General features: G+C 44.9%; 84 protein-coding genes and 1 pseudogene (1 of these 85 only partly in view). 38 read left to right on the plus strand and 47 right to left on the minus strand.

The genetic code is table 11. The features are described from left to right. The 3 genes in view from AC0J2X_RS16610 to AC0J2X_RS16620 are tightly spaced (each overlapping or abutting the next) and all read left to right on the plus strand, a layout consistent with a single transcriptional unit that may run on beyond the window. Positions 1–273: the end of a 4Fe-4S binding protein gene (locus AC0J2X_RS16610; RefSeq protein WP_342318056.1), read on the plus strand. The gene continues 1,824 nt to the left of window position 1, outside the view; the window shows 273 of its 2,097 coding nt (coding positions 1,825–2,097); the start codon falls outside the window, past its left edge; it ends in the stop codon at positions 271–273. Then, positions 242–1,432, plus strand: a complete 1,191-nt coding sequence (nosP, locus tag AC0J2X_RS16615; protein ID WP_342325749.1) for a nitric oxide-sensing protein NosP — start codon at positions 242–244, stop codon at positions 1,430–1,432. Before AC0J2X_RS16610 ends, nosP begins: the two co-directional genes overlap by 32 nt. Continuing rightward, positions 1,419–3,932, plus strand: coding sequence for an ATP-binding protein (locus AC0J2X_RS16620; protein ID WP_472996224.1), 2,514 nt, complete (start codon positions 1,419–1,421; stop codon positions 3,930–3,932). Before nosP ends, AC0J2X_RS16620 begins: the two co-directional genes overlap by 14 nt. A 56-nt stretch (positions 3,933–3,988) precedes the next feature. On the opposite strand, the gene AC0J2X_RS16625 is transcribed toward AC0J2X_RS16620, so the two are convergent. From AC0J2X_RS16625 to AC0J2X_RS16695, 15 genes are all read right to left on the minus strand, one after another. Further along, a complete protein-coding gene (locus AC0J2X_RS16625; protein WP_014950680.1) occupies positions 3,989–4,648 on the minus strand; it encodes a response regulator in 660 nt (219 codons plus the stop codon). Between the two features lie 272 nt (positions 4,649–4,920). After that, the gene (locus tag AC0J2X_RS16630) at positions 4,921–5,781 is read right to left on the minus strand and encodes a hypothetical protein (protein ID WP_069944931.1); all 861 of its coding nucleotides are present in this window, start codon (positions 5,779–5,781) and stop codon (positions 4,921–4,923) included. A gap of 200 nt (positions 5,782–5,981) precedes the next feature. Next, complete coding sequence (locus AC0J2X_RS16635) at positions 5,982–7,211, minus strand: porin (protein WP_014977371.1); 1,230 nt, start codon at positions 7,209–7,211, stop codon at positions 5,982–5,984. Positions 7,212–7,492: 281 nt separating this feature from the next. Further along, complete coding sequence (locus AC0J2X_RS16640) at positions 7,493–9,991, minus strand: TonB-dependent receptor (RefSeq protein WP_069944930.1); 2,499 nt, start codon at positions 9,989–9,991, stop codon at positions 7,493–7,495. Positions 9,992–10,111: 120 nt separating this feature from the next. Next, on the minus strand, positions 10,112–11,986 hold the full coding sequence (locus AC0J2X_RS16645; RefSeq protein WP_069944929.1) for an insulinase family protein: 1,875 nt from the start codon (positions 11,984–11,986) through the stop codon (positions 10,112–10,114). Between the two features lie 74 nt (positions 11,987–12,060). Beyond that, a complete protein-coding gene (gene pqqE, locus AC0J2X_RS16650; RefSeq protein ID WP_069944928.1) occupies positions 12,061–13,221 on the minus strand; it encodes a pyrroloquinoline quinone biosynthesis protein PqqE in 1,161 nt (386 codons plus the stop codon). Then, on the minus strand, positions 13,211–13,600 hold the full coding sequence (gene pqqD, locus AC0J2X_RS16655) for a pyrroloquinoline quinone biosynthesis peptide chaperone PqqD (RefSeq protein ID WP_069944927.1): 390 nt from the start codon (positions 13,598–13,600) through the stop codon (positions 13,211–13,213). The genes pqqE and pqqD overlap by 11 nt, the downstream gene beginning before the upstream one ends. After that, entirely contained in the window at positions 13,600–14,355 is a 756-nt protein-coding gene (gene pqqC / locus AC0J2X_RS16660; protein WP_069944926.1) for a pyrroloquinoline-quinone synthase PqqC, read from the minus strand. The genes pqqD and pqqC overlap by 1 nt, the downstream gene beginning before the upstream one ends. A 2-nt stretch (positions 14,356–14,357) precedes the next feature. Continuing rightward, positions 14,358–15,278, minus strand: coding sequence for a pyrroloquinoline quinone biosynthesis protein PqqB (pqqB, locus tag AC0J2X_RS16665; RefSeq protein ID WP_014950672.1), 921 nt, complete (start codon positions 15,276–15,278; stop codon positions 14,358–14,360). 72 nt (positions 15,279–15,350) lie between these two features. Next, positions 15,351–15,422, minus strand: coding sequence for a pyrroloquinoline quinone precursor peptide PqqA (gene pqqA / locus AC0J2X_RS16670; RefSeq protein ID WP_071953288.1), 72 nt, complete (start codon positions 15,420–15,422; stop codon positions 15,351–15,353). Between the two features lie 104 nt (positions 15,423–15,526). Continuing rightward, a complete protein-coding gene (locus AC0J2X_RS16675) occupies positions 15,527–17,386 on the minus strand; it encodes a leucyl aminopeptidase (RefSeq protein WP_069944925.1) in 1,860 nt (619 codons plus the stop codon). Continuing rightward, on the minus strand, positions 17,383–18,165 hold the full coding sequence (locus AC0J2X_RS16680) for an ABC transporter permease (RefSeq protein ID WP_015068005.1): 783 nt from the start codon (positions 18,163–18,165) through the stop codon (positions 17,383–17,385). Before AC0J2X_RS16680 ends, AC0J2X_RS16675 begins: the two co-directional genes overlap by 4 nt. Further along, entirely contained in the window at positions 18,165–18,887 is a 723-nt protein-coding gene (locus AC0J2X_RS16685; protein ID WP_069944924.1) for an ATP-binding cassette domain-containing protein, read from the minus strand. Before AC0J2X_RS16685 ends, AC0J2X_RS16680 begins: the two co-directional genes overlap by 1 nt. Continuing rightward, positions 18,878–19,861: a PQQ-dependent catabolism-associated beta-propeller protein gene (locus AC0J2X_RS16690; RefSeq protein WP_069944923.1), complete on the minus strand. Its 984-nt coding sequence runs from the start codon at positions 19,859–19,861 to the stop codon at positions 18,878–18,880. The genes AC0J2X_RS16685 and AC0J2X_RS16690 overlap by 10 nt, the downstream gene beginning before the upstream one ends. After that, on the minus strand, positions 19,858–21,207 hold the full coding sequence (locus AC0J2X_RS16695) for a type 1 periplasmic-binding domain-containing protein (protein WP_240491612.1): 1,350 nt from the start codon (positions 21,205–21,207) through the stop codon (positions 19,858–19,860). Before AC0J2X_RS16695 ends, AC0J2X_RS16690 begins: the two co-directional genes overlap by 4 nt. A gap of 184 nt (positions 21,208–21,391) precedes the next feature. On the opposite strand from AC0J2X_RS16695, the gene AC0J2X_RS16700 reads away from it, so the two are divergent. From AC0J2X_RS16700 to pedF, 3 genes are all read left to right on the plus strand, one after another. After that, on the plus strand, positions 21,392–22,300 hold the full coding sequence (locus tag AC0J2X_RS16700; RefSeq protein ID WP_069944921.1) for a substrate-binding periplasmic protein: 909 nt from the start codon (positions 21,392–21,394) through the stop codon (positions 22,298–22,300). A 300-nt stretch (positions 22,301–22,600) separates the two neighbouring features. After that, positions 22,601–24,388, plus strand: coding sequence for a PQQ-dependent methanol/ethanol family dehydrogenase (locus AC0J2X_RS16705; protein ID WP_014977357.1), 1,788 nt, complete (start codon positions 22,601–22,603; stop codon positions 24,386–24,388). Positions 24,389–24,683: 295 nt separating this feature from the next. Further along, entirely contained in the window at positions 24,684–25,181 is a 498-nt protein-coding gene (gene pedF, locus AC0J2X_RS16710; RefSeq protein ID WP_069944920.1) for a cytochrome c-550 PedF, read from the plus strand. Between the two features lie 144 nt (positions 25,182–25,325). Here pedF and AC0J2X_RS16715 read toward each other — a convergent pair whose 3' ends face one another. Then, positions 25,326–26,258 carry an AEC family transporter gene (locus AC0J2X_RS16715; protein WP_014950661.1) on the minus strand — a complete coding sequence of 311 codons (933 nt, stop codon included), beginning with the start codon at positions 26,256–26,258 and terminating at the stop codon, positions 25,326–25,328. Positions 26,259–26,442: 184 nt separating this feature from the next. Here AC0J2X_RS16715 and AC0J2X_RS16720 point away from each other — a divergent pair, with 184 nt between their 5' ends. The 9 genes and pseudogenes from AC0J2X_RS16720 (at position 26,443) to AC0J2X_RS16760 (ending at position 39,839) form a co-directional block, all read left to right on the plus strand. Further along, positions 26,443–28,191, plus strand: a complete 1,749-nt coding sequence (locus AC0J2X_RS16720) for a sensor domain-containing diguanylate cyclase (protein WP_069944919.1) — start codon at positions 26,443–26,445, stop codon at positions 28,189–28,191. A gap of 105 nt (positions 28,192–28,296) precedes the next feature. Further along, positions 28,297–29,415, plus strand: coding sequence for an adenosylhomocysteinase (locus AC0J2X_RS16725; protein WP_014950659.1), 1,119 nt, complete (start codon positions 28,297–28,299; stop codon positions 29,413–29,415). A gap of 185 nt (positions 29,416–29,600) precedes the next feature. Next, positions 29,601–30,806 (plus strand): M24 family metallopeptidase, encoded by a 1,206-nt coding sequence (locus AC0J2X_RS16730; protein WP_069944918.1) that lies wholly within the window; start codon positions 29,601–29,603, stop codon positions 30,804–30,806. Positions 30,807–30,837: 31 nt separating this feature from the next. Continuing rightward, positions 30,838–31,944 (plus strand): Gfo/Idh/MocA family protein, encoded by a 1,107-nt coding sequence (locus tag AC0J2X_RS16735; protein WP_069944917.1) that lies wholly within the window; start codon positions 30,838–30,840, stop codon positions 31,942–31,944. 323 nt (positions 31,945–32,267) lie between these two features. After that, positions 32,268–33,410, plus strand: a complete 1,143-nt coding sequence (locus AC0J2X_RS16740; RefSeq protein ID WP_081334025.1) for an aldo/keto reductase — start codon at positions 32,268–32,270, stop codon at positions 33,408–33,410. A 129-nt stretch (positions 33,411–33,539) separates the two neighbouring features. Next, positions 33,540–34,589: pseudogene (locus AC0J2X_RS16745) on the plus strand (NAD(P)-dependent alcohol dehydrogenase). A 23-nt stretch (positions 34,590–34,612) separates the two neighbouring features. Further along, entirely contained in the window at positions 34,613–37,792 is a 3,180-nt protein-coding gene (locus tag AC0J2X_RS16750; protein ID WP_273072520.1) for an efflux RND transporter permease subunit, read from the plus strand. Beyond that, entirely contained in the window at positions 37,785–38,924 is a 1,140-nt protein-coding gene (locus tag AC0J2X_RS16755) for an efflux RND transporter periplasmic adaptor subunit (RefSeq protein ID WP_273072523.1), read from the plus strand. Before AC0J2X_RS16750 ends, AC0J2X_RS16755 begins: the two co-directional genes overlap by 8 nt. Before the next feature lie 27 nt (positions 38,925–38,951). Beyond that, positions 38,952–39,839 carry a LysR family transcriptional regulator gene (locus AC0J2X_RS16760; RefSeq protein WP_039226007.1) on the plus strand — a complete coding sequence of 296 codons (888 nt, stop codon included), beginning with the start codon at positions 38,952–38,954 and terminating at the stop codon, positions 39,837–39,839. 39 nt (positions 39,840–39,878) lie between these two features. Here the strand turns inward: AC0J2X_RS16760 and AC0J2X_RS16765 are convergent, their stop codons facing one another. Continuing rightward, positions 39,879–41,582, minus strand: a complete 1,704-nt coding sequence (locus AC0J2X_RS16765) for a protein adenylyltransferase SelO (protein WP_278711786.1) — start codon at positions 41,580–41,582, stop codon at positions 39,879–39,881. A 107-nt stretch (positions 41,583–41,689) separates the two neighbouring features. Beyond that, the gene (locus AC0J2X_RS16770; RefSeq protein WP_278711787.1) at positions 41,690–42,247 is read right to left on the minus strand and encodes a YceB family lipoprotein; all 558 of its coding nucleotides are present in this window, start codon (positions 42,245–42,247) and stop codon (positions 41,690–41,692) included. A 227-nt stretch (positions 42,248–42,474) separates the two neighbouring features. Here AC0J2X_RS16770 and AC0J2X_RS16775 point away from each other — a divergent pair, with 227 nt between their 5' ends. Both AC0J2X_RS16775 and AC0J2X_RS16780 read left to right on the plus strand, forming a co-directional pair. After that, positions 42,475–42,765, plus strand: coding sequence for a hypothetical protein (locus AC0J2X_RS16775; RefSeq protein WP_069944911.1), 291 nt, complete (start codon positions 42,475–42,477; stop codon positions 42,763–42,765). Between the two features lie 521 nt (positions 42,766–43,286). Then, the gene (locus tag AC0J2X_RS16780) at positions 43,287–44,663 is read left to right on the plus strand and encodes an MBL fold metallo-hydrolase (RefSeq protein WP_278711788.1); all 1,377 of its coding nucleotides are present in this window, start codon (positions 43,287–43,289) and stop codon (positions 44,661–44,663) included. Positions 44,664–44,900: 237 nt separating this feature from the next. On the opposite strand, the gene AC0J2X_RS16785 is transcribed toward AC0J2X_RS16780, so the two are convergent. Beyond that, on the minus strand, positions 44,901–45,707 hold the full coding sequence (locus AC0J2X_RS16785; RefSeq protein ID WP_069944903.1) for a GIY-YIG nuclease family protein: 807 nt from the start codon (positions 45,705–45,707) through the stop codon (positions 44,901–44,903). 239 nt (positions 45,708–45,946) lie between these two features. Between AC0J2X_RS16785 and AC0J2X_RS16790 the strand changes: the two genes are divergently transcribed. Then, on the plus strand, positions 45,947–49,102 hold the full coding sequence (locus AC0J2X_RS16790) for a WD40/YVTN/BNR-like repeat-containing protein (protein ID WP_069944902.1): 3,156 nt from the start codon (positions 45,947–45,949) through the stop codon (positions 49,100–49,102). A gap of 72 nt (positions 49,103–49,174) precedes the next feature. Here the strand turns inward: AC0J2X_RS16790 and AC0J2X_RS16795 are convergent, their stop codons facing one another. Genes AC0J2X_RS16795 through AC0J2X_RS16805 form a run of 3 tightly spaced genes read right to left on the minus strand, consistent with a single transcriptional unit; the run spans position 49,175 to position 51,963 of the window. After that, positions 49,175–50,191, minus strand: a complete 1,017-nt coding sequence (locus AC0J2X_RS16795; RefSeq protein WP_069944901.1) for an ester cyclase — start codon at positions 50,189–50,191, stop codon at positions 49,175–49,177. An 11-nt stretch (positions 50,192–50,202) separates the two neighbouring features. Beyond that, positions 50,203–51,207: a cupin domain-containing protein gene (locus AC0J2X_RS16800; protein ID WP_039226020.1), complete on the minus strand. Its 1,005-nt coding sequence runs from the start codon at positions 51,205–51,207 to the stop codon at positions 50,203–50,205. Positions 51,208–51,222: 15 nt separating this feature from the next. Then, the gene (locus AC0J2X_RS16805) at positions 51,223–51,963 is read right to left on the minus strand and encodes an SDR family NAD(P)-dependent oxidoreductase (protein ID WP_069944900.1); all 741 of its coding nucleotides are present in this window, start codon (positions 51,961–51,963) and stop codon (positions 51,223–51,225) included. Between the two features lie 120 nt (positions 51,964–52,083). On the opposite strand from AC0J2X_RS16805, the gene hisD reads away from it, so the two are divergent. From hisD to AC0J2X_RS16825, 4 genes are read left to right on the plus strand one after another with little or no spacing between them, the layout of a single operon-like run. Next, positions 52,084–53,361 carry a histidinol dehydrogenase gene (gene hisD, locus AC0J2X_RS16810; RefSeq protein ID WP_069944899.1) on the plus strand — a complete coding sequence of 426 codons (1,278 nt, stop codon included), beginning with the start codon at positions 52,084–52,086 and terminating at the stop codon, positions 53,359–53,361. After that, entirely contained in the window at positions 53,362–54,384 is a 1,023-nt protein-coding gene (locus tag AC0J2X_RS16815) for a LacI family DNA-binding transcriptional regulator (RefSeq protein ID WP_014950649.1), read from the plus strand. Then, positions 54,377–55,096 (plus strand): alpha/beta fold hydrolase, encoded by a 720-nt coding sequence (locus AC0J2X_RS16820; RefSeq protein ID WP_069944898.1) that lies wholly within the window; start codon positions 54,377–54,379, stop codon positions 55,094–55,096. Before AC0J2X_RS16815 ends, AC0J2X_RS16820 begins: the two co-directional genes overlap by 8 nt. After that, entirely contained in the window at positions 55,077–55,823 is a 747-nt protein-coding gene (locus tag AC0J2X_RS16825) for an HpcH/HpaI aldolase family protein (RefSeq protein ID WP_014950647.1), read from the plus strand. The genes AC0J2X_RS16820 and AC0J2X_RS16825 overlap by 20 nt, the downstream gene beginning before the upstream one ends. A 373-nt stretch (positions 55,824–56,196) precedes the next feature. Here the strand turns inward: AC0J2X_RS16825 and AC0J2X_RS16830 are convergent, their stop codons facing one another. The 5 genes from AC0J2X_RS16830 to AC0J2X_RS16850 form a co-directional block, all read right to left on the minus strand. After that, positions 56,197–56,670: a (2Fe-2S)-binding protein gene (locus AC0J2X_RS16830; protein WP_014950646.1), complete on the minus strand. Its 474-nt coding sequence runs from the start codon at positions 56,668–56,670 to the stop codon at positions 56,197–56,199. Between the two features lie 3 nt (positions 56,671–56,673). Further along, the gene (locus AC0J2X_RS16835; protein WP_069944897.1) at positions 56,674–58,995 is read right to left on the minus strand and encodes a molybdopterin cofactor-binding domain-containing protein; all 2,322 of its coding nucleotides are present in this window, start codon (positions 58,993–58,995) and stop codon (positions 56,674–56,676) included. Between the two features lie 997 nt (positions 58,996–59,992). Continuing rightward, positions 59,993–60,871: a nuclear transport factor 2 family protein gene (locus AC0J2X_RS16840; protein WP_069944896.1), complete on the minus strand. Its 879-nt coding sequence runs from the start codon at positions 60,869–60,871 to the stop codon at positions 59,993–59,995. Positions 60,872–60,873: 2 nt separating this feature from the next. Beyond that, entirely contained in the window at positions 60,874–61,962 is a 1,089-nt protein-coding gene (locus tag AC0J2X_RS16845; RefSeq protein WP_039226041.1) for a nuclear transport factor 2 family protein, read from the minus strand. Positions 61,963–61,994: 32 nt separating this feature from the next. Beyond that, the gene (locus tag AC0J2X_RS16850) at positions 61,995–63,608 is read right to left on the minus strand and encodes a sodium:solute symporter family protein (RefSeq protein ID WP_014950641.1); all 1,614 of its coding nucleotides are present in this window, start codon (positions 63,606–63,608) and stop codon (positions 61,995–61,997) included. 132 nt (positions 63,609–63,740) lie between these two features. Here AC0J2X_RS16850 and AC0J2X_RS16855 point away from each other — a divergent pair, with 132 nt between their 5' ends. The 3 genes from AC0J2X_RS16855 to AC0J2X_RS16865 all read left to right on the plus strand — a co-directional run bounded on the left by AC0J2X_RS16855 (position 63,741) and on the right by AC0J2X_RS16865 (position 68,406). Continuing rightward, on the plus strand, positions 63,741–64,739 hold the full coding sequence (locus AC0J2X_RS16855) for an ester cyclase (RefSeq protein ID WP_069944895.1): 999 nt from the start codon (positions 63,741–63,743) through the stop codon (positions 64,737–64,739). 546 nt (positions 64,740–65,285) lie between these two features. Continuing rightward, positions 65,286–67,694: a TonB-dependent receptor gene (locus tag AC0J2X_RS16860; protein WP_014950639.1), complete on the plus strand. Its 2,409-nt coding sequence runs from the start codon at positions 65,286–65,288 to the stop codon at positions 67,692–67,694. A 184-nt stretch (positions 67,695–67,878) separates the two neighbouring features. Next, complete coding sequence (locus AC0J2X_RS16865; RefSeq protein ID WP_069944894.1) at positions 67,879–68,406, plus strand: ester cyclase; 528 nt, start codon at positions 67,879–67,881, stop codon at positions 68,404–68,406. Between the two features lie 56 nt (positions 68,407–68,462). Here the strand turns inward: AC0J2X_RS16865 and AC0J2X_RS16870 are convergent, their stop codons facing one another. Beyond that, entirely contained in the window at positions 68,463–70,586 is a 2,124-nt protein-coding gene (locus AC0J2X_RS16870) for a TonB-dependent siderophore receptor (protein WP_069944893.1), read from the minus strand. 303 nt (positions 70,587–70,889) lie between these two features. Between AC0J2X_RS16870 and AC0J2X_RS16875 the strand changes: the two genes are divergently transcribed. Together AC0J2X_RS16875 and AC0J2X_RS16880 are read left to right on the plus strand one after the other, a co-directional pair. Further along, the gene (locus AC0J2X_RS16875) at positions 70,890–72,776 is read left to right on the plus strand and encodes a TonB-dependent receptor plug domain-containing protein (protein WP_069944892.1); all 1,887 of its coding nucleotides are present in this window, start codon (positions 70,890–70,892) and stop codon (positions 72,774–72,776) included. A gap of 10 nt (positions 72,777–72,786) precedes the next feature. Further along, positions 72,787–73,230: a DUF6314 family protein gene (locus AC0J2X_RS16880; protein WP_069944891.1), complete on the plus strand. Its 444-nt coding sequence runs from the start codon at positions 72,787–72,789 to the stop codon at positions 73,228–73,230. A gap of 18 nt (positions 73,231–73,248) precedes the next feature. Here the strand turns inward: AC0J2X_RS16880 and AC0J2X_RS16885 are convergent, their stop codons facing one another. From AC0J2X_RS16885 to AC0J2X_RS16895, 3 genes are all read right to left on the minus strand, one after another. Continuing rightward, positions 73,249–74,112: a DMT family transporter gene (locus AC0J2X_RS16885; protein WP_049588161.1), complete on the minus strand. Its 864-nt coding sequence runs from the start codon at positions 74,110–74,112 to the stop codon at positions 73,249–73,251. A 181-nt stretch (positions 74,113–74,293) separates the two neighbouring features. Further along, entirely contained in the window at positions 74,294–75,163 is an 870-nt protein-coding gene (locus AC0J2X_RS16890) for an MIP/aquaporin family protein (RefSeq protein ID WP_049588165.1), read from the minus strand. Between the two features lie 284 nt (positions 75,164–75,447). Next, the gene (locus tag AC0J2X_RS16895; protein WP_014977344.1) at positions 75,448–75,639 is read right to left on the minus strand and encodes a hypothetical protein; all 192 of its coding nucleotides are present in this window, start codon (positions 75,637–75,639) and stop codon (positions 75,448–75,450) included. Between the two features lie 238 nt (positions 75,640–75,877). On the opposite strand from AC0J2X_RS16895, the gene AC0J2X_RS16900 reads away from it, so the two are divergent. The 3 genes from AC0J2X_RS16900 to AC0J2X_RS16910 all read left to right on the plus strand — a co-directional run bounded on the left by AC0J2X_RS16900 (position 75,878) and on the right by AC0J2X_RS16910 (position 78,084). After that, complete coding sequence (locus AC0J2X_RS16900; RefSeq protein ID WP_014977343.1) at positions 75,878–76,294, plus strand: Dabb family protein; 417 nt, start codon at positions 75,878–75,880, stop codon at positions 76,292–76,294. Positions 76,295–76,451: 157 nt separating this feature from the next. Continuing rightward, on the plus strand, positions 76,452–76,784 hold the full coding sequence (locus tag AC0J2X_RS16905) for a DUF1904 family protein (protein WP_014977342.1): 333 nt from the start codon (positions 76,452–76,454) through the stop codon (positions 76,782–76,784). 127 nt (positions 76,785–76,911) lie between these two features. Then, entirely contained in the window at positions 76,912–78,084 is a 1,173-nt protein-coding gene (locus AC0J2X_RS16910) for a thiolase C-terminal domain-containing protein (protein WP_069944890.1), read from the plus strand. A 105-nt stretch (positions 78,085–78,189) separates the two neighbouring features. Here AC0J2X_RS16910 and AC0J2X_RS16915 read toward each other — a convergent pair whose 3' ends face one another. Both AC0J2X_RS16915 and AC0J2X_RS16920 read right to left on the minus strand, forming a co-directional pair. Continuing rightward, entirely contained in the window at positions 78,190–79,509 is a 1,320-nt protein-coding gene (locus AC0J2X_RS16915; protein ID WP_014977340.1) for a histidine kinase dimerization/phospho-acceptor domain-containing protein, read from the minus strand. Between the two features lie 5 nt (positions 79,510–79,514). Further along, positions 79,515–80,180: a response regulator transcription factor gene (locus AC0J2X_RS16920; RefSeq protein ID WP_014977339.1), complete on the minus strand. Its 666-nt coding sequence runs from the start codon at positions 80,178–80,180 to the stop codon at positions 79,515–79,517. A 108-nt stretch (positions 80,181–80,288) separates the two neighbouring features. On the opposite strand from AC0J2X_RS16920, the gene AC0J2X_RS16925 reads away from it, so the two are divergent. The 3 genes from AC0J2X_RS16925 (at position 80,289) to AC0J2X_RS16935 (ending at position 83,030) form a co-directional block, all read left to right on the plus strand. Continuing rightward, positions 80,289–81,098 carry a TlpA disulfide reductase family protein gene (locus AC0J2X_RS16925; protein WP_231506568.1) on the plus strand — a complete coding sequence of 270 codons (810 nt, stop codon included), beginning with the start codon at positions 80,289–80,291 and terminating at the stop codon, positions 81,096–81,098. A 23-nt stretch (positions 81,099–81,121) separates the two neighbouring features. After that, positions 81,122–81,868, plus strand: coding sequence for a thiol:disulfide interchange protein DsbG (gene dsbG / locus AC0J2X_RS16930; protein ID WP_014977337.1), 747 nt, complete (start codon positions 81,122–81,124; stop codon positions 81,866–81,868). 151 nt (positions 81,869–82,019) lie between these two features. Continuing rightward, positions 82,020–83,030, plus strand: coding sequence for a zinc-dependent alcohol dehydrogenase family protein (locus tag AC0J2X_RS16935; RefSeq protein WP_014977336.1), 1,011 nt, complete (start codon positions 82,020–82,022; stop codon positions 83,028–83,030). A gap of 278 nt (positions 83,031–83,308) precedes the next feature. Here AC0J2X_RS16935 and AC0J2X_RS16940 read toward each other — a convergent pair whose 3' ends face one another. The 4 genes from AC0J2X_RS16940 to AC0J2X_RS16955 form a co-directional block, all read right to left on the minus strand. After that, positions 83,309–84,745, minus strand: coding sequence for a PepSY-associated TM helix domain-containing protein (locus AC0J2X_RS16940; protein WP_049588167.1), 1,437 nt, complete (start codon positions 84,743–84,745; stop codon positions 83,309–83,311). Between the two features lies 1 nt (position 84,746). Beyond that, the gene (locus tag AC0J2X_RS16945) at positions 84,747–85,304 is read right to left on the minus strand and encodes a hypothetical protein (protein WP_069944889.1); all 558 of its coding nucleotides are present in this window, start codon (positions 85,302–85,304) and stop codon (positions 84,747–84,749) included. Between the two features lie 11 nt (positions 85,305–85,315). Beyond that, a complete protein-coding gene (locus tag AC0J2X_RS16950; RefSeq protein ID WP_069944888.1) occupies positions 85,316–87,487 on the minus strand; it encodes a TonB-dependent receptor in 2,172 nt (723 codons plus the stop codon). 193 nt (positions 87,488–87,680) lie between these two features. Continuing rightward, positions 87,681–88,841, minus strand: a complete 1,161-nt coding sequence (locus tag AC0J2X_RS16955) for an AI-2E family transporter (protein WP_069944887.1) — start codon at positions 88,839–88,841, stop codon at positions 87,681–87,683. A 191-nt stretch (positions 88,842–89,032) separates the two neighbouring features. Here AC0J2X_RS16955 and AC0J2X_RS16960 point away from each other — a divergent pair, with 191 nt between their 5' ends. Continuing rightward, a complete protein-coding gene (locus AC0J2X_RS16960; RefSeq protein WP_472996225.1) occupies positions 89,033–91,864 on the plus strand; it encodes a hybrid sensor histidine kinase/response regulator in 2,832 nt (943 codons plus the stop codon). Positions 91,865–92,101: 237 nt separating this feature from the next. Next, entirely contained in the window at positions 92,102–93,190 is a 1,089-nt protein-coding gene (locus AC0J2X_RS16965) for a Gfo/Idh/MocA family protein (RefSeq protein ID WP_014950621.1), read from the plus strand. Between the two features lie 84 nt (positions 93,191–93,274). Here the strand turns inward: AC0J2X_RS16965 and AC0J2X_RS16970 are convergent, their stop codons facing one another. The 7 genes from AC0J2X_RS16970 to AC0J2X_RS17000 form a co-directional block, all read right to left on the minus strand. Then, complete coding sequence (locus tag AC0J2X_RS16970; protein WP_472996226.1) at positions 93,275–94,348, minus strand: ADP-ribosylglycohydrolase family protein; 1,074 nt, start codon at positions 94,346–94,348, stop codon at positions 93,275–93,277. An 89-nt stretch (positions 94,349–94,437) separates the two neighbouring features. Continuing rightward, on the minus strand, positions 94,438–95,226 hold the full coding sequence (locus AC0J2X_RS16975; protein ID WP_014950619.1) for a lipase family protein: 789 nt from the start codon (positions 95,224–95,226) through the stop codon (positions 94,438–94,440). Between the two features lie 221 nt (positions 95,227–95,447). Beyond that, the gene (locus tag AC0J2X_RS16980; RefSeq protein WP_061486501.1) at positions 95,448–97,553 is read right to left on the minus strand and encodes an ATP-dependent helicase; all 2,106 of its coding nucleotides are present in this window, start codon (positions 97,551–97,553) and stop codon (positions 95,448–95,450) included. A gap of 143 nt (positions 97,554–97,696) precedes the next feature. Beyond that, positions 97,697–99,529, minus strand: a complete 1,833-nt coding sequence (locus tag AC0J2X_RS16985) for a lipoprotein N-acyltransferase Lnb domain-containing protein (protein WP_472996227.1) — start codon at positions 99,527–99,529, stop codon at positions 97,697–97,699. Positions 99,530–99,532: 3 nt separating this feature from the next. After that, on the minus strand, positions 99,533–99,889 hold the full coding sequence (locus tag AC0J2X_RS16990; protein WP_014950617.1) for a hypothetical protein: 357 nt from the start codon (positions 99,887–99,889) through the stop codon (positions 99,533–99,535). A gap of 190 nt (positions 99,890–100,079) precedes the next feature. Continuing rightward, positions 100,080–100,622, minus strand: coding sequence for a redoxin domain-containing protein (locus AC0J2X_RS16995; protein ID WP_061486500.1), 543 nt, complete (start codon positions 100,620–100,622; stop codon positions 100,080–100,082). 9 nt (positions 100,623–100,631) lie between these two features. Beyond that, the gene (locus AC0J2X_RS17000) at positions 100,632–101,228 is read right to left on the minus strand and encodes an NAD(P)H-dependent oxidoreductase (protein WP_061486499.1); all 597 of its coding nucleotides are present in this window, start codon (positions 101,226–101,228) and stop codon (positions 100,632–100,634) included. 1,582 nt (positions 101,229–102,810) lie between these two features. Here AC0J2X_RS17000 and AC0J2X_RS17005 point away from each other — a divergent pair. The 3 genes from AC0J2X_RS17005 (at position 102,811) to AC0J2X_RS17015 (ending at position 106,799) form a co-directional block, all read left to right on the plus strand. Beyond that, positions 102,811–103,443 carry a cation diffusion facilitator family transporter gene (locus AC0J2X_RS17005; protein ID WP_015067954.1) on the plus strand — a complete coding sequence of 211 codons (633 nt, stop codon included), beginning with the start codon at positions 102,811–102,813 and terminating at the stop codon, positions 103,441–103,443. Positions 103,444–103,646: 203 nt separating this feature from the next. Then, positions 103,647–104,858 (plus strand): permease, encoded by a 1,212-nt coding sequence (locus AC0J2X_RS17010; protein ID WP_061095220.1) that lies wholly within the window; start codon positions 103,647–103,649, stop codon positions 104,856–104,858. A gap of 654 nt (positions 104,859–105,512) precedes the next feature. Next, positions 105,513–106,799 (plus strand): site-specific integrase, encoded by a 1,287-nt coding sequence (locus tag AC0J2X_RS17015; RefSeq protein WP_061486498.1) that lies wholly within the window; start codon positions 105,513–105,515, stop codon positions 106,797–106,799. Positions 106,800–106,827: 28 nt separating this feature from the next. On the opposite strand, the gene AC0J2X_RS17020 is transcribed toward AC0J2X_RS17015, so the two are convergent. The 3 genes from AC0J2X_RS17020 to AC0J2X_RS17030 all read right to left on the minus strand — a co-directional run bounded on the left by AC0J2X_RS17020 (position 106,828) and on the right by AC0J2X_RS17030 (position 109,698). Then, positions 106,828–107,673: a DUF6998 domain-containing protein gene (locus AC0J2X_RS17020; protein WP_061486497.1), complete on the minus strand. Its 846-nt coding sequence runs from the start codon at positions 107,671–107,673 to the stop codon at positions 106,828–106,830. A gap of 11 nt (positions 107,674–107,684) precedes the next feature. Then, on the minus strand, positions 107,685–108,356 hold the full coding sequence (locus tag AC0J2X_RS17025) for a DUF6998 domain-containing protein (RefSeq protein ID WP_061486496.1): 672 nt from the start codon (positions 108,354–108,356) through the stop codon (positions 107,685–107,687). 238 nt (positions 108,357–108,594) lie between these two features. Continuing rightward, positions 108,595–109,698, minus strand: a complete 1,104-nt coding sequence (locus tag AC0J2X_RS17030; RefSeq protein ID WP_061486495.1) for a GGDEF domain-containing protein — start codon at positions 109,696–109,698, stop codon at positions 108,595–108,597. Positions 109,699–110,318 lie beyond the last annotated feature (620 nt).

The raw sequence follows: 110,318 nt of genomic DNA on the forward strand, positions 1-110,318 counted from the left end.
CCGTTGGGAGCGGGGCTTGCCATTTTGGGGCGTTTCCCTTTAGTTAAATTGCTTACACGTAAAGATGCCTGTGGTAATCCGTGTCAGCTGTGCAAACAAAAGAAATGTGGTATTGATGCTATAGAACAAGACGGCAGCATTGACTATGCTGAATGTATTCAGTGCCTTGAGTGTGTGGTTACGTTAGATAACCCTGACTTGTGCAAAATCGATAAATATAAAAAGAAAAAGGTGCCAACGCGTGTCAAAAACCTCAATCCTGTCCGCACTTAGTCAACCTGCTAATAGCAAGGTTAACGATGACAACCATTCTAGTTTATACGGTGCTAAAGAAGCCTGCCGTGATGTGGCCAATGAGATTTTAGCCAACGTTAAGTGCGATGAAATAGAGCTATTACTCTTTCATACCAGCACGCTGTTTGACTTAGACACCGTAGCAAAGGAAATCTCCGCACGTTTTCCGCACGTGAACATTGTTGGCTGCACCAGTGCTGGAGAATTTAATAAAAACGGCTACGGAACAGAAAAACTCTTGGCCGTCGCGTTTTTGAAAAACGAATTTTCTATTGCAACAGCATTGGTGCCTAATTTAGGTGAAGTAAACTTTGATGAAGCCCATGATATTGCCAGTGGTTTGCGCCGAGCCCTGCAGGGTAGGGAGCGTCGTTACGATACAGAGCAGCACTTCGTTATTTCTGTGCTCGATGGACTTACCCGCCATGAGGAACATTTTCTAGAAACCTTTGCGACTGCATTTGGCAATATTCCACACTTAGGCGGGAGCGCTGGCGACGATTTAAAACTTGAAGCCACCTATGTGTTTTACAACGGTGAGTTTCATCGAGACGCAGCAGTACTGTTGCTTGTTGGCACGGGAAAGCCCTTCACCGTGTTCTCCATTGATCACATTAACTCTCCTGTATCGAAGCTGGTGGTCACCCACGCCGATCCTGAGTCGCGAACCGTGTATGAGATTAACGGTGAACCAGCAGCGCAGTATTACGCCAGTTTATTAGGAATGAAAGCTGAAGACTTAACGCCTGATGTGTTTTCCATGTTTCCCCTTGCTGTGATGGTAGGTGGCAAATATTTCATCCGCTCTATTCAAAAAGTAGATTTGGCCACTAACGCTATTACCTTTTACTGCGCGGTAGATATTGGCATTATTCTTACATTTGTTCAGATGGGTGACTGCATTGAAGCATTAGAAAGTAAACTAGACAAACTGCGCGCTCAGCTTGGCGAGCCCGAATTTGTCTATGCTTGCGATTGCTTTTTGCGAAGGCTCGAAATTCAACAGGGCAAAAACGACCACGAAATAAGACGGCTACAGCAAATGTATAACGTTGCGGGCTTCAATGCCTATGGAGAGCATATTCATTCGGTTCACTTGAACCAAACGTTTACGGGGGTGTATTTTGCAGCCCAATAATCAATTTGCCGACGTGCAAGCGCTCCAAAAGGCCCTTTACGAACAACGGCGTGAAAACGAAAAGCTTGAGAAAATAAACGCAGCACTGATGTATCGCATGGAAGAGGGCGGTTTTAATCATCACAGTTATCGCGCCTTCGAACATTCGGTTCAACTTTCTGAAAAAGTGAGTCAGAAAACAGAGGAGCTGCAGTCAGTACTGCAAAAGCTGGAGAAGTCAAATGCCGAGCTGGTGCGAGCTCACGAAGAAACCCATAAGGTCAAACAGCGTTTACACGACGCTATTGAAAGCACCAATCAGGCGATGGTGTTGCTAGATAGACTAGGCGGGATCATCTTCTTTAATCGGCATTTTGAAACCGTTTGGGATGACCTTTCCATTACCCCTAAAATTGGCGATAACTATTACGATATCACCCAAGCTGCCAAGCATTCTGGGGTTGTTCGCCGCGCCCTGCCTGCTGATGTCGAAGGCAGGATGATTTATCAGTTGTCAAACCGGCGATGGTATCAACTGACCAATCGGCCCACGCAAGAAGGCGGGAATGTTATTCTGTTTAACGACATCACTGAAGTAAAATTGCTGGAATCAAATCGCTACGAGCAAGTCATTAAAGAGAAAAACAAGCTGTTGCAAAGCCTTATCGATAATATTGAAGTTGGAATATTGCTCATTGATAAAGAAGGTGGCATTGCGTTTTGGAATAACACGTTTTTGACCCAGTCAAACGTGCCCCAGCACGTACTGGTAAACAGTAAGAATATTTATGCCCTTCAAAATAACCGTCACTGGAGCGGGCTTAACTTAAACCCGGTGGGGCCAAGTACCCAGATTATCCACGAGCAACTGGTGGTTGAACGCAACATCACTACACTGCCCGACGGCAATACGCTGTGCACGTTTACCAATGTTACATCGCAGCATCACTACGCGGAAACGCTGAAGCAAAACGAAAGCTGGATCCGCATGATAACCGATAATGTACCGGCGCTTATTGCTTACATTGGTACCGATAAAAAGTTTCAATACACCAATAAAGGTTATCGCGATTGGTATGGCGTTAGTGAGCAAGACATTAATGATATGCCTATGGATCGAAGCCATCTGAAAGAGGTTTACCCCAACCTTATTCAGTACTTGCGCCGTGTTAACCAAGGCGAAGTGGTGAGCTTTCAAAGCAAAGAAAAAAATGCTCATGGCGACGTTGGCTTTTTACAGAAAGTTTATTTGCCTCATTTCAATGAGTCTGGCGATATCACCGGGCACTTTGTCTTGGCAACAGACGTGTCGCAGCAGGTAGAAAGCCAGCTCCAGCTTAAAGCGGCTAAAGACCAATTAGAATCGAATGTAGAAAAGCGTACCCGTGAACTCAATCACGCCAACATCGCCCTTCAAGAAGCGATTGATTCAAAGAGCAAATTTTTGGCTGCTATTAGCCACGATCTTATGCAGCCCCTTAGCGCTGCCATCTTGTTCAACGAAACATTGAAAGATCAAGTGGATAGTTCATCCAGCCCCATTGTTACCGCCCTCGATAATTCACTGTCTGATTTACATGGCCTTATTCGCACGCTTATTGAAACATCCAAACTGGACGCTGGGGTGTTACAGCCCGATAAGCAGCAAGAAAATGTATTGCCGTTACTTATGCAGCTAGCCGAAGAGTTTACGCATATCAGTAAAGACTACAGTGTAGATTTTCGCTATCGCTTGAAAGAAGCTTTCGTGGTGACAGACGTGAACTTACTTTCTCGAATATTGCGAAATTTACTAATAAATGCAATGAAATACGGTGCCAACGGCAAGGTGTTACTGGCAGCACGAAAGGTGAATGAGAACCTAGAAATTAGCATCTATGATCAAGGTGTGGGTATAAGCGAAGACGATCAGAAAGTTATTTTTAAAGAGTTTTCCAGATTAGAAAACGATTTTAACTACTCTTACAGTTTGGGTCTGGGATTATACATTGTAGATAAAATGAGTAAGTTGCTAGAGCACGATATTCGAGTGCGCTCGAAAGAGGGCGTAGGCGCATGTTTCACGGTGACCATTCCTATTACCGAAGTGTGTGATACGAGTCAGGAACAAGACTATCTTTATACTTTGGAGCCATCGTTACCAGATTACGTTTTGGATAAGCATATATGGCACATTGATAACGATGCGAATATGCGCATTGCTATGCAAACGTTGTTCGCAAACTGGGACATGGAAGTAGACACTTTCTCAGGTTTTGAACAATGCAGTGCTGTAAATAATGGCAGTTTTGACGAGTGCGACATGCTTATTGTCGATTACCACCTAGATGAAGAAGAAACCGGTTTAGACATTGCGAAACGCGTAAGAAAAATCGCGCCTTCAATGCCCATTATGATTTGCACCGCTAATCACTCAAAAGCGTTAGCGAATGAACTTGAAGGCACCGACATTCAGCTGCTGCACAAACCTGTTAACTCCGAGGTGCTTAAGGCGGCGCTAGTCTCAAGCTTGAATGGCTAAAAGTATAGGAACATGGGGTCTGTTAATCTTCGGTGCACCGCAAAGATCAACAGGTCTTAATTAAATACGTATTGGTTAAAGTCGATATTCGCGGCACTGGCCACAACCTTTACTCGGTTGCTGGCGCCTAATTTTTTGAGAATAGATGAGACGTGAGACTTAACCGTGGTTTCAGAAATATTAAGCTCGTAGGCAATCACTTTATTGGCTAACCCTTGAGTTAGATATTTCAGTACAGTCAGCTCTTTTCGTGTTAATGAACGAATTTGCTCAGGCGAAATACCGTTGTCATTGGTCATGCGTGTTCTGGTAGACGGCGTTCTCAATATCTCTGATGGTAAACACACGTTCCCTTCAAAAATACTCTCGATAGATGTGGCGATTTCTTCAATCTTGCTGCTTTTTGAAATGAAGCCAACGGCACCATAAGAAATGGTTTGCAGTATATTTTGCTTTTCCGTTTCAGCGGAAATAATCACTACAGGTACATTAGGGTGTTGGTTTCGAATTTCTAAAAGTCCGTTTAAGCCACAGGTTTCCGGCATATTTAAATCAAGCATGATTAAGTCGAACTTCGCGTCTTGCTCTAGCAACGTTAACGCTTCAGAAATTGAATTGGCTTCGAGGGTTTCTGAGTCGGGAAACTTTTTCCCTAAGATAGTAATCATTGCGTGACGAAAAATAGGGTGGTCGTCAATTATCAAGATACGGTGCATGGTCTTTCCCTCAGCTAAAAAAGCGACATTTGCCGCTGGCCTTGTGACTTATTTGGGCTGGCGTTTTATTCACACATAAGCCTTTTAGTAAGACAAAATTATGGCGTAAATGAAACGCTTCAAAGTGACCAAATTCTCCGAAATATTAAAAGCTAAACAGTCACTTCACGTGTTTACAATGTTAACATTAATATAACATTAAATCAGGCCTAATAAGACCAATGGCTTATAATAAAAAAGCACGTAAGACCAGTACTGACGGGACTTTCGTTCTATAACTCGTCAAGTAACTGCCTTCTTTTTTCGGCGTATTCTGTTTCGCTAATTAGGTTTGCCTTTTTTAGTGCGTCTAACCGTTTAAAACGAGCAACGATATCGTTTTCTGCTGGTAAGGGGGCCGAGCCAGCTACGTCTTTCTTACTGGGTGTGTTTTCCCTATTCGCTGGGGAAAGTGTTTCCTTTTCTACAGGTGCTTCAAATGCCAGCTGAGTCGGTGCGACCACCCAATCGAAGCGATTTTTCGTTTTCAGTTCTATACCAGGTGCGGAAAAAGAAAGTGGGGAATCGAATGAGAACTTTGCTTGTTTCCGGTTACCAAAATCAAAGTCGTATTTTACCAAGCCCTGAGAAGTAGGATCATAAGCCATTTCGTAGGCTTTATTGGCTACTTTGTCGAACTCGCCAATAAGAATATTGAGCTGGTCGTCTGCAACGAAAATACTGCCTGCAACGTAATACGTTTGAGTTTTAAGGCCTGCCAAATAGCGCTTCTCTTTACTAAGGGCAAAAATTACGTCTTGCTGAGCAGTCGCTGTTCGCAGCGCCTCAGGCAGATAGGCGGCAAGTAACGCAACTTGTTCGTTGGAAAAAAGCGGTGTTGACGTATTTTTGTTCTTAACCACCTGAATAGCGCTAAGTATGGCGGATACATCCTGCTCTTGCAGCGTGAAGGGGTGTTGGTTGGCACGCATGTCACTGCCTGTTTCGTTTTGCTTTTTAACAAGGCGAATAAAATTGTTTTTGTCCTCCTGAAATATGACCTGTGCGTCTGCGATATGTACTGTCGTTATGAAGAGTAGGGCTAACAGAATGGGTTGAGCTGAACGTAATGAAAATAGAGATATATTTTTCATGATCTTTCCTTTTTCAATAGGAAAAGCGAGAGTCAATCTCGCTTTTTTATGTCATATCTTTTAGCTTAATTTTAATTTCTTATTTAAGTGTAAAATTAATCATTTTTTTATCATTAATTAAATGAATCGAGTAATTTTTAAATTTCAGAGTAATTGGATATAAGTTCAATGTTAAAATATGACTGATTTTTAATTCTCAATTAAAAGAACACAGTGCCACCTAGTTGAATTAGGGTTAAGTCTTCTGCGCTGTTATAAATTCCTTGCGCAGATTCTGAACCATCAATATCTAAACTTAGATTTTCGTATTTCGCGTACACCAAGAAGCGCGAGCCAAAATATTGTTCTGCTGCAACACCCCACTGACTAAGCTCTGAGCCGGTAACGCCATCTAAATGAGCCATGCCGTATTGGTCGTTATAACTGGCATATTCAGCATAGAAAGCAGAATCACCAAAGCGATTAAACTGTTTTCTAATACCTGCTTTAAAGTAATAGGCATCCGTATCGTCACCCGACCCAACAATCGCGTCGTCAGCCTCTTCCATCTGATAAGTGGCTACCCCAAATACACCTGACTCAATATGCATGAGCCCTGCTTGCAGTTGTAGCGTAGTTGAACTGTTGCCCCCAACATTGCTACCCCCATCTTTATTCACTGAGTAACCTGCATGAAGGTTAGTTTTGAAGCCTTCGTGCTCAGCCGCATACTTAACCGCAATATCGTAAATTTCGTCGTTTGCATAACCTACTGCAATACTCACGTTGCCCATTTGAGGGAGATCGTAGCGCACGCCGTTGCGATATATACCGTTACAGTCAATACCAATACCCAAGCCAGGCGTAGCTAAGCACTGAGCAAATTGACCCCACGCGACATTGGTTGAACCTTCTTCTACGCCTCGAATAAAGAAGCCATTTGCTCTAAATAATGGAGAAATTCCCGACCAGATTGTCCCAGAGGGATCGGCTAGAACGGCAATGTTATCGGTGGGAAGGCTTTGTAAACCAACGGTGATTTTACCCCAGTCGCCACCAAAGTAGAGGCTACTGCCCAACAGGCCTATGTCGCCGCCGTTGAAGGTGTCTAAGTTATCCTGATTGGCAAACAAAAGCGGGGTTTGATGGCCACCACCGGCGTAGTTCGGTGCGCCTGAAAGAGGTTCAATAATGACCTCAAAGCCCACGTCCATGCCTTGTTCTTCCAGTTTATAATTTCCTGAAAGCGTAATACGGCTGCCTAGCGTTGTACCGTTGTCTGAAAGTTGTGCCACATCACTACCCACACCGTCGTCGTAATAGGTTAAGCCTTCATTTATCCATCCAGAGATATTCCATGAATAGGGCTCGTCTTGGGCAAAACTATGGCTACTGACTGTGCTTAAAATGGCAATAGATAAACAGGTTTTTGTAAATGTATTCTTTTTCATTTTACTGTCCCAATTTTGGTAGTGTTGATTAATTACAGTGGCTTTTTGTTTTTATTTTTGACTGGTTTTAATACTTTCGGTGTCCAGTAAATTGATAATAGGTTCTATTGAATTTTGAACCATCGGCCGTAAGGCGTGTTAATCTCCTTCTTTAGTAGCGGGAAAATTAAATGTAAAAATCATAAAAAACGCGACTACTGTGAAAAAGTAAGTCGCGTTTTTTTGATTTTTGTTCAGCTTTTGTGTGGATAAAAGCGCGTGTGGTAACAACTGCTATCTGATTAGAATCTCGCTTTTAGATTTACACTGACCATTCGCGGTTGTGCGGGGCCCACGAACTCTGCACCTTCTACGTCGGGATAAATGTCTTCTAATACCTCATCAGCCTCGCCATACGTGCCAAAGGTTTCATAGTCTTTGTCGAACACATTATTCACACGTAGCGATGCGGTAAATGTGTCGTTGAACCGGTACGATGCATAAATGTTTGCAATAACGTATCCGTCAATCTTTTCGTTTTCGTTAGCCTCATCGCCCCTAAAGTACTGACTAGATGCTGAAATAACTTCTGCGCCTAAACGCGCTTTATCCGTTAAGGCGTAATCTGCGTAGAGCTTGACTAAATGCTCTGGCTGGCCTGGAATTTTGTCACCTGGTGTTACGAGTCTGTCTGGACCCTGAGGGTTAAAGGGGCTAAACGACGTGAATGTCGATTCATAGGTTGCGTTAAGATAGTTGTAGTTTAACCGGTAGGTTAGTTTTTCCCACGTTGAGCCTACGCTGAATTCAACGCCCTGACGCTGGGTTTCATCAACGTTAATAAAGTATCCGCGAGAGGCAACAGAGCCTGCTTGTTGGAAGATAATGTCGTCCTTACTTCTACTGTGAAAAACATTTAGCATCAGGTCGATGTTATCAATGCGTGTGGTGTAGTTCGCTTCAATAGTTTGGGTGACCACCTGATCAAGAGGAGGATCGGCCACAAAACCGTTCGGTAAGCGGCACGGGTCGTCTTCATCTGCACAGCTTAACTCTGCTGGGCTTGGCGTTCTTGAAGACTGGCTGATTGCAAGATTCAACTGGCTTTGCTCATCAATAGTAATGTCTACACCTACCGCTGGGTTAAATTGGGTAAAACGGTGATTGCCGTCCAATGAACCTTCACCGTCATCAATCAGGTCTTCCATAACAATATGGTCTCGGTTAAAACGTCCACCAAGATTGAGTGATACGGCTGAAGAGAGCTGTGTACTATTCATGAAAAATAGCGACCATGCGGTGGTGTCTACATCTAATCTAACCCTGGCTTCTTGTGCCATGAGCCCGTCGATGGGTAAAACGGTGCGTGAGTCTTGTGCAGATTCGTTTTCCAAAATACCAAATGTAGTATCAGCGGCGTAGTTAACATCTCCTTTGGTGTAGCTGGCACCAACAATTAACTCTGAACTGAAGCCGCTTAAGGCATATTGTTTTGCTAGCTGAAAAGATAACCCAGTAGCTTTGGCGTCTGTCCGGCCCGTATTGTATGTTCCATCAAGTTCATCTGCGTCCACATCTGATATTTCGGCAAGCGCGGTGTCGTCATCAAAGCCAATGAATTCAACCGCTTCTATATCGTCGCCTTCGCCTACAACAGGCAAATCATCGTCATCATCGTCGTCGCCATCATCATCACTATCAAGCGGAGCATCATCATCATCATCGTCGTCATCATCTTCAAATTCACACAGTGTTACGCGTCCATCAGCGAACTGGCAGGCACCAAAATCACTGTCATCGCCGTTGATTGATTGAGTTTGTGTGTCGCGATAAAACATATTGGCGGTTAAAGATAAGGTGTCAGTTAAAACGAAATCACCGGTTATATTAACGTGCGTAAGTTCGTTGTTGGTCTGATCGGGGTGGGTGTAGACCGCTTCTCTTCCTTCAATATCCAGCAGTTCAATAGGCGACGCACCATTTCCGAGTAACTCGTTATCGGCCATAAAGAGGTTCATGTCGAGATGCATTTTGTCACTTTTATAGGCAAGCGATGTAAATACTTGCTGCACTTCAGATGGCGAATAGTCACGCCAGCCATCTTCCTCATAATGATTCAGGTTCACGTAATACGCCCAGTGATCGTTATGACCACCTGATTCCACAGACGCGGCTTTCTGGCCGAATTGTCCAGCCTGTAAATCTATTTCGTTGGCGTTGAAGCTAAACCCTGTTTTCGTTCTTAGCGCAAGGGCGCCGCCTAGCGTGTTTTGGCCAAACAGAGGGTTTGAACCAGAGTACAAAGAAACGGTATCTATAGCATCTAGAGGCATTAGGTCCCAATGCACAGTATCGCCAAACGCTTCATTAACCCGACCGCCGTTTAAGTACACCGAAATGCCCTGAGGTAGACCAAGCAGCGGAGAGGCAGTAAACCCGCGGTATTGCAGATCGGGTTGAAACGGATTGTTTTGAACATCGTTTAGGTTCACGCTTGCCAGTTGAGTTTTGAGTAGCTCCGGTAGTGAACGGTTGACGCTCCCTTCAATATCGTCTTGAGTGAGTGTCTGAACGTTACCAAATACAGCAGAGTTATTGCTGTTGGCGCTAAGCGGTGTCGCTCCCTGTACCTCTATAACCTCGTAGTGGTCCATTGCATCGTTAGCTTCTGCAGCAGAGCTAAACGCATAGGTTACAGCGCTTGCAATAATCGCAAGAGCAAATGGTGAACGGGCAAGTTGATGTGTTGGGGATTGTGCAACGTTTTGGCTAGAGCTTTTAGTAGAAATTCGCGTAGGCATGGTCTTGACTGCTTCGTTATTATTTATACTTTCAGTATTGCCTTAACCATTCCCTAAAAATATCCTCCTTAAGTGGGGGGAAGTATCATAAATTGGTAGCAGTGTTTTTTCCCGAATTCCCTACGAGAGAATCGATAAAACCTTATGACACCAGTTTTCACGCTCTGTGATATTTGTGTCGCTGGCACCAAATAGAAAAAGGTTATTTTCATAGGTTGCAGCGCCCAGTGCGTAGCATTCCCCCGAGGTTCTTGGTTGCCAGAAAAGGTGGTGTGCCAGTACCGCTTGTAGTCTTGACTGTTGATAGAACGCGATGCGATACACCCAGTGCGAGGCCAAATAACCAGAAGCAGAATTTAGAGAAGCCGACTCTAGAGTTATTGAGGGCGATGGAGTGGAAAACGGCGTTAAATGCAAAGCAATGTGTTCAGCGTTAAAGCGTTTCAAATTGGTGGTATTGTTGGCGAGTGGCTGCAATAAACGTGGAAGTGCAGGCAAGTGCTCTAACGCAATAAAATGTCGGTATTTAGAGGTAAGACGCGGCACTAAAAGTGACTGGTCGCTATTGGAAGCGCTGGCTTGCGCGGAAAATCCCTTACGTGCCTTTCTAATCCGCTCGCGAGCGATTGACTTTTCAGGTGAAGGTAGAGGCCGCAAATAGGAGAGCGATACCTTATTAGCACTCGCCAAATAAGCGCTTTTGGTGGCACAATCTTTGGCGGTACACTTGTTCGAATCCAACGCATCTGTTAGTTGCGCAAAATAGCGAATAGCCGCCCCCACACCATCTGCGTGTTTATCAGTGTCTGGCATTGGCTTTGAAGGTCTAATATCAAATGAGGCAAGACACGCGGATACCACATGTTTTAGTTGTCGCAGCCTTTTATCATAATCATCGCTCACGAGCTTGTGTGTTAGATTTTGTGAAAGCTTTGGAAGTGCTTCTATCGAAAGCTCGCTAGCTACTTCCTTCATCGCTTCGTTTGTGACGAGGCGAATTGCAAAATTGCCTTGTTGATTGATTTCGGGGTCGATAAATAAAGTATTTTTAAGGCCTGCTACGGTGCTAAGTGTTGCTTCTTGCTGTAGTAAACCATTTAAAAAGCACTGAGGAAACCACCAGGTTAATACATGTCTTATTGATTCGTTTTCGCCTTTTGTCGTTTGCGCATCAAGAGAGGCTTCTTTGTCTAAATGTGAGTGTTCACGTTGAGATGCGTGCTGACTCAGAGAGGCGTTTCTGTTCAGTGTTGATTCTTCGCTCAAGGTTTTTTCAGCGCTCAAGGCTGTTTCCACGCTCTGCGCTTTCATTGCGCTCAAGGTTTTTTCAGCGCTCAAGGCTGTTTCCACGCTCTGCGCTTTCATTGCGCTCAGGGCTGTTTGCGCGCTCAGGGCTATTTCTTCGCTCACGGCTGTAACAACCTCCTTGCACTGCTCAAAAAAGTGGGCTGAATTACTATAAACCAGCGTGGTGATATTGCTTGGCTGATACCACTGGCGTTTGTAGTCTTGAAGCGCTTGAATGCTGTTGCTGCCTATGGTTTGTGTAAAACCACCCGCGTGTTGATAGGCATTTTTATTGGTATCGGTTAATCGAATAGCGGCGTTTAATGCATAGTCGCTGTTTGTCTCTAGCATGGCGAGCTCGTTAAAAATAACCCCGTCACGCTCTAAGATAACCTCATCGGTACCGTAATCCCGGTTAAGCAGGCCACAGTACAGGTAATTTACAGCATCAAGCAGCACGTTCGCTTTTTCAGATGAAGCGAAAAAGAAGGTGTACTCGGCGAGTGTGGTAGCGTTAATAGTAACAGGCAGAAGTGTATTGGCCGTAAAAAGCTCGTGGGCAGCAGGGTATGGGTGAGAGCGTCGAAAGCTCATGTGCTCAGCTAAATGAGACAACCCAGTGTGGCCTGCTGCAGGGGTTTTTAGCGCAAAAACAACGCTATGCACTTTTGACCCAGAGCCGGCATCAATGAAATGAAATTCAGACATACACTTTTATCATTACGGGTTAACGGTATCTCTTTTTGTTTCGTACTTATTGCAGCCCATTTACATCCTAGTACTTACCTCGTAGCACTTACTTCCAAGATGGGAATCGGCTTTTCCACCTTTCGATACTGTAGTGCCTTCGACGGTGCAGTACCTGCTTTATCGGTAATGCCTTTCATTAAATGGTGATCGGGCGACTTGCTGCAAACCGGATCCGTCTTATACATATCACCTGTTAGCAGGTAGGCCTGACATCGGCAGCCGCCAAAGTCTTTGTCTTTTTCATCGCAGTCCCTACAGGGCGACGGCATCCAACTATCGCCACGGAAATGATTAAAGCTAAAGTCTTGGTGCCAAATATCGTGCAACGAGCGTTCTTTCACATTAGGAAAACGAAGGGGCAATATCTTTGCACTGTGACACGGAAGGGCACTGCCATCTGGCGTTACGGTTAAAAACGTTGTGCCCCAGCCATTCATGCACGCCTTAGGGCGAGATTCATAGTAGTCGGGCGACACAAATATGAAGGCTGGGCCTTTACCGTCTTGCTGCGCGCGGTAGCGGTTCACTGCGGCCTCAGCTTCCTGTAGCTGCTGTGACGTAGGCAGCAAATGGTCTCTATTTTCATAGGCCCAGCCGTAATACTGTACGGTAGCTAACTCGACAAAATCAGCGTTCAGCTGCTCGCTGAGCGCCATCACGTCTTCTATTTCGTGAATGTTCTGCGCGGTAATACAGAAGTTAAGCACCATAGGGTAGTTGTATTGTTTTACCAGCTTCGCAATTTTAAGTTTTTGTTCAAATGAGTGACGCTTGTTGCCTATTAAGTCGTTGACTTCAGCATTGGCTGCCTGAAAGCTCAGCTGAATGTGGTCAAGGCCGGCTTCTTTGAGTTTGGCAATACGTTTTTCTGTCATGCCAATGCCAGAGGTGATCAAGTTGGTGTAAAAACCCAAAGCCCGCGCATAAGCGACTAAGTGCTCTAAGTCTTTTCGAAGCAATGGCTCTCCGCCAGAAAAGCCCAATTGCACGGCGCCCATTTCCCGCGCTTCACGCAGTACACGCTCCCAATGCTCAGTAGAGAGCTCATTAAATGTTTCTTCCATATTTACTGGGTTTGAGCAATAGGGGCAATGCAATGGGCACTGATAAGTAATTTCGGCTAGGAGCCACAGCGGAGGCGTTATGGTATTTGGTACGTCGGTTTGTAAATCAACGTCTGTATTATTCGTCATAGCGGATCCACTTCTTTTGCTCGGCATGGACCAGAAATGCATGAACATCTTCTTCTAAATCATCGGGTGCATCAGGGAACGCCTGGCGAAGTTCAGCACAAATGGCATTTTCTGTATTGCTGCCATCCACACGCTTAAGAATTTCTGCCGCAGAAGGATTAAGTTTGATCATTCCTTCGGGAAACAACAACACATAACAGCCCTGAGCTTTCTCGTACTGCATGCGAAAAAGCGGATTTAAAGAAGCTGTTTTGTCTCTTGTGCGGCCGCCCTCGTTGTTGTGACTGCTGCTATTTTCAATGTTATCTTCCACGTTATCAGCACCGACGCTATCAGCATCTAAGTGGTGTTCGGTTTGCGATTGTAAATTCGACATCATTAAAACCTCCCTTTATGGCACACCCGCTGATCGGCAATACCATCAAACGGCTTTCTCTTATATTCATAGGCAAAGCAAATGGCATCAGCAATGCTCCACAAAATATCAATTTTGAACTGCAGTATATTGAGCGCATGTTCTTGCTGTTGTCGGGTAACAAAGTGATCAAGGGTAATCTGCAGACCATGCTCTACATCACGGCGCGCCTGACTTAACCGCATTTGAAAGTAGGTAAAGCCTTCACTATCAATCCATGTATAGTGCCTAGGCCAGGTATCTAATCGGCTTTGATGTATTTCAGGGGCGAACATTTCAGTTAACGATGAGCAGGCCGCCTCTTTCCACGACGCGCGGCGGGCAAAATTCACATAGGCATTTACTGCAAACTTAACCGCTGGTAACAGGTGGGTTTCATCAAGTAATTCACTGCGGTTCAAGCCTACCGCTTCGCCTAACCGCAACCAGGCTTCTATGCCGCCCAGTCCGTCTTCACCTTCCCGTCCATCGTGATCGATAATTCGTTGGATCCAAGTTCTGCGTACCGATTGATCTTCGCAATTCGCTAAAATTGCCGCATCTTTAACCGGTATCGCCATTTGATAATACAGTCGGTTGGCCACCCAACCCTGAATCTCATCAACGCTGCAGTGTCCTTCATTCATGCGTTTATGAAACGGGTGATGAATATGGTAGTAAGCGCCTTTTTCTCTCAGTTTTTGTTCGAATTCTTGTCTAGACCATGCGTGTTCTGTCATTACTACACCTCAATTTCCATACCGTCGTAAGCCAATTCAATGCCTTGCTCGCACAGGCTGTGATAAGCACTGGAGTCTTCGTCAAGCACGCGATTTGTGTTGTTGATATGAATAAGCACTTTACGCTCAACGTTAAATTCATTTAGCAGCGCAATGGCTCCGCCCTTTCCATTAACCGGCATGTGTCCCATATCTGTGCCCAGCTTGTTGCTAAAGCCGTGATCTATCATTTCTTCATTGGCCCACAGCGTACCGTCAAATAGCACGCAGTGAGATTCGCGCATCACCTGTTTTACTGTGTCGTTTGCCTGCATACATCCCGGCGCGTAAAAAAGCACGTTGCCCGTGGTGTCGTCAGTTATCTTCAGGCCGATATTGTTGCCCGGCACAATGTTGTCGCGATACGTCGAGTAAGGGGGCGCATTAGACTCTAATACCACCGGTTGGAAAGTCAGGCCTTCTGCCCCCTTTGGTACAAAGCGTTGATGATAATCGGTATTAATTGAATGCTGTTGTAGTCCGCCGTGCCAGTGTTTTAATACGGTAAAAAGCGGGAAGCTGGTGGTTAGGTCTTCGGCCACAACATCGGTACAATAAACGGGAAGGGGTAAGCCTTCGCGCAATGTTAGCAGGCCTGTAGTATGGTCTATTTGACTGTCGGTAAGCACAATTGCGCTTATGCGTGTGCCGCGAGACACATGGGCGTCGGGCCACAGCTGCGGATGGCTATTTATCTGCTCCCTTAAATCGGGGGAGGCATTAATGAGAACCCAATTTTTACCATCGCTACTGACAGCAATGCTCGACTGTGTTCTACCTTTCGCCTTTATTTTACCTTCGCGTAAACCCTTACAATTGGGGCAGTGGCAGTTCCATTGCGGAAATCCACCCCCGGCGGCAGCACCAAGAATCAATACGTGCATAACAACTCCATACTACAAGTAAAAAAAGGCTGCATCGGCAGCCTTTTTGTTCATCATCCCAGAGGGCGTTGCCTAGCGGTTATTGATGTAAAGAGTTACTTCAAAACCAAGGCGCATTTCTGTGTATTGGGGTTTAGTCCACATAATTGTTCCTCTTCTTTATGATTAAACGCATGACTGAGTATATGTTGAATATGTGTTAACAGATATCCTCCTAAGGGAGGAGAACTGTCATGAATTTTGATGATTTATTGATTATTTTTGACTGCGCAACTGCTTAAGTAAGATAACAGCAAAGGAATAGGGCGGCCGGTTGCCGATAACGATTTGGTGTAGGTAAAAGCGGTTCCTGCTACATCGAGGTGAGCCCACGGCGTGCCGTCAGCAAAGCGAGAGAGAAAGCAGCCTGCCGAAATAGCACCGGGAGAGTTTATACCCGCATTCATCATATCCGCGTGCTGAGAGGTAATGGCGTCTTGATATTCTGGCCAAAGTGGGAAAGGCCAGCACCTGTCGTTAGCCAGTTCACCCGCTTCAACTAACGCACTTTCAAGCGCTGGAGCGTTGCTAAAAAGTGCAGTGGCTTTGTGCCCCAGTGCGCTAATGGCCGCGCCGGTTAAGGTTGCAATATCAATAATAACCGAGGGGGAGAACTGTTTCGCGTAGCTGATTGCATCGGCCATAAGCATACGCCCTTCTGCATCGGTGCTCATGATTTCCACGGTTTTTCCTGAGTGCATAGTAATGATGTCACCCGGGCGATAGGCTTTGCCATCAATCGCATTATCAGCGCTCGCCACAATACCAACAATATTTATATTTAACCCCAGTGTGGCAACCGCCTGAATGACGCCCAATACACAGCCAGCGCCTGCCATGTCGTAAATCATATGGCGCATATCAGGGCTGCGTTTTAACGTTATGCCGCCACTGTCAAAGGTTACACCTTTGCCAATTAACACTACTGGCGGTGAATTCTCTAAACCTTTGGCTGTATAGCGAAGAATAGGCATGGTGGCAGCAAACTGTGAACCTGCATTTACCGCTAAATACCCGTTCATGCCTAACTGCTTTAGCGCACTTTCATTGAGGATATCGCAAGACACCGTATTAAAGGTTTGCGCCAGATGCTGAGCTTGTTCGGCCAGATAATCTGGCGTACATAAGTTGGCTGGCATATGGGCGAGATCTTTAGCCCACGTCATCGCAGCATTAAGGGCTGATACATAGCGGATAGTGTGTGAAACGAGACGCTTTTGCGCGTTATTAAAATGCTTGGCATCTAGTGCAAGAGACAGCGTGCCCCTAATATCAATTGCTTGGTTAATTGCTTCATTAGTTGCGGCATTTTTTTCAACACTATTTGCGTTGTTGTTGCCATCGCGGGCTCGACTGCTAGAAACCGAACGATTATTCGTTTTATAGCCCATAAAGTGATAGCCATGCTTGAAATAGCTTCTAAGTAGCGCACTCAGAAACTGTGGGTGGCTTGCAATGGTGTTAACAGGGTCATTGCTTGCTGTTTCAGTGGTAGAAAGCGCCATAAACGACAGTTTTTCCAAGGTTACCGACACGCTTTTAAGCTTTTTAAACAATGCATCGAACTGCTGTTCTAAGTAGCGAAATGCTGGCGCGTTAGTTTGCTTCAAGTCACTAGTGCTTTTCGAATAAAACGCGGAGTTTGAATCGCTAACGTAGCTTGAGCGGTTAACCATGGAGGGGTCATTAGTTTTAGATAAAGTCGAGGCACGGCTAGAGACGTTGGGTGCATCTGACGCTTCAAAAAGCGCAAAATCGACACCATAAAACAGCACCCGTTTTACTTCAGCTAATTGTTGGCTAATTTTGTTTTTTCCGCTGTTTTCAGTGTCTGGGATGTAACTTGTTTTAAACGCCTTAAGGCCTTGTACTAATACACATTGGCCTTTATTTCCTGCAAAACCTTCATCGTCAAAAATCTGCTCAATGTATGTCTTAGCGGGTGTTGAAAAGTGAAATAGTTGGCTCGCTAATAACTCGGGCATAGTTAAAATAAGTAAGCAGTCACTATCGTCTAACGTTTGAACTTTATTGCTTTCATTAGCCCAGATTAGGTTTGCTTTTATCACGAGAAGCGCCCTTTTGAGGCTTTGGGGCGAAAGCTTCTCACAGCGAAAATAAAAGTGATAGCCGTAAGACAAAGTACAACGGCTAGCGCGTTGTGTTCGAGTTTTTCATAGAGCGCAAATCGCAGTAATTCTACGCCGCTACTAAAGGGGTTAAAGGCGCAAATCTGATACAGCCATTCGCTGGCCTCACGCATTTTCCAAAGCGGGTATAGGGCGCTTGATAGAAAGAACAATGGGAAAATGACAAAGTTCATGACCCCGGCAAAGTTCTCTAGCTGCTTAATATAGTTTGCCAGTAACAATCCTAACGAACCTAAAAACAATGACAGTAGTGCAATAACAGGCAACGCATAAACGTATCCCAACGCAGATAGGCGTACATCCAGTAAAAGCGCAAAGGCAAAGAAGATGTACACCTGAATAGCGCTTACCAAGGTGTTGGCTATAAGCTTGCTGCCTAGCAGAAAAGGGCGGGGAACCGGGCTTAACAGCAGTACTTTCATGCTGCCCATTTCTCTGTCGTACACCATGGACAATGAACTTTGCATACTATTAAAAAGCACAATCATGGCGGCAAGCCCAGGTACAATGTACTCTTCGTACAAAATATAACTCTCGTAAGGCTCGGTCATTGAAAGGCCCAGGGCCGAACGAAACCCTGCGGCAAAAACAAATAGCCAAAGCAGCGGCCGCACCAATGCACTTAACAGGCGTGTACGTTGCTGCCAGAACTTCAGCATCTCTCGGGTAAGTACGCCCACAAAACAGCGCCAATACATCAGGAGCCTTCCTGCATCAAATGCTGCCAAAGGTGCTCAATATCTTGTTGATGATACTTGGCTAACAACGCTTCACATTGGTCGTGGGCTAACACTCGTCCTTTTGATAAGACTATCAAGTTGTTGTTGTGCTTCACTTCTTCAAATAAATGCGTGGCCCATAGTACACTTACGTTTTGGGAATGAGCGAGTGCTTGTACTACCCGCAAAATAAGATGACGGGATTCTATATCTAAGCCAACGGTAGGCTCGTCTAATAGCAGCAAGGATGGCTTGTGAATAAGGCAGCGAGCTAATTCGACCCGACGTCTGTGCCCGCCATTTAAGTTGCGAATTTTTGTGTTGAGCTTACTCGTAAGATCGAGCTCGTCGAGCAGGCCTTGAATATGAGATAGCGCGCTAGCGGTACTTATGCCGTGGAGCGAAGCAAAGTAGGACAAATTTTGTTTTACTGATAAGTCGATATCTAAGGTACTTTGCTGAAATACCACGCCCATTTTCGCCATAATACTTGTGCGAGATTGAGACAGGGTAGCACCATCAAAGGTAATATTGCCTTGCGTGAGTTTTTGAAGGCCCGTAATAAGCGCAAATAAGGTACTTTTGCCTGCGCCATTTGGCCCAAGCAGCATGGTTAAGCCAGGTTTTAGGCAAAGGTCTATATTGTCCAGCGCGTGGTGGCCGCCGTACTGATGTGAAACCGCTTGAACCGCTATTTCCATTTAACCGCCACGCCCCAAGGGTAACGCCCCACTTTTACCGTATGCTCTACGTTTAACGTGTGGGTATTGATGACAGAAACATCACCGCTTACACCGTTAGTGGTCAGCAATAAAGACTGATCTTGGTTAAACGCTAATTGCCACACTCGTCGCCCAACCAAAATGTAGTCTTCCACTTCAAAGGTATCGGTATTGATGACCGCTATGCGATTCGCTGGGCCAAGCGCCACGAAGGCGTAGGGCTTATCTTTCATAAGCACAATACCCACTGGCTGAACCTTGTCGCGATAAACGCCTTTAATGGCAAAGGAAAGGGTCTTCACTTTTTGCTTTGTAGCAGTATCGAAAATACTGACGGTGCCACCTATTTCCGAGCTTACCCAAAGGTACTTGTCATCTCTGGTAAAGTGAGCATCTCTGGGTCTTGCATCAACCAAGCTATTCGCAATATTTTCGTGCGTTTGGGTATCTATCCAGTGCACCATGTTAGTGGTTTCTGATGTGACTACCATCATGCTGCCGTCGTGACTCACTGCCAGCCCCTCAGGCTCTACGCCCACATCTATCTGAGAAATGACCTGAGCCGTTGGAATGTCGATAACAGTAAGAAGGGCATCGTCTTCATTAGCTGTGTAAATAGTGGTGCCGTTAGGATGTAATGCTATGGTTTCAGGATCTGCACCTGAGGGAAGATCGCCCACTATGGAATGGGTAGACAAATCCATAATTTGAATGCGATCAGCATCAGAGGCACAGATATACGCGTGGGACTGGTCTGCACTTAAAATAAACCCTCGGGGTCGCTCTCCAACCTCGATAGTTTCAACCACATCAAATGTCGTCATATCAATGACAGATAGCGTGTTGTCTTTTTCGTTAGTGACATACGCTTGAGGAAGTGCAAAGGCTTGAGGAAGTGCTATGGCAAAGGCTGCCATTAAACTGCCAAGCAAGAGTGCAAAGCGATAGCTCATAACTTGTCCTTACAGGTAGTGTGTGTTGCGCCTAATGTGTCCAGTTCGTTGGTTTGGTGCAGAAAGCCTTCAAGGGGCGCATGAGTCACCAGTGCGTCTTCGTGGGCCAGCGCAATAGGCTGACGAAATTGGTGGGTGTAGGGGCGAATAGAAAGAGGGCGACCTTTATAGGCACCCAGCGTATAGTGGTCGCTAAGCAAGGTTTTAAGTATTCCCTGCTGCTTTAAATTGCTTCCTTGCTGCGCAGCATTTGCCACCGCCGTTACCGCAAGATACGCGGCGAAGTCGATTTCATTCATGTGTCTGTCAAACCCGTCATCAAAACGGCTTTGAAGCTGACGGGCGCCCCATTGTTCGTGGGTAAAATGCCAACCTAGTGCTTTTAGGCCGGCAGCGCCTACCACAGGTACGAGATGATAGGTGTTAAAGGGTAGGCTATACGCGAATTGCGCCGCGCTATCGGCGGTAAAAACAGCCTGATAAGTTTCTCTTGTTCGCGTAAATTGAGGAATTTCAGCAAAGGCAGCCCTGCGTAAATCAAAACTGTCCTGCCACTGTTTAGTTTCAACAAGTGAAAGCTTGAATTTTTTAGCGCTGCGTTTGAACGCGGCTAGGTATCCAGCATCGTCAGCGGTTTTTCCGTAAACTGCAAATATCTTGTCAATACGCTTAGTGCGAAACCACTGGGCTAGTGCGTCGGCTTTCATTTGATAACTGGGGATTGTATGAAACAAGGGCAGGCGACATGAATTTTGTCTAAGTAAATCATCGCTATTAGCTACGTTAAAAAATACGGCATTAGGAAGCGTGCTTTGAATAGTGGTAATCAACGGCTCAATTGAGGCAACCTTTACCTTATCACTGCTTTGCATATCCAGTAGTACAACAGGCGCAATGTTGCCTTGTTGATTACTACTTATTTCTATGTGATTTGCTTTAGCACCTGAACCAGAGTGCTGGCGTGTTTTAGCTAAAGAAGCTTGCAGTTCGCCGATAGAAGGCACACTGATTTCAGTTAACTTAAACTGATAACCAAGAAATTTTCCCGTGATATTGGCATCCTTTATCGCCACACTTGCGCCAGCTGTGCCCTCATTGCTGGGGGACTTTAAATAGCCTGGTGTGCCTGGTGGAGATGTGCCCGCAACTTTTATATAAATGACCGGAATAGTGGCAAGAGAGGTCTGTGGTGCAGCTTGTTGAGCCCGTGAAGATTGCGCTTCATTAAACGCGAGCGCGCTGTTTAAAAACGACAACAGAACGCAGCAAAAAAGTGACGCTACACACTTTTGATAGCGCTTACCGGTTAATCGTCTTTCAACCGTGCTTTTTACACCCTTTGCCATATACCACCCCGAGCTTAGCTGCATGCTTTTGCTGATATCTGTTTGTCTGACATAAGGGTATATGGCAATTTTCCCGAAGAACATCCTCCTAAAGGAGGAATGCTATGGCGCTAAAGTAGCATTAGTAAAATCACGCTAACCCCTTAGTATGCTTAAGAAGTTCGATTGAATAAGTGGGTAAGCTGTGCAGTTAGTTAAACCTTTTCGAGTTATTTTCATTTTACTCTGCCTGATAACGGGTTCTGCGCTTTCTGCGTTCGGAGAAGCAAGATCGTTAGACGATATTAAAGACAGCGGTTTAATTAGAATTGCGGTGTACACCGACTATCCTCCATTTTCATTTATTGAAAACGACAGCCCCACAGGTATTGATATTGATATCGCCCGTGAAATCGCGAGCGCCCTTGGTGTTGAGCTAGAACTGATATGGATGACACCTGGTGAAACGACAGAGGACGATTTCAGAAATTACCTATGGAAGGGCCATATAATTCACCGCATTAAGGCCGATGTGATGATGCGCGCGCCTTACGACCCAAGCTTTTCTCAAAAACGTGACGACGTGGGCTTGTTGGTTAATGAGCTCGTTCATATGTTTGCCCCCTATCAGCGTGAAAGCTGGCAAATCATTCACAACACGCACACCTTGCCCGAAGTGGAAACCATGGGCATGTTTCAGTATCACACGATTGGTGCGGAAATAGACAGCATTCCCCACTTTTACTTAACGTCAGCGTTTGGCGGCCGATTGCGAGAAAAAACATCGCACTATGGTTCAAACGCAGAAGCGATTGACGCAATGAAAGCAGGAACCGTCGAAGCGGTAATGGGATTGCGCTCGCAAATATCCTACCTCAGTCAGTTTGTTGATAATGAGCAATATCGCCTTGCAAGCAACGCGTTTCCGCTCATCGGAAAGCAAAAGTGGGACATAGGACTTGCTGTTCATACTAATTATCGCGCACTAGGCTATGAAATTGGTGATGTAATTACGCGAATGGTGGTAGAGGGTGATATGCAACGGTTATTTGAGAAATACAAAACTATTTACGAGATGCCGCCTTATTTTGCGGGGAATGAAAGTTCAGAATAAGATAATTCAGTATAAAAGCATGTGACCAATAGCGTTCAGAGCGATAGTACATTAGGCAATAACTCTATGGCCAATTGCCTTCTCACCTCTAGCGCCGTTATCAGTCACGCATTAGTTTAAAAAGACGTGAAAGCGTAAAGGTGTTAAACAAAAGGGAAAATAGCCCTTCATTCCTCCTCCTAAAGGAGGAGTCAAATCACTCCGCTGTTGCATAGGCATCGACATCCCCCCTAGCTATGCTAATCCTAACGAATAGTCTGAAACAGACCATTTATGGCCTACATGCAACTAGGAACCGTTATGAATAATAATATGCCAATTAAAAAACTTGCCCTATCTATGCTGGTTTGTGCAAGTGCGTTAACTCCTGTCCATGCTGTTGTCACCGACAAAGATATTCAAAATGACCACGTTACCACTGACGACGTAGTGACGTATGGAATGGGCTTGAAAGCTCAGCGCTACAGCCCGCTCACCGCCATTAACCGCGATACAGTAGAAGAAGTACGTCCTGTGTGGGCGTTTTCATTAGGTGGTGAAAAGCAGCGGGGGCAAGAATCGCAACCTCTTGTAAAAGATGGTGTGATGTATGTAACCGGATCTTACTCTCGTGTGTGGGCCATCGATGCGAGAACTGGTGAAGAGCTATGGCAGTATGAGGCGCGTTTGCCCGACGGCATTATGCCTTGCTGTGACGTGATAAACCGTGGCGTTGCGCTTTACGACAATCTGGTCATATTTGGCACCTTGGATGCCAAGTTAGTAGCACTGGATAAAGACACGGGCAAAACCGTTTGGAAGAAAAAGGTTGAAGACTATCGAGCGGGCTACGCCATTACTGCAGCGCCTATTGTAGTTGACGGAAAAGTCATTACAGGGATTTCCGGTGGTGAATTCGGTATCGTCGGTAAAGTGTATGCTTACGACGCGAAGTCTGGCAAACAGCTATGGGTTAGACCTACCGTTGAAGGGCACATGGGGTACTTATGGAAAGACGGTAAGAAAACCGAAAATGGTATTTCAGGTGGCGCGCCAGGTAAAACATGGCCTGCTGATTTATGGAAAACCGGTGGTGCAGCAACGTGGCTAGGTGGTACTTACGACTCAGATACAGGCTTGCTATTTTTCGGTACGGGTAACCCTGCACCGTGGAACTCTCACCTACGTCCGGGCGATAACTACTTCTCGTCGTCGCGCTTAGCTATCGACCCTAATACAGGAAAAATTGTGTGGCACTTCCAAACCACACCACACGATGGCTGGGACTTTGATGGCGTAAACGAGCTTATCTCGTTTGATTACCAGGAAAACGGCAAGACTGTGAAAGCGGCGGCAACCGCCGACAGAAACGGCTTTTTCTACGTCCTTAACCGAGAAAACGGTGACTTCATTCGCGGCTTCCCGTTTGTTGATAAATTAAACTGGGCAAAGGGACTGGATGAAAAAGGTCGACCTATCTACATTGAAGAAAATCGCCCAGGAAGCCCAGCGCAATCAGCTGATGGTAAACAAGGTGCACAGGTTGTCGCTCGCCCTGCGTTCTTAGGTGGTAAAAACTGGATGCCAATGGCCTATTCAAAGGATACTGAACTCTTCTATGTGCCTTCAAACGAATGGGAAATGGATATCTGGAACGAGCCTACCTCTTACAAGAAAGGTGCAGCGTACCTAGGTGCTGGTTTCACCATTAAATCAGTGAATGAGGACTTTATCGGCGTACTTAAAGCGATTGACCCCAAAACAGGTAAAACCGTTTGGCGCTATAACAACTTCTCTCCACTATGGGGCGGCGTGTTAACTACAGGTGGTGGTTTGGTTTGGACCGGTAACCCTGAAGGTTATCTTATGGCCTTTGACGACAAAACTGGCGAAATGGTTTACAAGTTCCAAACTGGCTCAGGTATTGTTGGCTCTCCAGTGACATGGGAGATGGATGGTGAGCAGTACATCTCTGTACTATCTGGATGGGGTGGCGCAGTGCCATTATGGGGCGGTGAAGTTGCTAAACGCGTGAAGCACTTCAACCAAGGCGGCACCGTGTGGACGTTTAAATTGCCGAAGCGCTATCAGCAGGTGGCAAAAAACTAATATTATCCAAGCGTTAAACAGTGATAATTGCATGGCCAGCGCTAACGTGCGCTGGCCTTTTTTTCTTCACCTATTCATTTACCTGTTGGCAAGGTAAGTCTTCATCATTCTTATGGGCGTTATTTCGACTCTGACTTTAGCACCAACGTTGAAGCAGCAATTGTGAAGCTTGCGCTTTCAGTGGCTATCATTGTGGCCTCCTACCAAAGGAGGAGCCTTTCAAAACCAAAGTAGAGTTACCCCTTATTTCCTCGTACGTATACTTAATTCATAGTCTTTTGAGGATGTATGAATTATGAAAACAAAAATATCGATGTTGTTTGCGGCACTCGCGGTAACTGGCTTGTCTGGCCACGTGCTTGCACATGGAAATGTTATCCCTCAAGGAGCAGATAGCTCAGCTATGCCGCCGATCACTGATGGCGATGAGTCTGAAAATGGCTGGGTGTTTGAAAACCCATATCGAAGCCTTGATGAAGAAACCAAAACGAAGGTCATCAAGTTTGGTGAGTCAGCTTATGCAAATAACTGTGCAGGTTGTCACGGCTTGCACGCGCAGTCTGGTGGAATAAACCCAGACCTTCGTGAACTCGACCCAGAAAGTTTTGAAGACGATGAATGGTTCGTTGAGCGCTTGCGTTTTGGCTCGGCGAAAGGCATGCCTGCACTTGGCGGTATTCCTGAAGGTCAAACCGATCCTATCTTAGACCAAGAGACACTGTGGGCTATTAAAACCTACGTTGAAGCACGTCGCGTTGTGGCCATTGAAGAGGGTGAGATCGAAGCAGATTAGGGCGACGTCTGTTACGCCTTTTTCGCCGGGTTAACGTCGAGTTACCCGGCGCTTTTCGTTTCCAATACCGTCTAACAACACATCAATAGCTTCACTCTTCACTGTTTATAAACTTAAAATGCGCTTAACAAAGGCGTATTTTCATCACACCAGCTGTAGTTTACTTAATATTCCAAAGGCGAGGGCGGTAATAGGCAGAGATGCCAATGTGCTCACTGCGATGATACTTGCCGCCAAACGATAATCACCGCCTAAGTTTCTAACCATGACATAGCTTGCTGCAGCAGTAGGTGAAATGGCGAGAAGAAGAACAATGCCCAGTTCCATTCCTCTAAATCCAAAAGCATAGGCAAACGCGACTAATATGGTGGGATAAACCACGCATTTACTGGTTGTGCTAAGCACAATGTTAAACCAGTCACTGGAGAATGAGCGGAACTGTAGGGAAGCACCGGTACAAATAAGTGCAAGTGGCAGTGTTAGCTGCGCAAAGTATTCACCGGTTTTTATCAAGGTGGTGGGCAATTGCCATTCGAAGTAAGAGAAGGGGAGCGCTGCCGCGATAGAAAGAATCAGCGGGTTTTTCGCCATGCCAGTAACTTGACCCAACAAAGAACGCGACGTGCCTTGATAAAAATTAAGAACAAAGACAGACAATACGTTAAACAATATAGTAATACACCCCATATAGACCGAGGCTACAGCAAGCCCTTCTTGCCCATAGGTATTGGCACAATAAGCAAGGCCAATAATGCCCATATTGGCTCTGAAACCGCCTTGTACAACCACACCTCTGGCTTTGTACGGATGTACGGTCAGATGAGAGGTAATCATCAGAGCGGCAAAAACAATGAGCGTGCCCATAACTCCAACGCCTATCAGCGATAGGTTGGCGGCTTTAGAAAAGTCTGCTCGTGCTATCGATAAAAATAAGAGCGCAGGGAGCGCAACGTTAAATACCAGTTTAGATCCAGCTTCTATAAACCCTTCATTGAGCCATTTAATGCGAAAAAATAGCCATCCCATTAACAGAAGGATCAAAACAGGAATCAGCGTGCTGGTAATAAAACTAAGCATAAAAGATACGTAAGCCTTTACATGTGGAAACGAAACAACATAAAAACGCATTTGTAGAATATTGATGAATTTAACCTATTCACAAACGGTTTTGATAAGCGTAACTTAATATTTATATAAGAAAGGGTTGCCGATACAAAAGCTTGCCCTGTGTTTAAAAGCCCCTATTCAAAAGAATTGATGTATGAAAGCACTTCTTTTATTTATTGGTTTTGTAATAGTTAATTGCTTGTGGGGCGGGCTCTCTCACGCTTACGCTAAAAGTACTGCGTCTTTAGATAAAATGCAGTTAGTTAACGACAAGCTGTGGATGTATTACGAGGAAGGTAGTCAGCTTACTGCTGAAGACATCCTGACTAAATATCAGCAGAATACACTGATAAAAAATACTAATGGGCGCGTTAGTTATGGGTTCACTGGTAACACGGTTTGGGGTGTGTTGGCTGTTGAATTAGATACATATGGTGTTCTTGTTACTCGTATTGCTAAAAATAGCCCAATAAACGTACCTTTTCTTCCTCTGAAAATAGAAATAGATAATGCGTGGCTAGACGATATCGACCTCTATTTTTTCGAAAACGGTCAAAGAAAGCGTCATGTAAAACTTGGTGATAATCAGGTGCATAGTGCTCGCTTTGAAAACGCGCGAATGCCTTCTGTATTCTATCGATTTACCCAGCCTGAAACGCTGGTGGTTTTTAGATTTTCCTCTGAAGATCCTATGACGATCCCCATATACGTAGGGCCACCAGTAGTTGCTAAAAACAAGACAACGGAAAATGCGTATTTTTATGGCGCGTTGTACGGCGCACTCGTTATTTTATTGGTCTACAACTTGGTTCTATACTCCTATCTCAAAGAACGGCGCTACCTGCTTTATTCCTTATACCTTCTCTCGTTTTTGCTATTTAACTTCACTTATACCGGTCATGGTTTCTGGTGGCTTTGGTCAGAATCGATATTCCTTCAACAGTGGCTTTTGCCCGCGCTAATGTTTTTGTATTTGTTCAGTGCGGTAAGATTCACCATCGAGTTTCTTAATACCCAACTCTATCTACCAAAGCTCTATCGGTGTAGGAAGTATATCTATGGCGCATTGGGCGCACTCGCTGTCATCATTGTGTTGATTGGAAGTCGCTCTTTCGCGGTGATGTCGCAGCTTGCCGTTTTAACAACAATAGCGATTTGGATGTTGTTGATAGGAATTTTTGCCTACCGTAATGGCGACACATTAGCTAAATTTTTCCTTCCAGCCATTTTATGCGGAACCGGCGGTGCGATGGTGTCGAGTCTAGCCACATGGGGGCTTATTCCATACTCGAAATGGGCATTTAGAGGCATTGAAATCGGCATGGTGTTGGAAATGTCTTTACTATCTATCTCACTGGCATTTAACTACAAACAAGTACAGCAAGCGCGCAGAAACGCCGAGCGTGACGCAAGGCTCGATCCACTTACGTCGCTTTATAATCGGCGAGCTTTTGAAGACTTGGTTTATCCTATTTGGGAGATGGGAAAGCGCAGTAATAAGTTCATGTCGGTTATGCTCATTGATATTGATTGGTTTAAAGGTATCAACGATAAATATGGTCACGACATGGGTGACAAGGTGCTGAAAAAAGTCGCTGAAGAAATTAAAGGGCAAGTTAGAGGCTCTGACATTACCTTTCGCTGGGGCGGCGAAGAGTTTTTGGTATTTTTGCCCAATACTCGGGTGCATTACGCCAAGCAAATTGCCGAGAATCTCCGCGTACACCTTTTCACCCACGACATTAACAAATTCATACGAGTGACAGTAAGTATAGGTGTGGCAGGAACCTCGCCAGGCGAAGAGAATGTCAATGTTCTCATTAAACAGTCAGACCAAGCCTTATACCTAGCGAAAGCAAAAGGTCGAAACAAAGTGGTGGTTTGGGAGGAAGATTCAGAATAAGAGAAAATAACCGAGAGGAGAAATTCAGGAAAGTATCTAGCTGATTTATAAATACAGCATTCTCACGTATGATTCTGCTTTTCATTTTCTCAGAGTATCCTTTTCATGTACCAAGATTTTCAAGCAGAGTTGGCGTGGGCTAGCCTTCATATGCCGCGCACTCGTAATGCCATTGCATCACTTCCCGATCTGTCGAACGTTAAACTTGCTTGCAACATGCATTTAGATTTGAAAATGGCGCCTTTGGTTGAAGGGCTACTTTCACGAGGATGCGACATTTTTCTTACCACGTGTAACCCCACTACAGTGCAAGATGACGTGGTGTCTTATCTTGTTGATAAAGGCGCAACGGCCCATGCATGGCGTGATATGAGCGAGGCTGACTGGTCTGAGTCATTCGATAAAGCGCTGGCGTGGCAGCCTACCCATTTGTGTGAAATGGGCGCTGATCTGACAACTCGACTTCACGAAAATATAAAAGCAAATAAACCAGTACCGAGCATTGTATCGGGGTTAGAAGCAACGGGCTCTGGCATTAACCGTTTAAATGGTATGGCGCCAAACTATCCAATATTTAACTGGGATGATTTACCAGTAAAAGAAGGGCTTCACAACAGGCACATGGTGGGTTTAAGCGCATGGCAAACCTTCTTCCAAACCACTCATCTAACTCTGCACGAAAAAGTAGTGGTTGTTATTGGTTATGGTTTGGTAGGGCAGGGCGTTGCCGCCTCGGCTAAAGCGTTCGGGGCACAGGTTCAAGTAGCAGAACTTGATCCAGCAAGAGCGCTTCAGGCGAAATACGACGGCTGGCCAGTGGTTGATTTAAATGAAGCGGCTAGCCAGGCTGATGTTATTGCCACTGCAACTGGAGCGTATGGCGTGGTGAATTCGAGTCATCTAGACAACATGAAAGACGGAACGTTTATTTTAAACGTAGGCCATGTAGCCCAAGAAATTGATGTGCCTTACCTTAAAAACAATGCTACTCACAGTGAGCCAATGCCTTATGTAAATGCCTATAAACTGGGCGATAAAACACTGTATCTTCTAGCTGATGGCTCTATGTTTAACTTAACTGCGGGCTATGGTGACAGCATTAATGCCTTTGACGTAACCTTGGCCGTCATGGCTGCGGGCATCGGCTATATCGTGAATGAAGGTGCAAAAAGCGAAAAAGGCTTGTACTTGTTGCCAGAAGCCGCGTGGAAAAGTGCGCTTTAAAGCGCTGCGAATCATAAGAGAGTGTTTATCTTTTAGTACGCAGTACAAAAGGTCTAGCCACCTCTGCTTATCTCGACATTCCTATTGAATGTTGTACAGTGAGCCCGTTTTAATAAATTCATAGTTAAGGCGGGCTGATAAGCACTTCAATAGACAATCAGCCTTGCGCCAGTGTAGGGAAAAAAATGGGCAAAATAATAGGCACAAAAACACCACAACAGGCTTTAGATAGCCTCGTCAACATGACAGGCGACCTTCGCCCCATAGAACTCTCTGAATACAACGCCCGCATTGCCAAGGCGCAGCATTATATGCAGGAAAATGGCATTGGTGCGCTCTACTTAAACGCTGGTACTAACTTAGCGTATTTTACAGGTATGCAGTGGTACGCCAGTGAGCGTTTAGTCGGTGCGCTCTTGCCTGCAAAAGGTGACCTTGTATATCTAGCTCCTACCTTTGAAATCGACTCTTTAAACGAACGCAAATTAGTGGAAGGCGACATAATTGGCTGGCAAGAGCACGAGAGCCCATATGCGCTTGTCATAGCTATGCTAGAAAAACTGAACACCGCTGGAGGCGATAAACTGGGTGTGGATGAGTCGACCCAGTTTTTTATCGTAGATGGTTTGAACAAGATGCTTGGCCAATCTTGGCAAATTATCAATGGTGCAGAGGTAACAGCACACTGTCGCATGCACAAATCTGAAAGTGAACTCGCGCTTATTCAACGCGCTATGGACATGACCCTAGCTGTGCACAAAGCGACTGCCAGTATGCTTTATGAAGGTATTACCACGACAGAAGTTGAAGCATTTATTAACGATGCACATAAGAAAGTGGGGGCCGCTGGTAACTATTTTTGCATTGTACTTTTTGGAAAAGCCACCTCGTTTCCCCACGGCGTTAAAGACCCTCAAGTACTAAAGAAGAACGACTTAGTATTGATTGATACTGGCTGTAAGGTGCATGGCTACCTCTCTGATATCACGAGAACCTATTGTTTTGGTGAGCCAACCGATAAGCAACGAGCATTATGGGAAAGCGAAAAGCGCGCGCAGCTTGCTGCATTTAACGCTGCAAAAGTTGGTGTTCCCTGTGGCGATGTTGATAAAGCCGCGCGAGACAGCTTAGCTAAAGATGGCTTAGGACCAGACTATAACTTACCAGGTTTGCCCCATCGAACCGGGCACGGCATCGGTATGGATATTCACGAATGGCCTTATTTGGTGAAAGACAATCCTCACTCGCTAGCATCTGGTATGTGTTTTAGTAACGAACCTATGATCGTAGTACCAAACGAGTTCGGTATTCGCTTAGAAGATCACTTTTATATGACCGAAGATGGCCCTGTGTGGTTTACTGAGCCTAGCGAATCGATTGACGCGCTTTAGTAGCGTCTAAAAAACATTTAAAGGAATAAAGATGAGAAGAACGGTGGGCAGGTTTTTAAGCGCGCTATTGGTTGCGTTGTCTTTTGGCAGTGCACACGCTTCGGATAAGCTAAAAATAGGTGTGGTTGGGTTAACCCACACCCATGTTCATTGGATTTTCGAAAGCGAAAAGCAAGGCCAATTTGAGATTGTTGGCATTGTTGAGCAAAACAAAGATCTGGCTCAGCGTTATGCCACGCAGCACAACTACTCCATGGACAAAGTGTATGATTCGATGGACGCCATGTTCGCTGAACAAGACGTTCAGGCGGTCGCTGCGTTTGGTACCATTTACGAGCATTTAGAAGCCGTGCAAAAGGCGGCGCCGCGCGGCGTTCACGTTATGGTTGAGAAGCCCCTTGCGATTAATATGGAACACGCATCGGAAATGGAAGCCCTCGCCACAAAGCACAACATTCATCTACTCACCAACTATGAAACCACGTGGTATCCCACCAATCACAAAGCGTATGAAGCAATAAAGAATGACGAAGTTGGCGACATTCGCAAAGTCATAGTACGCGATGGTCATAAGGGGCCAGCGAAACTTGGCATTAACAGTGAGTTTTTAGACTGGCTTGTTGATCCAAAGCAAAACGGAGGCGGCGCGATTGTCGACTTCGGTTGCTATGGTGCAAACCTTATGACTTGGCTGATGGAAGGGAAAAAGCCGCAGAGCGTAACGGCAATCACTCAACAGCTTCAAGCAGAAAACAACCCTCAGGTAGATGACGAATCTATCATTATTCTAGGCTATGAAAACGCCAATGCCATTGTGCAAGGGTCTTGGAACTGGCCAATAGGGCGCAAGGATATGGAAATTTACGGTGAGACAGGCGCAGTATATGCCGACAATCGTCATAACTACCGAATGCGCATTGCGAAAGGGTACGACGACTTTGAAGAAACAACACTTACCCTGCCTGAACGAGCTGCGCCATATAACGACCCTTTCCACTATTTCAAAGCACTCATCAACGAGGAAATTTCTATATCACCTTATGACCTATCTGCGCTGGAAAACAATATGGTGGTAGTAGAAATTCTTGATGCGGCTAGAGAAAGTGCCAAAACCGGTAAAACCGTATATTTGAAGTAATTTCCCCAACCGATTTTGCTGAGCGAAAAGCGTCATCATTTAGCTCGCAAGGACTGTTTTCTAGCAAGTCTTTGTGAGCTCAACCAACACCTTCAACATCTCATTTATTAGTAAAATTCATCTTTCTTAGCGATTAATTTCAATAGTGTGTACCTGTAAGACTCGGTAGGGTTAAACAGTCATTTGACGCAGCTCTACGCCAGTAAATTAGCCTACCTTCAACAGGCACCGTGCTATCTATCTGAGTCAAAAAAACTCCAAAAGCGTTTGATGTCATCCATTTTTCTATTTCCTAGTTTATGCAATTCAATTTGGAAGGTTTTATGTCGATTGAAAAAGACCAACACGCAAAAGACGAGTCAGCTACAGCTATGGGACGTCGTTATTTCATTAAAGCATCTGCGCTGGTTGGCGCAGGAATGGCCACTGGAATTCACGAGTCCGCTATTGCTAAATCACCATCGGCTGTTCATTCAAGCGCTAATCAACGCATAGCGCGAAAGCTTGGAGAGCTAGAAGTTTCGCCATTAGGTTTAGGGTGTATGAGCATGAGCAGTGGTAGCTACAACCCGCCGAGAAGCGTTGCTGAAATGGAGCCTGTAATTCGAGGCGCTTTCGATGAAGGCGTTACTTTTTTTGATACAGCGGAAGTTTACGGCCCTTTTACCAATGAAACTTTGGTGGGGGAAGCATTAAAGCCCATTAGAAACAACGTGATCCTAGCCAGTAAGTTCGGTTTTGATTTTTCCAACAGTCAGCGAAGTGGAAGAGACGCCAGGCCTGCCTCCATCAGAAAGGCTGTGGAGGGGATGTTATCCCGACTGCAAACTGATCGTATCGATTTGCTCTACCTTCACAGAGCAGATCCAAACGTGCCCATTGAAGACGTTGCAGGCACAGTGAGTGAACTTGTTAAAGAAGGGAAAGCCCGACACTTTGGGCTGTCAGAGGTATCGCCCGATACGATCCGTAAAGCTCACAAGGAATTCCCTGTAAGCGCCGTGCAAAGCGAGTATTCAATTATTGAAAGAGCGATGGAAAATCAGGTACTAGACACCTGCAAAGAGCTAGGCATTGGCTTTGTTCCTTGGGGGGCTGTGTGCCGAGGTTATTTGGCAGATAAGTTTAACGAATACAGCCGATTTTCTGATGAATCAAGACTATCGTCAGTGCCTTATTTTACTCCTGAAGCACTAGCTAATAACCGTAAAATCCTCGATCTAGTGAGAAGCTGGGGAGCGGAACGAAACTTAACGCCAGCTCAATTTTCACTTGCTTGGGTACTTTCTCAGGGAGACTTCATCGTGCCAATCCCTGGTAGCACTAAATTACATCATATAAGAGAAAACCAGGGCGCATTGAACGTTAGATTTAGCCAACAAGAATTAGCAGAATTTCGCACCCAGCTAGACGCTATAGCGCTAGTCGGCGTGCGAAATCCTGATTCTGTTCTCGAAAATAAATGATATTCATGAATTAAACTAATTAGTCTTTGCGTATTTAACGAATTAATTAGCTGACGCTCTCAGAGTAATCTGTAAATGACTTAGTTAGAGCACTAGCCACAGGGGCTAGTGATGATTACGGAGAGCGTTATGGCTTCAGAAATAAAAGCACTTGTAGCAGAAAAAGCGGGAACAACGTTAAGTCCCCTTACTATCTCTCGCCGAGAACTTATGCCAGACGACGTGCAGTTTGACGTTCTCTATTGCGGGATTTGCCACTCTGATCTCCATCAGATGCAAAACGACTTCGGTATGTCTCAATATCCAATGGTACCGGGTCATGAAATCGTAGGCAAAGTCACAGCAATTGGCAGTGATGTGACCAAATTCAAAGTAGGTGATCTCGCTGCGGTGGGATGTATTGTAGATTCGTGTGGCAGCTGCGCATCGTGTGATGGCAAGTTAGAACAATTCTGCGAGCAAGGCGTAACGTTTTCGTTTAACTCGGCAGATAAATATTCAGGCGGCCAAACGTTCGGTGGATTCTCAAAAAGCTATGTGTGTAAAGAGGCTTACACACTAAAAATGCCTGAATCACTTGACCTCGCGGCAGCTGCGCCATTGCTATGCGCAGGTATTACGGTGTATTCACCGTTGCGACACTGAAACGCAGGCAAGGGCAAGAAAGTTGGTGTTGTCGGTCTTGGTGGTTTAGGGCATATGGCGATAAAAATGGCCAAAGCGATGGGCGCTGAAGTTATTGTTTTTACTACATCACAAAATAAAGCAGCTGATGCAAAACGATTGGGAGCACACGACGCAGTGGTCTCGACAGACAAGGTCAAAATGGCCGAATACGCATCAAAAGTAGACCTTATCATTGACACGGTTTCAGCCAAACATGACGTGAACGAGTATTTGAACTTACTCGCCATTGACGGCAGCGTTGTATTGGTGGGGTTACCGCCAGAACCGCTAGAAATAGGTGCCTTTAATATCGTTATGGGGCGCCGAAGCTTTTCCGGATCAAACATTGGCGGAATTGCTGAAACACAAGAAATGTTAGGCTTTTGCGATAAACACAACATTACTGCAGACATTGAATTAATTAAGGCATCAGAGGTTAATCAAGCGTTTGAACGCCTAGCGAAAGGTGACGTTAAGTATCGGTTTGTGATTGATATGTCGACATTGTCTTAGTCACTTTTTGTTAAGGAAAAACCATGCTCGCATTGGTTAGAGTTGCACTGAATAAGCCGTACACCTTCGTGGTGTTGGCGCTATTAATCGTGATTTTAGGAGCTATAACGGCAGCAAAAACGCCCAAGGATATCTTTCCTAATGTAGACATTCCTATCATCGCCATCGCTTGGCAATATCGAGGTTTGCCTCCGGATGAAATGGCGGGGCGCATAACCACGCCATTTCAAAGGGCGTTGACCAGCACGGTTAATAATATTGAGCATCTGGAGGCGACGTCATACAACGGTTTTGGTGTGGTGAAAGTTTATTTTCATCCCACTGTCGACATTAATATGGCAAATGCACAAGTGACGGCCGTGGCGCAGACCATGGTTCGTCAAATGCCTTCAGGAACACAGCCTCCGCTTATTATGAATTACAGTGCGTCTACTGTACCAGTGCTTCAGCTGGCATTGTCAGGGAAGGGGTTAACCGAGCAACAGCTAGCTGATTTAGCAATGAATCAGCTGCGCTCTCGTCTTGTCACTGTTCAGGGAACGGCTATTCCTTGGCCGTTTGGTGGAAAGTCACGACAAATTCAAATAGACCTCGACCCCGACGCGTTGCAGGCGAGGGGGTTGTCAGGTCAAGATGTGGCAAATGCGCTGGCAGAGCAGAACGTCATTATTCCTGCTGGCACGCAAAAGATTGGTGAGTATGAATATACCATTCAAATAAATAACGCTCCTAAAACCATTGAAGAGATTGGAGACTTACCGATACGCGTAGTAGATGGCACCATTATCTATATTCGCGACGTTGCTGACGTGTATGACGGCAGCGCTGTGCAAACGAATATTGTGCACGTAGACGGCGGTCGCTCGGTGCTGATGAGCATCTTTAAAAATGGAAATACCTCAACATTAGATGTCATAGAGGGCATTAAGCGTCGTTTAGAGGAAGTTAAAACCTCCATGCCTGACACGCTAGAAGTTAAACAAATTGGCGATCAATCTCTCTTCGTGAAAAACGCGGTTAACGCGGTTTTGCTCGAGGGTATTATTGCTGCGCTGTTAACCTCGTTGATGATATTGCTGTTTCTAGGTAGTTGGCGCTCAACCCTCATTGTAACGGTATCAATCCCGCTCTCTATCCTCGGAGCACTGACAGTCATGTCTGCTCTTGGTCATACGTTAAATATTATGACGCTAGGGGGGCTGGCTCTTGCAGTAGGTATTTTGGTTGATGAGGCTACCGTTACGATTGAAAGCATCAATGCTCATTTGGAAGAAGGGAAAGATGTTGTTAGCGCCATCATTGATGGAGCGCAGCAAATAGCAACTCCTGCTTTTGTTTCGCTTTTGTGTATATGTATTGTATTTGTACCTATGTATTTTCTACAGGGAATTCCGAAGTACCTCTTCGTTCCCATGGCTGAAGCTGTAATGTTGTCCATGCTGTTTTCTTTTCTTCTTTCTCGAACGCTCATTCCAACACTCGCCAAATACCTTCTGGTAGAAAACAACAATCATTCTGTGCGCACGCCAACTGGAATGGCGTTATGGTTAAGTAAGGGGCACAAGCGCTTTGAACAAGGTTTCAAATCGTTTCAACATAGCTATTCGCAAGTGCTTACGAAAGCCATTGCGAGTCGAAAATTATTCCTAGCGGGTTTTCTTAGCTTTGCCATTGTGTCATTTGCCTTAATGCCGTTTATTGGTCGAAATTTCTTCCCTACCGTTGATAGCGGTCAAATATCCATTCATGCCAGAGCACCTGTTGGCTTGCGTGTTGAGGAGACCGCTGCGCGTTTCGGCGACATACAAAAGGTGATAAGGGAAGTCATTCCAGAACGTGAGCTGGCGGCTATGGTGGACAACGTGGGGACGTATATTTCAAGCATGAATACCATTTATGCGAACAATGGAATGATAGGTTCGCAAGACGGCGACATACAAATTTCACTCGCACAAGATCACGCGCCTACAGACGTTTATATTAAACGCCTGCGCGAAGTGTTGCCTGAGCGCTTCCCCGATATGACGTTTTCGTTCTTGCCCGCTGATATGGTCAGTCAGGTCCTGAATTTTGGTGCGCCATCGCCAATTGATATTCAGATTAGAGGGAACGACCTTGATGCCAACTTCGACTACGCCAACACGCTAATTAAAGCGTTAAGAGCGATACCAGGAATTGCTGACGTAAGAGTGCAGCAAAGTCGACAGTCACCGTCGTTAGACATAGAGGTAGATAGAACCCAAGCGGCCTATGGCGGCCTAACTCAGCGTGATATTAGTCAATCGTTAGTGGTGAATTTGTCGGGTTCAGCGCAAGTTGCGCCCACGTTTTGGTTGAATCCTGAAAATGGAGTGAGCTATCCCATTGTTATGCAAACACCTCAGAGAGCACTGGACTCTTTATCCGCCCTAGAGAACTTGCAGCTGAGTCAGCCATCCAGTAATGCCAGCGACATTCCAATAACGTTGAGTACTGTAGCAAGTTTGTCTCGCTCGAATATTAGCGGTGTTGTGTCGGAATACAACATTCGACCTATGGTTCAAATATTTGCAACAACGCAAGGGCGAGACTTAGGTGCAGTTAGCGAGGATATTCGCTCAGTGATTGATTCTTTGGCCGAAAGTAAGCCGAAAGGGGCTACCGTTGAACTTGAAGGGCAAGTAGCCACCATGAACCAAGCGTATAACGGTTTGCTATGGGGGCTGTTAGGCGCGGTTGGTCTTATCTATTTTGTCATTGTTATCAATTTTCAGTCTTGGCGAGATCCGTTTGTCATTATTTGTGCTTTGCCTTTTGCGATAGCTGGAATTTTATGGATGCTTTTTGCCACTAAAACCACGTTCAGTGTACCCGCACTTACTGGCGCAATCATGTGTATGGGCGTGGCAACCGCCAATAGTGTGCTAGTTATCAGTTTTGCTCGTGAAAAAATCCGTGAATTGGGCTGCGCTCGTGAAGCTGCCATCGCTGCTGGTTTCGCCCGATTGCGCCCCGTTTTGATGACAGCCTCGGCAATGATAATAGGCATGTTGCCTATGGCTATAGGCTTAGGGGAAGGCGGAGAGCAAAACGCCCCATTGGGTAGAGCCGTAATAGGTGGCCTATTAATAGCGACCTTGGCCACGCTTTTCTTTGTTCCCGTTTTGTTTAGTTTGCTCCACAAAAACTATGTTCACCCTTTGATAGGAGACGCTAATGTCTAACGCAATCATCAATAACACCAAAAAGGTGAAAATTTTCGCTGTAGGAATTACCCTTTTGGTAGTAGCCATCGTGGTAGAAGGGGCACTATACCGGCAAGCTCATAGTGAAGAAGTCAAAGCATGGACAGAGCAGCGGCAAATACCTACTGTCGCAGTAGTAACGCCTGCGGTTGAGCAAGCAAGTAAAGTCATTGAACTGCCTGCAAGATTGGAAGCTCAACAAGCGACAGCGATATTCGCCAGAGTTGATGGGTATGTTAGCAATTGGTACTTTGATATAGGCAGTCGTGTTGAAAAAGGGGCTGTGCTTGCTGAACTGGAGACGCCGGATATCGACCAGCAAATGTATCAGGCAAAAGCTGAGTTAGAACGCCGCAAGGTTGAAGCTTCACTGGCACAAAGCACGTTAAACCGGTGGTTAGGGTTAGCTGAAACACAGGTAGTCAGCCAGCAAGACGTAGAGCAAAAGCGAAGTGAGCATTTGGCTGCGCAATCGGCAGTAAAAGCTGCACAGGCAAGTTTGCAGCAGTGGAAGGTGCAAAAGCAGCTTGCTCGTGTCATTGCTCCTTTTTCTGGCACTATCGTGGCGAGAAATTTGGACGTGGGTGATTTAGTTAACGCTGGCTCAAGCGATATGCCGCCTTTATTCAGAATAGTTTCAGCGGATAAGCTAAGAGTCTTTGCGGAGATCCCACAAAAATATGCCGCTGTAGTTGAGTTGGGGTCGTCTGCAAACCTTACTGTTCCGGAATATGCTGATAGAGTTTTCGTAGCAGAGGCTGTGCGCCGCACTTCAACGGTTAACCCGCTTAGCGGCACATCGCGCGTAGAGTTTAGTGCAAGTAATCAAGAGGGCTTATTGATGCCCGGAGGCTATGCGAAAATCAGAGTAACGTTAGAGAGCCCTGCACCTGTTATTACCATACCTGCAAGTGCACTGATCTTTAATGCACAAGGGCTTTCGGTCGCTACAGTCAATGAAGAGAATGAGATAATCATAAAGCCTATTTCACTGTCCCGAGATTTGGGGAGAACTGTGGAAATAGCACAAGGGCTAAATGAAACGGATCGCGTCGTTACTAACCCTCCCGATGGTGTGTCTAATAAAGATAAAGTTAATGTTGTGGGTTAAAGGAGCGCATGAAGTGGCGTACTGCATATGAAAACACGTTTGAATGACCTGATTGCCTTCGTGGCTGTAGCAGAGGAAGAGAGTTTTACTCGAGCTGCAGCACGGCTTTCCGTTTCCCAGTCGGCCTTAAGTCATACGATAAAAGGGATGGAAGAGCGGTTAGGCTTACGTTTACTTACCCGCACAACGCGAAGTGTGTCGCTGACAGAAATTGGTCGTAAGCTCTACACGTCTGTTTCTCCAAGGCTGCAGGACATTGAAAACGAACTCGACTCGCTAAATGCGCTAAAAGACAGCCCGTCTGGCACCATACGAATTTCCTCTGCTGAACATGCGGCTCGCAATGTGTTGTGGCCCAAAATTGTGAAATTCATGGAGGCATACCCAGACATAAATATTGAAATGTCGGTCGACTACTCACTTACAGATATCGTTGCCGACAAGTTCGATGCTGGCGTACGTTTAGGGGAAAGCTTGGCTAAAGATATGATTGCCGTCAGTATTTCTCCTCCTTTAAGAATGTCGGTTGTTGCGTCACCAGAATATTTTGAAAAGCACGGTATTCCGCAAAGCCCAAAAGATTTGTCCGCGCATAAATGTATAAATTTAAGGTTGCCGACCTATGGAAGGTTATTGGTTTGGGATTTTGAAAAAGAAGGCAGGGAGGTCAACGTACGCGTAGAGGGCCAGTTAACGGTCAACAAGTCATTCTTTATTCGGGACGCAGCATTGAAAGGGTTTGGTATCGCTTATCTACCTGAAGATATGGTTAAGCAAGATATAGAAGCTGGATACCTTCAGCGTGTACTCGATGATTGGTGTGATGAATTTCCCGGCTACTATTTGTATTACCCCAATCGAGCTGAATATTCCCCTGCGTTTTCATTATTTGTAAAGGCGATGCGTGAATACTGAGTTCACGCTATCAAGCCTTTTACGTTTATCAAAGTGCTATTACGAAGAGCAGCTGTAGTGCGCGACTCCGCCAGCACTGAAAAATTCAAGTGGGCGCAGCTGGTAGTACTTATTCTCTACCTCTTTTGATTGCTCATCATAAGGCGCAGTAAGTATCTTCTGAAGTTCGTGAATTGGCGTAAAGTCACCTTTCTCTGCGGCTTTATAGGCAGGCACAATTAACCATTCGCGCCATGTGAATTTAGGGTTCGCTTTGCGCATATTCTCTGCGGTAGCAGCAATAGCGTTTGTAACATCACCTTGTGTTTCGGCGTCCTTTTCAATGCGCTCACGCCACGTTTGTAGCCATGCTTCCCATTCTGTCATGACCTCTGCTTTAGGCGGGTAGTAAAAGCTTTTCGTCAAGCTCGCCATATCTTCAGGCATTGACGATAGCTCTCGGAAAAACAGATTGTAGTCCACGCCTGTGCGCAGCATTAATTGCAGCAGCTTAATCAGCAAGTCGTGGTTGTAGCTGGCAATGCCAAGCTTTGTTGCCCACATACTCTCCATGGCGCGTTCCATCACGCCAGAAAAACCGTCGTTGATCTCGTTAAGCTTAGAGAGCTGTTCAATGTTGCCTTCAAGTAGCGGCATCAGTGAGCGACAGAACATATCAAAGTTCTTTTGCGCAGCAATGGGCTGATTTAAAAACGAGAAGTGACGACCACCGCCTGTCCAAGGTTGGTAGTCTGCTTCAAAAAATTCACAAAAGCCGAATGGCCCATAATCCAGCGTAAAGCCTCCTGCGGCGCAGTTATCGCTATTAAAATTGCCCTGGCAATAACCGACGCGAACCCAACCAGAAACTAGACGCGTTAGCCGGTCTCGAAATAGTGCAGCCAGCGTTACTACTTGCTCTTCAAACGGCGTGGTTATGTCAATTTCACTTGAGTACTCTCGCTCAATAAGGTGCTTAACAATGGCTTCTAGTTCGTTTAACGCTTCGCTGTGTTCGTTACAGCGAGCTCGCCTAGCAAAAAGCTCTATTTGGCCTACGCGCAAAAAGGAGGGCGCCACGCGGGTAGAAATAGCAGTTATATTTTCTACCATCACTTCAGGTTCATAGGAATGAGACCCTTCGCGATACCACGGCCTGTCTACGGTGTCAGATTCAGACATAAACAAGCTAAGTGAGCGTGATGTTGGGATGCCAAGCGCATGCATGTGCTCTTGCACTAAAAATTCGCGCACGCTAGAGCGCAATACCGCTCGACCATCTGCATCGCGACAATAAGGCGTGCGCCCCGCGCCTTTTAACTGCATTTCCCAACGCTTACCGTTAAACACCCCTTCAACGATAGATATTGCGCGGCCATCACCGTAGCCATTACCCGTTCTAAACGGGCACTGTTGTGTATATTCCGTACCATATATAGAAAGCGCGTAGCCGGTCGCCCAGCCGTAGGGTTTCATTGAGGCTGGTACTTCAGACATGTCCCCTGCAAACAGCTGGGTGAAGGCTTTAGAAGTTGCCAAGCTGTCGTCTAGACCTAATTCGTCAAATAAGATTTTGCTGTGCGCAATATATTTGGGTGCTGTTAATGGGGTCGGAGTAACCGGCACATAGTGGCCAGAGAACACTTGGCGTGGATCGTGATCATCGCCGTCGCTCGTTGACTGAGGGTCTGGTGAGAGCGTATTGAGCAAAGAGTAATCTACATGCTTTGCGAATTCATCTAGCGTTTTGATTCGTTCTGTCACTATGCTTGCCTATTTCACTGAATGGGAAAATCTGATAACGAGCGTCGAGGCTCAGGTTACTTTTCTACTTTTTAGCAACCTCGACATTTCATACGGCTACTCAATAATTATTGTTTAGGTCGAAGTGCAAGCTGCCCTTGCTCAACGGTTAACTGTAAAGGCACGGTTGAAAGCATGCTTACCGCTTTGTTTGTAGGGTCTAAGCGATAAACCGGGTTCGATGCTAAATAGCCATTGATTAGCTGCATAAATTCGCCGCTTACCGGTGCCAAGTTACCCTTAAAGCCGCCTGCATCAATGGTGCTATCAAGGAGTGATAATGAGCGCACAAATATCGCTTTTTCTTCGCTATCATAGTAAGGCGTGCCTTCTAATGAAAGGCTCACCTTGGCGGGATAGTTCAACCCAAATGCGCTAACACGGGCCGTGGCGATAGCGCCTAGCTGCACCACGTCTCTGCCATCAGGGCCTATGGTTGCTGTCATATCTTCCACATCTAAATAAAGCGGGATACCAGCAAGTGAGGTTTTCTTTTGTAGCTTACTCACTTGGCTATCAAGTACTTGCTCTAATTCGGCGTTAGAAACCGTGTAAACCGCCAGTTGTGAAAAAGTAGCGCAGCCTGCAAGCATTATCGTAAAGGCAACAGTAAGTAGAAGTCTCATAAAAAGTCTCTTTAGTAATTAGGTGTCGAATTACACAGCGTGAGCCATTACTACTAGCGCTGTAACAACAGAATGGGTTTATTGTAATGGCTGGGGCAACAGATGAACAACGAAATCGTTTAGTGGCTAAGACAACGGCTTATTCAGACAAGCCTGTTCTTTGTTTACTCTGCATATTGATAACTAAGAGATACTCGGTCTGTTAGTAACGACTTTAAGGAAGTACCATGAAAACCCAGCCACAAACGAATTCAAATGACGCTTTAGCGTCAGAACACAAAAGAGAAAGCAGCAGTGATATTGACGAAGATACACTTCAATCTACCAAAGAGGAATTGAATAAGTCGATGGTGCTAACAGATAGCGAAGTAGAAACCTACCTAACGTGGTTAAGTGGCTTCCCTATGGAAAGTCGAGGAGAAGGCGTCTCTATTACCATAGAGTTCCTACCCGGCTTTGGTGACCGAATTGTCGCTAGACTTTCTAATAGTGAGTGCGTGTTAAGGGACTATTTTTAAGACTTAGCAGTAGTAGGTCATATCTGATCTGACAGTTTCGGTGAATAGGTTTATATTCTATCTAACAGGCAGCTATAAGTTAAGCGGACATTGGGTATAGCCCGTGCGCTTGTCCGCTTCAGGCCTCTCCTGATAAAGTCAGGCAGCGTCTTGGCAAACGCTGGCAATCCCTGCATAACAACATTTACCTGGTTGTTTTACTGGCCCTGTTACACTTTAGCTGGTCTCGAAAAACCGGCTTGCAGGAGCCGTTAATTTACTGGGCAATCGCCTTGCTGATTTTACTTTCTAGACTGCAATACCTCAAACAGCGTCTGCAACGGGCACGCTTATCCCGCAATAGCATGTAAATTTTATATAGGATTAAGTGAATATTTCTTCATTTGCTGGGAAGTCTTGTGGGTAGAAAATGTAATTATTTGTTTTAGAAGAACTTTTTATTCGGCATGACATTTGAAAGCTTAGAGTGAAGTGAATACATTCACGTTGTGCGCGGCACAACCCCAAAGTGGAGCTAACCTATGTTTGTAGAATCTGTTAAAACACCGGGCATTGCGCACCTTTCCTACCTGATTGGCAGCGATGGTGAAGCCTGTGTGATTGATCCTCAGTTAGATACGCATCATTACCTCACCCTTGCCGGAAAGCATGAATGCCGGATCACCACCATCATCGAAACCCACCGCAATGAAGACTTTATCTCTGGCGCGGTAGCGCTGGCCAACCAGACCGGTGCTAATATTTACCATGGTAAATACGCTGACGAGCCTATCGAATATGCCCGCAAGGCCGGTAATGGCGATAAATTTGAGATTGGCAAATGGACACTCGAAGTTATTGCAACGCCCGGCCATACTAAAGACAGTATTTGTGTGTTGGCTATCGACAACGAACAGGACGGTCAGCCTATCGGCGTATTTACCGGCGATACCTTATTTGTCAGTGAAGTCGGTCGCACAGACTTCTACCCCGAGGAAATGGAAAAAATGGCTGGCCAGCTTTATGACAGCCTGCAAACGCTAGCCAACCTGGGTGATGACATTATTGTGTACCCGGCTCATGGCGCAGGGTCGGTGTGTGGCTCAGGCATGGCAGAACGTGAGTTTACCACCATAGGCATTGAGAAACGGCAAAACCCGGGCTATCAATGTACCTCTAAAAAAGCCTTTATAGAGCGTAAGTTAAAAGAGAATCATTATATTGCTCCCTACTTTAGCAAAATGGAGCAGTCTAACGTTACCGGGATGGATACGCCTTTACCGGCAGTGGCGTGCCAGAAGCTGGCACAGGATGCTCAGTCAGCCTGGCAGAAACGCGCAGAACGTCCCGGCGTGCTCATTGATGTAAGAAGTCATGCCCAGTTTCGAGACTGTCACTATCCCGGCAGTCTCAATTTGCCGGGCGGCTTACTCAGCGCTTATGGTGGTTGGTTTCTGGACTACTCCACACCTATTGCACTGGTGGCAGATTCCCATCAACAGGCAACCGAAAGCGCCGAACAGCTTTGGCGGATGGGCTACCAGCAGATTAGTGGTTATCTGACCATGGTACCAAAGCCAGATACCATTGAGGCTTACCAACGTCAGCATGTGAACGCCGTTACTGCAGATAAGGTTGATGAGCGCATTAGAGCACCACTTGCTAACTGGCAACTGCTGGATGTTCGCAAACAGGAAGAGGTTGAAAGCAACGAATTTGACCAGGCAAAGCATATCTACTTAGGCTATCTGCCGGAAATGTGCCAGCAACTGGATAAATCCCGCCATTATACACTGGCCTGTGGCAGCGGTAAGCGCGCCACCGTAGCAGCCAGTTATCTGCTGGCACAGGGGTTTGAAAACGTGGATGTTTTTATTGGTTCAATGCAAGCCTGGCAGAGCTATCAACAAGGTGCCTAACAGACTTACATCTGCATCGCAGAGCGCATCCCCACGGCAAGGAAGCCGGATGTATTAGCCTGAATGGTCAGGACAGCTAGCGTGTATAAGAAATATTAACGCTATGTACTACCCATCGTGTCAGATGTATTTAAGGCTAGTTGAACGTGTGTTGATTCAGACTTAGCTAGTACAAACTAAGCCCAGAAGAGTACAGGTCCATACTAGGGACCCTTATGGACCTGCCCATTAAATCGACTAACTATGTTTCGCTTGAAGCTGCTCAATCATAAAGATTACAACATCGAAAATTTCATCAATATCATCCGCTTTTGGGCGAACTTCGATATCTTTATCAATCCCCGCCCGCTCAAGATAATTCTGTAATCCAATATAGCTGCCTACGCTGCCATTGTTTATTTTTAGTGGAGCCATCGCTTGCGCGAAGCGCGCTTTCGATTCTTTATCTGTATTTGTACTTACAAACTCTGGGCTGATCGTTCTTCCTGCCAGTGGTAGCTTCAACCTTATAGATACGTCCATCGACGGATTACTTATCCATAAACCGGTGTCAGCAGGAGATTTACCAATGATTTCACTCATGGTGAACTCTGTGCCTTCCAACAGTGGCTCAATGTTTTCTTTTATCGACTGTAGCTTAGCTTCAATGTTGTTTTTAACAAACTTCTCTTGCTGCGCTTTAGTGAAAGAGCCATCGTTGAGGCTTGGTGTTTTTTCTACGTCAATGCCAGGAATTTTTCCGTAATCTCCCGCGCTTCGTATAAGCGAAGAGTAGCGACCGTGAACTTTGTTAGTAAGGTTATCGAAGCCGTAAACCCACTTTATAAGTATCGCTTCAACAGCGTGAGCTTCATTTTCTGTATTGTATCGCCCTACAACACGTTTGCCGAAACGTTCCGCCTCCTGTAGTGCTTTTATTTTGGCTGTTTTTTCACTTTCTATGGCGTCATTTTCATGATGGTCGATCCTAAAACCCTTACCTTTTCCTACATAAAAAACGTCGTTGGTCTTGGTATCAAACAGTATATAAACGTAATAATCCATGTTGAAACTTCTCATTGGTTGCTTTTATATGTCTGTTCCTATCTATAGCTGAGTTAAAGGTGCTGCACTATAAGACGATTTCCTACTTCTGATTTACCAGAAGAGTAGAGAGATGTCGTCTTGGTTACTTCTAATGAACATAGAAAGATAACCCACAAAAACTTTTGCCATCACGCTTCTAACAAAGCAGTATAAGAAGTTCTTCTTATTAAAAATAAAAACACGACAAGGCACTTTCTATGGTTTCACAGAGACTAGTTTCTGGGAAAATAGTGGCTGCGCTAGCCATTTGCATGAGCGCACTTTCTAGTTTCTCGTATTCTGCATTCGCACTTGAAGATACGGTTAATCCTGAGCTTTTCGATAGAATGGAGTATCGCTTTATTGGGCCTTATCGCGGTGGGCGCTCGGTGGCGGTTACTGGGGTTGAAGGTAACACCAACCTTTATTTTATGGGCACCGCAGGTGGCGGTGTTTGGAAAACCGAAAACGCGGGTTTATCCTGGAAAGCCATATCCGATAAAACATTTAAGGTAGGCAGCATAGGTTCTATCGCCGTTGCGCCTTCAGACCCTAACGTTATTTATGTAGGTACGGGTGAAGGCCCTATTCGAGGTGTAACTACTAGCCACGGAAAAGGTGTTTATAAATCTACAGACGGCGGTGAAACCTGGAAGCTGGTAGGCTTAGATAAACGGGGTCAAATCCCTAAAATTCGCATACATCCCACTAACCCTGATATAGCTTGGGCTGCAGTGCAGGGCAATATCTGGGGGCCGAATGAAGAGCGCGGTATATTCAAAACGACAGACGGCGGTGAAACATGGCAGCATGTGTTAAAAGTGAACGCAGATACGGGCGCTGCCGACTTAGCTATCGACCCTACTAACCCGAGAATTCTCTATGCCAGCATGTGGCATCACGGCAGAACACCTTGGTTTATTAAATCGGGCGGTGAGGGCGGTGGCCTTTATAAGTCAACAGACGGCGGCGAAAGCTGGGACAAGCTAGAAAAAGGGTTACCTAAGCTTATCGGTAAAGTGGGTGTTGATATTGCCGCGTCTAATCCAAAGCGCCTCTACGCCATTATCGAGGCTGAAGAAGGCGGTCTATATCGCAGTGACAATGCAGGCAAGTCGTGGTCGTTAATGAACGGCGACAATATTCTTAAAGCCCGTGCGTGGTACTACAATCATATTAAGGTTGACCCTAACGACGAAAATACCCTGTATGTGATGAATGTGCAACTGCATAAATCCATTGATGGCGGCAAAACCTTCGAAATTAAATCTCTGCCCCACGGAGATACCCACGATATGTGGATAAACCCGGAAAACAGCTTAAACATGATCAACGCTAATGACGGTGGCGCAACCGTTACCTTCGACGGTGGTAAATCATGGTCAAGCATTTACAACCAGCCAACGGCGCAGTTTTATCGTGTAATTACCGACAACTTAAACCCTTACTATGTTTATGGCGGACAGCAAGATAACACAACCATGGCAACCCCGTCTGAAACTTGGGGCGACGGTATGGGAATAGAGGATCAGTTTTCTGTTGGCGGCGGCGAGAGTGCGCATATTGCGTTTAACCCAGACGAACCAACCCTTATTTACGCCACTACCATCAATGGCACGCTAACAGAGTATAACCGCGACACCGGGCTTACGCGCCCCATAATGCCATACCCTGAATATGTGTTTGGCAGAAACGCACGGGATCAAAAGTACCGTACCAACTGGAATGCTCCAGTGATAGTGTCAAAGCATGATCCTGACACCGTGTACTATGGCACGCAGATGATCTTAAAAACCACAGATCGCGGTGTGAATTGGCAAGAAATCAGCCCAGACTTAACCCGTAACGAGCCTGAAAAGCAAGGCTTGAACGGTGGACCCATTACCAATGAGCAAGCTGGGGCTGAATACTACAACACGGTTTTCTATATTGCCGAATCGGCAGTTAACAAAGGCGAGCTTTGGGTTGGAGCCGATGACGGTAAGCTGCATATAACCCGTGATGAGGGCAAAAACTGGAAAGATGTTACGCCTCATAAAAAAGAAGCGCAGGTCAATGCCATAGAACTTAGCCCTCATGCACAAGGCAAAGCTTACGTTGCGGTAGCAGGCTATAAATTAAATGACTACAGGCCTTACATTTACAAAACCGACAACTACGGCAAGCGCTGGAACCGTATTGACGAAGGCCTACCAGAGGACGCCTTTGTTCGTGTAGTGCGTGAAGATACAGAGCGCGAAGGTATGCTGTTCGCGGGTACAGAAAGCGGTATGTTTATTAGTTTCGACGACGGTAAACACTGGCAAGAATTAGACTTAAACCTGCCGCCTGTGGCGATTACCGATATGCAGGTTAAAGGTGATGATCTGGTCATTGCAACCCAAGGGCGAGGCTTTTGGATATTAGACGACATGGGTCCGCTACGTGAAGTGCACAAGTCGCTAGATGGCGAAGTGCTGTTTCAGTTTGAACCCGTAGATGGCATTCGCTTGCTATCTGGCGGTGGCATGACTGACCAGCCTCAAGCGAAAAACCCACCACGTGGCGCTACCTTCCGTTATTACCTGAAAGACGCATTAGAAGAAGAGCAAACGCTACGCATTGATATATTTAATGCCGATAACGAGCTGGTTCGCACACTGTCGTCTGCACCCAGTGCATTTGAGAAGTGCGCGAAGGGTAACGAAGACGTTCGCAGCCCTGTTAAATTTAAACACCCTGCAACAAAAGCGGGTTACAACGAATTTGTATGGGATCTTCGACGTGAGCCGTTGAACTGCATCGAGAATGTAAAACTGTTTGGCGGTTGGAACGGCGCCCGTGTTATGCCTGGAGACTACAAAGCGAAAATTACCGTAGGTGAACAGGCACAAACCCGCGTGTTTAAAGTACTTCCAGACCCAAGAGAAGAAGCAGATAAAGCGCAGCTACAAGTGGTTGAAAAGAGCATTCAGGCTACAGAAACCTTACTGAATGATTTGTTTGCTCACCTGCAAAAAGCCCGTGATGTGCGAGCACAATTAGACGGTGTGTCTGAAGATAACGTAATGCTGGCAAGCGATGTGTCGGCTTCAATCGAGCGCATTGTTAGTGCAATCGACGACTGGGAAGCGTTGGTTATTCAGCCCAAACATCAAACTTTTGAAGATGACATTAACTGGCCGAATATGCTCGACAGACAAGTACGTTTCTTGATGGATAACTTCGACAGAACGGGCGCGCCTGCACAAGCTGGTGCACTAAAACGGTTGGAAGACTTAGACGCAAAGTGGCAGCAGTATAAAGTACAGCTAGAAACCTTATTTGGTGAAGAAGTGAAGCCATTAAACGAAAAGCTCTCAAAGCAAGGCGCGTTTGATTTAGAGAGTTTATAGGATTGAGGTAACCATAAAAAAGCCCCGTATTACGTAGTAGTAATACGGGGCAAAAAGCATCTTTAACGGGAGTTATCGATACTTGTTACGGGTCAACTGTTTAACTCGGGCGAATACATCAACACCAAGTTGACGGTAAACGTGAAGTAAGTCTATTAGCACCCAGTTCTCGCGTATCATGCCGTTCTCATTGCGCCAAAAATCTAAGCTGCGCATGGTGATAGACTTATCGTTTGGCACGATACCAAGCCAACCATCGCCTGAAATGGTCATGCTCATGCCAGGCCAGCCAGTGAACCCCACATAATTGTTTTCGGAGAACAAATGGCCGTTTGCGGGGTCGCCCACGCGGTTAGGCATCCCGTTTAAAAACGCTTCCTGATGGGTATTGCGAAAGCCTTGAATACCGCGTCCGGTACCAATACCAGATGGGCCATACCAGTTTGATTTAGGATGCCAGTATTTGTCTAGGTTCATGGCAGCAACACCGCCTTCGGCGAATTTTCCTAAACTATTTAGCATATCAAGCACAAGCTGATGGCTCTGTGCGGTAAGCGACTTGTCTTCTTCAAACAAGTGTATTCCGTCTTGGGTTGTTGGCCCCGGCACATGCCACTCGGTACCTAAGCTTGGACTAAACGGCCAGCACTTTGCCTGCATCATGACTTCAGGCAAGTCCCAAATGGCTTGAACTTCTTCTATGGTGTCGCCTTCAAAACGATAAAATTCATGAAAGCGCATATGAATTTGATCGCCAGTCGCAGGGATGTCTAACCAAGGCTTTTCAAGACGCCCAGTGTAGTAACCACAGCAACCTAACCAGCGCAATTGTTTGTCGTCCTCGCCAACCATAATTATGGTATCGCGGCGCTCAAGATCGGGGACAGACTCCAGCAGTGGCGCATACACCTTATCTAGCATTTCGCGGTGGCCTGTCATGTCATCAAAAGGCACACAAAACTTAATGGCGGCATCCTGTGAAAAAAGGGTATCGCCCAGCGTTTTTAGCTTTTCGAGGTCAAAGTCGTACTGTGCTTCTCGAAAAGGAAGAAACGCTTTTTTCAGTGCTATATTTGAAAAAGTAGACATCGCAATGGCCTCTAATCAATAAATTCTGGGGCTTTGGCTGTGTCACCACGTCGGGTCACATAAATTAATGCTACCTCATCACCTTGCTGCGCAAAACTGCGAGCTGCGCCAATAGGTGTGGTAAATGTATCGCCTTTATTAAGAATGAGCGCTTCGCCGTCAACAAGCATTTTTATGCTGCCTTCTTGCACATATACTACTTCTTCCTCGAAGCGTTTATGCGTAGTAATAAAAGCACCCGGCTTGAATTTAAGGGCGCGAACGCAGAATCCATGAGACCAGTTTAGCTTTGTTTCACCAAGTTTTTCATCGGCACTTGCAGGGCCGATAAGCGGTGCTTCTAAAACGTCGGTTCCTTGGGTTAATGCCGTGTTGTTGCTAAACGGGAAATCAGCTAAACGCACCACGCACTGCTCTAACGCTTCATCATCAATTACGCGGTGTTGCGCTATTTGTTCTGCCGATGTTTTTGGCATAGGCGCAACGCCTTCAGGAATTTTTTGTCCCAGAGTAGTATCAACTAAACCACCGTTTTCGAGCAAGACAAGCCCGTAGTCGCTGGCCATATCAAAAACTTGAGGAGCCCAAAGTACACGACCTGGATCGTCTTGTCCCAATACTGCGTAAAGGTATCCCGTGCCGTCGCCTACATTTTCAAAACCGCGAAACAAATCCATAGGAATAGAAATAATATCGCCTTCTTCCATACGCACTACGGCATCGTTGCCTTCAACGCCAGTAGTAAAGTGCCAGCTACCTTGAGACACAACAAATACTTCTTCGGTTAGGTGGCTATGCTGCGAGTTAAGGCAGCCGGGAGGCTGACGAGCTCCGCCAATGTTAAAGCCGTGCGGAATAGCAATGTGAACGTGCTGGTCAGGGTTTTCGGCGACACCTGGACCAATTATGGTGAAGTTCTCTTTTTGATCACTGCCTGGCGAGCGCGTATCGATAAACGCGTTGCGGCATGGGATTAATTCTTCATAGCGGACTAAACGCTCGGATAATACTGACACAGTGATACCTCGTATTTAATGGGCGGTCCAACCGCCATCGACTTTAAGACAACTACCCGTGGTGGTCATAGACAATTCACTAAGTAGAAATATGCACGCGTTAGCAACGTCTTCGACGCTGCCTAAGCGTTGTAAGGGAATGTTGTTCATCACCATTTCAGCAAACGCTGGTTCTTGAAGCATCGGCTCAGTCATTGGTGTTTTAATAAATGTTGGCGCTACGCTATTGACGCGAATATTATTCGGCGCCAGTTCCACAGCCATGGCTTTCGTTAAGCCTTCAATTGCGTGTTTGCTTAAGCAATAAAGCGTGCGGCCAGGAGAGCCCACAAAGCCCATTTGTGATGACATGTGAACAATGGATGGAGCCTGACTTTTAAGCATTGGCGTAATGGCAGCCTGCGCAACTTTGTATGCAGAGCGAATATTCAAACTCAAAATATCGTCAATATTCTCATCGCTCTGTTTTTGCATTGGCGCAACGCGGTTCGTTCCGGCGTTATTGATTAACCCATGGAGGAGGGGAAGTGCTTGGATCTTTTCATAAAGCGCCTTATCTTGAACATCTCCCACCCAAAAGCTTAGCCTTTCTGAACTCTCATTCTTAAGCGCCACAAGGTCACTCTCGGTACGCGCCACAGCAATAACATTTGCACCACATGCGTCAGCCAATAAAGCACACGCTTTACCAATTCCTTTACCCGCACCTGTAACCAAAATTGTCTTGTCTTTTAATAGGTCTTGAGAGAAAGCCACATGTCACCTCAAAATAATAATTGCATTCGAAGTCATTCTTATGTAATTTTTGGTGAAGATCAAGATAAATATTTGTTCGATTAATGTAACATCTAATTCACCTTTGTAGAGGAATAGACCGTGATCAAGTACTTGAAGCAAGGCAAGCAGGCTGAAGAAAAAGCAATTGATAATCAGAAAGTTAAAGAGATAGTTGAAAATATAATTAGCGATATTGAAAAACGCGGAGACGAAGCTGTTTCGCAATACTCTGGTCAGTTTGACAAATGGACTCCGGAGTCTTTTAGGTTGGGTCGTGAAGAAATTGACGCATGTTATGAGCAGTTAACCGAACAAGAGATTAGCGATATCAAATGGGCGCAGGAACAAGTTCGAAACTTTGCGACCATTCAGCGTGAGTCAATGAAAGACGTTGAAGTTGAAACGCTGCCCGGTGTAGTGCTTGGCCACAAAAATATTCCGGTAGATAGTGTGGGTTGTTATGTACCCGGTGGTAAGTATCCGCTGGTGGCTTCAGCACACATGAGCATTGTTACGGCAAAGGTGGCTGGTGTGAAACGGGTTATTGCTGCTACTCCTCCGTTTCAGGGTAAACCCGCACCAGCGGTAATTGTAGCCATGGACTTAGCCGGTGCTGATGAAATATATACCTTTGGTGGTGTACAGGCGATTGCCGCTATGGCTGTGGGCACTGATACTATTGAACCGGTAAGTATGATTGTTGGGCCGGGCAATGCCTTTGTGGCCGAAGCAAAACGCCAATTGTTCGGGCGCATCGGTATTGATCTTTTTGCGGGTCCAACAGAAACGTTAGTTATTGCTGACGACAGTGTTGATGGCGAATTATGTGCGGCGGATTTGCTAGGGCAGGCTGAGCATGGGCTTAATTCTCCGGCCGTGTTGCTTACCAACAGCGAGCAACTGGGTAAAGATACTATGGCCGAAGTAGAGCGCCAGTTAACTATTTTACCTACTGCAGATGTGGCCTCTGTCGCATGGCGAGATTACGGTGAAGTCATTGTATGCGACACCTATGATGAAATGTTAGAGGTCGCTAACGACCTAGCATTTGAGCACGTTCAAATTATGACGAAAGACGTGCCGTACTTTCAAAAGAACATGCGTAACTTCGGTGCACTGTTTTTAGGCCCTGAAACCAATGTGTCTTACGGCGACAAATGTATTGGTACAAACCACACTCTACCCACGAAGGGCGCAGGTCGTTATACTGGAGGTCTATGGGTTGGTAAATTCTTAAAAACCTGTACATACCAGCGTGTTACGGAAGAAGCCTCAGTGATGGTTGGCGAGTATTGTTCACGTTTATGTGCAATTGAAGGTTTTGCAGGTCACAAAGAACAGGCTGACATTCGATTACGTCGTTACGGAAAAAAATAATTGAATAAAAAAAATAGGGTGACGTCATATGACGTTGCCCATGCAGCAGGAGTCTCTCAGTCGGCAGTGTCGCGGGTATATCGCCCGGGCGTTAGCGTATCTAAGAAAACCCGTGAAAAAGTGCTAAAAGCCGCAGAGGAGTTAGGCTACAAACCTAACGCCATTGCACGCATGTTGATAAACCAAAGCACGGGCATGATTGCGGTAATTATTTCATCGCGAGCTAATGTGAACTTCCCTGAAGTATTGGCACAGCTAAATAAACACATCGCTGAGAAAAACAAGCGGGTGCTGTTATTCACACTTGATGACGCAGAGCAGCTAGAAACGGTTATTGAGCAAATATTAGCGTACCAGGTCGACGGCGTAGTTGCGCTTACAGCGCACTTCGAACCCGACAGTGTCACGCAGTTTGCTAAACACAATATTCCAGTGGTGTTGTATAACCGTGAGCTTCCTGATCACAGTGTAAGCTCGGTATGTTGTAACCATGACCAAGGCCTTCGCATGTTGGTGGATATTCTAGTTAACCATCATCACCAGCACTTCTTAATTATGGCTGGCCCAAAAGATTCTGATGTGGCCCGCGCAAGGTTAAGTGGAGCAAGGAATGCCTTATTATCTCATGGGTTTACCGACACCAACGTGGTTTATGGCGACTACAGCTATGACTCGGCGAGAGAGTGCTTAAGTGCTTATGCCGAGAAAAATGCGCTTCCTACTGCAATTATTTGTGCCAACGACACAATGGCAATTGGTGCCATTGACGAAATACGGGAAAACCTGAATTTGCGGGTACCTGAAGATATTTCAGTTGTTGGGTTTGATGGTATCAGTGCTTCATCGTGGCACAGCTACCAGCTGACTACCGTAAGTCAGCCAACCTATTTTATGACAAAAGCAGCAGTAGAAACCCTGGTTAACTTAATTGAGAGCCCAGATATACCGCCAGAGACACGTTACTGGCCGGGCAAGCTCATTGAAGGAAACTCAGTGGCCGCTGCGCCAAGAGATAATGAGTAAACTATTATTTATACCCGGAACCCTTTGTACCGGAAATGTTTTTACCAACCAAATAACGACCTTAACCAATGCTGGTCATCAGTGCATTACCTTAGAGTATGACCAGCATGACAACCTGAGCGATGTTGCCAGTCACGCGTTACATCTTTTTGATGAAGGCGAGCCATTCAGCATTTGCGCCTTTTCAATGGGCGGTATGGTGGCGTTTGAACTTTTAGCGCGCGCTCCCGAGCGAATTGAAAAAATAGCATTGCTAGACAGCAATGCACATGCAGACAAACCCCAAGGGCGATTAGCCAGAAGCGAGCATCTAAACTATGCCGTTTCGCATGGTCTAGACACGCTTATTCACGATCAGTTTAGCAATGTATACCTACATAAACCCAATGAAGAACTAATGGAACTAATTGCTCAGATGGCGCAGGATACGGGGATTGAGCGCTATAAAGCCCAGCTCGAAATTCTTGCAACACGCCCGGACGCTAGCGAACTGTTAGCTAATTGCGCACATCCAATGCTGATAATTGGCGGTTGTAACGATGTGCTTTGTCCGCCTTCAGAACAGCAAAGAATGCATAACCTGGCCGCAAATAGCGAATTGGTGCTGGTTGAAGACGCGGGGCATTTCGCAATGCTTGAGCAAAGCGCACAAGTGAACCTGCATTTGTATAACTTTTTCGGAGGTGCAGCACATGCTGAAACAAGCGCTTAAAAACAAGCAAAGCCTTTTGGGTACGTTCATAAAAACGCCCCATTACAATGTAATTGAAGTATTGGCGCACGCTAGCATGGATGTATTGTGTTTAGATGCTGAGCATGCACCATTTTCAAGACAGGATTTAGACACCTGCATTCTTGCGGCAAGGGCAGGGAACATGCCTGTTCTAGTAAGAACACCAAACGATGCCCCAGAAACACTGCTAAATGTGCTGGATATGGGCGCAGACGGTGTGGTTGTGCCACATGTGAAAACGGCGGAACAGTTAAGTGCTATCGTCAGACATTGCCACTACGGTGCAGGCGGAAGAGGCTATGCAGGTTCAAGCCGATTTGCAGGCTACACAACAAAGCCACTGAGTGAAAATTTAGAGGCGGGCAAAAACGTTAGTATTGTTGCCCAGCTTGAAGATTTAGACGCAATTGACAACATAGAAGCCATTGCACACGTTGACGGTGTCGATTGCTTGTTTATAGGTCGTATGGATTTAACCGTAGCACTTGGCGAAACCAGTGCAGACGCCCCAAAAGTTAAACAAGCGGTTGAACACTTGGTTGAAGTAAGTCACAAGGCAGGAAAAGCTACAGGCATGTTCGTGGGTAATTTAGAAGAGTTGGCCTACTGGAAAGAAAAAGGCGTTTCTCTGTTCTTACTAGGTTCTGACCACGGTTTTATGCTAAGTGGCGCCAAAGCTCTGCGCGAGACGTTTGATAAGGCGTAAAAATACAGAGTTATACTTTTTGTTTTGATTGGGGCAGTCTTTTGGCTGCCTTTTTAATGAACATTGCGAGTTTTTGTGTGGCTCTTGTCTCAATTTTCTCGGTAGAGGGGCAGTGAGAGATGCTTGACTGTTTTTAAAGAGCCTATGATTTGATGGAGTGAATACTCTAGTCCCTGTTTTAATTTGCACGTATTTGAGTGGCAGGTGTGTACGTAGAGCAGCCCTCCAATTAAAAGCAGTGAAATTCATGCAATTCGCTTTAAGCAGTCTACAAGGCGACCAACCCTGTAGGCGAAATACACAGATTAGTTCTGAGCTTATATAAATTAAGGTGTTCTTCTCAGACCAACCCATTTCCCCAAAAATTAGCCTCTTATGTCGTCTGCTGAATCAAAGCTGCAGCATGTTTAATGGCTTTTCGAATCCTATGATAGGTACCACAGCGGCAGATGTTGTCGCTCATAGCATCATCAATGTCATCATCGTTGGGATTGGGATTAGACTCCAATAGTTTGACGGCGGTTAAAATTTGTCCCGCCTGACAAAACCCACACTGAGCGACATCTTCGTTTATCCATGCTTCTTGCACCGGATGCAGAATGTCATCGACCGCAAGCCCTTCAATAGTGGTTAGCGATGCACCCTCCACTTCTTCCATCGGAACAATGCATGGGCGGGCTAGTTCCCCGTCTTTAAAGATAGTGCAAGCGCCACACACGCCAACACCGCAACCATATTTTGGGCCAGTAATACCAAGTCGATCACGCAAGAGATACAGGAGCTCATCGTCGTTTTCAGCGTCGATAGAAACCGGGTTATTGTTAACATTAAATGTAATTTGTGGCATGAATTAACCCTCTGGATAGAAGTCACGAAGTGGAAAACGACGTGGTGCAATACCCGTCGCCCTGGCAAATGCGTTGGCTATCGCCGCTGCCGCCGCAGGCACTACCAACTCGCCTGCACCTCCCGGTGTTTCTCCGTTAGGCGGCATAAAGTGCACTTCAATATCCGGTGGCGTGTTACGCATTCGAGCAATTTCAAAATCGCCGTAACTGCTCTCGCGTATTGCGCCATTGTCGAGGTGTAAACTGGTGCGAATCATGTAGGTAATGGCATCGGTTGCCGCACCGATAACTTGCGCCTCTAGGCCGGTTGGATTCAATACTCGGTTCACATCCAGCGCAACAACAATCTTAGTGACTTTACATTCTTTCTCCGGATTTTTGAACGTTTGTAATTCAACAAGCACTGCGGCTCGAGACTTATACTCTTTATGTAACCCGAGGCCCTGGGCACGTCCTTTTTTCATTCTCCTTCCCCACTTGCCCTCTCGAGAAACTTTCCGCAGAACAGCTTTGGAGCGCTCATCATCAAGCATTTGTAATCTGAACTGGCATTCGTCCTTGTTCATTGCGCGTGCCAATTCGTCAACAACTATCTCGTTTGCGACGGCAGCTGTGCCGGAGTAGATGCCGCGCCAAGAGGAGGTTGGCACAACGAATTTTTTTTCGTTTAGCAGCAAGGAAGTTACACCAAACTTATATTGCACTAGTTGCGTTGAGTGCCAGACTGTCTGGCTGAAAGCAGCGGGAGCTAATTCTCCTCCCAATGCAGTAATACCCTCGCCAAAGCCATGTTCGAGATCCAATTCAGCGGTCGCAGCTCGATGGTCAAACGACAACACTTTTTTGCCAAATAAAAAACCTCTAGTGTAAGTCGCTTTTACGTTATGCAAGCTGAGCGGTCGTGCGCGGCCAAACTTTGTGTCGTCCTGTCGGGTAAACATAAGTTTGATGGGGCGGTTTACAATTTGTGAAATACGCGCGCCTTCAACTGCTGCATCAAAAAATAAGCGACGACCAAATGAGCCGCCGCTCTGAATTACATTCACCTCAACGTCAGTGGGTAAGACTCCAAGTTCACGCGCAATTTTGGCTTGTGCTGCAAGTGGCGTCTTGGCGCCAGTCCATACCCTGATCTTTGAGCCGGTTGCATCGGCAACTGCTGTCATGGTTTCCATAGGGGCATGCGCTAGATAAGGAAAGATGAACTCGCCGCCAACCGAATCGGTAGCCAGAGGAATTTTAGGTAAGGTTGGCAGGTTTATCGCACGTAACTGCTCAATGACCTCGGCGTCAGATAGATGTTCGGCAGCACCCTCACTCCATGTAATATTAAGTGCATCACGCGCCCGAAATGCTTCGCCAAAGGAACGCGCAACAACGGCCACGCCAGAGGAATTTGCATCAACATCCAACGGAACTTCTTTGATGGCAAGGACACCGGGCAGGCCTATTGCCTCAGAATCGTCATACGTGATCACGCAACCACCTAAGCTGGGTGGCCTAGCGACAACAGTGGGCATCGCGTCTGGTATGTCGAGATCCATCGCGAAATCTAGTTTGCCGGTAACAATATCGCGCGCGTCAGCGCGCTTTTGCGGCGTACCGATAATTTTGTATTGTGACGGATCTTTAGGCTTTGCCAGTCGAGCTGCATCGTTGCGTCCCTCAACACCTGCGGTGAGCTCAGAGTAAGCAATGCGGCTGCCATCGTTACCAACTGCAAAGCCATTTTCTGTACTAATTTCGTTCACAGAAATCCCGAAATGCACTGCGGCTGACAATTTTATCTTATGTAACAGCGCTGCCGCGACCTTGCGCAACGGGTCCCAAAGAGAGGTTACCGCGTGAGAGCCTCCTGTTATTTGACCAGTCGCTCGTCTGATCTCTGCCGGAGATAAGGTCGCATCAATTGAGGACATTTCAACGTCCAGCTCTTCAGCAAGAATCATCATTGCAGCAGTTAATATACCTTGCCCTACTTCCATTCTTGGAAGCTCAAAACGGACACGGTTATCACTCGTTATCTTAATTAAATAATCGTAGTAGAAAGGGTCACCGGAGATAAGCAACAGATCTGTTAAATCCAGTTCATCTGCAAGTTCCGGTATTCCTAACAACCGGGCGTTGGCATCCTGAGGACGTATAGCACCGCTTGTTATATGTAACGCAACAGCAAAACTCGACCCCTTAAGCATGTAACCAATAAACTTTCTTCGTCCGGTGTTTTCCAACTCGACAATGTGTTCGTCATCACTACCGGATTGATCATGTTTCTGTGAGGAGGTAATCGTCTCTATTTGTTCTGCATGGTTGCTTTTTGTCATAAATTCTCCGTTTCAGGTCAAGACCTTCAATCGTTAACTTAAGCTTAAGAAAATTCGTTTATTTAACGTAGGTATTTGCAGATTGCTAAATAAATGTTAATGAGATGCTAACATTGCGTGCACTTTATTAAGCATTAATAATAATTAATACTAAAGTAGGGGGATCCCCTTATTGTAATAGCGACTTTACTCACTGTGAACGCGATTTTCTTGATCAAAAGGGCAGAAGCTCACCACGGCCCGTGCTGGCTAATGGATAACTATCCGCCAGGGCATTGCTGGCTGCCATCAACGAGCCATCGCTGATTAAGGACGGAGCGTAAGAAACATCAACGCCATAGGCTAGGTACAATGGCAGCCGTATTTGATTCTGGTAGGTTTTCCTAATAGGTGTTTTGAAGAAAATATGAAATGAGTTTTCGCCAAGGTAATTCAGTGAACTGAACTGTGATCCTAAAATTCGAAATGAGATTTGTGGAAGTTCTTGCCTCAACATATTGTATGCTCAAGCTCTCGCATGTTTTGCAACTTATGCATCAAAGTCAAAACCATCGTTGGATGGTGTAGTCGTCAAAGCTTGAGGTTTATGCGGGTTCGAAAACCTGCTGGGCTCGACAAGTATTGGCGGTAATCGGAGAGTCTAATTTGTCTAAATGCATTATTAATTTGTTGATGTCCGCTTGACTGAACGGTCATCAGCAGTAATACAAGGGGCTATAGCCTCAGATCACTTATTATCACTTTTTACGTTTTTATGAATGTTTTCCATATAGGAATCTGAGACCAGGACCGAAGTTCAAGGAAATTTTCTGAATATCCGCTCCTTGCCAACAGCCGTCCCTTAAAACTAAAGCATCCACAAAAAAACTAACCCCTCAACCTCTAATCACCACTAATAGAAAGCCAAAAAAAACGCCTCTACACACGGAGAGGCGCAAAATTCTAACGTATCAAATTTTAGTGACTGGAAGCTGATACGTTAGCTTAAAAAGGGTGGTTAGAAGGGAAGGGGGGCACCAAAGCGTTTTTCAAACGCGATAGAATCAACTACCCAGTACTCGCTCACAATCTTATTCTCTTTAAACGTAAGCATGGTTGCTAAGGGCAGGCGCACGCGTATTAGGCCGTTATCAGTCTTCAGGTCTGCATCTATTCGCCATCTAACTAGCGCGTTACTTTCATCAGTTATTACTTGTTCCAACTGGCAGTAGCGGCGGTGTAACTTTCCCTCAAGTTGAGTCAGCCAAGACGAGACAGAAGGGGAACCTTCTTTGTTTAACACTTGGCTATTTACGCTAATATGGGTAGCGTCACTGTATAGTTCTTTGATGCCAGCCGTGTCGAAGCCTTGCCACACTTGCCACCATTGCGACAGTAGCGCCTTGCTCTTATCGCTAGTGTTACTTGCAACCACATCGTTAATGCCCGCATGGGTTGTCTTAAGATGAAGTTGAGGGTCAAATTCGCTCAGCTGTAATGGGTCTGGCTCGGGCCAAAAAGGTAGCGACATCGAGTTGTCATAGCCAGGGGCTTCTTTTGTATTGTAGTGTGCCGCAAGTGAAGCACTGTCTACCCATTGAAGCAATTGCTTGATAGCGCCATTGCGATGTTCGCATTGTGCAATAAAGTATGTGGTGGTCGATGCTGATGAAAGACAAAATACACCTGCTTCAACATCACCACTTTGCACCTTCGCGCATAATTCAACGGTCTCAAAATGCGTTGTAATATCAAGCCAATTAGCCATTAAACCCCGTTGCTGAATTGGCCCGTAGTGCAGTCTTTCTCCTAAAAGCCAGCGGCTTGAATGAAGCAAGGCAGCGGTAAGTGTTTGTGTGTCTTGTTTTTCTAGCAACTGCTGAATTGTGCTTAACATGCTTATGCCTCCGTCGCTTGTGGTAGTTTGCGCATAAGGTTTGCCAACGCTGCTACTTCGTCAAACACCGTAAACTCCTTGGCTATTACACCGTCTTCAATCTCAAAATGAGTTGCACCTAAAATGTAATGGGGTTGCTGATTAAACTGCGCATATTTGCTTTGTGTAGCATTGTAATGACCTGCCAGTCCCCACCTAAGCGCAATGTTCACGCGATTGTCGTCGTAATGGGTAACGCAAATGTGATCTACTACCATGTTGGCGTCTGGGCAACTGGCCAAGTACTTAATGAACATGCCGCCAATAGCTGCATTGCCAGTGGCTTGGCGTCCGCCCGGCCACTGCACTGACGCATTAGGTTTATAAAAGTCAGAGAGCTTATTGAACATGCGCTTATTGAAGATTTGGTCGGCCCATGATTTGGCAAAGTCGCCCCACGGCTTGTCTTGTTCTGGCAATGCTTCCCAGCGCGATGCCTCGTTAGCACATGTTCGTGCGTACTCTTCATTTAGCCATTGGGTAAACGTACTTGAAACAGGAAACTTGGCTTGAAACGCTGCAGCATCGTCTAGCTCAATACCAAGCTGAGCGATAAGAAAGCTATTGTCTCGCATTAGCCATTCGTAAAAAATCTTATTGTCTCTGCACATGCAGTCTGCAATGGTGGTTACACGCCCGGTTTTGCCTGTTGGCGCGCCAAATTCAGAGGGGCCTTTATTGGTCATAATACTGGTGATACGGTGCGACGAATAATACACATCGTTGGCTTCTTCACGGTAAATAACGTCTTCACCTATAAGCGACCTGTCAGGGAAGGCGGCAATGGTTTTTAACGTGTTTTGAACCACCACATCAACACTGTCGGCATAACCGCCAAGCGTATGTACCGGGCAGTAGTCAGCATAATAATCGTAGCAAGCGCCAATGTTTTTCTGCTCCCAAATACGATGGGTAATGCGCAAAATATAGTCTGCTAAGTCGACAAACTCTTCATCGAAACCCGCTAAGGTTTGCGTTTTACTTCGTGCAGGGTCCAGCATGTCATGCAGAGGCTGCCAATACACCGTTTTTGCTATGGATGTTTCGCTCATAGAATCTCCCTCAAAAGCGCTGAGTTTGGCTTTTAAAACATAAATTGAATTGAAAATAAGAACACGAGTGTGAGTAAGAAGAACCCAAACAATATGTAGTTGATTGGGTCTACACGGCCGGGTACGCGATACCATCCTTGCTCTTTCTCATCGAGACCTTCGCGCGCGAAGTGTTGCTGCTGCCCTTTAATGGTATAAGCGTTGTATTCAGTTTGAACGCCATCGATAAGGCGACTAGCAATCATAGACACCACAATGTTGGCACTTGCACCTATGATGCAGTACCAAGGCCACGCGATATCTGTATTTAAGGCCACTAAAGTCACAACAATAAAGCCGCTCAATGTGCCAATGATCAGGCCATTTTCGGTTGTTTGCTTAGAGAAGAACCCTAAGAAGAACATGCCCATTTGCGCACCTACAAAATAGGAGCCTACTTTAGACAAAATTTCTAAAATTGAGCCTTCGCTGAATAGGTGGTAGCCAATTGCTGGAAAAATAATAAGTACAGCGAAAAACAAGGTAAAAATACGTGAAGCCTTAAGGTAATGGGCGTCCGACGCGTCTTTCTTGAAGTATTTGATGTAGAAATCGATAGTCGCCACTGTCGATAGCGAGTTAAATGAGGAGTCTAGGCTAGACATGGAAGCGGCCATAACCGCGGCTGCAATAATGCCCATTAAACCCGGCAAGCCGTAATCGGTTGCGAACTGCAAAATGATTGTGTTGCTGTTTTCGAAGGTTTTGCCTTGATAAAAGTCGTAGAACAACACGCCAAGTACAATGAAGAAGAAGTAGATGAAGAACGCGCAGAAACCCATTAATAAATAAGATTTTTTGGCGTCACCAATATTCTTGGCAGCCAGCGTTCGCTGCACCATCATTTGGTTGGTGCCGTAAACGGTGATGTGGTACAGCGTCATAGCAATAATGCCGCTCCACACTGTAGTTTCTTCAGTAAAGTCGAAATCCCAATTAAGTGGGTTCAATTTACCCTGAGCTTTAAGCTCGCTCATTGATGAAGATAGCGTAGTGTCGCCACTTTCAAGCAGGGCGTACATAATAATGCCCGCGCCCACAAATAAGATCACTGACTGAATAACGTCAGTCCAAATTACGGCAGTAATGCCGCCCATCATGGTGTAGATAAGCGCTATGGCAGTAACTATAACGATAGACCACACTACAGGTACGCCAGTAATGAACGACAACACAAGAGAGGTAGCATAAAGAATAGCTGCTGAGCTCATGATTTGGCTTAGCATAAAAATGCTGGATACCATGGCGCGGGCACGCTTGCCGAAACGCCGTTCTTGGTAATCGTAAATGGACGCGACACCCGCGTTATAGAAGAATGGGAAAAAGAATATGATTACAGCCATGATGACGAGAGGGTAGTTCAAATGAAGTGCTATAACGGATAACCCCTCTGAATAAGCCCAGGCTGGTGCCCCAAGAAATGTCATGGCGCTAACGTAAGTGGCAATAACCGAAATGCCTATTGCCCACCACGGAGTTTGTTTTTGACCGAGATAAAAATCGTCGGAATTTTTTATATTTTTACCAATCACCAAACCTAGCAACAGGTTCGCAATGATGTACCCGCCTAAGATAGACCAGTTTAAAACGCCAAAATTTTCAGTCATATTCTTTACTCTGCCTGCTTAATAAGCGCGCTTTCTATTTACAATAATATTCAACCTAATACATAATGACTTCGAAGTCATTAATTATTTCAGGCCAGTATTAACAATTTTTTAAACAAAGAGGCGTAAGTCATGAGTTTTAATAGCGAAAAAGCCGTTGTCAGATCCTATCAAGCCGCTTTTGACAAAGGTGAGGCAAGTGATGTTAAAGGCGTAGTGAAATCGTATGTTGATGAAAATGCAAAGATTTATGCCTGCTATCCGTTTGATAAATGTTCGACTCCAGCAGAATTAGTGAAAGAGTTGTGGGAGCCGTTAAAACAGAGTTTTACGCGTATGAAGCGCCGTGAGGACGTATTCATGGCGGGAGATAACAGCGCCGGCGAAGGCAAGTGGGTTATGTCGATGGGTCACTTTGCTGGACTGTTCGACAAGCCATTTCTTCGCATAAGAAGTACGGGGAAACTGGCTTTTTTAAGGTATGCCGAGTTTTTTGAAGTACGCGAAAATAAGATAGTTAGTCACGCTATTTTCTTCGACTTAATTGCACTAATGCAACAAGTTGGGCTTAACCCTTTGCCCGTAGAAACAGGCCATACGTTTGTTTATCCAGGGCCATGTGATCACAACGGTTTATTGTTTGAAGAGCAAGATCCTAAGGAGTCTAAAAAGACCATTGAGCTGGTTGAGGAAATGGTAAAAGACCTAGATTCTTTAAACAAATCGGGTAACGACAACTGTCCTCCAGAGCTTCTCGCCAAATGCTGGAGTGAAGATATGGTGTGGTATGGCCCAGCGGGAATAGGGGCTACATACACCATCGAGCGTTACCAGCAGCAACATCAATTTCCTTTTCGTAAAGGTTTGAAAGATAAAGTGTTTAATGGTCATGTGGCGCGCTTCAGTGAAGGCAGTTTTGCCTGTTTCTTTGGCTGGCCGAACCTATCGAATACGGCTGGGGGAGGCTTGTTCGGCATGCCTGCTTCGGGTATACGTGCCGACATGCGAGTGGTCGATGTGTACTATCGCAAAGGGGATAAATTACTGGAAAACTGGGTGTTGATGGATGTTCCATATTGGTTAAAACAGCAAGGATTAGATATCTTGTCGCGCACTACCACCTACAGTTAAGCTAACAATACTAAAGGCTTTATACCTGAAATAGGTGTACTGACTGACGTCATTTTCCCTCAAAGCTACCTAGCAAAACGTCCGTTTTTGCTAGGTGGGCTTTCTGATAAGCCAAGCTATCTCAAGTGCACTTTCTTACCTTTTTTCACTAATGCTTAACTCATGCATCAGCATTCGGTTTCTATCCATTCGAGTGCCATTTTTCTATGCAGATCCTACCAGTCATTTTTGACTTGAAGTCTATATTTATACTTCGAAATCTTATTTTTACTGTCATTGTTAAAGCTCATTGTTTACAAATAAAGCCTTTTATTACATGATCTTATTTGTTCTCAATGTATTTAAACAAAAAATTAAAATTCATGAATTAACAATCTTTGAACATTTTTATTGACTTCGAAGTAAATTGAGTTGTATGTTTGTTTAGACCAAGAATTAAACAACCTAGTATGATGTTGTCACAGGCAGGGTCATCAAAGGCTTGATAAACGCAGGGCACTAACAGGTTACTGCAGATAAGGTTTTATTAATCCGGGAACTATCACGATGAAGCAAGACCAACGAAAGTACCATACAACATACCTCTCCCGCGCTATTCAAAGTGCACTTCTAATCAGCGTTAGTTTTTGCGCTAGCGCCCAACAAGAAACCCCTGACAGCGAAGCTAAAGCAGCGGGTGTTGAACGTATTGAAGTAACAGCAAACCGACAATCTCAAGATTTGCAGGAAGTGTCGTCTTCTGTGAGTGCGTTAGGTGCAGATGATATTTTGCGTAACGGCATTGAAAATATTAGCGGTCTTGAAAACGTTGTTCCCGGATTAAGAATAGGCAGCTCGGGTGGTGAAGTTCGTCCCGCTATGCGTGGTGCTCGTACCAACGAAGTCGGCGTGGCCGGTACAGGTATTGCTGAACAAGTTGTTGGTATTTTCCAGGATGGTATTTATGTGCCAACGACCACCGGTGGCTTAGGGGCTTACGTTGATATTGAGCGCATTGAAGTACTGCGCGGGCCGCAGGGAACATTGTATGGAAGAAATACATTTGCAGGTAGTATCAACGTTATTTCAAAGCAGCCTGAACTTGGCTATACCAGTGGTTCTGTGAAACTTACTCATGGTAGCTATGACCGTTCGGCCTATGAAGCTATTTTAAACCTGCCGCTTAGTGATAAGGCCGCTACGCGCTTTGTCATGAGTCACGACCGTCATGACGGCATGATCGAAAACCATTTCTTGCCGGGCTCGTCAGACGATTTACGCGAGAAAAACCAATTCTACTTACGTAACACGACTAAATACGAATTCTCAGACGATGTTACTGCATTGCTTCGCCTCGATTATAGTAAGAAAGACGCAAACTCAGAAGCAATTTGGGGTTATCAACAAATTGCGGGATATCAAATTTCTGAAACCTCACCGGGGTCGGGCGTTTACAACCCTATTGCTACGGTAACACCTGGCCACATTTATCAGCCAGCTGATGCAGAGCGAGATGATGAAGGCCCTTACGATGTATACAGAAATGCGGTGTCTTTTGATAACCAAGAAGCGTGGTCGGCAACCTTGACCCTCGACTGGGCGATGGACTGGGCAAACGCAAAGTGGACCACCAATTATTCTGAACTGTCAGGCGAGCAATTCTACGATAACGACTACAGCGATGGTGGCTTAGACTTTGTTGGGGGCTTTGGACGTCAGGACGATCAAAAAGCGTTTTCTACCGAACTACAGTTGTCATCTGTTGAAAGCGATAGCCCGTTTTCTTGGATAGCAGGCGTTTATTTGTTCTCGCAAGAAGCGGATTGGGAATGGCTGTGGCGTGAGGATACAACCGGTAACGGTGAGCCAGATTCTATTACGGTTCCTTCGTGGGGAAATCCAAATCACGACCCGCATGAAGTCGACTCTGTAGCCGTATTTGGCCAAGCTCGTTATCAACTTAACGACAGCAACCGCTTGTTGGTTGGCCTTCGCTACAACAAAGACGAAAAGACATTTACAGGCGATTCAATTCCCGATTGGGACGACTCAGCGGTATTGTGGAAATTAGCTTACGAGCTAGATGTTGCAAAAGACATGATGGTGTATGCCAGTGCAGCAACAGGTTATCGTACTGGTGGTGCTAACGACGCGAGGGTGGTAGCGCGTGGTGCCGATCCGCTATACGACAATGAAGAAGTTATTTCTTACGAAATTGGCCTGAAGAGCTTTTTATTCGATAACACCGTTCGGTTTAACGTTTCTGCTTTTGCAAACCAATACGATGACGTGAAAGCGCAGCTGTTTGCAGTATCGTGTAACGACACAACAACTGACTTAACCGTGGCACAGTGCGTTTCTACTGGCGTTAGTACAACCTTTGAATACTATGAAAACGGTGGTCAGGTTGACACCTACGGGTTAGAAGCTGATTTGGAATGGCGCCCACTAAGCGAGTTAACGTTAAATGCAACCTTGGCGCTTCTTAACGCCGAGTTCGCTGACGACTTTGCTGTAGGTAATTCTCAACTTCAGCCATTACTTGGGTTAGGCAATGTTGATGGCCGTCAGGATATAAACGATCCAAATAGCCAGTTTAGCTTTGCGGGTTACTCTCCAGCTATGTCACCAGATTATACGCTGGGCCTAAGCGCAAGGTATGAGTACTCATTGCCAAATGGCGGTTACTTAACGCCTTATCTTCATGTGAACTTTGTTGACGATCACTACGCGTTTGATATCAATATTCCTGAAACAAAAGTAGATGCTCACGCCATGGTAACGGCTCGCATTTCTTGGGAAGTAAATGAAAACTTAAACGTCGATTTCTTTGCAAATAACCTGACGGATGAAGAAGTGCTTACTCGTGCAGTGGTTCAGTCTCAAGTGCTTAATGGGCTGCCTATCAACTCCATTCAGGCAAACTGGAATAACCCGCGTACATATGGCGTAAGCTTACAGTACAAGTTCGACTAACACGTGTAGCGCAGTGCGCTATTTTAAACGCTGAACAAACTGGGCAATCACTAGGGTGATGAGCCCAGTTTTGGTTCTTAGCGCTAAATCTCTACTTTACGCTCTGTTTCAAAACCCTAATTACGCATTCTTTAAACAGAGCTTTTAATATGCAGTACTCAACACTTTTTTTGGGAGATATGAGATGAAAGGTTCACGTCCAGAACAAGGCATTCTTACAAAAGACAACGACTTGTCAAAAACGCAGGAAACCATTGATACCATAGACGCTATGGTCGATGGATTAAATGATCATGATATCGACAATATGGGCCGTTTCTTCAGCGAGAACTTTCGCTGGATGGGCAATGCAGGTTGCGGTTTCAAACAAGGGTTAAGAGAGTTTCAAGACAACTGGCAGCGACCGTTTCAGGCTGCGTTTTCTGATAAAGTTTGTATAGATGAAGCTCGCGTCACACAAGGTGAGTGGTGCGCTGCGTTTGGTCGCCAAGAAGCGGTTCACACTGGAACCTTTATGGGAATAGAGCCTACCGGTAAAAGAGTTGAAATTCGCTATATGGATTTTTGGAAAGTGGTAGACGGTAAAATTGTAGATAACTGGGTTAACGTTGACTTCCCCTACATTATGCAGCAGCTAGGTGTAGATCCGTTCAACGGGCACGGGTGGGAAAACCGTGACTCAGGGAAAATGCCAGTGCAAAACGGCGAATAGAAATGTATACCAAACAAGCCGGAACATCGAAGCCACCGGCTTGTTTGATTTTATTACTAGAACTGGTACTTAACGCTCACCGTATAGTTGGTCGGTGAGCCCGGCATGGTCCAAAGCTGATGGTATGAGTTCTCAAAATAATCTCTGTCGAACAGATTATTCACGTCAAATCTCATAGAAAGCGCATCGCTGATATTCACTGACCCTGCTAAGTTCACAAGGGTATAAGACGGCAAAATGAATGTTGGATCGGTGGTTTGTCCTAAGCGATCGCCCACGTAACGCATGGTCACACCAAAGAACGCTTCTTTTTCAAATACGCTGGTGAAATGGTTAAGCGAGATATACCCCGAATGCTTGGCAATATTGATTAAGCGCGACCCTTTTGGAATAGGCACGCCCCAATCCAAGTTATTGACTTCGTTAGCGGTTTTAGCATCTATGTATGCGTATGCCATATCAAGGCGAATGTCTGAAGTAAGGTCAGTGGTTAACTGAAATTCTACCCCTTGGCTTTCAACTTCACCGAGCGTAGCTGAAAAGCCAGTGTTAGGTTCAGCGGTAAGCATGTTGGTCTTTTCAGCATCGAAAATAGCGACGCTACCAGAAAACATATCAGCAATGTTTTCCCATTTAGCTCCTACCTCAAAAGAGGTGGTCTCTTCAGGGTCAAACGCGTTGCGGTCAGAGTCAAGTCCGGGGTTGGGTCTGAAACCTTCTGCATAACTAGTGTAAAGGCTTACAGAATCATTGATTTCATACACGAAACCAAAGCGTGGCGTCACTTCCGTTTGGTCTTGTTCTTGCCCTTCATTGCTTAATTTATTGAGAATGTCTTGCTCGAATTGGTCCACGCGAACGCCAACTAAAAGCTTGGTTGCTTCGCTAAGTTCTATAACATCTTGTGCGTAGAAACCTAACCCTTTTTGCTTTTCAGCCGTGAGTGTAGTGGGCGTAACGTCAGGTCTGAAAATAGTATAGTCTGGATTTTCAGGATCGATGCTATAAGTGGTATCACCCGCACCCCACGCAGTGCGCCAACGACGATAGTCTGTATCGATGTGGTAGTTGTAATAGTCCAAACCAAACAAGACGTTATTTACGAAGCCTGCCACGTCTACCACGCCACTTAATTCAAAGCGTAGTGATAAGTCTTGCGCTTGATAGTCACGGGTTCTGCGTTGCCTTGAAAGTATAGATGGGTCGGTATACAAAAGCTGACGGCCTTCTGACAGTTCAGTATCTGAAGACTGCCCTTCAAAAGAAGAGTCTCTGTAGGCGAAGCCACTGAGTAAATGCCAGTTGTGATTCAACTCGTGATTTAACACTAGCTGATGTCCGAAGGCTTTAACTTCATGGGCTCCGTCTCTAACATCACCATAAAAGTCTTCGGCATCTACGGCGTCAAAGTCGTTATTTAATATGAACACACCGCGATCAAGCGGCTTTTCCTGATCCAATATTTCCATCTGGTAGCTTAAGCTGGTGTGATCAGAAATGTTCCAAATGAATGAAGGGTTAAGGTTCAAATTCTTGAAAAATACGTTATCGCGATAAGTATCAGAGTCTTCGTATGAACCGTTAACGCGATACGCCATGTCTGAATTAATGCCGTTCGTGTAATCGAACTCTACTTGTTTTTTATCAAAATTACCTACGGTACCCTGGATGTAGCCTTGCTCTTCGAACTGAGGTTTTTTGGTAATAACGTTAATGGTACCGCCAGGTTCACCTTGACCATATAAGGCTGATCCCGGACCCTTCATTACTTCTATAGTTTGAACGTTAACCGTGCTTCTATTACCGCTATAGCCACGCACGTTGAAGCCGTTTATTAAATAACCCGATGGGTTATTTTCATCGCCAGAAAAACCTCGAATCGCAAAGCTATCGAACATGCCGCCAGAGTTGTTTTGTCTAACAATGGTGGGCGCAAAATCTAGCGCATCGATGAAGCGCGTGATCCCTTCATTCGCTAAGGTATCAGCAGTAATTCGGTCGATTGCTTGTGGGGTGTCGATTAGCGGTACATTACCACGGTATGGCTGAAAGTGTCTTTTTACCTCAATGTGTTCAAGTTCATCATGAGCACCTTGAAGGGAGCTTTCATCACTTTGCGCAGCGGCGCTTACTGATAATGCAACTAAAGAAAATATAAACGGTGTTTTAAGGTCAAGCATAAGCAAGGTATTACGTGTCTTTGGCAGGTTTTGTAGAGGTCGCGAATGTTATGTTATCTCGTTTCTTTTAGCAAGGAAGGTAAGCAGACAATAAGGTGAGATTGATAATTATTGCGGGCTGCTACAGATACATACAGTCTGTTTATATTGATAAATAGAAATGTGCAGAGCTGTAAGTAAACATAAACTTACTGGTCTAAACTCACCTGCGCAGCGTTTTCCTCGGTCTGCTAATGCTATACACTTCGCGTTTTTATTACTCTTGCCTGCAGACTGAACCTTAATTTTTAACTAGGACACTGAATGCGTCACACAATCCTATCTTTGCTCTTTTGTACTTTACCTTTTACCGCCATGGCCGCTGAAAGTGTTGATTCATCAAACGTTAACTCTGGCGTGAACCGCAGCGAAAAAGGCGTAGAAAAAATTACGATTGAAGGGGCGGCGACGGCGAACAACAAGCCGGTAGGGACGTTTAATTCACCTATATCTAACTTAGAGTACGATCCGCGAGTCGATTTGCAATCAAGGAACATGGCAGAAGCGCAGGCTGACGTGACTATTCGCGGCGGTATATTCGAAAACACGGGTTTTCGCATAGGAAGCGCAACGCTGATCGACCCGCAAACGGGGCACTATTTCGCCGAGATTCCTATTGCGCCAGAAATGTTGACGAAGCCGAGTATTTTCACGGGCGTCGATAATGCGCTTTACGGCGTAAATAGCTCTGTAGGTACGGTGTCTTATGGCTGGCGTCCCATCCAAACAGCAGGCAGTGTGTCAGTGGGAGTAGGTAATAACAACTTCAATTTGCAGCGTGTACACGGTGCAGTAAAGTACGCACTTAGTGATTTACCCGGTTGGTCTGTTGGGGTTGAAGGGGAGTATTCTCGCTCGGAAAGTGATGGCTCTATTGCTAATGGCGATCATAATTTCGAACGCGCGTCAGGGCGTATTCGGCTGGCAAGTAAAGATTCACAAACCGACGTGTTTTATGGCTTTCAGCAAAAGTTTTTTGGCTGGCCTAACTTGTACACGCCTTTTAATGTAAACGAGACAGAAGACATTCAAACCCGTTTGGTCATGCTAAATCACAAACAGCGCTACGGCGAAGAGAGCATGAAAAACACCTTTGAAGTTTCTGCTTACTACAGAGAAAATGACGACCATTACGTATACTCACGTGAAAATCCTGAAGCGTTTCAGGCGTTTCACGAAACCAAAGTGAAGTCATTGGCGTTTTCCGGTACTCATCATGTATCGCAAGAATTTGGTATCAACTACGCAGCACAGTTTACTGCAGACGACATCACATCAACCACGCTAGAGAACAATTTCACCTCTCGCGACTACTACAAAATAAGCCTAGTGCCCGAGTATCGAACTCAGTTGAACAGCAATGAATCGCTTACCGTTCGTTTAGGTGCGGCGTTTGACGATACAAATCGCGACGACGACCGACTGTCTTTTGTGGGCGATATTAGTTGGCTTACCCAAACAGGGGGCAATGCCTCGCGTACACTCTATCTTTCGTATGCAGAGGCGACGCAGGTGGCTGGCTACACTGCTGTAGGCGGCAGCACCACAAGGGGTCTGTTTAGAAGTAACAACCAGTTACAGCGAGAAGTCAGCAAAAACTTAGAGTTTGGGGCGTCATTTGATAAAACGTCTTTCAAAGTTGATACCGCTGTATTCTATCGCTGGGATAACGAGCTGACAGATTGGACATATAGCTTCGACGCTACTTCAGCACGCAGTGCAAACCCCGTTGATATCGAAACCCTGGGTGTTGAGGTAATTGCCATTAAACGCTTTGATAGCGCAGATGTAGTTGCCAGCTATACCTATTTAGATAAGTCTGAAGACTACCGAATTGACGAGGTAGACGCGAGCTTTTACGCGCTTAACTATCCGCCGCATCGCGCAACCCTAGGGGTAGTGTGGTTTGCAACTGATACGATTGAAATTCGCGTGGATAATGAATGGAGAAAACAAGAAAACAATGCCCTTAGAAAAGGGAGTGACTCTGCATTCTTTTCTCATGTCGCCCTCACGTATTCACCGGCGCAGATTGAAGGGTTAAATCTGGTGTTGGCAGTCGATAATTTGTGGGATGAACGCTTTGAAGAAATCCCCGGGACACCGGGCCGTGGCGATCAATATTCTGCCACCGTAACCTATTTTTGGTAAGGACGGCGCAATGATAGCTAATTCTCCTCATACCTTGGACGATTTTGCTGGACGTTGGACGCTGACGCGCAAAATCATCCAGCGAAATGGCGATGTGTTCGCCTTTATGGGCGAGGCTGAATTTAGCTGGCTGGAAGGCAGTGAGCACGAAGAAAGTCGCGCGTTAGCGTATTTTGAAAATGGTGAGGTTACTGCGCCAAACGGCCACGTAATGCCTGCCGAGCGTCGCTATTTCTGGCAGCAGCTTCAAACGGGTTTATTTGAGGTGTTATTCGACGATAAGCGCTATTTTCACTCATTTAGCGCTACTAACCCAAACGCTGAGCACTTATGTGGTGACGATAACTATGTGGTGCGTTATGACTTCAGTACGTGGCCTGTATGGCGCTCAACATGGAAGGCCATTGGACCTCGCAAAGACTACACCATGATAAGTAAGTATAGCCCTGCGTAGTGGACGCTCTCTTAAGGCTTAGGGGCGTTCCTGTTTTTTGGAGTATTGATGAGACATCCAAAGCGCTAAAGCGATGATGGCGCCGCCAAGAAACAACCGAGAGAAGTCTGTGTCTTTTTGCCAAAGCAGTAAATTAACCACAAGACCTGCTGGAATAAGCGCGTTATTCATAATGGCTAACGTACCACCAGACACTTTTAGTGCACCTTGATTCCAAAAATAATACCCAAGCCCTGACGCCACAATACCCAACCATAGCAACACGCCCCATTGTTCAGGGTTTTGTGGCAGCTGACTCGTGTTGCCGAATAGGGAGAACGCAGGTAGAGCAACGGCCAATGCACCTAAATAAAACCACGCGAATACGTTGTGATAGGGCATTTGGGTTTCAAACGTTGAAGTCAGCTTTTTATAACCCACTTGTCCCAAAGCAAAACAAAGGTTAGCACCTTGAACAATAGCAAAACCAAACCAGAAATTTTCACTAACACCATTGAAGCGAATTATTGCTGCACCTGCGGTGGCGATAAGTGCACACAATAAATAAAACGGGGTAAACCGCTTAAACAGGGCGTCATTTAAAATGGCTACATAAAGCGGCGTGAATATGGTGAAAAGTAGCACTTCTGGTACAGTTAAAAACAAAAACGCGTGGTAAAAGAAGATGTACATCAACCCTAACTGCACAGCGCCTAAGCTTGCCAGAATCGCTTTTAGTTTAGTGCTCAATAGAGCCGGCTTTAGAAAAGGAAGGAAAACTACGGTGGCGAGCACGATCCGTGTTAACACTGCAAAATAACTATCGACCGAACCTGCCAAGAACTCGCCTATGAGCGAAAAGGAAAATGCCCATAGGACAGTAACGGCTATTAAATAAATCACACGCTGCACTTCTTTGAAAGATTAACCGCGCCGTAAAATAGGTTATCGCCGCTTTTATATCAACAGTTAGCTTCTTCATTGCCGATAATTTTAGTGAATAGAAGGATGCCCGGAGTTTATTATTCCAACGGTGTTCTCATTACCTTTTCTTCTGCCATACCTTCACCCTGTTAACATAAACCTAGCCCCTCTCAATACGTGTTTCAGACGTATTTCTTATCACGGGAGCTTCGCAATCGTTAGGAATAGTGCAGCCATGACTTTCTTGAGAAAGAGAATGGCCTATTAATGTTGGATACAGCCACGCACCAAAGCAAGCGCCAAATATTGGTGCAAAAATAGGAATAATGAAGTACGGGATATCCTTTGCACCGGAAAGTGAATACTCCCATCCTGCGAAATAGGTAAAGAGTCGCGGTCCAAAATCCCTTGCGGGATTCATAGCAAATCCGGTCAATGGCCCTAAAGAAGCGCCGATAACGGCGATTAGAAGACCCACGAGGAGTGGATTCATAGCTCCTCGCGGAGCGCCGTTTTTTTCGTCCCCTAACGCCAATATTGCGAACATTAAAACTGCTGTGATAACGAATTCAACACTGAAGGCACCCCAGAATGAAAGTGCTTCGTGAGGATACGTTGCGAAAATGCCCGCAGTAGCGAGTGCCCCTATGCTTTCTCTTGATAGGTTGTGCGCAAGTTCATAGTCAACAAAAAGTTGATAATATAGGCTGTAGATAAGAGCTGCAGAACAAAATGCTCCCAAAAACTGGGACGCTATGTAGGGCGCGACTTTGTGTTTTTCAAAACCGTGGAACATTGCGAGTGCTATGGTCACCGCGGGGTTGATGTGGGCACCCGAAACGCCAGCAGTACAATAGATGGCAATGGACACGCCCACGCCCCAAAGAATACTCATTTCCCACTGGCCGAAGGAAGCACCTGTTAATACCAATGCTGCCACTGCGCCAACGCCGAAGAATATTAGAATGCCTGTGCCTACAAATTCAGCAATACACTGCCGGACAAGTGTTGGTTCCGAGAGAGGTAACATATGATTTCCTTTTTATTATAACCCGTACAGTGCATGAGTAGAAAAAAGAGGACAAAGTTACGTGCTAGCAAATGTAGGCGAATACCGCTTCTAATGAGCGCGATTATATCATTACGCTAAATAACTCATTTGTCGTAAGTCGTTTTTCTAAACTGCTTCCAATGTACAATTAAGAGAAAATCATCATAAAACGAACATAAACGAACTGCAAATGATCAAAATCGAATATTAGTGGCTTTTTGTATATGTTATTGCGTAAAGGTAGGGGCGTATAAATACACTTCTTAGTGGAGTATAGATATCTCCGAATTACCATTGTTGCTTTTGGCGTCGCAATCACCTTTTAACTCACCCGCCTCTTCAACTAATGCCGTCATGGCATCAATAATATCTAGGAAACTCGACAGTTGTTCTGGCGTTAGGCCGTTAGATAAGTGCTCGATCTTATTAATAAGCTGTTTAGTAGGTAAGCGCATAGCGTCAAAATCTCGTTGTTTACGTGTTTAAATTTCGTTTCTTTTAAATGTCTTTCAAGTTGCTTGCCAAGATGCGAATTATTGCGTTCAAAAACCTTGTTAATAGATGGCAATTTATGTCGCTGCGCAATGTTAGGTGACAGATGACTCATCAACGGATTCTTATTGCTTCAATGCGCGTCCAGTGTCATTGTAGAAATTCAGTTTTTTTACCCGTTATAAAAAAAGGATGAAGGCAATGACAGATACAAAAAGAAGACAATTTTTAGCAACCGCAGGAGCGCTAGCTTCACTATCTGCATTGCCGGCTTCTGCACAGGCAAACCCCCGTGCTAGCGCTGAGTTACCACCTATCCTTCACATGGTTTACTTCTGGCTAAAAGACCCAGCGTCGACAGAAGATAAGCAAAAGCTTATTGACGGTTTACAATCGTTGCGCGCCATTCCACAGGTTCACTCGCTCCACATTGGCGTGCCTGCGAATACACTCAAGCGGGATGTTATCGATAATTCCTTTGACGTCTCTGAGCTTATGTTTTTTGAAAGCGTTGAAGCACAAGATGAGTATCAGCTTCATCCTATCCATAAAAAATTCATAGAAGACTGCGCTCACTTATGGCGCGAGGTAGTGGTACGCGATTCCATATCGGTTTAACTATCCGTAATTCCCAAAATAATATATCTGTCGATGTTATACGGAGTCTTTAAGCGTGCTGAAACAAGCCCTTAGTTTCGCGATTTAAAATGCGTGATATGATGTCAGTAAAGACATGATAAACAACAATTTGAGCGCTTTAAGAAGGACCAAGAAAATGCCACATATACGCGCAAGAGGTATTCAGCAAACTGTATTAGAGAAAGTCGCAGTGGATATTGTTGAGCAGTTTGCGAAGCTCACTGATACCCCCAACGATCACTTCACGGTAGAGCATATTGCGAGTCAGTTTGTTGCGGCTGGTGGAGCCTCATCAGGCTATCCTTTCATAGAAGTGTTGTGGTTTGATCGCGGGCAAGATTCCAAAACTGCGGTAGCTAACCTTATCGATGAAGCGCTTCGTCCGTTCGTAGGAAAACATACGGACATTACCGTACTTTTTGAAGACCTAAACGGCAAAGATTATTACGAGAATCGCGAGCACTTTTAGGGCGTGTGCTCAATACTTAACGTGTTGAGCAAAGGCCTCTGGTAGCAGGTTGAACGAAATAATACGCTTTAAATTGTTCAAGTCTTATTATCAGTGTCGCCCGAGACAAATATTGACAGAGACAGACATGAACAACGTTAAAATTATAGGTGCCGGCATGACGAAGTTTGTTAAGCCAGGTAGCCAGTTACCCTATCGCATTATGGCTTCGAATGCCGTGGAATCAGCCCTTAAAGATGCAGATATTGATAAAAAGCATATTCAGCAAGTTTTCGCATCTTATATCTATGGTGACAGCACCTGTGGCCAACACGCTTTTTACGACGTGGCACAGCTTGGCGTGCCAGTTGTCAATGTAAATAATAATTGTGCAAGTGGAGCCAGTGCTATTTATCTTGCCCGACAAGCAATTCTTTCCGGAGAGGTCGACTGCGCTGTAGCTTTTGGTTTTGAGGAGATGCAGCCGGGAGCTTTGGGCAGTCATTGGCAGGACAGAGAAAGTCCGTTTGACCGTTTCACGCCTGTTTATGATGAGTTTGATGTGCCTCCAGCTCCTATCGCGTTGAGAGCGTTCGGTTCAGCTGGCAAGCACTACATGGAAAAATTCGGTGTAAGCCCAAACCTTTTTGCTGAAGTTTCGGTTAAGTCTCGACAGCACGCTATCAACAACCCTTTTTCTTTGTTTACTTCTCCACTTAGCGTGCAAGAAGTGCTAACAGACAAGGTGATTTTCGATAGCTATTTAACGCGAACAATGGCTTGTCCACCTACCTGTGGCGCTGCAGCAGTTGTGTTGTGTAGTGAAATATTTACCAAGAAACACGGCATAACAAATGCGGTGTCTATTCTTGGACAAGGAATGGCTACGGACACTATTGATTCTTGGCGTGACCCCATTTCAGCGGTGGGGAGTGAGATGACAAAAATAGCATCTCACAAGGCATACGAGGCTGCAGCGGTCTCTCCAAACGATATAGATGTAATAGAGCTGCACGATTGCTTCACAACGAATGAGATTATCACTTATGAAGCACTTGGGTTGTGCCTTGAAGGTGAAGCTGAAAAGCTCGTCATTGACCGAGACAATACCTATGGTGGTAAATACGTTGTTGGACCGTCAGGTGGTTTGATGTCAAAAGGCCATCCCATCGGGGCGACGGGTATAGCGCAGTGTGTTGAACTATCGTGGCATTTAACTAACAGAGCAGGGCAGAGACAGGTAGAAAATGCAAAGCTTGCTCTGGCGCATAACATAGGTCTGGGGGGCGCGGCGGTAGTGACTATCCTTGGCGCCGACTAGCTTACAATACATGCCCAGCAGCAAAATGTAGCCGAACCGTGTTTGGGCTAGACGGGCTCGTTGAGCTAAAAAGAAGCTTTCGCTCAATCACAGATTCGGTGTGCCTTACTCGGTATTTGGCGAAGTTGGGAAGGTGATCATTACGTGTAGCTGGTCACCTTCGTAATTGACGTTAAATGTTCCATTCAGCGCTTCTACCAGTGCGTTCACAATCGCTAATCCAAGCCCGTTTCCTTGTGAATGACTTTCACGCCAAAATCGTCTTGTCATGTACGCTAGCGTTTCAGTATTAAGCGTTGCATGATTGGAAACGCGAATAACAAACTCGTTGTCGTCTTCTTCAATGACTATTGAAATCGGCATTCCTTTAACACCATGTTGACGGGCGTTATCTATTAGATTTTTCATGACAATAGTGAATGCGAATACGGGGATGTGTGATAGTCGTTTTGAAACATTGGTATGAACCTGAATGTCGTTGTTTTCACAGCCTAACTCTGTCAGCAGGTTGCTAAGTTCTTTAGACAGTTCCCACGGTTGCACATGCTGCTCAATTGGCGCTTTGTCTACTCTTGCCAGCAACAGCAAGTTTTCTAATAAGCTTTGCAAGCGACGTGCACTAAATAAACTCTTCTCAATGGCACGCTGTTGCGTTTCTCCTTGCGTGACTTTTGCTACCTGTAGTTGACTAATAATGCCCGTCAAAGGTGTTCTTAATTCATGAGCAGCGTTATCGGTAAACGCTTTTTCCCTTTCAATAGCGTTTTCAAGCTTGGTGAACAACTGATTCTGGCTATCAATTAGGGGAGTAATTTCTTGCAGGTTATGCCTTAACCGAATTGGATTTAAATCGTTTGGTGAGCGATTGGTGATGGCGTCTTTTAGTCGCTGAAGCGGCCTCAACTCTCTTCCTAAGGCAAACCAGATCACAAGCAGCGAAACCACGAGGGAAATGAGTGTTGGAAGGGCGCTGACGATTACCATCTGGACAAATATTGCATGTCGCTCAGAAAGCTTTTCAGCGATAGAAATGGTGTGCTTTTCTGTTTTTAAAGAAAATACCCGCCACTCGATGTTTTCAACAATAACGGTATCAAGTCCCGATGGTAGCGTATCAGGTAGTGTTAGCTCTTGAGGGTGGCTATTAGCAATAATTTCACCATTTAACGCGCTTATCTTACAGGCAAGGCCTTTTAAGGTGCCCGCATCGTTGAACGTACCGTTTGGGGAAAGCCCCAAGTTGCCCACTGAATTTTGGTCGGACAGCATAAGGTTATTCATCATTCTTGCTGTGGAGGCAAGGCGGCTATCCATGGCTTGGTTTATCTCGCTTTTCAGCTGGGTAATAGAGAAATAACTGGCTGTTAGCCACAAGACAAAAAATACAGGAGCAATAATTGCGATGAGCTTTAGTCGAAGACTCATGTTTCTTATTCCTGCTGATGAGCGAGGCGGTAGCCCAGACCACGTTCCGTGATAATGATATGTTTACCTACTTTTTTTCTAAGATTAAACAAATGCACGTTTAAGGCGTTGCTATTCACATCATCGTTGACGCCATATAAGTAGTCTTTAAGCTGTGCTTCACTTAAAATTCTGCCTGGGTTTGATAAGAATAAATACAGAAGTTTCAGTTCACATGCAGATAAGGATAACTGTTCGCCGCGCACTTCTACGCGTTTGGCTTTAGCATCAAACGTAAGCTCTTCAAACTTCAATATCTCGTGTAAATGCTGATCTTGTCTTCTCGTTACGCTGTAAATTCTCGCAATTAACTCTTCAAAGTCAAAAGGCTTTGTCACGTAGTCATCTGCGCCTTTGTTGAGCCCCGTCACCTTATCTTCAATGGCATCTCTTGCCGTTAAAAGAATGATTGCCATTGGCAGCTTTTTCTTCCTGACTAACGATAACAATTCCAGTCCGCTTCCATCGGGTAGTGCGATATCTAACAAGCACACGTCAAACTGGTTGATTGATACATAGTGCTTAGCCTCACTTAACGTGACGGCGTGGGTGACTTGCATGAGTTTGCTTTGAAGGTAAACACATACTGCGTCTGCAATAACGAGGTCGTCTTCAACGAGAAGAATATTCATAGTTTTTCACAAAGCGGTTTGATGCGTAGAAGCTAATGGGTGAACATTAATATTAAATTAATCTTTGGTAATTAGTTTACCAGCTCAAACTTACTAAGTGCATTTAACGTGAATACGATCAATTTAGGCCCTTTCGCTATGATGACCAGCACCGCATTAATTATTGCGGGTGTAATTATTTTCTGGAGCCTTGTCGGCTATTTGGCAAGAGCCAGTAAGCAGAAGAACGAAGTTACTGACACTATATTCTGGTCTATCGCAGCAGGGCTAGTTGTGGCACGTTTAATCTTCGTCATAGATTTGTGGGAGATTTATCAAAAAGACTGGCTTTCCGTACTCAATATTAGAGATGGTGGTTTCAATAGCTATTCTGGATGGTTTGCGGGCCTAACGGTTCTTTTGGTTAGAGCAAAAAAGCATCGTCAGCTTATGTCGTTTTATCTTAAATCTGGGGCTATCACCGCGGCTGCGTTGTTTCCACTAGTTGTAATTCAAACCTTATATAATACCTCTCCTAGTCCGCTAAATATCAATGCTCAGACTTCAAGTGGCGAGTATCAATCACTAGAGCTAAATATCGGTAAACCTGTCGTCATCAACTTTTGGGCTTCATGGTGCCCTCCGTGTCGCCGCGAAATGCCCGTTTTAGCGCGGGCACAACAAACGCAGTCAGACGTAAAATTTATTTTTATCAATCAAAGCGAAGCGCCCACGAAAGCAGAACGCTTCTTAATGAGCCAAGGTGTTGACCTTGAAAATACTTACTTTGATTTTGCAGGCAATATCTCAAAAAGCTTTGGCGCATATGGCCTGCCAACTACGTTATTTTTCAATGCAAAAGGCGAGTTAGTTGACCGCCACATGGGGGAGCTGTCTGAGGCTAGCCTTCAGCATTACCTCCGTCCTCTTCTCAAGTAAATTAAGTACCTCAAGGAATAAGAATGCTAAAAGTAGTCTCTTGGATGTTAGCTTTCTCTAGCTCATCATTCGCCACTGATAGTGAGCTTCCAAAGCCTCTCAGCATCGTTGAAAAGCAAGGCGGAGAGGTGATAAGTCGCTTTGATGCGCCATCCCAAATGACAGGCTATGTCATTGACTTCAAAGGTAATGCAATCACGGTTTATGTCACGGAAGATGGTCAGTATATGTTGGCTGGAAAAATGTTCGACGCAAACGGACAAGATGTTGGAGCTAACGAATTAAATAACTACATAAACGGTGCGCAAAGCGAAAAAATATGGCAGCAGTTGAGTGAGTCGAGTTGGGTTTTAGATGGTAACCCTAATGCTAGTAGAGTTGTCTATGCCTTTACCGATCCGAACTGCCCTTATTGTCAAAAGTTTTGGCAGCAGGCCCGACCGTGGGTTGACGCCGGTAATGTTCAAATTCGGCATATCCTGGTCGGTATATTGAAGGCTGATAGTTATGGAAAATCTGCAGCCATTCTTAGCGCAGAAAACCCTAGTGAGATTCTTCACAACCATGAAGCTGGTCAATTAGCGCTGCTTAAGCCTTTGAATAACCCGACACCAGAGGTGAAAAAGGAGCTTGATGACAACCACAGGCTTATGCGACGACTGAGCCTTTCCGCTACGCCTGCCATTTATTTTAGGGATGAGTCTGGTGCTGTGAAATTACAAATGGGGCTTCCGACCACAGCTCAATTAGAAACAGTGCTAGACAATTAAAGATAAAGGGAGAGACGGAATTAACAATGAGTACAAAATGTTCCCTTAAGTCAGGAGCTACATTTACTATTTATCTCAGATAAAAACCTTCAGTAATCTCATTTGAATCGTTTACGTATATTACTAATCAAAATTAAAGAGATATCCGTACATGAGAAAAGTTGTTATTGGAACCCATGATGAAGGGCTTAAAAGATTAAAGACGACAGACGTTGACGAGCCTCAAACAGTTGGAAGTAAAGAAATTAAAGTACGTGTTCATGCGAGTTCATTGAATTACCATGACCTTAGTGTTGCTAATGGCACTATTCCTACGGCGCAGAATCGTGTACCCCTGTCTGATTGCTCTGGCATCATTACTCAAGTTGGTGAGGACGTTGATGAGTTCGAGGAGGGCGATCATGTTGTGTCGACATTTTTTCCGGATTGGCTGAACGGTGAACCTAGGTGTAGCGATTTCAGTCGAACGCCTGGTGATGGCCTTGACGGATACGCAACAGAATATGTCGTTCGACCAGCCACATGGTTTACTAAAGCTCCACAAGGATGGAGCCATGCAGAGGCCGCCACAATTACAACGGCAGGGTTAACAGCGTGGAGAGCATTAGTTGTTGAGGGTAAGCTTAAAGCTGGCGACAAGGTGCTGTTGCTAGGTACTGGCGGTGTCTCAATATACGCACTTCAAATAGCCAAAGCGATGGGGGCATACGTTGCTATCACTTCCTCCTCGGATGAAAAGCTTGAAAAGGCTAAAGCCCTTGGCGCTGATTTCATCGTGAACTATAAAGCAGAACCCGAGTGGGGGAGTGCGGTTAACGCGTGGAGCGGAGAGAAAGGTGTAGACCACGTTGTGGAAGTGGGAGGGCCTGCTACCTTAGCACAGTCAATCAATGCGTGTCGTGTGAATGGAAATATTGTCCTTATTGGCGTATTGACCGGCGTGAAAGGAGATGTTCCAACAGCAGCGCTGATGGCAAAGCAGATCAATCTTAAAGGGATTATTGTTGGGAGCAGGGAGCATCAAAATGACTTCGTAAATGCCCTAGAGGCGAGCGGAATAAAGCCTGTAATTGATACAAGTTTTTCACTCGATGAACTCGCTAAAGCGTTTGAATATGAGGTTAATGGCAAACACTTCGGCAAGATTTGTATTGATATCTAAGAGTTCTGGCATTGTTTGTGACGCTATCAAAGTTAATGGTTTGCAAATCAAGTGATGCATTGATAACAAGACTTCTTTGTCAAAGCTGGATCATTGGCAGTTAGGGAGCCACTTGAATTAAATGATGATGATGGATTAAGTGTGCCAGCGGTGTTTCGCAACAGACTTCAAAAGCAAAAAGCCTTCCACACGGAAGGCTTTTTAATATCAATTATGCTCAGACTTAGACTATGTAAAAATGCTAATTTTTACTCAAACTTAACCTTCATCTGGTTGAGCTAAATGTTCCAGCCTTTCTTCAACCTAGAATATAGGTAGCGCCATACGCACAGGGCAAAAACGATAAACGCGCTGTCTATAATGAGCGAGTTCATGACTAACGAACTAGGGTAGTGAACAGCAAAGTGAGTAATGGCCAATACAACTAACAAGGCGGCGAGACAATTCAACAGCACCAAGTGAGTTTTCATAAGCACTTTTTGCATTAGTGAAGCGATAAGAATAGCTGTCAATGTTACCCAGAAAACAGGTTTTGTGGGCAGCGCCAGCGTTAACTCTAACAATGCAGCCCAAATAAATGCGATAGGCGTGCCCCACACAAAACCGAGCCAAAGCTGGTTTAAGGCATCTTGCTTAGCGCGTTTTGCCAGCCACAAATTTATGCCGGTAACAGAGATAATGGTTAACGCGAACCCCATTAATCCGAAGAATATCTTCATTGCTTCTGGACCAAAGTGGCCGAAGTGTATGCGATATACAGAAAATATCGCTTGTTGGCCAGCATCACCATCTGAATAACCGACTTTATCGATGTATTGTCCACTGGCATCAAAGCGGTATTGTTCTGAATAAATGAGCTTATCCAAGTGCTGAGAGCCGAGCAAAATATACTGATTGTCTTTGGTCGCGTTTTCCAAAGTAACAAAAATGGGCTGGGTATTGGGCTCCATTTTCATTATGTCGGTCAGCGCTTTTTCTATATTCGCAATGGCTGGCTGATGTTCAAGCTGAATTGATGAACCATAAATGTCGGCAAACAGATCGAGCTTGTTTCCTTCATATAAAGTATCGGCATAAATGGACGTTAAAAACGACGCTAAACCAAAATAAACGCCGGTTAGCGCAATCATCAAGTGAAAAGGCAAGCCCCACACGCTCATTCTATTGTGTAAGTCGCCTTGTGTAAGCTGCTCGTTGTTGCCTGTTCGCAAGCGAAAGGCATCTTTAAATATACGTCTGTGAGCAACAATGCCAGAGATAATCAATGCACTCAAAATAGCACCCAAAACACTGACAGCCATCATTCCGATGTCTTCAGGTAGATGCAGGGCGGTGTGTAAATCAACGATTAAATCAGTAATAGGGGTTGTGGATGGTTCACTTAATTCACCGGTTGGAGAAATATTCCAATACTCACCGTCTGCACTAATGCGTGCGCGTGGCAAATCGTGCGTAGGCAAGCGAATGACAATGTTTCCCTGTGTTTGACCCTCTTTCATTGTGAGAAAGCGTTCATAAGCATTTTGAATGCTGCCAGGGGTGTAATCTAGATTATCTGCAATATGGGGTTGTTCCCATCGCAGAAGTTCTTGAGAGAAAACAGATAAAGTGCCTGAAAAGCACACCCAATACATCAACACACTAACGGCTAGTCCTAACCAAGCGTGACTTTTTAAGGCGCTTTTATTTGCGCTGGGAGAAATAGAAATACTCATTTTATATACTATACAAGTAGAAGTAACTTAACGCGCTTAGTACACTCAACACCCCAACCGGGCGCCATAGTTTACTGTCTGCACAAAGCCAGTATGCGCCACATCCCCATAATAGAGGCATGGTGTAAATTCCCAGTGCAATCTGGTTTACTTTGCTCATGCTAAGCGCTGTTGTCCACACTACGGTAACTAACATGGCGCAAATAGCACTTAAAAACACACTGCCAAGTAGTTTTACGAGAGCGTTAAAAGCAATGGCGGTAGACGGGGTTGTCAATCCAGATGCGAACGGTAAATCGACGCGTTTTATATCTTTACTTATTCGTTGTCGGGCGAGATAAATCCAACTCCATGCTTGTAACGAGAAAGCGACCACTGCGTAGCAGGTACCTAATTCAGGGCCGTACTCTGTAACCCAAAGGCTTAAACTCGCCAGCATTAACAACAATGCCGAGAGTTTAGCTATACGTTTAAAGGCGATCTGTGTGCTTTGCCAAGCGCGGTAAAACAAACCTATCGCCAATGCGCTGCCTAAAAAGGCAGCGATTGACAGTAGCATAACTTAACCCGTTAAAAATTGAATGAAGCAGACAGTCTGAATGTCCGAGGTTCACTTAATACAAGGTAGTTTGAGCCAGGGAAGCCTCCTACCGACGCCCAGTAATTATTGTCAAAGACGTTATCTACACGAGCGCGAAGTGTGATGTCGGTCATTCCTGCAAGGAAGCTGTAACGAACGCCTAAATCGAAACGATTAGATGCATCGACTTCAAGGCTATTGTCGGCACTGGCATATTGTTTCGACGTATAGGCCGCACGCGCATCGACAGTAAGCCCTGGAAGGGCATCAACATCCCACTCAATATTAATGTTAGCTTGTAAATCAGGAACACCAATGGCCGTTTTGCCATCTAGTGTACCGTCTTGAGTTTTCGTCATTTCCGCATCGAGCCAAGTGAATCCGCCCAAAACACGTAAATTTGAAGTTGGCATGCCAAATACGCTTAACTCAAGCCCTTGGTTTTGCTGTTCACCATCGGTACTGAAAACATTGTCTTCAACAATTGAGCTTTGCTTTGAGGTGTTGAAAACACTCAATGAACCACCGTATTGGCCAGCATCATATTTCACACCTACTTCTATTTGCTCGGCGCTGTATGGGTCAAAAACTTCACCCGCGTTTTCAATTGGTTCACCACCGCTTGATGCAGGCGCTACCTCACCAGGAAGCAGTCCCTCGATATAGTTGGCGTAATAAGACACCTGTTCTGACGATTTATAAACAATGCCTACAACCGGCGTGAATTGAGATTCGTCGTAGCCTGACAACTCATCACCTGTATTGTAATCAAAGGTGCGGGTTTCAATGTTTTGTACACGGCCACCAAGGGTTAATAGAACTTTTCCATCGTTAAACGAAATCATGTCTGCAAGAGCAAAACTTGAAAGGTCTGTTTTTTCTGTGATTAGTGGGTTGCTAAGGTCGCCACCAATAAAGAAGTCAGCATCGGGCATGGTTGCTGTTACCGGATTATAAATATTTCCAGCAAAGCCGCTAAAATCAGAAAACGCATAGGCATTTTCAGATTCTAGAGAAAACGTTGATGCAGACGTAATGATCGTGTGTCCCACGCTTGCGGTTTTGAATTCGATATTTAGGCCCACTTCACCTGAGCGAATTTCATCATTTCGAACGTTATCAAAACGGTAAGCGGAAAAGTCGCCATTTGCTTCTGCCTGTCTAGGGTTAGCAAACACATTATCTTCTTCACCCGATCTGAAACCATACGCCGCCCATGCAGTGATGTTGTCGGTAAAATCGTATTCTCCACGAACCGCACCGAAAAATTGACGCTCGTTAGTGTAAGTCCACTCTTGGGCAAAATTGGTGTCGCTGTCAGGCGCTTCTGGAATTGCACTGCCAGGAGTGACTGCAGGGCGTGGTGAGTCAACCTGATGGTCTTGGTAGCCCAAATCCAAAGAAAGACGGAAGTTATCGCTATCGTGATCAATGCCGATAGCGGCCACGCTCAATTCACGATCTTGGTTATCGATACTTGTTTCGCCGCCTCGTTGTACAAAGTTTGCTCTTACGCCGGTACTTTGACTGTCGTCGCCAAATCTGCGGCTTACATCTGCTGCGCCATACCAATGTCCTTGAGACTCGTATCCAAGCGTTACACGGTTTAATGGGTCATCGCCCGCGCGCTTAGGCACTATATTTACCGAACCACCTAAGCCGCTCCCGCCCGGTGCTGCGCCGTTTAGAAATGCACTGGCGCCACGGAAAACCTCAACGCGTTCTGACAACTCGGCAGCAACATATTGGCGAGGTAAAACACCGTACAATCCGTTGTAAGTCATATCGTCAGAATAAACGGGAAACCCGCGCATTACGTAAAGTTCTTGAAAATTACCGAAGCCTTTTGCCACACGAACCACCGGATCGTTTTGCAATACATCGGCGATACTTCTTGCTTGCTGTTCCCTTATGATGTCTGCGGTAAAGTTGGTGCTTGCGAATGGAGAGTCCATCATGTCGAGATTACCTAAAATACCCGCACGACCACCGCGAGATACTTGGCCTCCTGCAAAGCTATCTCGTAATTCAACCTGAGATGCATCAACAGTAATATGCTCAATGTCATCATTATTATTATTTTTTTCTGTTTGTGCATATACAGGCGCGCCTGCACACGACAGGCCGATCATCACGGCCAAGGCACTTTTAAGCAAATTCATGGGAGCTCCAAAAATCAAAAGACAACGAATATGATAACTATTTTCATTTTAAAAAGGCAGGATATGTTCCTTTAAAATATGCATTTCGTCTTTTATTTGAAGAGGGCTATCGTGCTTTGTGCCTAGATTTTAGGTAAAAGTCCGCCCACGCTGCTATCCATGCAACGTGGTTGATGGGGCGAAGAGAGTGAAATTATTTTGACTCGAGAAGTCTTATCCAATGATCAAATACGCCCAGATTCTCGAGTATGATCTTAAAACACATTAGAATAGGCACGGCGAGTAAAACGCCTACCACACCCCATAGCCAACCCGTTATTGCTATCCAAATTATGATTATTAACGGGTTAAGCTGCATACTTCTTCCTAGCACCGCAGGCGTGATGAGTTGTGATTCAATGATATTCAATACTAAAAACAGACCCGCAGGCAGAAACGCACTGCTGGTAAGCCCAAACTGCACAAGCCCAACTACCAGCAATACCACGCAGCTCGCCACACCACCCAAGTAGGGGACAAAGTTCATCAGCGCAACCAGCGCTCCCCAAAGTAACGCATCGTCTATTCCTAAATAGTAAAACACGCCTGCTGTAGCTAATCCTAAGCATGAGTTTATGATGCTGATGGTGACGATATACGAAGACAGCTCCCGTTGAATTTGATCTACCAATACCAGCGTTCGTCGCTTGTTGGTAACAATGGGGAAGTCTCTTACAAAAACATTGAATAGGTTGGGGCCAAAAACCAACAAGAAGAAAATTAAAACGATACAGGCGAGCACCTGTGCCAGTAAAAATGGCGCGTTACTGAAGAGTGTGAGCCCAATATCTATTCCGCTTTGTTTAATTTTGTCCGTCACAGAGTTTGTATTGTCTTGTGATGGAGAAAGTTCAGGTGTCTTCTCATCGTCACCAAACCAGCTAAAGAATGAACGTTCTTTTTCAACGGGTTTAGCTGGAGGCGTTGCATAAGCGTCGATGTTGCTGCTTATCTCTTCAATTTCTTTGGATATCTCGGCAGCAATTTTGGGGAGAGATTGCATCCAGCGTTCTGCCGGCTCAGCAAGCTCTATACCTAAAAATGTAAACGGCGCGACCAGCAAGACAATCAGGGCTCCTGCTGACAGGGTACGAGGTATGAATAACTTGCGTGCGAATGCAACAAGAGGGCTCAAAAGCAGAGCAACAAAGGCGGAAAAGAAAAGAGGAACAAGTAAAGATTTGGCAAGGTACAACGTATAAATGACAGCAAAAATCACAAGAATATTTAGCAGTCTGGTTTGTTGGGCTATTTTGGGGAACTTCCCAGCATACTTCCCGTTCCCTTTATCTTGATTCGAGCCAGCGTTATCCATGTCTTAGCCTTGGTAGAAAGTGATCTTGTTAGAACTTTTACTAGTAACAGCGTAAGTGTTACGAAAATTTAATCATTTAAGTTCACTTACCGCACCGCTAGAGAAGTCGCTTTGTACTGCTTAACGTAAATCGTTAGCTAAATAGTGATTTCTACTTTAGTATAATTTTTTCTGCATTATTTGAGCAAATTATGTCTGAGCCAATAAGTAAGGCTTCATCTTCTTTTACCGACGACATCCCCTTTCAAGCTCTTATAGAAAATATAACTGATGCGGTGATATTTGCCGATGTTAAAGGCAACGTTATTTACGCTAACCATCAGGCCCGCTCCATCTGTGGAGTAGACAAATCTGATCTCTTTGACTGCTCGGTGTTTAGTTTGTTTCCTCAGTCGCAAGTACCGAATATTACTCAACAGTTCGAACTGGCAGTAAAACAGGAACCCGGTAAAACAACGGAAATTCGGTTTGGTATTGACCACGCCTGGTTCAAACTCACCATTTTCCCCGTTGCGGCAGGTGTAGTGGGGTTTTCGTTTCATGACTTCTCTATGAAGCGCAGGCTACAGATCATTTCTCAGTCTCAAAGAGATGCCATGAGACTCGCATTATCTGGCGCTACACTAGAAGATGTGTTGACCGTTTTAGTCAATGCAGTAGAGAAGGTGACAGATTTTCAAGCTGTAAGTGGAATATCCTTGGTATCTGAAGATGGGTTATCACTCATTAGCGCGGCTGCACCGTCGATGCCAGAAGAAACTAGGCGGTACTTCAAGAATATTACAATCGATGATCTAACGCCGTTAGGAAAGTGTTGTCAAACTCGTGATGTGGTGAATATTCACATCAACGCCCAAACTGATTCGAGTGATTTTAGTCTCTCCACTCAGGCATTAGGACTTCAATCATTTTGGTGTCGTCCCATTTTATCTGCAGAAAGTCGCACGGTATTGGGCACTTTCTGTTTATTTCATCGCGAGCGATTTACCCCATTACCCGATGACATTGACGTCATTAATGCACTGTCTAAAACCGCTGCAATCATTATTGAGCGCAACAACGAAAATCGCGCTCGACGGGTTGCGGAGTCGGCGTTACTAGAGAACATTGAGTCTTTTAATAAACAGCGCAGGCTTTACGAAACGGCTCTGTCGAATACGCCCGATTTGCTTTATATCTTCGACCTTGAGGGGCATTTTACGTATGCCAACGACGCGTTACTGCAAATGTGGGGGCTGAGTTGGGATGAAGCGATTGGTAAAACATGTTTAGAGCTTGGGTATGAACCTTGGCATGCAGATATGCACATGCAGGAGATTCGACAGGTTATTGAAACAAAGCAACCTATTCGTAGTGATGTTCCTTTTACCGGTACTCATGGTCGCCGTATATATGACTACATATTTGTTCCTGTTATTGGTGAAGACGGAAACGTTGAAGCCATTGCTGGTTCGACGCGAGATGTTACTGAGCGTAAACACGCTGAAGAAATGGCTAAGCGAGCAGAGTCTCGCAGACGCTTAGCACTGGAAGCATCACACAGCTTTGGTATTTGGGATTGGGATATTAAGCAAAACTTGTTCACGGCAGATGAGCGTTTGGGAGAACTCTTTAATCTCAGTAGCGATGAGGCTGAAAACGGTGTAGCCATTGAAGTGCCCAAACAATATATCCACCCAGACGATTTAGCAGCGTGTGAGGCTGCTATTTGTGAAAGTATTAATAACCGCACCCTATTTGATGAAGAATACCGTATCTTACAAAAAGACGGCACTGTCCGCTGGGCTTCATTCAGAGGACGAGTCATTTATAACAGCTCTGGTGAGCCGGAACGTTTTCCGGGAGTAGGTGTAGACACCACGAGAGAACGAAATGCGATAGACGCGCTTCAAGAGGCCGATCGCCGCAAAGATGAGTTCCTTGCTACGTTGGCACATGAATTACGTAATCCGCTTGCACCAATTCGCAATGCATTGGAAATTCTGCAGTCAGACGACTACAGCCAGAATCAGAAGAGCGAGGCATTCGGTCGAGTCGAACGACAAGTTACGCAAATGATACGGCTTGTTGATGACCTTATGGATGTGTCACGAATTACCCGAGGGAAAATTCGAATTCATCGAAAGCCTGTGAACTTGTGTGAGATTCTGGATACGGCGATTGAGACTATTCAGCCCCTGATTGATGAAAAACAGCATACGCTGCTGGTGGAAAAAGTAGCAGAGCCCGTTTGGGTAAACGGAGACCTTATCCGGTTGTCGCAGATTTTCTCGAATATTATCAACAATGCTGCAAAGTACACTCCGCCGGGTGGCAATATCGAGGTCTGCATCAGTACTTGCGATGGTAAGGTTACCATTGCAGTTAAAGACAATGGAGAGGGCATTCCAGCAGACAAACTAAAATCGGTTTTCGATATGTTTACTCAGGTAGATGGTGCCCTTGAACGTTCTCAAGGCGGGTTGGGGATTGGCCTTACTCTAGTGAAGAAACTCACTGAATTGCACGATGGAACGGTAAATGTGCAAAGCGATGGCGTTGATAAAGGCACAACGTTTATCGTTACCTTACCCGTTTTAAGTAAAGTACCCAAATTAGCCAGTAAACCGGAAAAGGCCCATGACGTAGTAGACGCTACCGCTGAAAAGCTCAACGTTTTAATTGCCGATGATAATCAAGATGCCGCTATTACCATGGGATGGATATTGGAGGCAAAAGGGTGTCAGGTTCAAGTAGTGGAAGATGGGCCATCCGCATTAAAGGCTGTCGCGTCTTTCACGCCCGATTTAGTGTTGTTGGATATCGGCATGCCGGGTATGAATGGTTACGAATTATGTATGGCACTTCGTCAAAATCGTGCGTTAGCTGACGCTGTATTTGTGGCGCAAACGGGGTGGGGACAACCATCGCACATCCAGCGTTCGAAAGAAGCTGGATTTGACCATCACCTTGTTAAACCTTTGGATTTGAGCGACCTTGAACCTATCGTGGCAGAAGCTTGGCGAGCAAAGCGCAAACAGTAAATTATGTTGTCGATAAAAGTGAGCTGCTTTTCGTCTGATTTTGTTGTAAATCGTTTCGCGTTACCAAACGGCACGATGCGCCATAGGGCTTTAAAGCTGTGTTGGTTGTCAGCTATAAACCTTCGATGGTGTTACAGGTAACACATTCGATAATATCGCAACGGTGTTGTGATCTTTCTGAGTAAGAAAGGTACTACTAAAACCATGCACGGATTAATTTCTTAATGGAGAGTACTAATGCCCCGCATTACTCGTCGTCACTTCCTTCAATTGGCAGGTTCAGGTTTGCTGGTTGCGCACAGTCCTTATTTAATGGCACAGCCTTCGAAAAAGAAAATAGGCGTGGCGCTGTTAGGGTTGGGCAATTACAGCACAAATTTACTCGCCCCTGCCTTACAGGACACTAAACACTGTGAATTACGGGGGATAATCACGGGGAGCGAGAGGAAGATCCCGCAGTGGCAGCAAAAGTACGGCATTAAAGACAGTAATGTGTACACGTACAGCACCATGGCAGATATTGCGAATAATGACGATATTGATGTTATTTACGTTGTAACGCCTACTGGCACACACAAGGATTTTGCGGTACAAGCCGCAAATACCGGAAAGCATGTGTGGTGTGAAAAGCCAATGGCCATGGATAGCGAGGAATGCCAAGCTATCATAGATGCGTGTGACAAAAATGGCGTGCAGTTGTCGATAGGCTATCGCATGCAGCACGAACCCAATACCCGCACTTTTCATCAGTATCTTGAAACTAAGCCGTATGGAAACTTGACCGCGGTATCGAGCTTCGCTGGTTATGCAGGACAAGGAAGAGCGCCTGACAACTGGCGAATGAAAAAGCACATGGGCGGCGGTGCACTCTATGATATGGGCGTTTACGCGATAAACGGCGCGCGCTTTTTAACGGGCCGTGAGCCATTAGCGGTAACGGGAAGTCATCCACCACAGCGCTTTCCAGAGAAGTTTACTGAGGTTGATGAAACGACCTTGTTTACGATGGATTTTGGCGACGGACTAGTGGCCGATTGCGGTACCAGTGTAGTGAAAGGGTTTAACCATTTTAAAGCTGATTGTGAAAAGGGCTGGTATCAACTTAAACCCATGCAGAGCTACAGCGGGGTAACGGGCACCACGTCTGATGGAAAAACGCTGGCTCCTATAAACGGTATGCAGCAAACGCTGCAAATGGATAACGATGCACTGGCCATATTACATGGACGACAACCCATGGTGACTGGCAATGAAGGTCTGGCCGATATCCGCATTGTGAACGCTATATTTAAGGCGGCGAGAACAGGGGAAACGGTAGCGTTGTAAGGCGCTTTTGCGCGAATACGCTACCGGACAGTGAATGCCATTTGCTCATTTTGCGACTGGGTCTACCAGACTTTTGTGTCTTAGTTACCGTTCATCAAGAAGGTTAATTAGCGCTTCCAAGTCCTTTTTGTCAGCTAATTCACTAAACCATTGGGACAGTTCCGTTGCCTGAATTAGCCCCATTATGGCCCCCAATACAAAACCGCGGTGCACGTTGTCGCCCCCCACGTTGGTGTTCGCAATCAACGCCTTTTTAGGCGTATCAGCATAACGGTAAGCGAAGTACAAAACGGCGGGCCACGCGTCTGAGATATAACACGCTGGCGAATACATACGACCAACAATCTCGATATCGCTTTTGCTTTTTGCCGCTATCGCAGCCAAATTCATGTGCGCAGATTTACGGGCAATATCTTCTAAAATGGCCTTGGGTGATTCACCTTCGCGATGCACTAATTTGTAGATTAACTCAACATAGAAATCGCACACCGATGCTAAAGACTCATCCGGGTGAGTTAAATAAAGGTGACTACGACACAGACGTTTGATGTCCTCAAGGGCTGTGCTTTTGCTTGCTTCTACTACCGCCAGAGGTGTTACCGACACAAAAGCGCCTATTGAAGCCGTATCATGTGTAACCGCCCCACATTTGTGTGCTGGTGTACCTTGTTCTAAGTTCGCAAAAAAGCCTCTGTGATAAGACTCAGCGTATGTGTCAGGGTGTTTGGGTTCATCAGCGCGCATAAAGCTAATATATTGAGTTAAAAACTCGTTTTCGTCATACCCTTTAAGTGCGCATGATAAAACGATACGCGCGCAATGCGCATTGAGTGTATTTTCTCCCGCTTTCATATCATGATGATAATGAATGTTGTTCTTACCCCAATACTGCCTTTTACCTTTGAGAATAACGTCGCCCACTATCTCTTTTTGATTTGCAGATGCCTTATTCGCGCGCCCACCGTGCTGCGTGGAATGTAGCGACATTATTGAAGACGGATGAAATGATGGCGCATCCTCAAATTGCTCTACCCCTAACGGAAACGCCTTATATATATCTGCCGGGTTGTAATACCAATGTACCGGCATAGCCAACGCGTCGCCGATAAACGCGTTCTTAAGCGCCGCTTTTGCTCGTTTGATTGACAGTGAAGACATTTCTTTGAGCCTACCTCTTATGCAGTACTGTGCGGGATTGAATAATCAAGTACCTTTAAATTACGCACTGTAGGTCGAAAATGATCGTTCTAATGCTCATCGAAAAGCGACTTGTTGCGGATATATTTTCGCATGTAGTGATAGGTAATTGGGCGTAACAACCAGCTGTGAAGCGACATCAAAAAGCGTTTATGGGTAGGTGTGTTTTCGTAAATTTTATCATCGTGCAGCCACAGCATCTTGCCAACGTGCCAGAAGTAAAAAGGGAAGGGCGGCATAAAGGTTATTACATCTAAATCGCAGCAAATGCGATACGTTCTATGGTGTAGCGTGTAGTGCTTATACCAAGAGCGCGTGCCCACTGCGGGCTGTCCGAAAGTCACTACCCTTTTTACTGACTTTGCGTATAAACGCTCAAAGTAATCAGCCATTAATACCGCTACTGCGCCGCCGGACGAATGGCCAATGAATGTAAAGCGCTTGCCTTGCTGCCTAAGTGGTTCAAGCACTTTTACAAGTAGCTCTCTCAGTGGTAATGCTTCGTTGGATGTCTTAGTGCTGGAATACATAGGTTGAGCCAATAGCCGCGCAAACCCCCAGTGGACCCAGAATTTTCTGTTTAACTGATTGAGTTTGTTTGGGATGAAGAATAAATTCGCTAGCCAATCTCTTACCCCCAATGAACCGCGAAAAACGATAATGACCTCTTTTTTATTCTCGACCCACAAAATTCTTACGCTCATTCTGCCGTACTTATCGACTAGCTGGCGTTCATAAAAAGGATCTAAGATTTTTTGGTATTGCTCGTCGGCATCAGGGTAGGCGAGTTGGCAGAGAATGGCATATCTTTCATATTGATAGCGTTTCAATTTCTTCATGAAAACTCGTATTGGAGCATTTAGCGTTTTTGAAGCTGAGCCGTTGAAGACTCTTTCACTGAATACTTCACGCTACAGGGAGTTTATTTCAGTGTTATGACGGGGCGCGTCATTTTTCTTTAAATGTCCGTACTCTTTATTGTGTCACTTTGATGTAGAACCACTCTACCTGCGGTAACACGCCTTGATTATGAACATTGTAACTCTCGCTGAGGGGAGAGTTATCTATGCGGACTGGTATTGTTCCACATCCCAAGAATATTTTTCTTTATATCGGCTATAGCACCTTTGGCAATTTTCTTTTCACTGGCTGAAGCAGTGCGCTTAGGGTAAGCAATGGGTTCCATGCAAGCGCAAACAGCATCGGTAAAGAAACGGCTCTTGGCACCGTATACATGCTTGTCACCAAACTTTTGTTGCTCTGGAACCCAATATTTCAGAGGCTGAATCAAGCTTAGTTCATCTTTCGCTCGTGTTATGGCTACGTAAAGCAAACGTCGCTCTTCTTCGAGAGCGCGTTTATCGCCCGCTGCGTACTCGTTGGGAAAATTGCCATCGGCAACATTCAGTACGAACACATGCTTCCACTCTTGCCCTTTAGCGCTATGCACCGTCGACAAGATAAGAAAGTCGTCATCAAGCAAAGGTTTGCCCGCCAGATCACCTGTGCTCTGCGGTGGATCTAGTGTGAGTTCAGTTAAAAATCGCTCTCTCGATGAATACTGCCCAGAGATCATTGTGAGCTGTTCAATATCGCCGAAACGTGTGAAATGATCGTCATAATTAGCTTCCAACAAATCTTTATAAAACTCTGCAATGGCGCTTGTTTGCTCGGTCCATGGAATGTTGTTGTGGTGCACGTTATCTAGCAAATCAACAAGAGAAAGAAATGAAGGCTTCGCGGACTCTGAAAGTGCGAAGCTACGCAATTTACCCAATGCAAAGTCGTGCTTTTCTAAATCGTTAAACACTCTCTCAGCTATCTTTGGACCTATGCCGGGCAATAACTTAAGCACTCGAAAGGCTGATATTTTATGTTTAGGGTTATCTGCCCAACGTAAAATGCAAAGCATGTCTTTTACGTGAGAAGCCTCTAGGAATTTAAGGCCACCGTGTTTAACGAAAGGGATATTACGTCGAGTAAGTTCAAGCTCTAGACGATCGCTGTGATAACTTGAACGAAACAGAACGGCTTGCTGTTTTAAATCGACCCCTTCTTCACGAGCTGCTAAAACTCGCTCAACAATATACTCTGCTTGGAACATGTCGTTTTCAACGGTTACCCACTTAGGCATAGGGCCGCTTTTACGCTCGCTGAACAACGATACCTTGTAGCCTTCGTCGCTTTGGGAAAGCAAAGTATTAGACAAGTTTAGAATGTTCGGGTGAGATCGATAATTTTGTTGTAGCGTTATCACTTTGCCAGGCAAGGAAAATGCGTCGGGGAAGTTAAGGATATTGTCTACCGTGGCCGAGCGAAATGAATAAATTGATTGGGCGTCATCGCCTACAACGGTAAGACCTTCACCAGTAGGGAAGAAACCTTTTAGAATGCCAGCTTGAAGTACGTTGGTATCCTGATATTCGTCTACCAACACATTGTCGAATTGCTCTCTTACTTTTTGAGCAATAGCGTCGACCTGCGCCATGTGAAAACAGTAAAGCAGTAAGTCGTCATAGTCTAAACTCACTTGTTCAATTTTAGTTTTCGCATAGTGAGCAAATAGCGTGTTCAGCTCTTCTTCCCACTCGCTACAATAGGGGAAATGAGTATCGAGTATGTCGATAAGCGGTGCTTGCGCGTTCACGCAACGAGAGTAAATGTCTAAACACGTTTTCTTTTTAGGAAAGCGCCGATTGACACCGCTGAAGCCAAGTTCGTGGCGAAGCAAATCAAGCATATCCGCGCTGTCGTTACGATCCATAACCGTAAAGTCGGGATCTAAACCAATGAGTGAAGCGTGCTCTCGTAGCAGTCGCGATGCGATTGAATGAAAAGTGCCCATCCAAGGAAGTGTGACCGGATGATACGCCTTTTGTTTCTCACGCAACGTTCGCTCTATTATGCGGTTCGCCCGTGAACTTAATTCCGACGAAGCCCTTCGCGCAAACGTCATCAATAAAATTCGCTCTGGCGCAACACCATGCAATATTAGCTGTGCTGTTTTGTGAGCGAGAGTGTTAGTTTTACCTGTGCCAGCGCCTGCAATAATTAACAGCGGGTGGTGCGTTTCATCGCTCAACTCCGTTTCGCTCGCTCCTACGGAACTCAACCCGTAATTCACGGCTTCTTGCTGCTGCGGGTTTAATTCAGAATGAGAGAGCATAAAAAATCCTATTGAAGAGCACTTCAATAGGATAAATTAATGCACTGTATATTTAAACAGTTTTGTGTGGATGTATTGATTTCGTTTTGAGTTTTCACTGTAGCAGAGTGAGACAGTTAACGTTCCCATGCTATCTTCAATGATTAAAACCGATACCCCAACATAAAAGCTGCACTAGATTCATATTCATCGGCAACTTTCTGTATATTCACTTCAAAATCTAACGCGATGTTTTCGAAACCATATTGGTGCAAGCTAAACGATACTGCATCGATTGGCTCATCACTTCCATATTGGTTGTAGGTCCTACTTAAGTTAACCGCCAACTTACTATTCAGTTTTGTATATGCATATAGCCCAATAACGGGTTTGGCGTACACAAATGCTTCGTGCTTGTTAGCGCCTGCACCCACAATGATGTCGCTATACACCCCTAAACCTTGCATTACTTCACGTGTAAAACCTAAACCAAACTCCGATTGCACAATGAGTTTGCGTTGTCGCTCGCCGGTTAGCACGCGATTTATTCCAATGTTAAATGATGATGACCAGTTGCTTATATTTTGCGTAACAGGTACCCGCGACACCATTTGGTAAAGCATGGCCTTGTCCACATAGATATCACCTAAGTTGCTTTGCTCTAAACCAACTCTGAACTCAACGTCGGCCAAGATAAGCTCGGTTTCACCAATCATGCTCCTGTTGTCGTCGGCTAGCCTTCTTGCAACAGGAAAGGCACGAAATGCCATGAACGAACGGCTGTCTTGATGAGTGAAACCGGCAGCAACATAACCTTCTTGCTGGCGAGAGGAAGGAACGGGGAGCTCGGACACGTCTAAAGAAAGGTGCTTATATTTAGCATCAAACGCTGCAATTTCAGCGGAGTTCTTTTGATATTTCTGTTCTGAAATTGTTTGTGCTGACCTAAAGTACTGATTAAGCGCCAGTGCGTATTTGGTTTCAACAAACGAAAGTGAAAATGAATCTAGCTGAGCGCGAGCTAAATGCGAAGATATGGCAGACGCGCGTTTACTCCCGATACTTTCTTCTAACGTCGTTATTTCCCATTTGTTAGAAGGTACGAATTGGGTTGATGCAATGAGGGAGTTTGCTTGTGCAAACTTAACAACATCAAGAGGGGTCAGCCAGCTTGCAACCTGATTTAGATGAGCAGGACGAGCAATATTTACCAACAACTGAGTAACGGTCGCACAGTTGAATATATGAAAAAAATAAGCGGGGCTCTGCTGTCCCAATTCCCATATGTAGTCTTGCACAAAGTGGCGCTGTTGTTCGTTGAAATCTAGCGTATATCGCCAAATGTTTCTTTGCTCTTCATAGAGATAAAACTGCTCAAATTCTTGGTAAGGAGCAACCTTAAATACGCCTTCTTTTCCTGTCATCAATGTTTCGTACATGATGTGAGGAACGTTTAAAGAGTCTAGTTCTGTAAAAAACGTAATACCGTGCTTAACGGGAATACCTTTATCGTTAGTTCCATCTAGACGAAGCATAATATGCCCCATCATAGAGCTAGCAGATGTAACATTTTCTGAGGCGTAAATTAGCTTGATACTATCGGCCGGAACACTTTCTACAAATTTGCGATATTCTGCGCAGTGCTCGGCAGGGGTAATAGATGTAAATTCGGGTATGTAGCGCTTGAGTAGCCGTAAACGGGCAGGGTAGTTGCAAATGTTTTGGGTATTACGCTGAAAAAGGTCAACGGTAGCTTGCGCTTCGGCTAACGGGCTGACGAACGACTTTGATATATAAATAGAGGTGTCGTTAGTTATTGGCTTCCCATTTTTTAGTTGTAACAATAGGTGCCACAATGGGTCGTTAGCTATTTGCTGTAACGTTGCGCTATCAACTTTCGAGTAACTAGTTTGAGTAACGTCACTGGCCGTGGAATTAGCTGCGAAAATCAAAAAAAAGGAAGCAAGAATGCTTCCTTTTAGAATTCGTGTAAACATATCTTATTTACAAGGTACGCTTACTGAATCTTGGTATTTCCACATTTTGTCTGAGCCGTAATCGGTAGACGAACCGAATACACCGCCACTAAGAATGTTGATAAAAAACGCAGATTCAACTTCTTTGTTCAAGTTAACGTCGGTACATTTTGCATCGTCAGCAACTAGCACTTTATCTTTGTTCTCTTTCTTAACAGTAACCACGCCAGGCACTGTTTGAGACATGCCGTCAACAGTAACTGTAGTCGTTTCACCGCTAGTTGTTGTAACGTTTATTTTGTGTGTTTCTTCGGTAAGAATGGTGGCACAACCTGAGGTAAGAATAAGGCTTGCAGCAGCTAGTCCAATTATTTTTTTCATTATATTTCCCTTTCTGATTTTGAATGTCGAATTTTCGACGAGCGTTAATGTAATGTTTACGCTATAAAAATCAAATAAAGATTGTTTCTAAATTGGTCTGCAGGTGTGAAAGGACAAATATAAGTAAGCGTATGCGCCAAGATAATGAAGTTAGCGTCAAGTAGCCATGACACTAACTTCATAAGTGCGCTTATTTGTGCATACCGCGAATAGGGTAGTTGTTATCAGGATTACGAATCCACCCCAAACCACTTACTAATGTCTCTAACTCAGGTCTAACAAATGGGTTGTTAGAAATATCAGCGACGTGCACATTTCCTTCATTGTTCACAACAAACAGCGCGGGTTCGGAAAACGGGTGATCAGTTTCTTGAGGCGATCTTGGATCAGAGATATAAACGCCTAACTCCTCCATTTGCTCCACCGTTAAGCCGTACGCAATAGGAAAGTTGATATCCAATCTTGGCAGGTGACTTTCAAGCTGCGCTTTACTGTCGCCAGACACTGCAATAAGGTCTACGCCAGTTTCGGCAAGATAACCTCTAACACTCTCAAGTTGATTGAGGTATCGAGTGCAAAGTGGGCAATGTTGCCCTCGGTAAACCACCACCATTTTCCAATCAAGACCATTCTCAGGTGTCGCTAACTTTTTAGTGTCACCATTTAACAGCTTTGCCGAAATATCGGGAAAAACAGAACCTGCATGTAACTTATTGGTATATTCAGTACTCATGATAATTCCTTAAAAATGCTTGTGAATGTGAGCTTCAAAGCGTTTGAAATCGTTTTCCACATCGGCGTTTTTCATCACGTCAAAGCTTGCGAAAGTTTCCATTGGCTTCATGCCAAAGAACTTAAAATTCATATGCATTGGAAACAGTAAATCGTCTACAGATTTACCTTCAAAAAACTCTTCGCTGTCGTTGAATGACTCTTCTGGAGCATTGAAGGTTAGAGACATCATGTATTTAACGTTGGTTAGCGTACCGCCTGTGCCGTAGTTTTTCTTCGGTGATTCGGCAACGCGACCATCGCCAGCACATAACGTGCCACCCATGCCCGCAGTGTAAACTTCATCCATGTACTTTTTGAATGACCATGGCACACCCATCCAATTGATTGGTGCCTGTAGAAGAACGATGTCAGCCCACTGGTGATGGGCCAACTGTTCTTCAACGTTGTGCTCTTCGGCCATTGTCACTACGCGAGTGTTATAGCCTTTAGCTTCAAGCAGCGTTACCGCTTTATCGACGAAAGACGCGTTTAACTTGCCTTCTGAAAAAGGGTAATACTGGTGTGCATTAATAATTAGTACATTGCCTGTCTTTGTGGTGGTCATCTCAAAACTCCCCAAAAAATTTAATAAAGCTTATTGCTTACTGGTGGTTTATTTTAGTGGCCTTTAAACTTTAAGCAACTAGTGGTGTTTTGGTAACTATGTTGGGGACTAACGGGATATTGTATAAATTTATTTTGAATCAATTGGTTAAGTGATTAAAGAAAGTGAGTTGCCTTTATAGTACTGCTGCGTTAAATAACAAAGAGTCATTCGTTTAAGGAGATTGAGAGTTTTGAGGAGCTTCAATATATGGCTATGCTATTGACCGGCACATGATGGTAGAAATATTTAAAGCGAGAACTTTATTCTAGACACAAAAAAACCGACTCAAAAGTCGGTTTCAGTATCTGCTTCTATGAGAAAAGATTGTACCTGTGAACGGGCTTGATTGGACCGACACTCGGCCGCCACGCTTGCCTGGCGATTTGCAGAATTTCGGGCACAAAAAAACAACTGAAAAGTTGGTTTAATGTTTGGTACCAGTGGGCGGACTTGAACCGCCACGCTATCGCTAGCAACGGATTTTGAAATAAATGCGCATACATTACTTTATTGAAATCATGGGTATATGTTTACATTGAGAAGCTTTGCAAATTCTTTGCAAAGTCAGGCCTCATTCCTACGAACAATGTCAAGAAATCTCTTCCGCTTACTTATCAGGTTGTAATAGTAAAAATCATCAAATGTAATAGTCTTCCGGAACACCTCATCCTGCCAACGGAAGCACGTCACCAACAGAATATGACAGGCAGTATTTTAAGGACATAGAAAGTGTCTAGGAAAGTCAGGCCTTGCCAAATGATCCCCGCACCAATAGTTAAAGTACAAATACGCAACAATCCATAAAGCCATTAATTGAATCAGGGATGGATTAACATCGCCAAAAACGTGGGAACAATGAGTGAGTTTTTAACGCAATGGCAAGAGACTGCTCATACTACCTTGGCACTGTTTATATGGCTTTTTAGGTTTTCGTGCTTGGCTACCTAATAAGCTCAATGAGCCAAGTCTTTGTCAACAAAAAGCGAACGCAAAAACCTATGGAAAAATTGGAGCCAAGAGTGCCCGCCTACCTCTAGTCTAAGGGTACTGCACTCTAAGGCCTATGATGGTTCAATTTGACGTCATTATGGCTTTGCCGGTTTACATAAATGCGGGTGGTTCAATTAGGGAGTACATAAATCATGATGAATTGTATGGGAGAGACGATGGGGGTTGAAATGATGATAGGTATGGGTTTGATCTGGCTACTGGTAGTGATGGTCCTAATCGGGGCAGTGGCTGCGTTGTGGAAATACTTACGTTCAGATAAAGCGCGTGATGAATAGAATTAAACATTTGTCTGCAAGCCCGCAAGCAAATGTCATTTCTTTTCCTTTTTAGTAAATGTTGTCTGGAAAATGTGGTAGGCCCCTTTTATAAAACCTGGTCACAATGGACCCCATGTACGCAGTGCTTATCTGTACTCAGGCAAGTTTTGGAAATGGCGTAATTAGCTTACTTGACTTCTAAAGAAACAAGTATAGAACGAGTGCGAAAAAATATGAAGATTTTATTGGATGGAATATATAAAAGGTAAAACATGGAACCAACAAGAAAAAGTGATTTAAAAAAGGCCAGAACGCTTCAAATATTAAATGTCATCTATGATGCAATTGAAGTCATAGTAGCTTTAATCGCAGGAATAATTGCTAATAGTTCAGCGCTCATAGGGTGGGCATTGGACAGTACAATAGAGGTGTTAAGCGCTACCACGCTAGGCTGGCGTCTACACGGCGAACTTAAGGGAATTGATAAAAAACAAGTAAATAGACGGAAGAAAATCACTCTCTACGTGATTGCCGTATCATTTACTTTGGTCTGCATATTTATATCTTATGATTCCGTTACAAAACTTCTTAGTCAGCAAACGTCAAGCTGGAGCACTATGGGGTTAATCATTTTAGTTACTTCCTTGCTTATCAACCCGATTTTGATTCATTTCAAAAGAAAATATGGCCGCAAGCTGGATAGCCCGGCGTTACTCGCCGATGCTAAAGATACCTTTATCTGCTTATACCAAACGATCGTTGTCCTTGCCGGTTTGCTATTGGTAAATTGGTTTGGTTGGTGGTGGGCTGATCCTGTGGCGGCATTGCTCATTGTACCTTATGCAGCAAAAGAAGGTTGGGAAGCTTACACTAAAGCAAGAGACATCAGTATTGATGAGAAGTAATACCCGCATCACCTTAAATAATTCATTCTCTTAGCACTGACTTGTTTCGTCACGTATCAACCAAGTGCTTCAGGCTCAGGCATCATGATACAGCACAGAATGTAATGTTCCATGCACCGATGGTTGAGATACAAATACGCAGCAATCCATAAAGCCATTAATTGAATCGGCGATTGATTAACATTGTCTTAAAGGAGAGAACAATGAGTGAGTTTTTAACGCAATGGCAAGAGGCGGCTCACACTACCTTGGGTCTGTTTTGGATGGCTTTTTGGGCTTTCGCGCTTGGTTACCTAATAAGCTCAATGATCCAAGTTTTTGTGACCAAAGAGCGCATGCAAAAGTCCATGGGAAAAGCCGGCCCTAAAAGTGTGGCATTGGGCACTTTCTTTGGTTTTATTTCCAGTTCATGTTCCTTCGCTGCGTTATCGACGACGCGTGCCCTATTTGTAAAAGGTGCAGGCTTAGTTCCTTCGCTTGCTTTCATGTTGGCGTCCACCAACCTGGTGGTGGAATTAGGCATAATCATTTCTATTTTTCTTGGGTGGCAGTTCGTTGTAGGAGAATATGTCGGTGGTATTCTGCTTATCCTGGCCGTGTGGCTTTTGGTCAAACTGACGTGTAAAAAAGAGCTTGAGGAAAAAGCGCAATCACACGCGAAAAAAGCAGAGGGAGGCGACAGCCAGGCAAATAGTAAGGAAAAAGGCTGGAAAGATAAAATAATGAGTAAAGCAGGATGGCACCAAGTTGCCAGCCGTTACACAATGGAATGGAAGATGGTATGGAAAGATGTAACCATTGGATTTACGGTTGCCGGTATCATCGCGGTATTCGTTCCCACTGAATTTTTTCAATCTCTCTTCATAGGGGCCGGACAGGAGTCGAATTCCTTTTTACAAATTCTCGCACAGACAATCGTAGGCCCAGTCGCGGCTTTTTTTACGTTTATTGGTTCAATGGGCAACATTCCGCTAGCGGCGGTGTTATTCGGGCAGGGGGTCAGTTTCGCCGGAGTAATGGCGTTTATTTTTAGTGATTTGGTGGTATTTCCAGTGTTGCGGATTCAGGCGCAGTACTATGGCTGGAAAATGGCTATCTATATACTGATTGTATTTCTATGTGCCCTTGTAGGAGTCTCGCTCGTCATGCACTACGGACTCGATCTCTTGGGGCACTTACCAGATGCCTCCGGGTTTCAGTCGATGACCGATCGGGAGTTCTTCAACATTGATTACGCTTTTTTCTTGAATGTGGCCTTTCTTACATTAACCGGCGCATTCATCTTTTGGCATTACTCCAAAAAAGAGAAATCGACCTCAGGCAGTAAAAGCCTTGGCGATTGGGTATTGCTGACGCTTTCGATAATCGCGTATGTATGGCTTGCAATTGGTATTGCTGTGCTTCCATTTTTATAGTTTACAAGCGCAACTTTATGAATTAGTTAACTTTCATTTTGAGTTTTAATATTAGAAGTTGTTCTAAGTTTCAAATCAGTCCCATAAACGAGCAAAGTTTCTTTCATTTAAAACAAGGAGCCAGTGAAAGACGCTTGGAACGCCTTTCACTGGTATTGTGACAGTATAATATCCTCAGCTTCAATATAGCGACTGCTCTTCATTTTAATTGTTAGCCCATTTCTCAATTAGATCTTTGTTCATATTAAAAGGCTAAGAACTTCGGCTGTGTGGGGGATTTATAAAATCAGCTGCCATTATCAAATATAGCTAGGGAAAGTGACTGTCCTATTTACTTTCACAGTGAAACTATGGCTTAGTCGGTCGCAGCGAACGCTGAAGATTCGAAGGTTATGCGTTAATAAAGCGTTCAACGAATTTCAGACACAAAAACCGACTTGCGTCGGCTTATTGTTATCTCTTTCATTGGTAAGAAAAGAGATGGTACCAGTGGGCGGACTTGAACCGCCACCAGGTTTCTAGATTCAGACTAATAGGTCACGTTAATGTGTATTAACATAATCTAAAAATATCTTTATAAAACAGGTAGCTATTGTCACTAAGCCATATATACTCGAAATAAGCGCATTATTTTTTCTTTGCAAATGAGTATTTATGGCTAAGCAGTTAGCAAGACACGACATCGACGACACGCTCTACGTTTTCCTGCAAGATAACAGCAAAAAGTGGTACGCCCGTTTTCAGCTTTTCGGGAAATGGCACTGCAAATCAACTAAACAAGTTGATAAAGAAGAAGCTGTAGCAGCAGCTAGATTGCTACGCATGGAGTGGAAAATAAAAGCGGAATCAGGAACTCTCACAACGAGCAAGCGTTTTCGCGATGTAGCTGCGAAGAGTATTCTAGCTATGGAACATGAGCTTGCGCACGGCGGCGGTAAAGTTAGCTACAAAGACTACATGGGAGCTTTGAAAAAATATCACATTCCGTTTTTTGACCGCACGTATATCACTTCTATTGACCAAGACAAGCTCAAAGAATTCGACATTTGGCGAATACAAAAGGCTGGTAAGGTTCTTAACAAATCGACTCTTCTAAATCATAACGCTGCGCTACAAATGGTGTTTAAAGCAGCGATTGAAAACCAATGGATGTTGCCAGTTCAGGTTCCAGTATTAAGCAACAAAGGAGAGCAGGGGGCTAGACGTGCTGCTTTCAGCGAAGTTGAATATGAGAAGGTCGTTGAAACTCTCGAAAGTATGAGAGACAACAGCCGTAAGGAAAAGACAAGGCAAATAAGAGAACTTTTACTTGATTATGCTGACGTAGTTGTCAATACAGGTATTCGTCCTGGCACTGAAATGGAAGAACTGACTTGGGCTGACATCTTAATGACGAGACAAGAGCACCAAGTTATTTTTAAAATCAAGGTACGAAAAGGCAAGACCACTAAACATACTGGCACTAGAACCGTTGTGTGCAAAGATGAATTTGTCTTTCCCCTAATGAATTTAATGGATCGTTTTCCTAATCGCCGACCGTCCGACAAGATATTTCTCTTAGCAGACGGTTCAAGTACCAATGAACTGGGTAGAACCTTTGTATCTGCATTAGAAGAAGCAGAGCTGAAGACCAGCCCAGATGGACCAAGAACACTCTATTCGCTGCGCCATACTTACATAACTTGGCAATTACTTAGCCGAACTTTAAGAGTTGATGTACTTGCTCGACAATGCGGTACTAGCATTGCGATGATAGAGCAACACTACAGTCATGTCGTCCCTAGTATGTTTGAGCAGGAGCTATCCGGAGTAACGTTCGAAAATAAAGAAGAAAGGGCAAAAAGCAAACGTGCGCTCGCACGAGGTTTAAAAACCAAAGAGTTACTTACACAGCGCTTCAAGGTTTGGGAGGCTGAATATAGAAAGCGTGGATGTATCTAGAGTTACACTGAGCTAGTACAACTGAGCTTTAAATATCTGATACTTTGGACTTGTAGCTTTCTAATGTTCTAGCACTGCCAATATCTAACTCAAATTTCATTTTTTCTGGGTAATGTCGTGCAGAGTCTAAGGCTTGCTCCATTGGACCATAGTAAACAATGTTCAGCTTACCTGCCGTGTACTGAATAAGCATGAGTTCATCTGCTAAATTGGCTGTAGAAGCTGAGATTGCAACAAATCCATTTACCTGAGCTGTTGCTTTTACACTTATAGTTTTGCCGTGCTTTGATATTACGTCAAAACCGTGTTGATTAGCTCTAGAAGCTAATGCACCACCAACTTTAAGTGCACAATAAAATTCACCGATTCGACCTATTAAATGTCGTACTTCGGTAGCTTTTACTCCGAACTCTTCAATCTCTAATTTAATCAGAGCGTAATATTGTTCATAAAGCTCCTTAATTTTATCAATACTTATCGAATTAAGTTGGGTATTTACATGCAACTTGGTATCGGTATTTGATGTGTTATCAGGTCTAAATATATCCTTTATCTTGTTGTGATGTATTGAGGAGTCATTCTTTGTGGAAAAAAGTTTATGTATTTTCGAAGCGAAATCAGGATGAATGTCTATTTGATGAAGCTTGTACCAACTAGGATACTGTTCAAGCAGGTCACATGCTTTTTTCCATGAACTCACCTTTATCTGACGCTGTTGTTTAGAGGACGGTAAGCTATCGCTTTCAGATAGCAATTCTGACAAGGCTTCTGAACTTGTTTGTATGTGGTATTTCCTTAAACCATCAGTACCTCGAGTACCTATAAGTGATAAGGTTTCTCCTTCACCACCAAGCTTCAAAATAACTTCTTGCATAAGCCTACTGTTCAGTTAATTGTTGTCTTTATGATAAGGCTACCAAGTTGCCTCGTATTCATTGGATTCCCCGCGCCGTTGAGGATACTGATGTTGAGTTGCTTCGCTAGCTCGCGAAGTATCGGCTTAGCTGGAGTGAGTACTTGATTATCTCTTTCGACTTCTATTGTTCCGTTTTCCAACTCTTTGATTGTGTACTCTGAAATTTGAATAGATTTTAATACACTGATATTACTGTTTGGCTTTTTGATGCTTATAAGTTTTGATAGTGATATTGCAAACTTCCCGCTAGTACCGCTCGTTTCGCGCATCAAACTTTCTGCAACTCCTTTTTCTTCATTTAGGAGAGTTTCGATCTGCATCTCTTCAGTGTTGATCCTCAGAATAATAATGCGGTCAACAGATATAAGTGTGTTGGGATTGAACGCTATATGCCCACTAGAACCCATCATAGCCGTCGTCTTGACGGATATTCTCTCGCCGTTAGCACTGACGACATCATAGCCTTTTTGATTCACTTCTGTAGCCATTTGCCCGTTTGTAATGAGTGCGGCATAAAGTTCACCGATTCGGCCAATTAGATGCCTAAGTTCAGTAGGAGGCACGCCCCAAGTTAATTCTCGCTCGAACCAAGTCATCGCTTCTCCCAGCGACTGAATTATTTGCATTTGAGTTAAAGCCATTGCTCTTCCTTAAGAATAATATGCTGGCCCAGCAACTGAGCTTTGATGCATTCTAAAATAGCTAAATTTGCTTTTAATATTCCACAAATTTAGATAGGAGAGGGTACATTCGGTTTTTAAATTGAAGCATGTAGCTATCTCTCACACCTCTTGAACCGCTAGGGTGGGGTAAGTATATGACATGAGTGAAACCTTATGGTGATCGCTCGATAATCGAAAATAACGAGTTTCGGCTTCACTACTTGTCTATAACCACTCTGTTTCTGCCGGACTGTTTAGCGCTGTATAAATTTTTGTCAGCCCTTTTAAGCGTCTCTTCCCAACTGCGATCATCATTGTTCGCTATTGCTCCACCAATACTCACCGTGACAGACATTGTATGGTCATTACCCTTGATTGCTAAGTTATTAACAGCAGACCGAATTCGTTCGGTGGTATTTTTTAAACTAACTGAGTCAATATTTGGAAGAAGTAAAACAAACTCCTCCCCTCCAAATCTGCAACAAAAGTCATAGTCTCTAACTTCGTCGGCCACACAACTCGTAACAGCCTTAAGTACTAGATCTCCTGATAAATGCCCGTAGGTGTCATTCAAAACTTTAAAGTGATCAATATCAAACACACAGATACCAAGGGGGTGATTAAGTCTCTTGAATCGAGAAAACTCTTTATCAGCTTTAATTGCAAGGGCTCTCCTATTAGACCAGCCAGTCAAATAATCAGTAAGCATTGAGTCTCTGAGTGCTAATTCTTTTTTCCAAGTGACTATGTGATTGAAACCTATAGTCAGCAAAAAGATAAAGGCAATTATTACGAATGAGCCTGCGGTTTGCAGGTAATCATTACCAAAGAGGCTTAACCGCTCGTCGCTAATGGCTATAACAAAGAGTCTTATGATCATTAGAGCTGCAAAAATAATAAGAGTAATGAGTAAAGGCCAGAAGGAATGTGAGTCTTTGCGATATAAATTCTTGAACAGCAAAAAGGATGACAATAGGTCAAGCAAAATGATGATAGGGCTAAATACGAAAAAGCGAACTTCAACGGAATTGGCGACCGCAGGTACTGCGTGTAAAGCTACTGACAAGATAAATATGCCACTTACCAATAAAGGAATGGGCCTTGTATATAGATAAACGTAAACGCCATTTAAAATAGCCGCGTGCGCCGCGTAAAAAGATGCATTGGCAATTACCGGAGATATCGCCTTTTCAGGGGCGAATATATTCAGACACAAAGCGACAATGTTTGATAAAGCGAATAAAACACCAGCATTTAGCCAATACTTTATGTATTTCTCGTCGGGGCTGGATAAATACGTTAGCCCCATATTCATTGTCATAATGAGACTTGCAAGGAGGGTACATGAGATAAGTGTTATTAAATCCATTTAAAATCTAGAACTTTGAGTAAAGCGGCGAATTCAGATTTTGTAAGTCTATAGTGATAGCAACACTCTTCAAACAATAATATGCAAGTATTTTTCACATTTAGAGATGAGTTGTATTGCCAGCCTAAAGCTCTTACTGTCTTTCGACAATACGCTTTGTTTACCTGAAGTGTGCTAAAAACTGCAATTTACACGTCTCCGCCGAAAGACAGCCTCACTCCCTGAGTTCTTCAACAACCATTTTAACCGGACGTGTAAGATTTGACTGATGTACGCATATCGATACAAGTAAATAAAAAATATAGGTAACGTTAATGAAGATTAACGCAAACTAAATGCTTAACTAAACCAAATGTTATCGACCCTTAAATTCCATGTTTGAAGAGGGTGTTACGCGGATATGTTGAACTAAAGTTGTAATAGCTTCTTTGGTACAAATTTTCTTCCAGAAACAAAAAAACCGACTCAAAAGTCGGTTTCAGTATCTTCTTCTTTAGGCTCTTCATCATTAACGGGGGACATCCGCATTCATTAAACTGATTTTGCGAAGAATCATTTAATGGAGAGTACAG

Source organism: Alteromonas sp. R7 (assembly GCF_055755235.1).

Bases quoted from the DNA above. Each gene is read 5' to 3' on its own strand.
- AC0J2X_RS17030 (WP_061486495.1), bottom strand. From the start codon at position 109,698: ATGACAATGAATATGGGGCTAACGTATTTATCCAGCCCCGACGAGAAA.
- AC0J2X_RS16770 (WP_278711787.1), bottom strand. From the start codon at position 42,247: ATGAGACTTCTACTTACTGTTGCCTTTACGATAATGCTTGCAGGCTGC.
- pqqE (WP_069944928.1), bottom strand. From the start codon at position 13,221: ATGACGAATAATACAGACGTTGATTTACAAACCGACGTACCAAATACC.
- AC0J2X_RS16730 (WP_069944918.1), top strand. From the start codon at position 29,601: ATGGGCAAAATAATAGGCACAAAAACACCACAACAGGCTTTAGATAGC.
- AC0J2X_RS16870 (WP_069944893.1), bottom strand. From the start codon at position 70,586: ATGCTTGACCTTAAAACACCGTTTATATTTTCTTTAGTTGCATTATCA.
- AC0J2X_RS16840 (WP_069944896.1), bottom strand. From the start codon at position 60,871: ATGTTAAGCACAATTCAGCAGTTGCTAGAAAAACAAGACACACAAACA.
- AC0J2X_RS16780 (WP_278711788.1), top strand. From the start codon at position 43,287: ATGTTTGTAGAATCTGTTAAAACACCGGGCATTGCGCACCTTTCCTAC.
- AC0J2X_RS16970 (WP_472996226.1), bottom strand. From the start codon at position 94,348: ATGTCTTCACTGTCAATCAAACGAGCAAAAGCGGCGCTTAAGAACGCG.
- AC0J2X_RS16735 (WP_069944917.1), top strand. From the start codon at position 30,838: ATGAGAAGAACGGTGGGCAGGTTTTTAAGCGCGCTATTGGTTGCGTTG.
- AC0J2X_RS16865 (WP_069944894.1), top strand. From the start codon at position 67,879: ATGAAAGGTTCACGTCCAGAACAAGGCATTCTTACAAAAGACAACGAC.
- AC0J2X_RS16755 (WP_273072523.1), top strand. From the start codon at position 37,785: ATGTCTAACGCAATCATCAATAACACCAAAAAGGTGAAAATTTTCGCT.
- AC0J2X_RS16860 (WP_014950639.1), top strand. From the start codon at position 65,286: ATGAAGCAAGACCAACGAAAGTACCATACAACATACCTCTCCCGCGCT.
- AC0J2X_RS16915 (WP_014977340.1), bottom strand. From the start codon at position 79,509: ATGAGTCTTCGACTAAAGCTCATCGCAATTATTGCTCCTGTATTTTTT.
- AC0J2X_RS17010 (WP_061095220.1), top strand. From the start codon at position 103,647: ATGAGTGAGTTTTTAACGCAATGGCAAGAGGCGGCTCACACTACCTTG.
- AC0J2X_RS16790 (WP_069944902.1), top strand. From the start codon at position 45,947: ATGGTTTCACAGAGACTAGTTTCTGGGAAAATAGTGGCTGCGCTAGCC.
- AC0J2X_RS16935 (WP_014977336.1), top strand. From the start codon at position 82,020: ATGAGAAAAGTTGTTATTGGAACCCATGATGAAGGGCTTAAAAGATTA.
- AC0J2X_RS16990 (WP_014950617.1), bottom strand. From the start codon at position 99,889: ATGAAAAAAATAATTGGACTAGCTGCTGCAAGCCTTATTCTTACCTCA.
- AC0J2X_RS16880 (WP_069944891.1), top strand. From the start codon at position 72,787: ATGATAGCTAATTCTCCTCATACCTTGGACGATTTTGCTGGACGTTGG.
- AC0J2X_RS16685 (WP_069944924.1), bottom strand. From the start codon at position 18,887: ATGGAAATAGCGGTTCAAGCGGTTTCACATCAGTACGGCGGCCACCAC.
- AC0J2X_RS16900 (WP_014977343.1), top strand. From the start codon at position 75,878: ATGACAGATACAAAAAGAAGACAATTTTTAGCAACCGCAGGAGCGCTA.
- AC0J2X_RS16690 (WP_069944923.1), bottom strand. From the start codon at position 19,861: ATGAGCTATCGCTTTGCACTCTTGCTTGGCAGTTTAATGGCAGCCTTT.
- AC0J2X_RS16625 (WP_014950680.1), bottom strand. From the start codon at position 4,648: ATGCACCGTATCTTGATAATTGACGACCACCCTATTTTTCGTCACGCA.
- pqqB (WP_014950672.1), bottom strand. From the start codon at position 15,278: ATGCACGTATTGATTCTTGGTGCTGCCGCCGGGGGTGGATTTCCGCAA.
- AC0J2X_RS16760 (WP_039226007.1), top strand. From the start codon at position 38,952: ATGAAAACACGTTTGAATGACCTGATTGCCTTCGTGGCTGTAGCAGAG.
- AC0J2X_RS16795 (WP_069944901.1), bottom strand. From the start codon at position 50,191: ATGTCTACTTTTTCAAATATAGCACTGAAAAAAGCGTTTCTTCCTTTT.
- pedF (WP_069944920.1), top strand. From the start codon at position 24,684: ATGAAAACAAAAATATCGATGTTGTTTGCGGCACTCGCGGTAACTGGC.
- AC0J2X_RS16945 (WP_069944889.1), bottom strand. From the start codon at position 85,304: ATGCTACTGTCAATCGCTGCCTTTTTAGGCAGCGCATTGGCGATAGGT.
- AC0J2X_RS16960 (WP_472996225.1), top strand. From the start codon at position 89,033: ATGTCTGAGCCAATAAGTAAGGCTTCATCTTCTTTTACCGACGACATC.
- AC0J2X_RS16725 (WP_014950659.1), top strand. From the start codon at position 28,297: ATGTACCAAGATTTTCAAGCAGAGTTGGCGTGGGCTAGCCTTCATATG.
- AC0J2X_RS16985 (WP_472996227.1), bottom strand. From the start codon at position 99,529: ATGTTTACACGAATTCTAAAAGGAAGCATTCTTGCTTCCTTTTTTTTG.
- AC0J2X_RS16845 (WP_039226041.1), bottom strand. From the start codon at position 61,962: ATGAGCGAAACATCCATAGCAAAAACGGTGTATTGGCAGCCTCTGCAT.
- AC0J2X_RS16645 (WP_069944929.1), bottom strand. From the start codon at position 11,986: ATGTCTGAATTTCATTTCATTGATGCCGGCTCTGGGTCAAAAGTGCAT.
- AC0J2X_RS16630 (WP_069944931.1), bottom strand. From the start codon at position 5,781: ATGAAAAATATATCTCTATTTTCATTACGTTCAGCTCAACCCATTCTG.
- AC0J2X_RS17015 (WP_061486498.1), top strand. From the start codon at position 105,513: ATGGCTAAGCAGTTAGCAAGACACGACATCGACGACACGCTCTACGTT.
- AC0J2X_RS16950 (WP_069944888.1), bottom strand. From the start codon at position 87,487: ATGAATTTGCTTAAAAGTGCCTTGGCCGTGATGATCGGCCTGTCGTGT.
- AC0J2X_RS17025 (WP_061486496.1), bottom strand. From the start codon at position 108,356: ATGGCTTTAACTCAAATGCAAATAATTCAGTCGCTGGGAGAAGCGATG.
- AC0J2X_RS16895 (WP_014977344.1), bottom strand. From the start codon at position 75,639: ATGCGCTTACCTACTAAACAGCTTATTAATAAGATCGAGCACTTATCT.
- AC0J2X_RS16965 (WP_014950621.1), top strand. From the start codon at position 92,102: ATGCCCCGCATTACTCGTCGTCACTTCCTTCAATTGGCAGGTTCAGGT.
- AC0J2X_RS16835 (WP_069944897.1), bottom strand. From the start codon at position 58,995: ATGACAAAAAGCAACCATGCAGAACAAATAGAGACGATTACCTCCTCA.
- AC0J2X_RS16910 (WP_069944890.1), top strand. From the start codon at position 76,912: ATGAACAACGTTAAAATTATAGGTGCCGGCATGACGAAGTTTGTTAAG.
- AC0J2X_RS16995 (WP_061486500.1), bottom strand. From the start codon at position 100,622: ATGAGTACTGAATATACCAATAAGTTACATGCAGGTTCTGTTTTTCCC.
- AC0J2X_RS16940 (WP_049588167.1), bottom strand. From the start codon at position 84,745: ATGAGTATTTCTATTTCTCCCAGCGCAAATAAAAGCGCCTTAAAAAGT.
- AC0J2X_RS16850 (WP_014950641.1), bottom strand. From the start codon at position 63,608: ATGACTGAAAATTTTGGCGTTTTAAACTGGTCTATCTTAGGCGGGTAC.
- AC0J2X_RS16705 (WP_014977357.1), top strand. From the start codon at position 22,601: ATGAATAATAATATGCCAATTAAAAAACTTGCCCTATCTATGCTGGTT.
- AC0J2X_RS16875 (WP_069944892.1), top strand. From the start codon at position 70,890: ATGCGTCACACAATCCTATCTTTGCTCTTTTGTACTTTACCTTTTACC.
- pqqC (WP_069944926.1), bottom strand. From the start codon at position 14,355: ATGACAGAACACGCATGGTCTAGACAAGAATTCGAACAAAAACTGAGA.
- AC0J2X_RS17020 (WP_061486497.1), bottom strand. From the start codon at position 107,673: ATGCAAGAAGTTATTTTGAAGCTTGGTGGTGAAGGAGAAACCTTATCA.
- AC0J2X_RS16830 (WP_014950646.1), bottom strand. From the start codon at position 56,670: ATGCCACAAATTACATTTAATGTTAACAATAACCCGGTTTCTATCGAC.
- AC0J2X_RS16820 (WP_069944898.1), top strand. From the start codon at position 54,377: ATGAGTAAACTATTATTTATACCCGGAACCCTTTGTACCGGAAATGTT.
- AC0J2X_RS16890 (WP_049588165.1), bottom strand. From the start codon at position 75,163: ATGTTACCTCTCTCGGAACCAACACTTGTCCGGCAGTGTATTGCTGAA.
- AC0J2X_RS16980 (WP_061486501.1), bottom strand. From the start codon at position 97,553: ATGCTCTCTCATTCTGAATTAAACCCGCAGCAGCAAGAAGCCGTGAAT.
- AC0J2X_RS16955 (WP_069944887.1), bottom strand. From the start codon at position 88,841: ATGGATAACGCTGGCTCGAATCAAGATAAAGGGAACGGGAAGTATGCT.
- pqqD (WP_069944927.1), bottom strand. From the start codon at position 13,600: ATGATGTCGAATTTACAATCGCAAACCGAACACCACTTAGATGCTGAT.
- AC0J2X_RS16720 (WP_069944919.1), top strand. From the start codon at position 26,443: ATGAAAGCACTTCTTTTATTTATTGGTTTTGTAATAGTTAATTGCTTG.
- AC0J2X_RS16695 (WP_240491612.1), bottom strand. From the start codon at position 21,207: ATGGCAAAGGGTGTAAAAAGCACGGTTGAAAGACGATTAACCGGTAAG.
- dsbG (WP_014977337.1), top strand. From the start codon at position 81,122: ATGCTAAAAGTAGTCTCTTGGATGTTAGCTTTCTCTAGCTCATCATTC.
- AC0J2X_RS16715 (WP_014950661.1), bottom strand. From the start codon at position 26,258: ATGCTTAGTTTTATTACCAGCACGCTGATTCCTGTTTTGATCCTTCTG.
- AC0J2X_RS16855 (WP_069944895.1), top strand. From the start codon at position 63,741: ATGAGTTTTAATAGCGAAAAAGCCGTTGTCAGATCCTATCAAGCCGCT.
- AC0J2X_RS16640 (WP_069944930.1), bottom strand. From the start codon at position 9,991: ATGCCTACGCGAATTTCTACTAAAAGCTCTAGCCAAAACGTTGCACAA.
- AC0J2X_RS16825 (WP_014950647.1), top strand. From the start codon at position 55,077: ATGCTGAAACAAGCGCTTAAAAACAAGCAAAGCCTTTTGGGTACGTTC.
- AC0J2X_RS16775 (WP_069944911.1), top strand. From the start codon at position 42,475: ATGAAAACCCAGCCACAAACGAATTCAAATGACGCTTTAGCGTCAGAA.
- AC0J2X_RS17005 (WP_015067954.1), top strand. From the start codon at position 102,811: ATGGAACCAACAAGAAAAAGTGATTTAAAAAAGGCCAGAACGCTTCAA.
- AC0J2X_RS16975 (WP_014950619.1), bottom strand. From the start codon at position 95,226: ATGAAGAAATTGAAACGCTATCAATATGAAAGATATGCCATTCTCTGC.
- AC0J2X_RS16920 (WP_014977339.1), bottom strand. From the start codon at position 80,180: ATGAATATTCTTCTCGTTGAAGACGACCTCGTTATTGCAGACGCAGTA.
- AC0J2X_RS16680 (WP_015068005.1), bottom strand. From the start codon at position 18,165: ATGTATTGGCGCTGTTTTGTGGGCGTACTTACCCGAGAGATGCTGAAG.
- AC0J2X_RS16635 (WP_014977371.1), bottom strand. From the start codon at position 7,211: ATGAAAAAGAATACATTTACAAAAACCTGTTTATCTATTGCCATTTTA.
- AC0J2X_RS16785 (WP_069944903.1), bottom strand. From the start codon at position 45,707: ATGGATTATTACGTTTATATACTGTTTGATACCAAGACCAACGACGTT.
- AC0J2X_RS16740 (WP_081334025.1), top strand. From the start codon at position 32,268: ATGTCGATTGAAAAAGACCAACACGCAAAAGACGAGTCAGCTACAGCT.
- AC0J2X_RS16750 (WP_273072520.1), top strand. From the start codon at position 34,613: ATGCTCGCATTGGTTAGAGTTGCACTGAATAAGCCGTACACCTTCGTG.
- AC0J2X_RS17000 (WP_061486499.1), bottom strand. From the start codon at position 101,228: ATGACCACCACAAAGACAGGCAATGTACTAATTATTAATGCACACCAG.
- AC0J2X_RS16905 (WP_014977342.1), top strand. From the start codon at position 76,452: ATGCCACATATACGCGCAAGAGGTATTCAGCAAACTGTATTAGAGAAA.